This window comes from Pantoea sp. MHSD4, from assembly GCF_021043305.1.
GTDB lineage: Bacteria > Pseudomonadota > Gammaproteobacteria > Enterobacterales > Enterobacteriaceae > Pantoea > Pantoea eucalypti.
This window is the reverse complement of sequence record NZ_JAJNDH010000002.1, coordinates 576716-688360: the sequence shown is the minus strand read 5'-3', so window position 1 is coordinate 688360 and position 111645 is coordinate 576716. Positions and strand designations below refer to the sequence as shown.

The following is a 111645-nucleotide window of genomic DNA, read 5'->3' as shown; positions in this document are numbered from 1 at the left end:
CGATGTGGATGAGGTGATCACCGGTCAGCGCCGTGAAGGGATATTTGCCGGCATCATGACCCTGACGCGTAAAGCGTCCCAGGCGGGTGCCGTCATGCTGGTGGGCATCGTGCTGCAGCTCTCCGGCTTTGTATCTGGCCAGGCCACGCAGGCGCCGGGCGTCAGCCACACTATTCTGGCGATTCTCAGCATCGGCACGGTGGCCGTGCTGACCTGCGGCTTTATTGTCTCACTGCGTTTTAAACTGAATTTGCAGACGCACACCGTGCTGCGCCAGGAGACGCTGAAGATGCGCGAGGCAGGCCGTATCGTGCCGGAAAGTCTCACCCCGGAAGCACGGAGCATTGTCGAAACGCTGGCAGGCATGCCTTACGAGAATCTGTGGGGTAATAACAACATTGGCTTCCTTAATCGCAACAAGCCCGCGCCGCAAAAACTTACCGCACATCCCGTATTAACCCCTTCTTTAAACACCACCTTAAAACGACAGGAATAGACCATGACTGTATTTCCCGTTAAACACAGCAACTTATTGTGCCAGCCTGAGTATCTGCTGCCACGCAGCGAACTGGTTCAGCTGATTCAGAAACTGACTCAGAATCTGGTCAATATCACGGATGAAACAGGCGAATTTTTATTACGGCTGGACGATGGCCGGGTGATTGATACTAAAGGCTGGGCGGGTTGGGAATGGACACACGGCATCGGCCTGTACGGCATGCTGCACTACTATCAGCAGACCGGTGACGCGCAGACGCTGGCCATCATTGACAGATGGTTTACGCAGCGTCTGGCGGAAGGCACGCCGACCAAAAACGTGAATACCGTGTGCCCCTTTCTGACGCTGGCTTATCGTTATGAAGAGACCAGAAACCTGGCCTGGGTGCCGGTGCTGGAGCGCTGGGCAGAATGGGTCATGTATGAAATGCCGCGTACTGAACAGGGCGGCTTGCAGCATATTGTCTATAACAATGAGAACACCCAGCAGCTCTGGGACGATACGCTGATGATGAGCGTAATGGCGCTGGCTAAAATTGGTCAGTTGCTGAAGCGCGATGAGTGGGTTGAAGAAGCGAGCTATCAGTTTCTGCTGCATACCCAGTATCTGATGGATCGCGAAACCGGCTTATGGTTTCACGGCTGGAACTTTGATGGCCGCCATAACTTCGCCAATGCGCGCTGGGCGCGCGGCAACAGCTGGGTGACGATTGTCATTCCCGACTTCCTGGAGATGATGAACTGGCCTGAACATCACGCGACCCGTCGCTTTCTGCAGCAGGTGCTGGAGAGCCAGGTCAACGCGTTGAAGGCCTGTCAGCACAGCAGCGGATTGTGGCACACCCTGCTCGATGATCCGCACAGCTATCCGGAAGCGTCTGCCACCGCCGGGTTTGCCTATGGCATCCTGAAAGCGGTGCGCAAGCGTTATCTGCCCGCTGCGTATCGAGAGGTGGCAGAAAAAGCGCTGCACGGAGTAATTGCCAATATTGATGAAGATGGCGAGCTGAAGCAGGTCTCTTTTGGTACTGCAATGGGCAGTGACCTGGACTACTACCGCACGGTTCCCCTGACCTCCATGCCGTACGGTCAGGCGATGGCCCTGCTCTGTCTGACTGAGTATCTGCGTGTTTACCTCTGAGTCCTGGCCAAAAAAAAGCCCCGCTTAGCGGGGCTTTTTCATCTCTTAATGATTACATGCTGCGGATGTAATCATCCATATCGGTTTTCAGGTTATCGGATTTGGTTCCGAAAATTGCCTGTACACCGGAACCCGCAACCACCACGCCACGAGCGCCGAGGTTTTTCAGCTCAGACTGATCCACTTTCGCTACATCAGCAACGCTGACACGTAAACGGGTGATACAGGCATCCAGGTTGGTGATGTTCTCTTTACCACCAAACGCAGCTACCAGTTTGCCCGCCATCTCCGTTCCGGTCGCGGTAGACTGCTCGCTGCTGCTGCTCTCTTCACGGCCAGGCGTTTTCAGATCCAGTTTCGCAATCAGGACGCGGAATACGGTGTAGTAAACCAGGCCGTAGATGATGCCGATAATCGGGAACAACCAGATTTTGCTGCTGTTGCCGCTCAGCACGATGAAGTCGATCAGACCGTGTGAGAAGCTGGTGCCATCACGCATTCCGAGCAGGATACAGATTGGGAAGGCCAGACCTGCCAGCAGCGCATGGATCACATACAGAATCGGCGCCACGAACATGAATGAGAATTCAATCGGTTCGGTGATACCGGTCAGGAATGAGGTCAGCGCAGCAGAGATCATGATGCCGCCAACTTTGGCACGGTTTTCAGGTTTCGCTGAATGCCAGATAGCAATCGCGGCTGCTGGCAGACCGTACATTTTGAACAGGAAGCCACCTGAGAGTTTACCTGCGGTCGGGTCACCTGCCATGTAACGTGGGATGTCGCCGTGGAATACCTGACCTGCCGCATTGGTATATTCACCAATCTGCATCTGGAAAGGTACGTTCCAGATGTGATGCAGACCAAATGGCACCAGCGCGCGCTCAACAACGCCGTAGATACCAAAGGCAACAACCGGGTTCTGATAGGCCGCCCACTGTGAGAACTCCTGAATCGCAGCACCGACGGGTGGCCAGATAAAGGAGAGCAGCACACCCAGCACAATCGCCGCCAGGCCAGAGATAATCGGCACAAAGCGTTTACCGGCAAAGAAGCCCAGATATTCTGGCAGCTTGATGCGGTAGAAGCGGTTGAACATGTAAGCGGCGATGGAACCGGCGATGATACCGCCCAGCACCCCGGTATCGGCGAGGTGTTTCGCCTCGATCTCTGCCGCTGGCAGATGCAGCACCAGCGGTGCAACGACCGCCATGGTTTTCACCATGATGCCATACGCGACAACGGCGGCCAGTGCCGAAACGCCGTCGTTGTTAGTAAAGCCCAGCGCCACGCCGATAGCAAAAATCAGTGGCATGTTGGCGAACACCGATCCACCCGCTTCTGCCATTACATGGGAAACCACTGCTGGTAACCAGCTGAAATTGGCTGAACCGACCCCTAACAAAATACCGGCAATCGGCAGAACCGATACCGGCAGCATCAGCGATTTACCGACCTTTTGAAGGTTGGCAAAAGCATTTTTGAACATAGCGTGAAGCTCCTGAGTATGAGTGCATATTTGCGCAGAGCGCGTGGCAAAGAGGGAGGATTCTTTGCCGGGCTGGCGGTGACCGCCTTTTGATTTATTACGAAGGGTAAAATAAATCCCGAATTGTTACTTTGACGGCTATCACGTTTCGACAAACAGAGCCGCGCACTTTACGAAATTTCTGACTGATCCGCACGAGTAATCGACGATAAAAAGCTGACCCTGGCTGAATAGACAGGGTCATATAAGCAGGTTGCAGATTAATTACAGAGAGTGAAATAAAAGACGGTTAGCCGCCCAGCTTACTCATGGGGATATGAAACAGCGTTGAAAAGTTTTGAGTGGTGGCAGCGGCCAGCGTTTCCATATCCACGCCTTTTAATACGGCCAGATATTCGGCAACATCGCGCGTATAAGCGGGCTGATTCTCTTTACCGCGATACGGCACGGGTGCCAGATAAGGTGAATCCGTTTCCACCAGCATCCTGTCCAGCGGCACATAACGCGCAGCTTCGCGTAACTGTTCAGCATTGCGGAAGGTGACAATACCGGAAAATGAGATGTAAAAGCCCATATTCAGCAACTTTGCGGCGGTGGGCTGATCCTCGGTGAAGCAATGCAGCACGCCGCCACAACGCTCGACCTGCTCTTCACGCAAAATCGCCAGCGTATCTTCGCGTGCATCCCGGGTATGAACAATAATCGGTTTATTCAGCGCGATGCCGGTACGGATATGTTCCCGGAATGAGCGCTGCTGCTGATCTTTGGTCTCTGGCTGATAGTGATAATCCAGCCCGGTTTCACCCAGTGCCACGACCTGAGGATCGGCAGAGAGCCGGCGAAACTCCTCCACGTCATAGGCCTCTTCCTGATTCAGCGGATGCACGCCGCAGGAGAGCGCAATGTTTTTTCGATCGCCAACCAGACTTTTCAGGGTGTGAAAACCCGGCAGCGTGGTGGCAATAGCCAGCATAAATTTCACATCACGCGCTGCTGCTTTAGCGATCACATCATCAAGGTCACGGTGGTGCTTTTCATAATCCAGGCCATCAAGATGGCAATGGGAATCAACAATAAACATAATTACTCTCAGGTAGGTTTAGCCGACCAGCGCGGGCTTCTGTAGGTCCGCCCAGCTCAGGAGCTGATCGGTCAGCAATAATTCGCGATTGACTGACGCCACATGCAGTAACTGCTCACGACAGCGCATCCATGCCTGGGTGCTGCTGTTGAGCGCACTAGCGGAAAAGTAACCGGCCAGGAGCTGCACCACATCCTGGCGATCAATATTACTCAGCCATTGTCCCGCATTTTGCTGCCATTTCATGGCATCCAGCAATAACGAGAGCAGCCAGCCGATACGTGCGGCCGCGTCGTCCGCGTTCAGTGCAGGCAGCAGTTGCAGGATGTCCTGCTGTAACGCAGCGGGCAGCGCGTCACAGAGCTTCTGACGGGCTTGCCACGGTCCGGTTTCCAGCAGGCTCAGTGCCGCTCCGGGTGCGCCCGCGCCCAGGCGCAACGCTGCCAGCAGCATCTGTTCATCGTGGGAGGATTGCTTCTTCAGCCAAAGCAGACTTTGTCCTTCGTCCGGCGGTGTCAGATGAAGCGTCATGCAGCGGCTGCGCAGCGTGGCCAAAAGGCGTGAGGGGTCACGGCTGCTGAGGAAGAACCAGCTGTTGGCAGGCGGCTCTTCAAGGGTTTTCAGCAGTGCGTTAGCTGCGGCTTCCGAAAGCTGCGCAGCATCTGGCAGCCAGACCACTTTCGCGCCGCCCTGCTGACCAAAGTGATACATCTTTTCCGTCACCTGACGCACCGCATCAATGCCCAGGGTACTTTTGCCCTTCTCTGCCTCAAGCCGATACCAGTCAGGATGGGTGTTGGCCTGCATCAGCTGACAACCGTGGCACTCTCCGCAACTTTTCAGGCCATCCCGCTGCTGGCACATCAGCCAGCGGCTCATTCCCCAGACCAGTGCCTCATCGCCCATGCCCGCCATCGCCTGGATCATCAGCGCATGGTGCGCGCGATTTTCCTGGTGCTGACTGATCACCTGACGGTAAGGCTGATTCAGCCACGGATACCAGTTCATCACGCCTGCTCCGCCAGCCAGCTATCCAGCGTCGCTTTAAGTGACGCGGTCACTTCTTCCAGCGACTGAGTGGCATCAATGGTAAGAATGGTGGGATCGTCTGCTGCCAGCGTCAGATAGCGCGCGCGGGTGCGCTCAAAGAAGCGCAATGACTCCTGCTCAATACGATCCAGCTCGCCACGTGCACGGGCACGCTGGAGACCAATATCAGGTGTCACATCCAGATAGAGCGTCAGGTCGGGACGGAAATCGCCTAAGACAGCATCACGCAGCGTCTGCATCAGTTCACTGTCGAGTCCCCGACCGCCGCCCTGGTAAGCCTGAGAAGAGAGATCGTGTCGATCGCCAATCACCCAGGCACCGCGAGCCAGCGCAGGTTTGATGACGGTCTCCACCAGCTGAACGCGCGCTGCATAGAGCATCAGCAGCTCTGCTTTATCCGTAACCTGCTCACCCTCAATCCCCTGCTTGACCAGTGTCCGCAGCTGTTCTGCCAGCGGCGTGCCGCCCGGTTCACGGGTAAAGACCAGATCGTTGATGCCCCGGGCGCGCAGCGTGGCAACAATAGCATCACGCGCAGTGGTCTTTCCGGCACCTTCCAGGCCTTCAATGACGATAAACTTACTGTTCATTTTTTTCCTTCAGTGTCTGCCGGTAAATCTGCACCGCTTTGTTATGGCTGGCAAGGTTGGTGGTGAACGTATGTCCACCCTTCCCGTCTGCAACGAAGTAGAGATAGTTCGTTTTTTCAGGATGCGCTGCTGCCTGAAGTGACGCTTTGCCCGGCATGGCAATCGGGCCAGGCGGCAGCCCGTTAATCGTGTAAGTATTGTACGCGCTGGCGGTTTCAAGATCTTTGCGGGTCAGCGTGCCGTTATAACTGTCGCCCATGCCATAGATGACGGTGGGATCGGTCTGCAACCGCATTCCCGTGCGCAGGCGATTAATAAACACCGAGGCGACACGTGCGCGCTCTTCGCTGACACCGGTCTCTTTCTCAATGATGGAGGCCATCGTCACCATATCCTGTGGCGTTTTATAGGGCAGATTGTCCGCCCGTCCCTGCCACACCGCATCAATGGTCTTTTTCATCCGATCATGCGCCCGCTGCAACAGCGCCATATCGGTGGTGTTCGCCGTGTAGAGATAGGTATCCGGGAAGAAGTTGCCTTCCAGTTGTTCAGGCTCCACCTTGAGTGCGCTGGCCAGGGTGGCGAACTGATCGTCTTTCAGGGTGTGCCGGATGTAGGGCGCTTTACGCAGTTCACTCAGCCACTCTTTGAGCCGCTGACCTTCGACGAACCGCACCGGGAATTGCGCCTCTTTGCCGCTGGCCAGCAGCTGTAACAGCGAGCGTACGGTCATGGTTGGCTCAAGGCGATAAGTGCCCGCCTTAAAGGTCGCCAGTTCTGGCTCCAGACGCAGCAGCGCACCAAACCAGATACTGTGGGGAATAATTTTCTGCTCTTCCAGCTGCGCTTCAAGCGCAACCCGCCCCGTGCCGGCAGGCAGCGTATAAATCGTTTCCTGTTTCAGCGTCAATGGGGTGGCAGCAAACTGCTTAACCTGCCAGTAACTCAGCACCGCTGCGAGAACGACGATTGCCAGCAGGCTGACGAGAATCTTTTTACTTCGAATCATGATGCATCCATTATTTGTTCACAGCTTGCCAGCAGCTGCTTAAACAGCAACCGCTCAGTAAACTGCACCGCTTCTATCTGTCGGACCGGCAGAACCGGCATCAGCGCGTTACATATCACCACTTCATCGGCGGCCAGCAGTTGCGCCGGTTCGCTTTTCACTATCTGGCAAGCCTGACCTGCGGCAGCAAGTTGCGCCATAAGACTCCGCCGCATAATGCCATCGACACCCGATGCCGAGAGATCGGGCGTGAAAATCTGCGTGCCCTGACGCCAGAATAAATTGGCCGCACAGCATTCCACCACCCAACCTTCAGTGTCAAGCACCAGCGCCTCGTCGGCGTCTGTCTGGTCAAGATGAGCCCGGATCATCACCTGCTCCACGCGGTTCAGGTGCTTGATACCGGCAAATTGCGGGTTTCGCGCCAGACGAATCGGACTAAGCCGGAGTCGGGCACCACGCTGCTGTATATCGGTGTAGTGTTGTGGCCAGGCGGCCAGAGAGACGATTCGCACAGGTTCGCCACAGCCGCGACGGCTGTAACCCCGCCCGCCGCTGCCCGCGCTGATAATCACTTTCAGCACCGCCTGGGTTTGTTCATAAGCGGCCTGCTTCATCTCGGTCTCAAGCTGATGCCAGTCGACGCCAGCGATCCATAACCGCTCACAGCAATCTTTAAGGCGCTGAATATGGCTTTCCAGCATCACAATTTTACCCTGACGCACGGCGGCGGTAGTAAAACAGCCATCGCCGAACTGCAGTGCGCGGTCGCTGGCGGCCACTGTCGATTGTCTGAACCCGTTAATCCACATCGTTCTCTCCTGAGCGTGACCTCTGATTTCACCGCATTTTGCAGGATAAAAAAAGGCCCGCATCGCGGGCCTTTTTAGCAATCAGCAACGATTACACTTTACGGAAAATCAATGAACCGTTGGTTCCGCCGAATCCGAAAGAGTTACACAGCGTGTATTCCAGACCAGAAACCTGACGCGCGGTGTGAGGTACGAAGTCAAGATCGCAGCCCTCATCCGGATTGTCGAGATTGATAGTCGGAGGAACAGCCTGGTCGCGCAGTGCCAGAATCGAGTAAATCGCTTCAACAGCGCCTGCGGCACCCAGCAAGTGCCCGGTCATTGATTTGGTTGAGCTGACCATCACACTGCTGGCCGCTGCCCCGAAGACCGATTTCACCGCCTGCGCTTCCGCTTTATCACCCGCTGGCGTGGACGTACCGTGCGCGTTGACATAGCCAATCTGCTCTGGCGTCATTTGGGCATCGCGCAGCGCATTGATCATGGCCGCCGCGGCACCTGAACCATCTTCTGGTGGTGAAGTCATGTGGTAGGCATCGCTGCTCATACCAAAACCTACGATTTCAGCGTAGATTTTTGCGCCACGCTTCTTCGCATGCTCGTACTCTTCGAGAACCACAATGCCGGCACCGTCACCCAGCACAAAACCGTCGCGATCTTTATCCCACGGGCGGCTGGCCGCTTGCGGGTTTTCGTTTCGGGTTGAGAGGGCACGTGCTGCACCAAAACCACCCACGCCTAATGGCGTACTGGCTTTCTCTGCGCCACCCGCCAGCATCACGTCAGCATCGTTATAAGCGATGATACGTGCAGCATGACCGATGTTGTGCACACCAGAGGTACAGGCTGTCGCGATAGAGATGCTTGGACCTTTCAGGCCATACATGATGCTGAGATGCCCCGCCACCATGTTAACGATGGTTGAAGGCACAAAGAATGGGCTGATTTTGCGCGGACCGCCGTTGACCAGTGAAGTATGATTCTCTTCAATCAGACCTAAACCACCGATGCCGGAGCCAATTGCCGCGCCAACACGGCCTGCATTTTCGTCGGTGACAACCAGACCACTGTCCTGCATGGCCTGCATACCGGCTACAATGCCGTACTGGATGAAGGCATCCATCTTGCGCTGATCTTTGCGCGAGATGTAGTCATCACAATTAAAACCTCTTACCAGACCTGCAAAACGCGTTGCATAAGCACTGGTATCAAAATGGTCGATCAGGGTAATGCCGCTCTGACCGGCAAGGAGAGCACTCCAGGTAGACTCTACGGTATTGCCGACAGGAGACAACATGCCAAGACCAGTCACAACTACACGACGCTTAGACACGTTCGTCCTCCAGGGAGGGGAAATAGGGAACTATGTGGGACAAACAAAAAAATCAGGCGGTCGAGCGACCGCCTGAAGATATTCATTAGCCTTTATGGCTATTGATATAGTCGATCGCTGCCTGAACGGTAGTGATTTTCTCAGCTTCTTCGTCTGGAATCTCAGTGTCAAACTCTTCTTCCAGAGCCATCACCAGCTCAACGGTATCAAGAGAATCGGCACCCAGGTCTTCTACGAAAGATGCAGAGTTGGTGACTTCTTCCTCTTTCACACCCAGCTGCTCACTGATGATTTTCTTAACGCGTTGTTCGATATCGCTCATACTATTTAATTTCCTATCAAAACTCGCTTTCGCGATGGTTTTCGTAGTGTATAAAATGGTGAAAAAGATGCAACAAAATCCCGGCTGGTCGAACCACGATTTTGCGTTATTTTGCGGTTTTAACCGCAAATAAAGCAAATGATTTCGTGATTTATCAGACCATGTACATTCCGCCATTGACGTGCAGCGTTTCACCTGTGATGTAGGCTGCTTCGTCAGAGGCTAAAAATGCGACAGCATTGGCGATTTCCTGTGCATCGCCTAAGCGACCCGCAGGGACTTCCGCCAAAATACCGGAACGTTGATCTTCGTTCAGTGCCCGCGTCATGTCAGTCTCAATAAAGCCTGGAGCCACGACGTTGACGGTAATGCCACGTGACGCGATTTCGCGCGCCAGTGATTTGCTAAAACCAATCAAACCCGCTTTAGCTGCCGCGTAGTTTGCCTGGCCCGCATTACCCATGGTTCCAACAACGGAACCAATGGTGATGATACGGCCCACGCGCTTTTTCATCATGGCACGCAGGACCGCCTTAGAAAGGCGGAATACCGATGTGAGGTTAGTATCTAAGATATCCTCCCACTCATCGTCCTTCATGCGCATGAGGAGATTATCACGCGTAATGCCTGCATTATTGACTAAAATATCCACTTCGCCAAATTCCGCGCGAATATTCTCTAAAACGCTGCTGATGGAGTCAGCATCTGTCACATTCAGTAACAGGCCTTTACCCTTGTCGCCAAGGTAAGCACTGATGGCGTCGGCGCCATTCTGGCTGGTTGCAGTACCCACAACTTTAGCACCACGTGCCGCCAGGGTTTCTGCAATCGCACGACCAATGCCGCGACTCGCGCCGGTAACCAGCGCAACTTTACCTTCAAAGCTCATGATTTTCCTCTTATTCCTTACCGAGTGCAGCTGTCAGGGATGCTGTATCGTTAACGGCAGCCGCTGTCAGACTATCGACAATACGTTTCGTCAGACCGGTCAGGACTTTACCTGGACCCATCTCCAGGAGTTGCGTAACGCCCTGTTCTGCCATCGCTTCCACACTCTCAGTCCAGCGAACCGGGCTGTAAAGCTGACGAACCAGCGCATGCCGGATTGCCGCAGCATCGGTTTCTGCTTTCACATCGACGTTATTAATCACTGGCACCGCAGGCGCAGAAAACGTAATGTTTTCCAGCGCGACCGCCAGTTTATCCGCTGCGGGCTTCATCAGTGCGCAGTGGGAAGGCACGCTGACGGGCAGTGGCAGGGCACGTTTAGCGCCCGCGGCTTTACAGGCAGCACCTGCACGCTCAACGGCTTCTTTGTTACCCGCAATGACCACCTGGCCCGGCGAATTGAAGTTAACCGGTGAAACCACCTGTCCCTGCGCGCTCTCCTCGCAGGCTTTGCGAATAGCTGCGTCATCCAGGCCAATAATCGCCTGCATCGCGCCAGTGCCTTCTGGCACGGCTTCCTGCATCAGTTTGCCGCGCAGCTCAACCAGCTTCACGGCATCAGCAAAGCTGAGCACACCGGCGCAAACCAGCGCAGAGTATTCACCCAGGCTGTGACCGGCCATCAGGACTGGCTGTTGACCGCCCTGCTGCTGCCAGACACGATAGATAGCCACCGAGGCGGCAAGCAATGCAGGCTGAGTCTGCCAGGTTTTATTCAGCTCTTCAGCCGGACCCTGACTCACTAACTGCCACAGATCATATCCCAGCGCGTCCGAGGCTTCACGAAAGGTCTCTTCAACCAGCGGATAAGTCGCGGCTAATTCAGTCAGCATGCCCACGGTCTGTGAACCCTGACCTGGAAAAACAAATGCAATTTGCGTCATCTTTCGTTCCTGTCAATCAAAAGCGAACCAGCGCAGAACCCCAGGTGAATCCACCACCAAAGGCTTCCAGCAAAATAAGGTGTCCGGGTTTGATGCGGCCATCACGAACCGCTTCATCCAGTGCGCTTGGCACCGATGCGGCAGAGGTATTGCCGTGACGATCCAGTGTAACGACCACTTTATCCATGGTCATACCGAGTTTTTTCGCGGTGGCACTGATGATGCGCAGATTAGCCTGATGCGGCACCAGCCAGTCCAGCATTTCGCGATCGAGATTATTGGCCTGAAGCGTTTCGTCAACGATGTGAGCCAGCTCGGTAACCGCGACTTTGAAGACTTCGTTGCCTGCCATGGTGACATAAGCAGGCTGATCCTGATGAGCGCGATCCTGATAAGGCAGCGTCAGCAACTGGGCATAGCGACCATCAGCATGAAGATGAGTTGAGATAATCCCCTGCTCTTCGCTCTGACCCAGCACGACCGCACCGGCACCATCACCGAACAGGATGATGGTACCGCGATCTTCAGGATCCAGCGCGCGCGCCAGGACATCAGCACCAATCACCAGAGCGTGTTTAACCGCGCCATTTTTAATGTATTGATCGGCTACGCTCAGCGCATAGGTAAAACCTGCACAGGCGGCAGCAAGGTCAAACGCCGCACAGTCTTTGATCTCCAGCATTTGCTGGATCATGCAGGCGGAGCTTGGGAAGGCGTGGCTGGAAGAGGTTGTGGCGACAATAATCAGCCCAATCTCGTTCGCGTCAACGCCGGCCATTTCAAGGGCGCGTTGCGCCGCACTGAATCCCATGGTGGCGACGGTTTCGTCAGGCGCAGCAATGCGGCGCTCACGGATGCCCGTACGGGTCACAATCCACTCGTCCGACGTCTCCACCATTTTTTCCAGATCGGCATTGGTGCGAACCTGGCTGGGCAGATAACTGCCCGTACCGATAATTTTGGTATACATCTAGGCTTTGTCACTCCTGGCTAATACAGCATCAAGGCGCGCAGCAATTCGCTCGGGAATTTGCTGCCTCACCGCCTGCTCTGCCTGTTCTATCGCCACGGCGAAAGCGTGTTGATTTGCTGCGCCGTGACTTTTGATCACTGTTCCGCGCAATCCTAACAGACAAGCGCCATTGTACTGGTCAGGGTTGAGTTGCCCGAAGCGCTTCGCCAGGCGTTTCTGGATTAAGCGTCCCAGCAACGTCAGCCACCATGACCGTTTTTTACCTTCCCCTGATGACTTCAGCAGAGAAAGAAACATTCTTACCACGCCTTCCATTGTCTTCAGCGTGACGTTTCCGACAAAACCGTCACAGACCATCACATCCGTTTTACCGGTAAGCAGGTCATTGCCTTCGAGGTAACCAATATAGTTGATTTGCGGTGATTCTCGCAGTACTACTGCGGCATCGCGAATAGTTTCCAGCCCTTTAGTCTCTTCATGACCAATATTGAGCAACGCGACACGGGGCCGTGAAATACCAAGCACATGCTCAGCCATTACCGACCCCATCACAGCAAACTGCACCAGCATGGCACTGTCTGAGTCAACATTCGCGCCCAAATCCAGTACCACCGTTTTACCCTGCTGCTGGTGCGGTAAAACGGACATCAGCGCCGGGCGTTTGATACCGTCCAGCGGTTTTAATAAGAGTGTTGATAGCCCCATCAGTGCACCGGTATTACCGGCGCTGATACAGGCCTGTGCACGTCCCTCTTTGACCATCTCCAGCGCGACACGCATTGAACTGCCGCGACTGTTCCGGATGGCCTGAGCAGGCCGCGCATCACTTGCAATAACCGATTCGGCAGGGATAACCTGCAAACGCCCCGTCAGGGAGGAATCCGCTTTGGCAAGCAATGGCATGAGGGTGTCGGGATTGCCGACCAGAAGAAGGAAAAGTTCCGAATGAGAGGCCAGTGCCTGCAATGCTGCAGGCACTGTCACGCAGGGACCGAAGTCCCCGCCCATGGCATCAATCGCCAGGGTCAAACGTGTCAAGGTATCGCCTTGCTAAGCAAGAAACTTACTTAACGATAACCTTGCGACCGCGGTAGTAACCATCCGCAGTGATGTGGTGACGCAGATGAGTTTCGCCAGAAACTTTATCTACTGACAGAGCAGCAGTGGTCAGCGCATCGTGCGAACGACGCATACCACGCTTAGAACGGGTGGGTTTATTCTGTTGTACGGCCATGGACCTTACTCCTATTACTTACGCTTTAAACTGGCTAATACGGCAAATGGATTTGGTTTCTCCGCCTCTGCAGGCAGTTTACCAAAGACCATGTCCGCCTCGGACACTTCACAGTGTTCAGAATCGTGCACCGGAACGACCGGCAGCGCGAGAATCAGTTCATCCTCGACAACCGCCAGCAAATCGATCTCACCAAACTCGTTGACATCGACCGGCTCGTACGCTTCCGGTAATGCTTCGGCCTGCTCTTCAGAAGAGACAGGGCTGAAGCAGTAACTCACTTTTACGTGATGGGGAAAGGTCTGGTTGCAGCGCTGACAACGCAACGTCACCTGTACTTCAGCAGTACCCGTCAGTACCGCCAGACGCTGGTTATCAACCGCAAACGACATGGCACAATCCACATCACTGTCCACACTAACGACCGACTCGGCCACACGCTCCACCTGTAAAGATGTGTAGACACCCTGATAATCAAGGCGCTTCTGAGCGGTGCGGACAGGGTCCAGCGTTAGGGGTAATTTTACCTTTTGCATAGGGCGCGCATATTAACTTTGTAATGTCATAGAGTCAAAGAAAAAGGCCGTTAAACAGCATCTTTCAACCACTATTCGCATCCAGTGCGGCGCACAGTTTAAAATGACTGCCACCAATTCGCTATCACTATTGAAAAAAAATGACACCATCGATTCTTTTAGCTTCAACGTCGCCCTTCCGGCAGGCTTTACTGCATAAGCTTGGCTTGCCATTTATGATCGCCGCGCCGGAGGTTGATGAGTCCCCCGTGCCAGGTGAAACCGCCGAAGCGCTGGTAACACGCCTGGCCGTGGCAAAAGCGCAGGCGCTGGCAAAAACCTGGCCCAGCCACTGGATCATCGGCTCGGATCAGGTCTGCGTGCTGGATGGCACGATCGCCGGAAAGCCTCACACGGCGGAGAATGCATGCGCGCAACTGCGTGCCGCCAGCGGTAAAGCCATTACCTTTTACACCGGTCTGGCCCTTTTTCATCCGGCCAGTGGCAGACTGCTGCAGTGCTGTGAGCCTTTTGTGGTGCATTTCCGCACCTTAACCGACGCCGAAATCGCTGGCTATGTGGAAAAAGAACAGCCGCTGCAGTGTGCCGGCAGTTTTAAAAGTGAAGGGCTGGGAATTTGTCTGTTTGATCGACTGGAGGGCCGCGATCCCAATACGCTGATTGGGCTGCCGCTGATTGCGCTGAATGAGATGTTGCAGCAGGCCGGTATCAATCCTTTAACGGACTGATACCGGAGAGCCGTTACGCCTTCATCTGACGCAGTTTATTCAGGCATTGCTTCAGTCCGTCATCGAGTGGCGCTTCGACCCGCATTACTTCGCCCGTGCCAGGATGGGTAAAGGTCAGCGCCGCTGCGTGCAGGAACAGCCGTTTTAATCCGGTTGAGGCCAGCTGACTGTCAAAGTCACGTTCGCCGTAACGATCGTCAAAGGCGATGGGATGCCCGGCATGCAGTGTATGAACGCGAATCTGGTGTGTGCGTCCGGTGACCGGACTTGCTTTTACCAGGGTGGCAAAGTCGAACCGCTCTTCCACTTTAAAGCGGGTTTCCGACGCCTTGCCTTCACTGCTGACGCGTACAACACGCTCTCCGCTCTGCAGGATGTTTTTCAGCAGCGGTGCCTGAACCACCTTCAGATGTGAGGGCCAGTTACCGCGCACCAGAGCCAGGTAATCTTTCTGCATGCCCTTTTCACGCAGTTGCTCATGCAGAGAACGCAGCGCCGAGCGCTTTTTAGCAACCAGCAGAATACCTGAGGTATCGCGATCGAGGCGATGAACTAATTCCAGAAAGCGCGCTTCAGGTCGCAGGGCGCGTAACCCTTCAATGACGCCAAAGCTAAGTCCGCTGCCCCCATGCACGGCGGTACCGGAAGGCTTATTCATTACCAGCAGCGACTCATCCTCAAACAGGATGGCATCAGCCAGTGAGGCAACCTTCGCCAGTTTAGGGGAAACAGCGTCTTCATCGCGTTCCGCTACCCGAACAGGCGGAATGCGTACCTCATCGCCCTCCTCCAGCTTGTACTCTGGCTTAACGCGCTTTTTATTCACCCGCACCTCGCCTTTGCGTACGATGCGATAAATCATGCTCTTTGGCACACCCTTAAGCTGGGTGCGCAAAAAGTTATCAATGCGTTGTCCGGCATTTTCAGCCGTGATGGCGACAAAATGTACGCCGGGATTCTCTGTTTTCATGGCGGCGATTCTAAATAGTGTCCCCTGATAGCGCCACCCCTTTTTCTGTGCTTAACTCAGGAGTTGGTGTGACGACAAGTCGCCTCTCTGCTGGCTTTTTCAGCAAAGCGCTGCATTGTCGGACACATTAACGCGTTAAATGTAAAGAAACTTCACAAGCTGGCTAAAGTCGCCTTGCTATATGAAGGTTAGCAATGGAATAATGCCTGAGTTTCCTAACTGATGCATTTCAGGGCAGAAACCGAGCGAAATTGTCATTTTGCCGGATTGAGCAGACACGCAGCAATGGCGTAAGACGTAATGCGAAATCAGGCACTTAGCGGGCTGCGGGTTGCGGCCTGGACAGCAGTATGGGATGCACGGGTTTTCTTTATTCTCTCAGGCATTTCCACTATCTGGTGCTGTTTTCCCTTATGAAAAACAGGCCACCGACGTTATTTGCGCCCCTCGCGCGGTCGACAGCCGTGAGGTTGACGACATTGCACTAAGTCACGGGGCCATCGGTTGATACTCGTCCAGGGTAATTATGCCCGCAGCTGTAATCACTCATGAAAGAATAACGAGTAAGTCACGATGAAAAGAATGTTAATAAACGCAACTCAGCAGGAGGAGTTGCGCGTTGCCCTGGTTGACGGTCAGCGTCTGTACGATCTGGATATTGAAAGTCCTGGACACGAACAGAAAAAAGCCAACATCTACAAAGGTAAAATCACGCGCATTGAACCCAGCCTTGAAGCTGCGTTTGTCGATTACGGCGCAGAGCGTCACGGTTTCCTCCCGTTAAAAGAAATCTCCCGCGAATACTTCCCCTCCAGCTATAACGCGCATGGTCGTCCGAATATTAAAGACGTACTGCGTGAAGGCCAGGAAGTTATTGTTCAGATTGATAAAGAAGAACGCGGCAACAAAGGCGCTGCGCTGACCACCTTTATCTCTCTGGCGGGCAGCTACCTGGTCCTGATGCCGAATAACCCACGTGCAGGCGGTATCTCTCGCCGCATCGAAGGTGACGACCGTACCGAATTAAAAGAAGCGCTGTCGGCGCTTGACCTGCCGGAAGGCATGGGACTGATTGTCCGCACCGCCGGCGTAGGCAAATCGGCCGAATCGCTGCAGTGGGATTTAAGCTTCCGTCTTAAGCATTGGGAAGCGATCAAGAAAGCCGCTGAAAACCGTCCTGCTCCGTTCCTGATTCATCAGGAGAGTAACGTGATTGTCCGCGCTTTCCGCGACTATCTGCGTCAGGACATCGGTGAAATTCTTATCGATAATCCAAAGGTTCTGGAACTGGCGCGTCAGCATATTGCTGCGCTGGGCCGTCCGGACTTCAGCAGCAAAATTAAGCTCTACACCGGTGAAATCCCGCTGTTCAGCCATTATCAGATTGAGTCGCAAATCGAATCCGCTTTCCAGCGTGAAGTCCGCCTGCCTTCCGGTGGCTCGATTGTCATCGACAGCACTGAAGCGCTGACCGCGATCGATATCAACTCAGCACGCGCAACGCGCGGCGGTGACATCGAAGAGACGGCGTTCAACACTAACCTTGAAGCCGCTGACGAGATCGCCCGTCAGCTGCGCCTGCGTGACCTGGGCGGCCTGATCGTTATCGACTATATCGATATGACGCCGGTACGCCATCAGCGCGCAGTTGAAAACCGTCTTCGCGAAGCTGTTCGTCAGGACCGCGCCCGTATTCAGATCAGCCACATTTCGCGTTTCGGCCTGCTGGAGATGTCCCGTCAGCGCCTGAGCCCATCATTAGGTGAATCCAGTCATCACGTTTGCCCACGCTGTAGCGGCACCGGCACCATCCGTGATAACGAGTCACTTGCTTTGTCGATTCTGCGTCTGATTGAAGAAGAAGCACTGAAAGACAACACCAAAGAAGTTCACGCTATTGTTCCGGTTCAGGTTGCCTCCTACCTGCTGAACGAAAAACGTGAAGCGGTCAACGCGATTGAAAAACGCCAGGGCGGCGTGCGGGCAATCATCGTTCCTGATGACAAGATGCAGACCCCGCACTACTCCGTGCTGCGCGTACGTAAAGGCGAAGAGACCCAGACCCTGAGTTATCATCTGCCGAAGCTGCACGAAGCCGAAATGGCGATGCCGTCGGAAGAAGAGTATGCAGAGCGTCGTCGTCCTGAGCAGCCTGCTCTGGCCGCGTTTGTGATGCCTGATGCACCGCCGGCTCCGGTAGAAGTTGAGCCGGAAGCGCAGCGTGCTGAAGCTCAGCCAGCGGCAAAAGCTAAACCTGCGGTGGCTGCACCTGCGACGGCCAGCACCGGTTTCTTCGGGCGTCTGCTTGGCGGCCTGAAAAAAATGTTTGCCAGCGAAGAAGCGCCTGCTGCTAAACCTGTGACCGCTGAGGTTGCTGAACCGCAAAAAGCGCCTGAAGGTGAGCAGGAAAACAACAACGGTCGTGGCGAACGACGCAGCAACAATAACAACCGTCGCAATAACAATCGTCGTGAGCGTACGCCGCGTAACGGGGATAACGCACAGTCGCGTGAGGGCCGTGAGCCTCGCGAAAGTCGTGAACCGCGTGAGAGCCGTGAACCGCGCGAAAGCCGCGAGCCACGTGAAAATCGTGAGCCGCGCGAGGGCAATAATAACAACCGTCGCAACAAGCGTGAGTCTCAGTCAGGTGAAGTACGCGAAGAGCGTCCGGCACTGAGCGAAGAAGCGCGCCAGCAGCGTGATGAGCAGCAGCAACAGCGCCGTGAACAGCGCGCTGAACGTCAGCGTCGTCGTCAGGAAGAGAAACGCGCCGGTGAAGAAGCCGCCAAAGTAGCTGAGCAGCCAGCAGTGGTCGCAGAAGCCCCGGACGCGACCGAGGTGCAGGATGATGAGCGCGTACAGGTTATGCCGCGTCGTAAGCCGCGTCAGCTGAACCAGAAGGTGCGTGTTGATGATAATCGTCAACCTATGCCAGCCGAAGCCAGCGACTTTGTCCAGCCTGCCGAAGTGCGTCAGCCTCAGCCAGCTGAAGTTGCACAGCCGCAGCCTGAGTTCCAGGCCCAGCAGAGTGACGAACAGGATGACAGCGACAACCGTGATAACGCCAATATGCCACGTCGCTCACGTCGTTCGCCACGCCATCTGCGTGTGAGCGGACAGCGTCGTCGTCGTTACCGTGATGAGCGTTACCCGACGCAGTCAGCCATGCCTCTGGCCGCAGCAGCAGCGTCTCCCGAGATGGCCTCTGGTAAAGTCTGGATTCGCTATCCGGTGAGCCAGGCCAGCGAAGAGCAGGTGCAGAATGTGACACACCAGACACCCGCGTACAGCGCGGAAGAAACAGCAGTGGCTACCCATGCCCTGCCCGTGGCTGCCGCTGTGGAATCGGGTGTGCAGGACGCGCCAGTGCAGCATGCTGAGCCGCAGGCAGAAACGCCAGTGCCGGTCGTCAACACTGATGATACCCGTGCTATTGACGCCCCGGTTGACGAACAGCCTTCTGTGGTTCCAGCTGCCGATGAAGTGAAAGCAGACGCTGTCGCGGCTGAAGCCGTGCCTGCTGAACCCGTCACTGAAGCGCCGGTTATGACACCTGCTGTTGAGACGGTACAGCCTGCAGAGGTTGCACAATCATCAGAGGTTGAACAGCCTGCGGACGTTACTGAGCAGTCAGCCACTGATGTCAGTGAAGAGATCGCAGCCGAGGTTGAAGAAGTGCTGAATGCGCCAGTCGCAGCAGAGGCTGAAACAGCACCGGTTCGTGAACCTCATGCTCCGGTTGCTGCACGTGATATCGCGCCGGCGGAACCTGTGAAGGCGACCGAACCTGCAGTGTCATTGCCTGCCGACGCATCTGTGCCAGCAGCTGCAGCTGTACCGAACGACGGTACACGCTGGAAGCATTTTGCTTCTGCGCCAATGACCAAAGCGCCTGCGCCAGTCTGGCAGTCAGAACCGGCTCCGCACAGTGATTGGGTGCGTGCACCGTATGAGTTCGACGGTCGCGGTTCTGCAGGAGCGCATAGCGCCACCCATCAGGCCACTGCACCGGCAACCAAGCCGTAACGCATAAGCTGTTGTGAACCGAACCCCGGCCTTAAAGCCGGGGTTTTTTTATGGCTGCAATTCTGCCCGCCAGCCGGATTACGGATAAACAGTCTCTGCAGGGGTCTCTTCAGGCAACAACGAAGGTTTACTCCGGCATTTCGGCAGGTAGGCTGTTGGGCTATTGGGCTATTGGGCTGTGGTGGGTGATTCCGGAGTCCGTGCGGTGAATACGTGAAAGCAGGATAACCATGCGAATTATTTTCCGCTGTCACAGAACCTGGTTTAAAAGCTAATGTTCCCGCCCGCCATCAACCGAATCGCAGGCAAAAAAAATCCCACCCTCCTTTAACGGGAGAGTGGGGAAAAGTAAGCGCATCCGGTTAAAGTACGCCTAAAATTTCAGGTCAGACTACGAATTCATCTGGAACAGTGACATCTTGGACATATCAGTAAAGGTCTTGTACGACGCCTGAAGGGCTGTCTGCTTCATGGTATAGCTGGACGCCGCCTCGGTTAAATCTACGTTAACCAGGTCACTCATCTGCGAGTTATAGATCACACTGCGGTCATCGCCCTGTGCATTCAGTGTATCGAGCTCTGAAAGCTGAGTACCAATCTCAGAACGTACCGTTAAAACATTATTCAGCGAGTTACCCAGGCCACGGTTGGTTTTATCCATCGCATCCTGGAAGGTCTGTTTGGTTGCAGCGTCTGCATCATCCTGCGGCACTTTCAATGCAGCAATGGCACTGTCCAGCATCGTAAACACATTGGTTTCGCTGGCGCTGCCATCCGGCTCTTTTTTAGCGTTACCGGAAATCGACATAAAGATATTGTCACCGGTATGCCCTACGGTCATGGTTCGGCTGGTGTCGACCTTCTGGGTGATTGCCTCGGTACCGCCTGTGTAGCTGACGCCGGTGCCTGCCGTGTCAACAAACGGCGCGCTGTCGGTTTTATAACCGGCAAAAATATAGCGGCCATTGGCATCCTGGCTGTTTGCCTGGTTCAGTAACTGAGCGCGAATGCCCTCCAGCTGAGTGGCAATCGATCCGCGGTCACTGTCGCTCAGGGTACCGGTTGAACCGTTAACGATCAGCCCCTGCGCCGCAATGATCCCATCGGTGACACCTTTCAGCGTATTCTCTTCCAGAGACAGGCCCTGATCGGCAAAGGTGCGCGCCAGCGCATATTGCTTGCCCTGCTGCTGGGTTTGTGACAACACCACAGCACGTGACGCCGCAATGGGATCGTCCGAAGGATTATTCACACGGCGGCCGCTGGAGAGCTCCTCGCCTGATTTCAGCCAGGAGGCCTGTGAGTCAGTGATGCCACGCACCTGCTGCTCAAAAATCATATTTGTACTGATTCGCATGTTATCTCCTGCCCTTAGCGAATATTGATCAATGCATTAAACACGGTGCTGGCGGTCTGCAGCACCTGCGCATTAGCCATGTAATATTGCTGATATTTAGTCAGGTTAGCGTACTCCTCATCAAGGTTTACGCCTGAGACCGATTGCTGACGTTGGGTCAGCTGACTGACCACGCTTTTCTGTGTATCGCTGGTGGTCTGCAGTGAACTGGTTTTGTTACCCACGGTACTGACGATAGCCGCGTAAGCCTGCGACAGCGTGGCGTTGCCACCGACCAGCTTCGCATCCTGCAGACTCAGCAGTTTTTGCGCATTGCGGTTATCACTCTCACCGCCAACGGCACCGGCAGCAGCGACCTGAGATTCATTGGTGATCGCGACGGACATGTCGTTGATCACGTTCTGGACCGGCTTCACCAGAAAACTGTCTTTAGCAGCCGGTGCAGGCGTGCCGGGAACGGTCAGCTTCAAACCATCAAAGCTCAGCGTGGTGTTGCCGCTGGCGTCTTTAACCTGTGCAATGGTCACAGCGGTGCTGTCAGAGGCACGGGTGGCGCTCCAGTTAGTACCGTCAAAGCTGACGTTATAGTTGGTCGCTTTCAGCGCGCTGGTATCGGTCCACTCAGCGGTAACGGAGGCGGCGGTGCTGTTTTTACTGTTGCTTACCACCAGCGGGCTGCCGATATTAAAGAAATCAACGCCCTGATCGCCGTTGCTGTCGAAGCCCTGCTTGTGAACATCGTTAAAGCTGGTAGTAAACGTAGCCGCTAACTGACCCAGCTGGTTCTGCGCCAGATCCAAATCCTGACTACGGAATGCCAGCAGACCGCCCAGCGAGCCGGTGGTGATCAGCTTTTCCGGAATCTCGACGTTGCCCGCCTGTTTATCGACATAGCCGATAGTAGTGCGTGTCGGATCGCTGCTGGAAGGCATCGCCACCAGATCGTGAGATTTGTCGCCGTTTACCAGCGTCAGGCCATTCGCCATGGAGACCGTGTAGCCGCCATCCTGCTGCGACACTGTGACGCCAACTACGTTATTCAGGGTATTCACCAGCTGATCACGCTTATCAAGCAGATCGTTAGGAGCGGCACCGTTAGCGGTACTCAGTTTGCCAATCTGCTTGTTAAGATCGGCGATCTGGCTGGTAATGGTGTTGACCTGCTTGATGCTGGAACCGACGTCTGCATTGACGCTGTTCTGCATATTGTTCAGGTATTGCGCCGAGGTCTGGAACTGGCTGACCAGACCCTGCGCGTTGCTGAGCATTGACTGACGTGCTGACGGATCGTTGGCATTGCTGACCACGTTCTGCAGGTTGGTAAAGAAGCCCTGCAGCGAGGTTGACAGGCTGGTCGTCGCGGTCGAGAGCAGATCGTCAATGTTTGAAATCTGGCTGTGCTGGGTGCTTACTGCGCTGTAGCTCGCGCTGGAACCGCGTAACTGCGTGGCAATAAATGCATCATATTCACGTTGTACACCGGTGATATTCACGCCGTTACCATAATAGCTGTTGCCCTGCAGGGTACTGTTTGCCTGCGCCAGCACCGTGGTCTGACGAGAATAGCCCGCCACGGTGTAATTGGAAATGTTGTTACTGGTGGTGCTCAGAGCGGCCTGCGCGGCACTCAGTCCGCTCATCGCGGAGTTAATTATGCTGGACATCTCGGTTCCTTACGTTCCCCCGTTAACCGGGCTGGCAGACATCAAAGTGGGCGCCAGCAGGCGAAAACGCATCTGGCTATAGGGATGTTATCGGCTTGCTTAAGTGAAACTTGAGGCGCAATGATCAGAACAGGTCACCCATATCCTGGCTGTACGCTTTGACGACTTTGTCACCCATACTTTTGAATTGCTGAATCATTCCCACCAGCTTTTGCGCATATTTCGGATCGGTGGCATACCCTGCCGCCTGCAATGCCTGCGCGCCCTGCTCCGCGGATGTGGCGTTGGTCACCGCCGCATAGCGTGGGTTTTTGGTGAGGAGTTTGACGTAGTCAGTCAGCGCCTCGAAATAAGAGTTGTAGACACGGAAGCTGGCACGGACTTTCTTCGCTTCACCCTGCTCATATTCGGTAGTCATGATATCGGTGGTGTCGCCTTTCCAGTCGCCGCTGGCTTTAATCCCGAACACGTTGTAGCTCGGTTTGCCGTCGCGGGTCAGGATCTGACGCTGGCCCCAGCCCGACTCCAGCGCAGCCTGCGCCAGAATCAGGTGATGCGGAATGCCACTCTGCTGACTGGCAGCCTGCGCCGGTTGCGTCAGCTGAGCGATGAACTCGCGGCTGTCGCTGGGCAGGCCTGTGGGTGACGCAACCGGCGGCAGACGCGGCATCGCCTTACGCACAATCTGCTCCAGCTGCTCCGCGGCCATGGGTTTTGCCCCGCTAGTGCTGAGAATAAAGCTGTTATCCAGCTTCATCGGCACCGTACCGGCTTTTTCATCCGGCGCGGTGGCAGGCTGCATCTGTTTGACGATGGTTTCCGCCAGGCCAAGGCCGCGCTTACCCATCTCCTGTGCAATCTGCTGATCATACATTGAGGTGAAAAGTTTGGTCTGTTCGTTGCCCATAATCCCGTCCTGCGGCAACGCCTCGCGCATACTCTTCAGCATCATTTGTACAAACATCCCTTCGACCTGACGCGCGACCTGCAACGCATGTGCTTTCGGATCGTTGCTGGCCTGGCGTTTCAGTTCATTCAGGGAGCGGCTGTCAAAAGCCGAACTTGTCAGAGATTGCATGTCAGCCATCAGATAATTTCCAGTTTGGCACGCAGACAGCCGGCACTCTGCATCGACTGCAGAATCGACATCAGTTCGATTGGTGACGCACCCAGCGCATTCAGTGCACGCACCACGTTATTCAGGTTGGCGCTGGCGTTAACACGTTGCAGCGCACCGCCGGTCTGGCGCAGATCGATCTGCGTCTGCGTCGTCGCGACCGTCTGACCACCGGCCAACGGTGTATCAGGCTGACTCACGTTCTGCTGCTGGTTAACCGTCACCGACAGGTTGCCCTGGGCTACCGCACACTGATTCAGCGTCACTTCACGGTTCATAACGACTGAGCCGGTACGGGAGTTGATGATCACTTTGGCATCTTCTACCGGAATCGACACATTAATGTTCTGGATCTCAGCCAGCAGGCGCACCTGCGCACCATTATTAGGTGACACGCGGATCTGCACAGTACGGGCATCCAGCGGCTGTGCCGCGCCGTAACCGCCACGGGCGTTGATTGCATCAGCAATACGCTGTGCCATTGAGAAATCTTCGCTGTTAAGCTGCAGGTTGATGGTGTTCTGCGTACCAAAGTTGCTCTGCAGTTCACGCTCTACGGTTGCCCCGCCGGTGATACGTCCACCGTTCAGCTGGTTAACCTGAACACTGCTGCCGCCTGCTGATGCACCGGCACCGCCGACCAGAATATTACCCTGCGCCAGCGCGTAAACCTGGTTATCAACCCCTTTCATCGGCGTCATTAACAGCGTGCCACCACGCAGGCTTTTGGCGTTACCCAGCGAGGAGACCACCACATCCAGCGTCTGTCCCTGACGGGCAAACGAAGGCAGTTTGGCGGTGACCATGACGGCCGCCACGTTTTTCAGCTGCATGTTGGTGCCGGCAGGCACGGTAATACCCAGCTGTGACAGCATGTTGCTCACTGTCTGCGTAGTAAATGGCGTCTGGGTGGTCTGGTCACCCGTGCCATCCAGACCCACCACCAGGCCGTAGCCCAGCAGCTGGTTGTCACGCACGCCCTGTACCGTGGTTAAATCACGAATCAAATCGGCTTTGGCCAGCAGGCTGACGCCCAGCAGCAGCGCCAGCCCGGCGCGTAACAGCGTTAACTTTTTCATTGAAACCTCTTACATCGGCGAGATGTTCAGGAAGAAACGCTGGAACCAGCCCATGGTCTGCGCCTCATTGATATAACCATTTCCGACGTACTCAATACGTGCATCGGCGACAGCGGTAGATAACACGGCGTTACTGGCGCTGATGGTGCGCGGATTGACCACGCCCGAGAAGCGAATGAACTCCGTGCCCTGATTAATGGCGATCTGTTTTTCGCCCACCACGTGCAGGTTGCCGTTTGACAATACCTGGTCCACGGTGACGGTAATGGTGCCGGTAAAGGTATTATTGGCAGATGCGCCGCCTTTACCTGCGAAATCGTTTTTGCCTTCGGCGCTGAGATTGGCTTTTTCGCCACCTGCACCGACCAGACCGGCCAGACCAGTCGGCACCCCGGTTATACCCAGGCTGTTGCTGCCATCGCGGCTGGCACTGGCCGAGGAGCTTTTGCTGGCGCTGACGTTTTCCTGCAGCGTAATGGTCAGGGTATCGCCGATGTTGCGCGGACGACGATCTTCAAACAGCGGCTGATAGCCGTAGTTAAGCGGCGCGACGCCCTGGAATATGGAGCCGTTGACCACCGGTGGCGCGGACGGCATAGGTTGCGCTGTGGTTGCACCTTCGACCAGCGGGGTACGCGGGACCAGAGCACATCCGTTAAGAGTTAGCAGCAACGAGGCGACTAACCAATGTCCAGGCTTGAGAATCTGTTGCTTCGCCACGGTGTCACGACCTTATTAATGTCTGTCATTCAGGCCAGCACGGGCTGGCCCTGTTCGGGTTTAAAGCTGCGTTAATTTCGCCAGCATCTGATCGGAAGTGCTGATCGCCTTGCTGTTGATTTCGTAGGCACGCTGCGTCTGGATCATGGTGACCAGCTCTTCCGCTACGTTAACGTTTGAGGTTTCGGTGTAGCCCTGATAGAGCAGACCCGCGCCGTTCTGGCCTGGGGTGCTGTCTGTCGGTGCGCCCGATGCCTGTGTTTCTTTGTAGAGGTTTTCACCCACGCTATCGAGACCGGCATCATTCATAAAGGTGCTCAGGGTTAACTGACCAACCTGCGCGGCCTGAGCCTGACCCTGCTGCGTCACGCTGACCACACCGTCACGCGACACCGTAATGCTGGTGGCGTTAGCGGGAATGGTAATGCCTGGCTGCACCGGGAAGCCGGAGTTGGTCACCAGCTGGCCGTTCTGATCAACCTGAAACGCGCCGTCACGGGTATAAGCCGAGGTGCCATCCGGCATCTGAATCTGGAAATAACCCTGGCCATTAATGGCGATATCTTTCGAGTTGCTGGTCTGCGACAGGTTGCCCTGAGTATGCAGACGCTCCGTCGTCACCGGACGGACACCGGTACCAATCTGCAAACCCGATGGCAGCGTCGTCTGTTCTGATGACTGGGTGCCCGGCTGGCGCATGGTCTGGTACATCAGGTCTTCGAACACGGCACGTGAACGCTTAAAGCCGTTGGTGCTGACGTTTGCCAGGTTGTTGGCAATGACGTCCATGTTCATCTGCTGCGCATCAAGACCGGTCTTAGCGATCCATAAAGAACGAATCATGTTGTTATCCTCGTGCCTCAGCCCATGCTCAGGAGCTGGTTGGCTTTTTGTTCATTTTCGTCGACGTTGGTGATGACTTTCATCTGCATCTCAAAACGTCGGGCGTTGGCGATCATATCGACCATGGTTTCTACCGGTTTGACGTTGCTGCCTTCCAGTACGCCAGGCATAACCTGCATGGTGGGATCCGCCTGTAACGCGGCTCCGCGGGTCGCCTGCGTCGACGCAGTAGGACGGAACATGCCGTCATCACTGCGCTGCAGCTCCTGCCCGGTTGCCCTGACCAGCTTCAGCTTGCCCAGCTGGACCGTGGCGTTCGGGGAATCACCGGCATTCAGCCCGGTGATCGAACCGTCAGCAGCAATGGTGATTTCCGTACCCTGCGGGATCACAATCGGACCGCCATCGCCCATCACAGGATTGCCCTGAACCGTCAGCGTACCGGTCGGACTGATTTGCATATTGCCGTTACGCGTGTAGGCTTCGCTGCCGTCAGCGGTGCGTACCGCCAGCCAGCCATCCTGCTGCACCGCCACATCGAGCGGACGCTCGGTGTAATCCATCGCGCCCTGACTCATGTCGGCGCCGGGTGTAGAGGCGGCGACCAGCGTACGGGTCGGCAGCGACCAGCCACTCACCGGCACTGCGCGCAGCGCATTCAGCTGCGCACGAAAACCCGGTGTAGAGGCGTTGGCGAGGTTGCTGGCGGTCACCGCCTGCTGATCCAGCGTCTGGCTGGCCGCGCCCATCGCGGTATATATCGCGTGATCCATATGGCAATCCTGTTAGCGAATTAACGTAAGTTAACCAGCGTGTTGAGAATCTGGTCCTGAGTTTTGATGGTCTGCGCATTCGCCTGATAGTTACGCTGCGCCACGATCATGTTCACCAGCTCTTTACTCATGTCGACGTTGGAAGATTCCAGTGCGCCGGCGGTCAGTGAACCAAAGGTGCCGGTGTTAGCCAGACCAATGGCTGCCTGACCGGATGCGCTTGACGCCTGCCAGACGTTATCGCCTTTCGACTGCAGACCTTCCGGGTTCGAGAAGCTCGACAGGACGATCTGACCCAGCAACTGGGTTTTCTGGTTTGAGTAGCTGCCAGTGATGGTGCCATCATTATTAATCGCGTAGCTGGTCAGATCGCCAGGGGCATAACCATCCTGGGTCGGGCTGCCAAAGTTGGTGGCGCCAGTGTTCTGCTGCAGGCTGCCCAGCATGCTCATAGTGATGGGCTGATTGGCGACCGCGCCATTGGCACCGCCCACGTTCAACGTCAGGCCAACAGTGCCATCGGTGGTGGTGCTCGCTACCGTACCGTTTGCATTCAGTTTAGAGACGCTGGTCAGCTTACCGCTGGTGTCAAACGCCATTCTGAAATCGCCCGCTGAAAGGCCGGTATTGGCATCAATGGTGCGCACGGTCCAGCTGTTGCTGGCGGTGTCTTTCGCGAAATACATGTCGAGCGCGTGGTCATTACCCTGCGAGTCAAACACGGTGGCCGTGGTTTTCTTGTTGTAGCTGTCCGCGTTCGCCGTCGAGAAGGTAGGCACGGATGGCGTGGTATCCGTTGAGTTCAGGTTGGCAACCAGACCGGCAGTGGTAGTCGCACGGGCGGGCATCTGCTCAGTAGGAATACGCAGTGCAACCGGGTTAGCACCTGCCTGGATGGTAGCCGGTGAACCGCTGGCCGGATAGCCGGTCACGTTCAGACCCTGGGTGTTGACCAGGTTACGGTTGGCATCCAGCGTTAACTGGCCATTACGTGAATAGAAGACGCCGCCGCTGCTGTCGGTCATACGGAAGAAACCGTTACCGCTCAGCGCAACGTCCAGGCCACGGCTGGTGGTGGTGGTCGCGCCATCGTTAAAGTTCTGGATTACCGCAGCGACTTTGGTGCCGAGGCCAACGTTAGAACCGGCAAACATATCGGCAAACGCGATGGTGCTCGATTTAAAGCCCGCAGTGGCGGAGTTAGCAATGTTGTTACCGATGACATCAAGGTTACTTGAAGCAGCACCAAGGCCGCTGACCGCTTGGGAAAATGACATGTGTTTGTTTCCTGTCTACAGGTTAATCAGAGAATCTGACGTACGTCGTCAAGGGTGGCGGAGCCCATGGTGCCGAGATCCAGTTTTGTGGTGTTGTTCGCTGTACTCACCCCATTGACGTAGGCGTAGTTAAGCGGTTGTGCCACCAGTTGTGTGTTGCCATTGCTTGCGGCAATCGCAACGCTGTATTTACCATCTGGCGCGACAGAGCCATCGGTGAGCTTGCCGTCCCACGAGAAGGTGTGCACACCCGCGCTCAGCGCGCCCAGATCGACGGTGTTGATTACCGAGCCATTGGCATCTGTAATGGTGGCGGTTGCGCCGGTTGAGGCAGAGGCCAGTTCAACGCCAAATGGCGTCGTGGTGCCTTTGCCAACCAGAATCTGTCCGCCATTGACCATTACGCCATGCCCAATCAGCGTGGAGCTCTGCAGTGACTGGCTGGTGTTGATCTGGCCGGAGATCGATCCCAGCGTGGTATTCAGTTTTTCAATGCCGCTCAGGGTATTGATCTGTGCCAGCTGCGTGGTGAGCTGGCTGTTATCCATAGGATTCGTAGGATCCTGGTTCTTTAACTGCGTCACCAGCATGGTCAGGAACTGGTTCTGCAGATCCTGTGCATTGTTGCCCGTGCCACTGGTGTTAGAAGAGCTAAGAACCGTGGGGTCCAGCTTGTCGTTAACGCCTACCGCGATAGCCATAAATTTTCTCCGTTATTGCCCAAGGGTCAGGGTTTTCATCATCATCGACTTCACGGTGTTGAGCACTTCAACGTTGGCCTGGTAACTGCGTGACGCCGACATGGTGTTGACGCTTTCAGAAACCACATCCACGTTCGGCATCTTCACGTAGCCTTTGGCATCAGCCATGGGATTGCCCGGGTCATACACCAGCTTCGCGGGTGTGGGATCATCCACGACCTTTGCCACTTTCACACCGCCGGTGGCGGAGCCGGGTGCCGCATCGGTCTGGAAGACCACCTGCTTAGCCACGTAAGGCTTACCATCAGGGCCGGTGACGCTGTCGGCGTTCGCCAGGTTACTGGCACTGACGTTTAATCGCTGTGATTGCGCGGTCATCGCTGAGCCGGCAATGTCAAAAATATTCAGCAAGGCCATAATTATTGCCCTTGTAACACGCTCATCATGCCTTTGATCTGGCTGCTGATGAGGGTGAGGTCGGTTTGATATTTCAGGCTGTTATCCGCGAACTGCGTACGCTCACGGTCCATATCTACGGTGTTGCCGTCGGCAGAAGGCTGATCGGGAATGCGATAAAGCATATCCATCGATGGTGCGCCGTTTGTCTGTGCTTCAATGTGCCGGGCTGACGTGACTTTTAGCGCCATGCTGCTGCCTTCCGCACGACCATTGGACATCACCCGACTCAGCTCGCTTGCAAAGTCGATATCCCGGGCCTGATATCCAGGGGTATCGGCGTTGGCAATATTTGACGCCAGGATCTCCTGACGTTGAGCACGCAGGTTGAGGGCCTCCGTACCAAATTTCAGCGCCGCATCCAGTTTGTCGAGCATGTTTCCTCCGCGTATGAGAATTTCGAGCTCGCAGCTTAATTTGAAAAAGCAAGACGTCATCGTCTGAATAGCGACTTAAATGGCCGCTATTTTGACAATTGAGGATTTTTCTTAAAGGTTACACTCGTCGCCATCATCAGTGAGGAAATGCACAATGCGTCGATATCTGACCCTGCTGACCAGTCTGCTGGTCGTGATTGCCCTGCCAGCTTCTGCCGGGGATCTCAATGCACAACTGAATCAATTTTTTAAAGCGCGTGACGCCCAGCATGCTGCTGGCATGGTCGTAGTGGTTCGCACGCCGAAAGAACAGTGGCCAGCCTGTGAGGCGCCACAGTTCACGCTGCCCGGCAACAGCCGGTTGTGGGGCAATATGAGCGTGGCGGCAAATTGCGGTGAGAATCGCCGTTATATCCAGGTACAGGTCCAGGTCACCGGCTCTTATCTGGTGGCGAACCGGCTGCTGAGTCAGGGCAGTAGCGTTAGCGAGAGTGATTTCACGCTGCAGACCGGCCGCCTGGACACCCTGCCCGCCCGCGCCCTGCTGAATGCGGACTCGGTCGCCGATGCTGTGGTGCTGCGCGATATCCAGCCCGGACAGCCGATTAATCCGTCCACGCTGCGTCAGCCGTGGCGGGTTAAGGCGGGTCAGAATGTGATGGTGATTGCCAGCGGTGATGGATTTGACGCCAGCGGTGAGGGCAAGGCGCTGAACAATGCCGCCCGTTCGCAGTCGGTCCGTGTCCGGATGGGAAATGGCCAGGTTGTCAGCGGTAAGGTCCGGGAGGATGGGAATATTCTTATAACGCTGTAAAGTGTTAAAGAAGCCCTAAGTGCTGCCGATAGAAGAATCAACAAAGCGATAACGCTATTATGATTCAGGTGGCAGACTTCCCCCTGACCGTACAGGAGCCCGAATATGAGCATTGACAGAACGCAACCGCTGAAACCCGCCAGCACCGTACAGAGCCGCGATAGCAGTGAGTCCGGTAACAGCAAAGTGCGCCAGAGCGCCAGCCCGGTGGCAGCCGCCACGACCCCTGCAGCAGCCCAGGTCAGCCTGAGCAGCGCGCAGGCGCAATTGATGCAGCCGAGCAGCAAAGATATTAACGTCGAGCGCGTTGAACAACTGAAAACCGCCATTCGTAATGGCGAACTGAAGATGGATACCGGCAAAATCGCCGATGCGCTGATTGCCGACACCAAGGCGTATTTAGAGGGTAACTAATTCCCATGAGTAATTTGCAGACCACATTAGATAAGATGCAGGACGTGCTGGCATCGCTGTCAGCCGTGCTGGAAGAAGAGCAGCAGCAGCTGGCAGCGGGCAGCATTAACAGCAACCTGCTGCAGCGTATCACCGAAGATAAAAGCGCGCTGCTCAGTACGCTCAACTATCTGGATGAGATGCGTCGCGCCGCTGAACAGAGTCAGGCGACATCAGCACCTTATCGTGGTCAGAACGACATGGCTCGCCGCTGGGATACGATCCAGCAGCATTCCCGTCGTCTGCAGGATGCCAATGTCCACAATGGCCTGCTGCTGCAACATCAGATTCGTTACACCGAAAATGCACTTGAAGTGCTGAAGCCGCATCAGACGCAGGCCTTTTATGGCCCGGATGGGATGGGTAAAGGCCAGGCGACGTTAAGCCGTAAAGCCTGAGTCGAAAAGTAGCGTAAAAAATCCCGCCAGGTGCGGGATTTTTTTATTGGTGCGTTATTTTCTTTATCACGATTCGCTTTGAGATTGTGCCTGTACAGGGAACCGGGTCAGATCGGAAAGACGCAAAAGCTGTCATCCATGACACGCTCGGCCCACGCGATTACGCACCTCATCCCTGAGGTGCGCCCGTTGCCGGGCCAACGCTTCGCGTTGTTCAAAAACGCTCCCGGCGTTTTTGTCCATGGCGTGGGACGCTTTCCTCCTATGCCCCCGTTCCCTGCACATTGAATTTCTCATGGCTGCAAACCTTACACAGCCGTGCGCCGAGCATAGTCGCGCAACCGGAAGCCCAGCAGCCCCAGCGCCAGGAAATAGGCCCCGCCGCCAACTGCACAGACCGCCGCCAGACGCAGCAGTCGCCACAGCATCGGGCCCTGCTCCCATGCGGGCATCCACTGCAGCATGGCGAACAGTGCACCAGCCATGACCACCACCGCGACCAGCAGGCGGATCAGGAAGCTGCTCCAGCCTGGCTGCGGGTTAAAGATATTCTTCTTACGCAACTGCCAGTAAAGCAGCGACGCATTGAGACAGGCTGCCAGACCAATCGACAGTGACAGACCGGCATGTTTCAGCGGACCAATAAACGCCAGGTTCATTACCTGCGTCATGATCAGAGTAATAATCGCGATTTTAACCGGCGTTTTGATGTCCTGACGGGAATAGAAGCCCGGTGCCAGCACTTTAACCACAATCAGTCCCATCAGGCCGACAGAGTAAGCAATCAGGGCACGCTGCGTCATCAATGCATCAAAAGCGGTAAATTTACCGTACTGAAACAGTGCCACGGTCAGCGGGCCGGAGAGCATACCCAGGGCTACGGCGCTGGGCAGGGCCAGCAGGAAGCACAGGCGCAGACCCCAGTCCATTAGTCGGGAATATTCATCATGGTTGCCACTGGCAAAACTTTTAGCCAGCGATGGCAGCAGAATAGTGCCCAACGCCACGCCGAGCACACCAGAGGGAAACTCCATCAGACGGTCAGCATAGTACATCCAGGAGACTGAACCTGAGACCAGGAACGAGGCGAAAATGGTATTGATGATCAGGGAAATCTGGCTGACAGAAACGCCCAGAATGGCAGGCCCCATTTGACGCATAACCCGCCAGACACCCGCATCACGCAGATTCAGGCGGGGAAGCACCAGCATCCCCAGCTTCTTCAGGTGCGGCAGCTGATAGCCAAGTTGCAGTACGCCGCCAGCCACCACGGCCCAGGCCAGCGCCATCACCGGTGGATGGAAGTGCGGCGCAGCAAACAGCGCAAAACCAATCATACTCACGTTCAGCAGAGTCGGCGCAAAGGCTGGCACCGAGAAACGGTTCCAGGTGTTGAGTACCGCACCCGCCAGCGACGCCAGCGAAATCAGCATAATGTAGGGGAAGGTTACCCGCAGCAGCGAGCTGGTCAGCGCGAACTTATCGGGACTGTCAGCAAAGCCGGGCGCCGTGACCATGATGACCCAGGGCGCAGCGATCATGCCCGCCACGGTGACCAGCGCCAGCGCCAGCGTCAGCAGGCCCGAGACGTAAGCCAGGAAGAGTCTGGTCGCCTCTTCGCCCTGCTTACTTTTGTATTCAGCCAGAATCGGCACGAAAGCCTGAGAAAATGCACCTTCAGCAAAAATACGCCGCAGCAGATTGGGCAGTTTAAACGCAACAAAGAACGCATCGGTCGCCATTCCGGCGCCAAACACCCGCGCCACAATGGCATCACGGGCAAAGCCCAGTACGCGGGAAAACAGGGTCATAGAACTGACCGCTGCCAGCGATTTCAACAAATTCATAATTGACGGCGCATCCTGAAAAGAATCAGCAAAAAAGGAGAATTAGCGCGGGCACCTGAGGATGCCCGGCGACAGTCTACTGCCACAGAGGGAAATGACCAGCACGGAGTGTTACAAGGCGTTATTCGCGGGTGGCCTCGCGCCACAGTTTTTCCACGACACGCTGCGCCATCAGCGCCTGTTCACCGCTGGTTTCAGGCTTCGTCTGATTTTGTACACAGTCAATGAAATGGTGCGCCGCGCCGCTGAAACCGCGCTGAGCAAGATGGCTCTGCCAGGCGGGTGGCTGCGTAATTATCAGGCCATCACTCTGCTCTTCGTGCCAGTCGCGCATCTCGCTGATGTCGATGCACTTACCGTCACATACCGCACTGACCCGCTCGCGCTGACTGCCTGCGCGGCGGTGCATGCTGGTGGAGATCGTTAATCCTTCAACACTGAAATGGTGCTCAGCATAGAGCATCTGTCCCTGTTCGTTGGTGTCGATACGTCCCTGAACCTGGCGAAACGGTTTGCCGCCCAGCCAGAGTGCGGTGTCCACCACATGCAGGTAATCGTCGAGCAGGGTAAAGCGAAGATCCTGTGGCCCGACGCTATCGCTGCGATGCTTTTCAATCCGCAGAGAGGCAGCGTCGGTCATCTTCGCCCGCAGCTGCTGATAGCGCGGCGCGAATCGACGGTTAAACGCCACCATCAGTTTACGCTGACGTTTTTCCGCCAGCGCCACCAGCGACTCAGCCTGCTCCAGAGTTTCAGCCAGCGGCTTGTCCACACAGACATCTTTTCCGGCCAGCAGCAGTGCCCTGACCACGTCGTAATGCGTAGCGGTGCTGCTGTGGACAAAGACCGCGTCGCAGGCAGCCGCTAAATCATTTAACGAACCAAAATTTGAGATGCGATAACTGTCGCAGATTGGGCGGGCTTTGGCCTGATTCGGGGAGAATGCGCCCACCAGCGTCCAGTCTGTTGCTGCAGAAAGCACAGGCAACCAGGCTTTCTGCGCGATACCGCCTAATCCCACCACACCAATACGTAGTGTCATTTCAGCGCTCCGTTTGCAGCAGTTGGGTGAGTTGGGCCTGAAGCGCCGCGACCTGCTGCTCCAGCAGGGTAATGCGCGTCGCCAGGTCGCCCTGCTCTTCCGGCGCGTCAGCGGCCTGCGGCTGATCGCTCTCATCACTCAGCAGATGCATAAAGCGGCTTTCACGCTTACCCGGCTCTCGCGCCAGGCGCATCACCTGTGCACTGTCGTCACGCTGCATCAGGCCTTCCAGCGTCTGCTCGACCTCGCTGACGTCACTGAACTCATGCAGACGACCGCTGCGGGTACGCAGTTCGCCAGGTGTTTGTGGCCCGCGCAGCAGCAGCAGCGTCAGCAGGGCGACTTCCGCGCTGTTGAGCTTCAGCGCACCAAACGCAGAGTTACAGAAACGCTGCTCATATTTCACTACCCGTTGCCCGGCGGCGCTGCTGGCGGTGATCAGATGCCGTTTTTCCAGCAGATCGAGCTGATTCTGAACCTCGCTTTCGCTTAGCTCCATGACCGGATCGCGATTCGATTTCTGATTACAGGCAACCACAACACCATTCAGTGACAGCGGATACTGCTCCGGCGTGGTGACCTGCTTCTCCAGCAGACAGCCCAGTACGCGCAACGCCTGCGCCGATAAAACCATCTTCATGCTCGCATCCTCATCATTATCCACGCCGGTCAGGCGTCCATTCCCGCAGAGTTAACGCTGTCAGCACGTGATCCTGCCAGCGCCCATCAATTAGCAGATAATCTTTCGCGTATCCCTCTTTCTCAAAACCCAGTCGCGCCAGAAGATCGCCGCTGCGCTGGTTGTGCGGCATGTAGTTCGCCATGATGCGATGAATATGCTGCTGGCGCTGCATATAGCGGATAGCCGCCTGCAACGCCTCAAACATCAGCCCTTGTCCCTGCCACTTTTCACCCAGTGAATAGCCAAGGTAACAGGCGTGAAACGATCCGCGCAGCACGTTGCTGAAATTCGCCACGCCCCGCACCTCGGTTTCATCGCTGTCCATGAGAATAAAATAGAAGGCGGAACCCTGCTTATGCATGTCCGAAATCAGTCCGAGCCTTGCCTGCCACCCTGAGGGATAGCAGTGGCTGTCATCGCGCACCGGTTCCCAGGGTTTTAAAAACTGGCGATTTTCCGAATAGTAATCTGCCATTCGCCAGGCATCACGTTCGTGAACCAGACGGACCACCAGTCTATCGGTGGTTAATCGCACCCTGGGCGCGGCAGAACGATAGCCAAACATCCTGACTCCTGAAATCAATGGCTGATGAAGATGAGCCGTCATTAACCGGCTTTCACTATAACCGTCGCCTGGGCTGCGGTAAAACGTTACAGCTTTTTCGCCATAAAGAGGTTGATTTTGCTCTGTTATCACCGCTTTCATTCATCAGAATGGCTGGTTTAAGCGGCGGTTCCTGTGATGCCTCTGCCAGGTGAGTTTGCCCTGTTGAGTAATCTCTTCCATACTTTTCACACGCCCGAAAACAGAAAGAATTGATTCGTTCTGTTTAACAATAACCCTCTGAAACCCGGGAGATCAGGATGAAGCTCTATATCTATGACCACTGTCCTTTCTGCGTTAAAGCGCGAATGATTTTTGGCCTGAAGAACAAACCGGTTGAGCTGGTGGTGATGCTAAACGACGACGAGGAGACGCCGAACCGGCTGATTGGGCAGAAAATGGCGCCGATTCTGCAGAAGCAGGATGGCAGCGCGATGCCTGAGAGTATGGATATTGTGCATTATGTCGATCAGCAGGATCGCGAGCCGCTGATTACCGGCGCGCTGAATCCGGCAATCGCTGACTGGCTGCGTCATATGAATAGCTATGTCAACAAACTGCTACTGCCGCGCATTGCTGAGTCGGCGTTTGCCGAATTCGCTACCCCGGAGGCGCGTGACTATTTCCGCACCAAAAAGCAGGCAAGCATCGGTGATTTTGACGCGCTGAAAAGTCACTCGGCCGGGCTGATTAAAAATGTCAGCCAGGATCTGCGCAAGCTGGACAAATTAATCGAACAGCCCAATGCGGTGAACGGCGAGCTGTCAGAAGATGATTTTAATCTCTTTCCACTGCTGCGCTCACTGACGCTGGTGGCGGGTATCGACTGGCCAGCACGGGTCGCTGACTACCGCGATAATATGGCTAAACAGACCCAGGTAAATCTTCTCTCTTCAATATCCCACTAACCCTGCCGCGATGAGAGACGCTGCGGCGTTTCTCATCCCTTTCCTGATGACACCCGCCCCGCATTCAGGCAGGCTATAGCCTGTTTACTGGCTCTGATATTCAGGATAAAGATCGATGAAAAAGGCATTTTTCGGGCTGACGGCCCTGTTGATTGCGCTGCTGGTGAGCGGATGTAATCAACTGACCCAATACACCATCAGCGAACAGGAAGTGAATCAGGCGCTGCAGAAGCATAACAACTATGAGAAAGACATTGGCGTATCCGGACTGGTTAACGCGCATATTGTGCTGAACAACCTGACCAGTCAGATTGGGCGCGAAGAGCCAGGAAAGGTGACACTTTCCGGCAATGCAAAAATTAACGTCACCTCACTGTTTGGTCCTCAGCAGGCCGATATGCAATTGAAGATGCGTGCTCAGCCGGTTTATGAGCCGCAGCAGGGCGCCATCTATCTTCGCGATCTGGAGATTGTCGATACGCAGGTTGCCCCGGAAAAAATGGCGTCAATTATGAAAACGCTGACGCCATACCTGAATCAGTCACTCAAAAGCTATTTTGATCAAAATCCTGCTTATGTACTGAGTGCTGACCGCAGTAAAGGCGAGTCGCTGGCGAAGAAATTTGCCAAAGGACTGGAAGTGAAACCGGGAGAACTGGTCATTCCGTTCACACAGTAATCCCGATCTCCGCGCCTTATGGCGCGGATTTTCTTTATCGACATAAAAAGCAGGTGCAAACGGTTGCCTGAATCCTTATGCTTAGACCCCGGCCAAAACATGCCTTTTGTTTCCCTTCTGCCGGAGCTTCACTGATGACAGCACAACCTCAGCAACTTACCCTGCGTCGCCCTGACGACTGGCATATTCATCTGCGTGATGATGAGATGCTCAACACGGTCCTGCCCTATACCAGCGCGGTGAATGGTCGTGCCATTGTCATGCCGAACCTGGTGCCGCCGGTAACCAGCGTGGCGGCAGGTGAAGCGTACCGCGATCGTATCCTGGCGGCGCTGCCCGCCGGGCACGCTTTTACGCCGCTGATGACCTGCTATCTGACCGACTCACTGGATCCTGATGAGCTGGAGCGCGGTTTTACCTCGGGGTTGTTCACCGCGGCCAAGCTCTATCCTGCGCACGCCACCACCAACTCCAGCCATGGCGTCACCAACATCGCGTCGATTGCCCGCGTGCTGGAGCGTATGCAGAAGCTCGGTATGCCGCTGCTGATCCACGGTGAAGTTACCGATGCACACGTTGATATTTTTGACCGTGAAGCCCGGTTTATCGAAACCGTAATGGTGCCGCTGCGCAGCCAGTTTCCGGCATTGAAGGTGGTGATGGAGCACATTACCACGCAGGACGCCGCTGACTATGTCGCCGCCGCCGATGAGACGCTGGGCGCAACCATTACCCCGCAGCATCTGATGTTTAACCGCAACCATATGCTGGTGGGCGGTATTCGTCCGCACCTCTACTGCCTGCCGATCCTTAAGCGCAACGTGCATCAGGAAGCGCTGCGTAAGGTGGTAGCAAGCGGAAACCCACGATTCTTCCTCGGCACTGACACTGCGCCGCATCTGCGCCATCTCAAAGAAGCCAGCTGCGGCTGCGCTGGCGTCTTTAATGCGCCAACGTCATTGCCCGCTTACGCCACCGTTTTCGAAGAGCTGAACGCGCTGGAACATTTCGAAGCGTTCTGTTCTGAGAATGGGCCGCGTTTCTACGGCCTGCCGCTGAATGAAGGAACGATTACGCTGGTGCGTGAGCCCTGGCAGGTGCCTGAATCAATCGCGCTCGGCAGCCACGCTCTGGTGCCGTTCCTGGCGGGTGAAACACTGAACTGGCGCATCGCATAATTTTACTTGCCTCCGGCCCGCAGATACTGTAAATATATACAGTATCTTAACCGGAGGCTATTATGCGCGTTGAAATTACCGTATCCAATACCCGACCTCTTCCTGCTGGCGCGATTGAAGCGTTAAGCGATGAATTATCGCGCCGCATTGATGAACAGTTCCCTGACTCGACCAATCACGTCAAGGTACGTTACGCCAGTGCCAATAATCTCAGCGTGCTGGGCGGTGGAAAAGAGACGCGCGACCAGATCAGCGAAATCCTGCAGCAGACGTGGGAAAGTGCTGATGACTGGTTCATTACTGATTAACCGCCACTGTGCTTTTTTTCCGGGTGTCGCCACCCGGTTTTTTTATCTTTTCTTCCCTCTCGCACTTCCCCCTCTCTGCATCTAGACTCTTAATGATCAATGCCCTATCCTTGCGCTCGTCACGCATAACAGGAGGTGCGCACCATGACTACTGATAAACCGGAAGAGGCGATGACCTTTGGTGAGTTGTTAGCACTGATTGGTGATCAACAGCGTCGTTTGACGGTGCTGGAAAATGCCTTTTCCAGTCTGATTTTCTGTCTTGACGATCGCGCCAGTCAGCTGCTGGTGCACAATCTGTCGCTGGAAGCCCAAAATCAAAACCATGATGAACAGCTTCAGCAGCACTTTGCCCGTCTGGCAGAAACACTACAGAAACGCGGCGGCGGCATCGTGCCAGAAAGCCCGACACTTTAAGCACGCTCACGTAGCTGAAGCCACTTTTTGCCTGCCCAATGAATAGTGATTAAAATGCCTGCCTGCCAGGCATTTTATTTTTTCCTCCGCGCCTTTCAAACGCAAATATTCTGTGAGAAGCTGACTCACGGCCTTTTTAAATTCATGATTCCCTGGTTTACTGTTATAATAGTTTCGCTATTGGAATAAAAAAGCCGCATTGAACCTCACCATGCACTTCGTTTAACGAGTAATAAGGAGGTTATAATGGACAGAAGAAAAGACGTTATTCAGACTCATCCGCTGGTGGGCTGGGATATCAGTACCGTTGATAGCTATGACGCCATGATGATCCGCCTGCACTCGCTGTCGTCGCAGGATCAAAAAGAAGAAGAAGCGGATGTTGGCCCTACTTACTGGCTGACAACGGATGTGGCAAGGCAGTTTATCTCGATACTCGAAGCGGGCATCGCCAAGATAGAATCAGCCGAGCAGATAGAACGACTCCTCAATAAGCATTAATCTCTGCCGCATCAAAGAGGCGCCCTCAGGGGTGCCTTTTTCGTTTCTGTTTCTGGTATTCTTTTGATTATCTTACTCTTAGAGCACAGTTATCATGATTTATGATCTTATCGTCGTCGGCAGCGGCTCAGTGGGCGCGGCGGCAGGCTACTATGCTACCCAGGCGGGTTTATCGGTGCTGATGATCGACAGTGCACATCCTCCCCACAATCAGGGCACGCATCACGGCGAAAGTCGATTGATCCGTCACGCTTATGGCGAAGGCGAACGCTACGTTCCCCTGGTCCTGCGAGCGCAGACGCTGTGGGATGAACTGGAACAGCGCGCCGGTGAGCGCATTATGCATCGCAGCGGCGTACTTAACCTTGCGCCAATTCAGTCACCTTTTATTCAGAACGTCATCGACAGCGCCGCTCGCTGGCAACTCAACATTGAGGTAATGCAGCCCGATGACGTGCGAAAGCGCTGGCCGCAAATTAACGTGCCTGAGGGTTATCTGGGCGTCTTTGAGCCGGACTCCGGCTATCTGAAGTGCGAACAGGCGGTTCGCAGCTGGATTCAGCTGGCGGAGCAGGCGGGCTGTGCACAGCTGTTTAACTGTCCGGTCACCGAGCTGGGACGTGATGGCGATCTGCAGCAGGTCACCACCCTGGACGGTATCTATCGGGGTCGCAAAATGCTGGTCAGTGCCGGCACCTGGGTCGGTAAATTAGTTCCTGACCTGCCAGTGGCCCCCACCCGAAAAGTGTTTGCCTGGTATCAGGCTGATGGTCGCTACAGCGAAAACAATAAGTTTCCCGGCTTTACGGTGGAAATGACGAATGGCAGCCAGTTCTATGGCTTCCCGGCGGATAACAACGCGTTGAAGGTGGGGCGTCATGATGGCGGGCAGCCGATGCAGCAACCAGAGGATCGTAAACCTTTTGGTGCGGTCGCGGCCGATGGCAGTGAAGCCTTTGGTTTCCTGCGTCAGTTTTTACCCGGCGTGGGTGTCTGTCTGCATGGTGAAGCCTGCAGCTACGATTTCAGCCCGGATGAGGACTTTATTATTGATACGCTGCCAGGTGAACCTGACCGTTTATTGATTACCGGACTCAGCGGACACGGGTTTAAATTTGCCAGTGTATTAGGTGAACTGGCTGCAGAATTTGCTCAGAAAAAACCGTTCTCATTTGATCTGACCCCTTTCCGCCTTTCGCGCTTCTGACGCTGAAAATGGGTGGCATAAAGTGGGCGCCACCCATTGACATTAACTGACGTAAACTGAATTTTGCTGACATAATGACACGGTTTTATTCCGCACTTTAGGTTAATTCGCTGCCTTATTCGTTGACGAGCCCTTTGCCACAAATAACTCATTCAGAAATATTGCGCATCTTCACCTCCTTTTATTCAGCCATTTCATATTAAAAAATAAAATTTATAGAAACGTAAGGGCAATTGCTTTTATATTTCATAATGTAGATTCTTATTTCATATTATTTCTTTTTTGAAACGACATCATGTTATTACGCAATTCATCTCATCAGTTTGGACTGATTGCCGTGCTGCTGCACTGGTGTATGGCGCTGGCGATTTATGCCATGTTTGCGCTGGGGTTATGGATGGTCGGCCTGGGCTACTACGATAGCTGGTATCACGACGCGCCGGAAATTCATAAAAGCATTGGCGTGATGCTACTGCTGGCGTTGATTGTTCGTCTGGTGTGGCGTGTTATTTCGCCGCCGCCAAAACCGCTGAGCAGTTATTCCCCGCTGGTGCGTATCAGTTCAATGGTTGCGCACCTTTTGCTGTACACCCTGCTGCTGACCATTTTAATCAGTGGCTATCTGATCTCAACCGCCGATGGCAAACCGATATCTGTATTTAGCTGGTTTACCCTGCCTGCGCTGTTCAGCGGTGCAGGCGCGCAGGCTGACCTGGCGGGCGACATTCACCTCTGGCTGGCCTGGACGGTTGTGATCCTCTCGGTACTGCATGGTCTGGCTGCGTTAAAACATCATTTTATCGATCGTGATATCACCCTAAAACGGATGTCAGGTTTACGCATCCCTTCTCCCTCTGAAAAGGATAAATAATATGTTCAAAAAGACTCTGCTGGCGATGACCGGTGCCAGCCTGCTGCTCAGTTCGATGACCGCCAATGCTGCAGACTATAAAATCGATAAAGAGGGCCAGCACGCGTTTATTCAGTTCCGTATTCAGCATCTGGGTTACAGCTGGCTCTACGGCACCTTTAAAGATTTCGATGGCAGCTTCACTTTTGATGAGAAGAACCCTGCAGCAGACAAAGTCGACGTCACGATTAACACCAGCAGCGTCGATACCAATCACGCTGAACGTGACAAGCACCTGCGCAGCGCTGACTTCCTGAACACCAGTAAAAACCCGCAGGCCACGTTTACATCCACAGAGGTAAAAAAAGAGGGTGATGAGCTGAAGATTACCGGCAATCTGATGCTGAATGGCGTGACGAAACCGGTGACGCTGGAGGCGAAAATGCTGGGTGAAGGTAAAGATCCGTGGGGCGGTTACCGCGCTGGCTTTGAGGCCGAAGGGGAAATTGCACTGAAAGATTTCAACATCACTAAAGATCTGGGGCCCGCTTCGCAGAAGGTGCAGCTGATGATCTCAGTTGAAGGTGTACGTCAGTAAAACAACACGCCGCCTGAAGCTCACTTCAGGCGGCCACGTTTATTTCTTCACTGGCGAAGGAATAGTCATATTTAACAGGCCACGTGACTTGTTAAAGATCTTATTGCCATTCTCACGTCCCGCCCGGCGAGCGCGCTGCTCTTCCGGAGAGAGTTTTGCTTCTTCCTGACAGATTGGGCTGCAGCAGTTCTCAAACTTCTCTGCGCAGCTTTTGCACTGAATAAACAGCAGATGACAGCCGTCATTGACGCAATTGACGTGGGTATCACAGGGTTCGCCGCACTGATGACAGTTCGACAGCACGTCGTCAGAAATACGTTCACCCATCCGCTCATCAAAGACAAAGTTTTTGCCTTTGAAGCGTACCGGTAACCCCTGCTCACGCGCGCGGCGGGCATACTCGATGATCCCGCCTTCAATGTGATAGACATCCTCAAAGCCGTTGTGCCGCATCCAGGCGCTGGCTTTTTCACAGCGGATCCCGCCGGTGCAGTACATTACGATCTTTTTGTCTTTCTGATCCTGCAGCATATCAACCGCCATCGGCAATTGATCGCGGAAGGTGTCAGCAGGCACTTCCAGCGCATTATCAAAACGCCCCACTTCATATTCGTAGTGGTTTCGCATATCCACGAACAGCGCGTCAGGATCGTCCAGCATTGCGTTAACGTCTGCTGCTTTAAGATACTGACCCACATTGCTGGCATCGAAACTGCTGTCTTCAATTCCGTCCGCGACAATGCGATCGCGCACTTTCAGACGCAGCACCCAGAACGATTTTCCATCATCGTCCAGGGCAATGTTCATGCGAAGATTATTCAGCGCCGGATCAAAGCTATAGAGCCACGCTTTCATCTTTTCATACTGACTGGCGGACACGCTGATTTGCGCATTAATCCCTTCGTGCGCCACATAGACGCGGCCAAACACCTTGAGTGCTGTCAGGCCAACGTAGAGCGCATCACGGAATGCTTTTGGATCGGCAATCTGGAAATATTTGTAAAAAGAGACAGTGGTGCGCGGCTCAGTTTCAGCCAGCATGCGCGCCTTCAGCTCTTTATTGGAAACGAGGTTATGTAACACTGGCATGGTGTTCTTTCCTGTTATCAATAGGAGAATTTTAGCGGGCACATGATACCTGATTTCAGCAGGATGCAAAGGCCAGTGTCATAACCGATCATCTATTGCTGTTTTTTCCGCCAATATCTGGAGAGTTTACATCCGCCTGCAGTAGCCTGTTCCGTCAGTGATATTTATACGCCCGATAAAAACTGGCACAATGGCAGAAATTAATGAGATATCAGCACCGCACGGTGCGCGACGCAGGAAAATTAACCTTCATATGACCCAGTTGCCTCAGTTTTCACGAGAACTGCTTCACCCGCGCTATTGGTTGACCTGGGTGGGTGTCGCTTTTCTTTATCTTTTGGTGCTACTTCCCTATCCCCTGCTTTATGTTCTCGGCTGCAATATTGGTCGTATCGGGATGCGTTTTATGAAGCACCGCGTCAGTGTCGCCCGACGTAATCTGGAATTATGTTTTCCGGAAATGCCGATCAATGAACGTGAAGCGATGGTAAAACACAATTTCGAATCGGTTGGCATGGGATTGATCGAGACCGGGATGGCATGGTTCTGGCCTGACTGGCGCATCAATAAATGGCATAAGCCTTCAGGTCTGGAGCATATTCAGCAGGCGCGGGATAGTCAGCGTGGTGTCCTGCTTATTGGCATGCACTTTCTGACACTGGAAATTGGGGCGCGCATGTTTGGTATCCATAATCCAGGCATTGGCGTCTATCGCCCTAATGACAACAAATTGATCGACTGGCTGCAGGTTAAAGGCCGGATGCGTTCAAATAAAAGTATGATTGACCGCAAAGATCTTAAAGGAATGATTCGCGCGCTGAAAAACGGCGACATTATCTGGTACGCACCCGACCATGATTATGGCCCACGCAGCAGCGTTTTTGCGCCCTTCTTTGCTGTGGAAAAAGCGGCAACCACGGTGGGCACCCATTTGCTGATTCGTACTGGTAAACCGGCGGTTATTCCCTTTGTGCCGCGTCGTCTGCCTGGTGGTCGTGGTTATGAACTGATGATACTGCCTGACATCAGCGACGAATTTACGCTGGAGAGCGATGTTGTCACCGCTGCCAGAATGAACAAAGTGGTTGAAGAAGGCGTGTTGCTGGCACCGGAACAGTATATGTGGCTTCATCGTCGCTTTAAAACCCGCCCCGAAGGCGAACCCTCCCGTTATTAATCCTTTCGCGCTAAATGTCTTTCTGGCATTTAGCGCTTTTCTTACTCTATGCTCTGCTGAATAAATCAGTCGCTCGTGGCGGGATCATCGTTTCATCGAATTTTCAGGACCGTTAATTAATCAACCATGAAGTTCAAAATAGTTTATTTATCTATTTAAAATTCGATTTTATAATCAAAAACCTTACTAACAGGCGCTATTCTGCCTGATTCTCTTTTTAGTCATTAATTTTCAGCGTACTGTATTTAATGTTATTTGGTGCTGATTAACTTTCAAACCAGGCCTAATCCTATTTAGCCAGGCTTAACGATGTATTCTGGCTAATGGATCGATTAAAATTAACTTATATTACAAGCTTTTGCCTTGTTAATTTGACCTATATTCCTTTTTACATTTTTTTAACAGCCTGATAGACCGTTATGGCATTTGAAGAAGTTAAAGCTAATCGGTAGTTTCTTTCGTGACAGTCAGATCTTTAACCGCTCTGACAAAAATTATAAAAAGACAACACAGCAAACCTCTATCGGGACATATTATATGAACAAAGGTCTCTACTATTACGTCACAATTGGTACCGATCAGGAAAATTATCATTTCCTTCATCGTAAAGGGTGTAAGCGAATGCCAGATAAAGATGAAATCATCTTCATTGGCACTTTATATAACCTGAGCCAGGCGCTTTCCATCGCCAGAATTAATTTTAAGAAAGTTAAGCCCTGTATAAAATGCTGTATCCGCTACTCAGCGCCGGTGATTCATGACTCTGTTCAACCCGTTCTGCACTTTCCACAAAAGATGATCTGACCCTGACTGGCGGGAAATGGTTTATTTCCCGCCAGTTGCACTGACCCGCCCTTTCCCTCCCCTGAATTTCGTCTATCCTTCACTGAAATCAAATGAATCTGCAGTTAATGAACCCGGTAAGGAGAAGATTGATGAGCATGTACAGTACGTTAGAGGAAGCGATTGATGCTGCACGTGAAGAGTACCTCGCTAACAATCCTGAGGTGGATGAAGAAGAAGCATCGATCAGTCAGTTTGGCCTGCAAAAGTATGTCATGCAGGATGGCGATATTATGTGGCAGGCTGAGTTCCTGACCGATGAAGGTGAAGCGGGCGAATGCCTGCCCTTCCGCAGCGGTGACGCCGCACAGGCCATCTTTGATGCTGACTTTGACGAAGTTGAACTGCGTCAGGAGTGGTTAGCAGAAAATACCCTGCACGAGTGGGATGACGGCGAATTCCAGCTTGAGCCGCCGCTGGACACCGAAGAGGGTGAAGCCGCCGCGCAAGAGTGGGAAGATGATAACAGCGACTCCGATCGCAGTTATTCGTAAGGACCGTGACTGGCATCCACCGGTAACAACAGGGTGTCAACCACCAGCGACAGTGGCAAATCGAGGATCGTTAAGACTCGCCAGCCGCTGTCGCGTACATCCCACTGTACGCCGGGATAATACTGATTGCCGTGTCCCTGCCCCGGCAGGGTGCGACTGATGATACTGCCACATCCGCTTAAGCAAAGCACCGCAGCTACAACAACGCCTGCCTTTAAAAATGCTTTCACCACTGATACCCGCTATGAACTGCCATTGAGAACGTCACGCGCTGCTCACGGTGACTGCCAGCAAACAATTTATCAGCGTATCGCTGTTTTAATCCCATAAAAAAAGCGGCATCGCTGCCGCTTTTCAGATTACGCGTTTTTTGCCAGCGCGTTAGGGTTGAGGTTAAGTTTCTGATAACTCTCTACCCACTGATGATACTTATCCGCATTTTCCCACAGTCGGGTATGAACACGGGCCAGTACCACCGGATCGCTGATTAACTGCAGTCGCTGCTCGCGGCCCAGTTTATCCGGTGCATCGCTCAGTGCCTGATCCACACGACGGTCACGTGCATAGTCCAGCAGCTGACTCTGCTTATGGCGCGATGTCGCCAGTGCCGTTGCGAGTGCGTTAAACGCAGGATGGAACAGGGCATGCATAAAGCCATTTTCCAGCGCACGTTCGCGGTTTAGCAGCACATAACGATCGGTATCCACCAGCTCCTGCGGCGGCGAGTACTCTTCCGGGATCAGGAACAATTTGGCTTTCTTGCTCTTAAGACCCAGTGTTGAGCGGCTCGACATCACAGAAACAAACGGAGACAGAATCAGCGAGAAGACAATCGGGGCCAGCCACCACAGGAAGTTAAGATCCAGCAGTCCCATACCCGTTGCCCACACCAGACCCAATGCCATCTGCGAACCGTGACGTTTAAATGCCTCGCTCCACGGCGTCGCATCGTCATCACGTTGCGGAGAGTTCCACACCACTTCCCAGCCGAGGAAGGCACTGACAACAAACACCGTATGGAACAGCATACGTACCGGCGCCAGCAGCACTGAGAACAGCGTTTCCAGCACCAGTGAAGCCAGCAGGCGCAGAGGACCTCCGTAGGCTTTTGACCCTTTGAACCAGATCAACACCACACTCAGCATCTTCGGCAGGAACAACAGCACCATGGTGGTCGAGAACAACGCTATTGCCAGCTCGGGACGCCACTGCGGCCAGACCGGGAACAGCTGCCGTGGCTGCAGGAAGTAGGTCGGTTCCATCAGCGTATGCACCACCTGCAAGGCAGTTGAAAGCGCCAGGAACATAAACCACAGCGGAGCAGACAGGTAGGACATCACACCGGTCAGGAATACCGCACGGTGTACCGGGTGCATCCCTTTTACCAGGAACAGGCGGAAGTTCATCAGGTTACCGTGACACCAGCGGCGGTCACGCTTCAGCTCATCCAGCAGGTTCGGTGGCAGCTCTTCATAGGATCCCGGCAGGTCATAGGCAATCCAGACGCCCCAGCCAGCACGACGCATCAGCGCAGCTTCCACAAAGTCATGGGACATGATCGACCCGGCAAAAGAGCCCTCACCCGGTAACGGAGCCAGTGCACAGTGCTCAATAAAGGGTTTTACGCGAATAATGGCGTTGTGACCCCAGTAGTGAGATTCGCCCAGTTGCCAGAAGTGAAGACCGGCCGTAAACAGCGGACCGTATACACGCGTGGCAAATTGCTGACAGCGCGCATACAGCGTATCCATACCCGATGCTTTCGGCGAGGACTGGATGATCCCGGCATTCGGGTTAGCATCCATCATGCGTACCAGACCGGTGAGACACTCACCGCTCATAACGCTATCCGCATCCAGCACGACCATGTAGCTATAGTTGCTGCCCCAGCGACGGCAGAAGTCATCGATGTTGCCGCTTTTACGCTTCACACGACGACGACGACGGCGATAGAAAATCTTGCCTGCACCGCCAACATCCCGCACCAGCTCCATCCAGGCTTTCTGCTCGGCAATGGCGATATCCGCATCGTAACTGTCGCTGAGGATGTAAACGTCAAAGTGTTCAGCGTTACCGGTGCGAACCACGGATTCCCATGTCGCACGCAGACCGGCGTAAACACGCTCAACGTCTTCATTACAGATCGGCATAATCAGCGCAGTACGATGTTCCGGATTTAGCGGCTCATCTCCGACCGTTGAATAAGAGATACTGTATTTGTCACGTCCAATCAGCAGCTGCAGGAAGCCCATCAGTGCTGTCCAGAAGCCAGCAGAGACCCAGCAGAAGAGTATGGCGAACAGGAACAGGATACCGGTCTGCAATAAGTAAGGCAGAATCTGCATCACTGACTGCTGCCAGTTCTGATTGATCATCTCCATCGGATCCAGAAGCGTCCAGCCCTGATAAGGCAGAATACTCTTCATGTACCAGGTGGCGACCACCGTCTGAAATATGGTCAGGATCAGCAGGATGTAGCGACGAATTGAACCGACATGACGCCACTTCTCTTCGGCACGACGCTCTTCCGCATTGGCATAACGCGGAACCGATTTGTGTCCACGCAGTGAGTCCCAGGCACGGGCGACCGGGTTGGTCCGCCACGCTTCCGGGAACATCAGTGAGCGTTTGACCTTCGGCATCGCTTTCAGCGTGGTGCGGTCGAGATAATCTTTGCCCAGCTGCTGACCGTCGGCCAATGAATCAGGCCAGGCCATTTCAACCCGCGATGAGACCGATTTTAACGGCGCATCATCCGGACGATCACTGGCTGCGACATCCCTTCCCAGCGTATCATGGATGAAGTGGAACTCGCCGGCATTCTGCAAGGAGACGCTCAGGCGTGCCTTCCCTGCCGCATCCAGCGGCAGAGATTCCACATAACGTTGAGGTGTAAAAGTCGATTTATTCATTGGCAGGTAACTGATAGCTCCAGGTTTCCGTCAATGTCTTGTCGCCGCTTACCAGGGCCGCACGCATTTCCGTGGACTGTTTGGCATCTTTCACACGCAGACGCAACACCAGACGCCAGCCTTTGGTGACCGGGTTATAACGTACGCTCTGCTCAACCACATCAGCATTTTTACCGACGCTGACCTGAGGTGCCACCTGACTGTTTTCCGCCATCTTACTCATGTCTTTACCCACGAAGTCGATGGTGAAAGCCACGGTGCCATCCGGCTGACGCACCAGATTAGATTGCTTCACGTCACCCGCTGAACGCAGGGTATTTTTGACCCAGGCGGTATCATCGGAGTGCAGCTGGTTTTCGTCGCGCGAGAAGTGCAGACGATATTTGAAGTTCATCTCTTTACCAGGCTCTGGCAGCGTCTCTGGCGTCCAGAAAGCAACGATGTTGTCGTTGGTTTCATCTGCCGTCGGGATTTCAACCAGTTCAACCCGGCCTTTACCCCAGTCGCCGATTGGCTCAACCCAGCCGCTTGGACGCAGGTCATAGCGGTCGTCCAGATCCTGGTAGTTGTCAAAGTCACGTCCACGTTGCAGCAGACCAAAACCTTTCGGATTCTCAATGGTGAACGTGCTCACCGCCAGATGACGCGGGTTATTCAGCGGACGCCAAATCCACTCTCCGTTGCCATTATGGATAGAGAGTCCATCAGAGTCGTGCAGTGCCGGACGGAAGTTGTTCACCGTCGACGGCTGGTTCTGACCAAACAGGAACATACTGGTCAGTGGTGCGATCCCCAGTTTGCCGACGTTATCACGCAGGTAAACTTTAGACTGCACATCAACCGTTGACGCTTCACCCGGATGCAGCACAAAGCGATACGCGCCCGCCGCACGCGGCGAATCAAGCAGTGCGTAGATCACCAGCTGCTTGTCCTGCGGTTTAGGACGCTGAATCCAGAATTCTTTGAAACGCGGGAACTCTTCACCGGATGGCAACGCCGTATCGATGGCAAGGCCACGCGCCGACAGGCCATAAACCTGGCCAGCACCGATCACACGGAAGTAGCTTGCACCCAGGAAGCTGGCGATCTCATCGTTTTTACCCTTGTTGTTGAGTGGGTAAAGCACTTTGAAACCCGCAAATCCGAGGTTTTTTACCGCTTCTGCGTCATGTTTTACGTTACCGAAATTAAAATAGTCGGGGTTGTATTTAATCTCGCGTACCGCGCTGCCCGTCACTTCGTTGATCTGCACCGGGGTATCGAAATACATGCCCTGATGATAGAACTCCAGCTTGAATGGCGTGCGCAGTTTGCCCCAATACGCTTTATCGTGGTTAAACTGGATCTGCTGATAATCAGCAAATTTCATTTCACGAAATTGAGAGGGTAAATTGCTTTTAGGCGCTTCAAAGCTTTTCCCTGCCAACGCTTTGGCTTGTTTGGCTACATCATCGATGTTAAACGCCCAACTGTTATTGGCGTACAACGCCAGCAGAACTGCAGTACCAATCCAGCGTACCTTCATCAGTCCGGCTTTATTTTTTTCTTTAGTCGGCACATCCCCCCCTTTCGTGTGCTTAAATCAAACCCGTTTATCTTAAAGGATTATTCGGTTTTCCGACAGCTTATGCGCAACATTGTTCCCGCATTTCGTCTGGGTTAACGCTACTTTTAGGACAATTAGACACTACGGATTCCACTGATAGTATACCTGGTTTATCCCAGGTAGACTTTTCACAGAACATAATCCGGTTTCAGGGTGAAACCGGCCATACGTACTAACGAACTGGAACTTTATGAGTACTGTAAAACCTGAACGTGAATACTTTCTTGATTCCATACGCGCGTATCTGATGTTACTGGGGGTACCTTTTCATGTTTCCCTCATTTACTCCGCGCAAAAATGGGCCGTCAACAGTCATGAGGCCTCGTTATGGCTGACGCTGCTGAATGACTTTATTCATGCATTTCGTATGCAGGTGTTTTTTGTCATTTCAGGATACTTCTCCTACATGTTGTATCTGCGCTATCAGCCACGTCGCTTCCTGAAAGTGCGTCTGGAGCGTGTGGGGATCCCGCTACTCACCGCCGTTCCGCTGCTCACGCTGCCGCAATTTTTCATGCTGAAGGCCTGGACAGATAAGCTGGCTGACTGGCCGCGATTCACGCCGTACCAGAAATTCAATAACCTGATGTGGGAGCTGATTTCACACCTGTGGTTCCTGGTGGTGCTGGTGATGCTGACCACGCTCGGCATGGTCACGTTCCGCTGGTTGCGCGATCAGCACCGCACCATTGATTATACGCGGGTGGGCTGGGGAGCGTTGACCGCGGGTGTACTGACATGGGCGCTGGTGTGGTGTGTGTTCCGCCGTCTGGTGTTTATATTCCAGCCAGCCTGGCTGATGGATGGCTTATTCAGCATTGTGGTTATGCAAACGCTTTTCTATCTGCCGTTCTTTATGCTGGGGGCGCTGGCATGGAAACATCCGCCGCTGAAGCAGTTGTTTGTGCGGTTTAATCCGGTGATGTGGATCGGCGCGGTGGTGATGTTTGTTGCCTACTGCACAAATCAGCGCCTCAGCAGCGGCGATGGCTGGTTATATGAGCTGGATGCGATTATCACCACGCTGATGGGTCTCTGCATGCTGAACGTCTGCTTCTGCTTTGGTCATAAGCTGCTGAATTCGCATTCGCCACGCATCATGTATCTGGTGAATGCGTCGCTGTTTATCTATCTGGTGCACCATCCGCTGACGCTCTTGTATGGTATTTATGTCACACCACGGATTGAAAACAACACGCTGGGCTTCTTTGTGGGCCTGCTGATGGTGTTTGGCATCGCGTTTCTGCTGTATGAGATTCACCTGCGCATCCCGCTGCTGCGCTTCCTGTTCTCGGGGAAATTTGAGCGTAAACAAACACAATGACAGGCGATCACTGATCTCAGGCCATCAGTGAGGTCAGGCTATAAATGATGTGTCTCACAGACAGCTTAAGCGTTTAAAGCGATGGGAGCATACACAAGTAGCAAAGCATAGCGGGCCAGGGACACAAACGTCGGGAGCGTTTTTGAACAACGCAACGCGTTGGCCCGGCAACGGGCGCACCTCAGAGATGAGGTGCGTAATCGCCCGCGCTGAGCGAGCCAGGGATGGCGGGTTTTGCGTCTTTGCGGAGGGCGTATGTTTCCTGAGCCAGCGCCTGAACCCAGGCAAGGTCCGGTTTACAGCAGCCACTCAATCGGCAGTCGCCACACCAGCCTTACCTGAAGACGTTGCCACCACGAGCAACCCGGTTCGTGTTTATGCACAATCTGCTGCGGCTCATCCGGATACTCCAGCCAGTTAACCCTTCCCCACTTATCCAGCCGCAGCGTCCATGCCCGATCGCGCATCGAGTGGCTGAAACGCTGATGCGTCTCTGCGGCCAGCGCCGCACTCTCAATGACCAGCCCCATCTCGGTATTCAACACGGCTGAACGCGGATCGAAGTTAAACGAACCGATAAACAGCGTCTGTTGATCCACCGAAAAGGTTTTGGCATGCAGGCTGGAGCCCGAGTTACCGGTTAATCCCCGGTCGTGCGGGGCATCAGGCACGCCCGCCTGTGGTTTAAGTTCATAGAGCGCGATGCCGTGACGCAGCAGTTTTTTGCGCCACTTAGCATAGCCGGCATGGACAATTGAGACATCGTTGGCCGCCAGCGAGTTGGTCAGAATGGCAATTTTTACCCCTTTGCGCTTCAGCGCCAGCAACTGAGCGACGCCAGCGCGTGTCGGCACAAAATAGGCAGAGATGATGTCGAACTGCTCCTGCGGCGTACCAATCACCTCCATCATCCGCTGCGGCAACAGGCTTCTGGCGCGTGCTTTACCCAGTCCTTTACGCGGATCATCACTGAGCAGTCGCGCTTTCGCCCAGGTCAGGTCCAGCGTGCCCTCTTCCAGCTCCTGTAGCAGTGACGAATTTTCCAGCCGCTGAAGGTAACGCTGTACCGGTTCACTGTGACGCCATTCTGCTGGCAGGCTCACACTGTCCTCTTCGGATTCCTCTTCATCCAGCACCTGCTGCAGCTTTGATACCGGCTTACTGCGCCAGTAACGCTCAAAATCCTCTGCGACTTCTTTCACCACCGGGCCTATCGCCATCACGTCCAGATCGGCAAACAACGGTTCATTGCCGGTGCCGAAATATTCGTCGCCGATATTACGCCCGCCGACCACAGTCGTGACACCGTCCACGGTAAAGCTCTTATTGTGCATGCGGCGATTCAGACGGGCAAAGTCAGTGAGATATCCCAGTGCGCGCAGGGTACGAAACGAGAAGGGATTAAACAGCCGCACTTCAATGTTGGGATGGCGATTAAGCTGGGCGAGCGTATCGTCCAGGCCCGGTGTATTGTTGTCATCCAGCAGCAGCCGCACTTTCACGCCACGACGGGCCGCCTCCAGCACCGCGCTGAACAGCAACCGTCCCGACAGATCGTTTTGCCAGATGTAGTACTGAATATCGAGTGAACGTTCCGCTTTTTGCATCAGCAGATAGCGTGCGGCAAAGGCATCCAGCCCGTCGCTCAGCTGATGGACACCACTCATTCCCGGATGGCGCTGACACTCTGGCTCCAGCTGCGTTTCCAGCCAGCTGGTACGTTCCGATGACTGGGAGAGCTCAAACGCTTCGGTCATGACAATTCCCTGTAAAATGCAGTTATTTTTTATTATTCCCCGGCCCGCCCTCTGACACCATACCTCTGTTCCGAATGCGTGGGCAGTTATGGGCGTTTTTTAGTCTAGACTTAACCGGACGATCTGTGACCGGCATTAACCCGGCAGGAGAGGAATATGTCTCATCAATCCCTTACAGATGCCCGCCAGCGCTACCATCCCAGCCTGTTTCGCAGCTTTTTTCAGGGCAGTTTTCCCTGCTCCACCGCCTGCCGTACACCGGGTAAACGGCTCGATATGGTTTTCAGCAGTGGCCACGATATGCTGCTGGAAAAAGATTATGCTGCCCTGACTGAACAGCATCTGCTCACCGCCCGTGACGGTGCACGCTGGCATCTGATTGAAAAGATCCCCGGCCAGTATGACTGGCAAAGTTTTCTGCCGATGATAGAAGCTTCACAGCGTCAGCAGATGGAGATCATCTGGGAGCTGGCGCACTTTGGTTATCCCGATCATCTTAATATCTGGAAAGCCGAATTCGTTGAGCATTTTAGTCGTTTCGCCCGTGCGATGGCACAACTGATGCGCGATCAGGGCATCGAACGCCCCTTCTTTACGCCGGTAAATCAAATTTCATTCTGGTCATGGGCTGGAGCCGATGTGGCCTGGTTCAATCCCCATGCCGCTAATCGCGGTAAAGAACTGAAGCGACAGCTGGTCCGTGCCTCGCTGGCAGCGATTCACGCCATTCGCGAAGTCTATCCGGAAGCACGTTTTGTGCTGACCGATCCGCTGGTACAGATTGCCCATCATCCCGATAATCCAGACAGCAAACCTTACGCGGATGCGCAGCATCAGGCGCAGTTCGAGGCCTGGGATATGCTGGCCGGTCGCGTTGATAAAGAGTTAGGCGGCAGTGAAGATTGCCTGGATATCCTGGGCCTGAACTACTATCCCGATAACCACTGGTTTTTCCCCGACCAGCCGATGTCACTGGAGGATCCGGCACGAACTCCACTGCACATTTTGCTGGCGCAGTGCTGGCAACGCTACCAGCGCCCGATGTTAATTGCCGAAACCGGCGCAGAGGGTGACGCGCGCGCCCCCTGGCTGCAGGAGATCAGTGAAAACGTGGCGGTAGCGCTGGATCACGGCATTGCAGTGGAGGGCATTTCGCTCTATCCGGTGGTGGAGTATCCCGCCTGGGCTGACGACCGGCGTTCACCCGGTCCGCTGCTGGGATTAGCTGATCCTAATGGCAACCGCAAGCTGCATGAAGCGCTGGCGCTGGTTCTGCGCAGTCAGCAGATTAAGTTCACCACTCGTAACGCATAATCAGGCATGCTGAGAAGGATGGTTCTTCGGGTAACAGGAGCGAACATCAAGAGAGGGATCGGCAGGATGACGAACGTCGGTCAGCCAGACCATGGTAAACAGGAAAGTGACCCCGATCAGGCAGGCCGCCAGCAAACCGATAATTGCGATTAATTTGTCATCTCCGGAGTCCATCGCCTTCTCCTTATGCCATCCGACGAATCCCTGGGCGTGTCAGCTCATCCAGAGCGTAACTATCAGGACAAAGATTATAAGCGTTACCGAGGTCACCGCAAGCACCACTATCGCAAAGTGCGCATCGTCAAGTGACTGGCGAATTGGCTCATCGTGATCGTCGGGTGGCAAGGGCAAAGACATAACTATCCTGTGGAAAATAGGGCCGCAGGGCGTAATGCGGTGAGTGACAGTGTAAATGAAAGGTTGTTTATCGTCCGGTTTTTTCGTTCGGAAAATAAACTGGCCCGTGTCAGTACCGCACGGACCGGATATCAGACGCCGCGCCAGCGTCTGAAGATCAGAGATGTGTTAATGCCACCAAAGGCAAAATTGTTGCTCTGGATATAGTCGGTTTCAATCTCTCGCGGCTCACCCATGATGTAATCCAGCTGACCGCCATCAGCGGCCGGTTGCGTCAGGTTAAGCGTGGGCGCAAACCACCCTTCCCGCATCATCTCAATGCTCATCCAGGCTTCCAGCGCCCCGCAGGCACCCAGCGTATGGCCAAAATAGGATTTCAGAGAGGAGATCGGCGTTGACTCGCCAAACACCGCTGCCGTCGCCAGACTTTCTGCCATATCACCCCGCTCAGTGGCCGTGCCGTGCGCATTCACATAACCGACTTCTGATGCGGTAATACCGGCGCTCTGCAATGCCCGCTCAATGCAGATCTGCATGGTTTCCCGCTGCGGCTGCGTGATATGGGCGGCATCGCAGTTGGTGTGGAAGCCCGTGATTTCAGCATAAATCGTGGCACCACGCGCCAGGGCATGATCCAGCGACTCCAGGATCAACGTGCCGGCCCCTTCGCCAATCACCAGGCCATCGCGTTGCTGATCAAAAGGCGCTGGCGTGGTGTGTGGCGCGTCATTGCGCTGGCTGGTTGCAAAGAGGGTATCGAACACCGCCGCTTCGGACGGACAGAGCTCCTCCGCACCACCCGCCACCATCACCGTCTGATATCCATGACGAATCGCCTCCCAGGCATAGCCAATAGCCTGGCTGCCTGACGTACAGGCGCTGGAGGTCGGGATCACCCGGCCGCGCAGGCCGAAAAAGAGCCCGGCATTCACGGCGGTGGTATGCGGCATCATCTGCACGTACGTCGTGCCGGTAATATTGTTGGTGTGCTTTTCGGTCAGCATGGTGGCGAACTCGCTGACCGGCCCGGTGCTGCCGGTAGAGGAGCCGTAGGCGATGCCCGTCTCTCCGCAGGTCAGCACCGGATGGTCAATCAGCCCTGCCTGGGTCAGCGCCAGTTCGGTGGCACGCGTTGCCAGCAGCGAAACGCGGCCCATGGCGCGGATACGCTTGCGGGTATAATGCGCAGGCAGTTCAAAGTTATCCACGGGCGCGCCGAGCAGGGTATGCAGTCCGTCATAGATCTGCCACTCCGGCATAAAGCGTACCGCGTTGCGCCCGGCACGAATACGCGCCGAAACCTCAGCCCAGGATTCACCAAAGGCCGTTACGCCGCCCATACCGGTTACGACTACCCGCTGGATCACAGCATGCCTCCATTAATTGAAATCACCTGACGCGTTACGTAACCGGCGATATCGGACATCAGATAGCTCGCCAGTCCGGCGACTTCGTCGGCCGTGCCCATGCGCTTCATCGGCACGATCTTCATCGCTTCTTCAATCACCTGAGGTTCGAGCCCCTCCATGCCGGTATCAATCAGACCGGGCGCGATGCAGTTAACGGTGATTTTGCGTTTAGCCAGTTCAATCGCCAGCGCCTTGGTGGCCCCGATAATGCCCGCTTTCGCCGCGCTGTAGTTGACCTGACCGCGATTGCCCATCATCCCGGAGACCGAAGAGAGGGTAATAATGCGACCACCGCGGCGCAGGCCGATCATCGGCATCACGCAGGGCTGGATAACGTTGTAAAAACTGTCGAGGTTGGTGTGGATGACACTGTCCCACTCCTCATCCGTCAGGGCGGGAAACGCTGCATCACGGGTGATACCGGCATTGCTCACCACGCCATAGTAGGCCCCGTGTTGCGCTATATCCGCTTCCAGCGCGGCACGGGTGGCTGCCCGGTCAGCCACATCAAATCCCAGCACACGACCACTGCCGCCTGCAGATTCGATCTGCTGCAGGCACTGCTCAGCCCCCGCGCGGTCGCGGTTAAAATGAACGATAACCTGATAGCCATCCTGGGCGAGACGCAGCGCAATCGCGCGGCCAATGCCTTTACTGGCGCCCGTGACTAATACCGACCTTGTCATGGCTGATTTCCTTGTGACATTAATTGCTTTAACTCTGTTTCATTGGGTTGCCAGGTGTTGAGACGACCGCTGGCAAGCCGTTGCGGGCCGTAACAAATATCGCCCTCAAAGCTGCCCATACGGTCATCGCGCATCAGCAACGTCATTCTGATATCCAGCGTGACGTTCGCGGGAAAGTACGGTTGATCTGCCCGCCAGCCGCGTCCACCCAGCAGCATGCCGGGCGGGACAAGGGTTGCGCCACCCTGCTTTGCATGCCAGCCCGACCAGACGCCTACGGTTTGAGCCATCATCTCGACGCCAAACCAGGCAGGCAGTTCGCCCTGTGGCGTCAGAAACGGCGCCAGTACGCCATCGGCACAGGTCGATACCTGACAGTGAACGTGCTCTTCATCAACGGCAATCAGCTGATCAAGCAGTAGCATCGGTGCAGCATGCGGCAGCCAGAGTGCCGCGGGAGAATTAATGTCCATCAAGGCGTCCCAGAATCAGGCAGGTGTTGTTGCCACCAAAGGCGAATGAATTAGAGGCGATGACCGGCCGTTGCAGCGCCTGTGGCTGTAACAGCAATCCGCAATCCGGCAGCGTCTCATCCTGCGCCGCCGCGCTAAAATCCTGCGCAGGCAGCGGCAGATTGTTTTGCAGGATCAATGCGCTGAGCGCAGCTTCGCACACGCCCGCCGCGCCGAGCGTATGGCCGGTCAGATGTTTGGTTGAGCTGCATGGCACCGCATTGCCAAACAAACGATGAATCACGGCGGCTTCCATCTGATCGTTCAGCGGCGTGGCTGTGCCATGCAGATTGATATAACCCACCTGCTGCGGCAACAGATTCGCCTGTTGCAGCGCCATTCGCATCGCCCGTTCAGCGCCTTCGCCCTGAGGATGGGGCGCAGACATGTGCCAGGCGTCGGAAGATTCACCCGCACCCAACAGCGCCAGCGGCTGCGGTTCCCGCGTCAGCAGCATCAGCGCGGCTCCTTCGCCAATCGAGATGCCGTCACGCTCGCGGCTGAACGGCGCGCAGCGACGCTCAGAGAGCGATTCCAGACTGTCGAAACCGTTGATCGGCATCCGACTCAGCGAGTCTGCACCGCCCACCAGCGCGACATCCGCCAGCCCTGCCGCGATCAGCCGCTCACCACTGATAATGGCGCGGGCGCTGGAAGAGCAGGCGGTAGAAATGGTATAGGCCGGGCCATCGAGCTGCAGGTAGTGCGCCAGAAAACGTGACGGATCGCCAAGCTCCTGCATCTGGTAGTGATAATCGGGCTGGCCGCCGCAAATCTGCTGATCCCCCTCATCCACCCCCGAGGTGCTGGTCCCCAGTACAATTGCCACTCTGCTGGCGCCATAGCGTGCAATCGCCGCGTCAAGCGTCGGACGGATTTGTATCAGCGCGGCCAGCAGCAGCTGGTTGTTTCGGGTGTTATGCGCGCTAAGGACAGCAGGAATCGCTGGCAGCTCACCTTCAACTCTGCCAAGCCAACAGGCGCGATCACCGCTCAGCCAGCCATGACGCAACTGCATACCGGGTGCCTCACCTTTTTTCAGGCTGGCCGCAATCTGCTGGCTGTCATTTCCCAGGGCATTCAGCATGCCGATAGCAGAGATATAAATCATGAGGCGTCCAGATGTTGAATGCGGATCTGATAGCCAAAGGCATGCTGCAGAATGCTGACTGGCTGGCGCTGATTATCCCGTTGCAGATAATCAATCTCCGTTACCAGCTGGTTATCGGCATCCATTAGCTGGCGCTTTAATCCCTTATCCTGCAGCTTCCAGCCTGGCGGCAGCTGTTTTTGCCAGGCATCCAGCGGCCAGTAGCTGAGCATGATGTCTGCCAGTACCTGACTCGCGGGCGGCATCTGCGGCAGCGGCATCAACTGCTGGGTATGAATACCGCTGGCATCATAGCGCAGACTGAAGAGTCGAATACCCACTGAAGAGAGCCCCGCCAGATCAATTTGCTGTTCATCAGCACTGAGCAGCACCAGCAGTGACTGACTCTGACCTTTAACCTGGCCGGTCAGCAACTGCTGCTGTTGAAAGGCGGGACGGATGCCTGGCGGCGGCAGCGTCACCTTCACGCCCGGTTTCAGCCAGGCGGTGGGACGTCTGCTGTCGGGTGCCGGTCCGGCACAGGCGCTGAGCAGCAGAGCCGTCAGCAGAATACAGGCGGCGCGGATCATCGTTTACTCCTTGATCGGGTGGGTCGCATCGCCAGCGGTGACAGCAGGAAAGCGCTGAAGATGCCGCTGCATAATACGGTGCCAAAACTGGCAATCGCGCTGGTGCTGCTGAATACCAGCATGCCCAGCGTCAGTAAGGTGGTGATCATCGCCAGCGATACCGCCAGCAACGAAGTCATTGGTGTACCCTGTGGGTTGCTGAAAAAGATCGTGTAGTTAATGCCGATCCCCAGCACCAGAATCAGCGCCAGCAGCGCAAACAGGTTCAGCGATGCGCCGATCCAGCCCAGCGTTGCCAGCGCCATCGCCAGCGACAGCACCGACGGCAGCGCGCTGCGTAAGCCCGCCTTTAATCCCAGCCGCAGTACAAAACTCAGTGTGATCAGCAGCAGCGCCAGTGCCAGTAATCCGCCGAGCAGGGTGCGCCAGAAGCTGAACAGCGCATCGTAACTCGCCTTGCGATCGATCCAGCTGACGCCAGGATGCTGCTTAGCCAGCTCTGCGAGTTTGGCGCTGTTTTTTACGCCGCTGGTGGGGATCAGAACACCGCTCTGCCCGTCCGGCAGCGTCAGCCACAGCAGACGCCAGCCCTCACTCAGCGGACCCGACAGCCAGGCACCGGGTGTTACCGGCATTGGCCTCAGGTCTGGCGCGGCAAGGGCAATTCCCGCCTGCTGCAGGCGGGCCGTAATCGTCGGAACGGCCTGTTTCAGCAGCTGCAGATCCTGCTGTTGCTGCGCCAGCGACTTCAGCGGCAGCAGACGATAATGTTGCAGCCAGCCCTGCTGCTGTGCCTGATGGAGATCCGATGCCAGTTTTTCCAGCCGCTGCAGCGTCTGCTGAGCATCATCGCCCCAGACCACAAACCAGGTCTGATCGGCACGCTGGCCGGTCAGAGTAGCGAGCTGGCGATCCTGTTCAAGCAGCTGTGCGGGGGCACTTTGCAGATGCGCGATGTCATCATCTACCTTTAACTGAGCGATTCCGGTCAGGGCGAAGATGGCCATCAATACAGGTAATCCGACACGCAACCCGCGCTGGCGACGCCAGGCGGCAAGCCAGCGCGCCAGCGGCACCATCAGCGGCACCGGACGCACCGGTAATCCACGTACCAGCCACGGCGTGATCAGAATTACCGTCAGACAGGATGCGGTTAATCCGCTGGCGGCAAACACCGCCAGCTGACGCAGTCCGGGGAAGGGCGCGAGCAGCATCAGCAGCCAGGCAATCGCGGTGGTCGCAAGCGCCAGTAGCAGCGTACCGCGGACTTTGCGCAGGCTCTGCCACGGTGACTGCTGTTCGCCGTGAACCATACGCTCAGTGAGATAATAGAGCGTGTAATCCGCCGAGATGCCGACAATACTCAGACTCATCACCAGCGTCATCAGATGCAGCTCACCGAAGCAAAGCAGCGTCACCACTGTGCCTGCCATCGCGCCTACCGCCACAGACGTCACCGTCAGCAGCAATGGACGCAGTGATCGGAAGACCAGCAGCACCAGCAGGACGACGCCACCCAGCGTTACACTCCCCAGGGTTTTAACATCGTGCTGCGCACGCTGGCTGGCGTTGTCGCTGAACAGGACAGTACCCCGCGTCAGCAGTTTCGCCTGCGGCCAGCGGCTTTTAAGCTGCTGCTCCAGCGCGCTAAGCCGGGTCACCAGCGCATGGCTCTGCTGCATACTGAAAGCATTGTTCGCCAGTTCGCCATGCAGAAAATACCACTGCTTACCCTGCTCGTCTTTTACGGTCAGCCAGCCATCATGCAGCGTCATACGTCCGGCATTCTGAGCCAGCGCCAGCTGTGAACCGCGCACCAGCATCAAAGGATCGCCCTGCAACTCTCTGCTGCTGACGCCCGAGAAGGCTGAAAAAAGCTGCGCCAGCAGCCAGTCTGCCTGCGCCTCACCCCCGTTCTGCAAGCGGCTGCGTGTCGACTCATCAAGCAGACCATTGCGGTGTTGCCAGGCGAAACGGCCCCACTGCTGCTGCTGCTGTGCATCAAGATCGCCCTGCACAAGCTTCAGGTCAGGCAGCACACGCAACTGCGCCAGCCACCAGGCAGCGACCTGCGGATCGTCCTGCTCACCGGGTGAAACCAGCCACACCATCTGGCGATCCAGCCGCTGCATAAAAGCCTGCTGTAGCGCAGGCGGTGCTCCGCCCAGATTCTGTTGCGGCAGCAAAGCCAGCACGCTGCTGTTGAGCTGGCTGCGCGGCAACAGAAAAGCGAGCGCCGCCGCCAGCAGCAGACAGATGGCCAGCCACAGGATCGCCAGCAGCCGATCGTTACGGCCCGGCAAAACGTGCCTGCTCCTCGTCGCTTAACTGCGGCGGTTCAATGCGGGTGTTACTGAGCTGAATCTCGGTTTTATCGCCCTGCTTATCATCCAGGTTGATGCTGTCCAGGAAGGTGTTACCCGCCAGCGAGATACGGTTGAAGATTTTGTTGAGCGGCGCAGCTTTGGGCGTCAGGTCCAGCGTCCAGGCGCCGTTGCCACGATCGCTGAAGGCCACGCTGAAATTTTCGTTAAGGACCTTCTGGTCAGCCTGGAACAGCGCCCGCAGCAAATGATTGAACTGGAACATCTGCGGATTGCTGTCAGCGGTGATCACCTGGGGCTTCTGGCCGTTAAGGCTTTGCACCATGCGCTTATCATCCAGCAGCAGTGTCATCACAAACGGCGTCTGCTGATGCCACCATAACCCCTGCTCACGGGCGATCAGCATTTGACCGTGCGACACCAGCGGCTGACGCATACCTGAAATGGTGCGCGTCTGGGTAAAGTCGGCCCGGATCACTGGCTGGCTGGCAAAACGCTGCTGCAGCTGATCCAGTGTGACTGCGCTGGCCGCACTGGCCCACAATAGCAGGCCGGTAAGCACTATTTTCAGCATCCTTTTACTCCTAAACGTTCCAGTAAAATATCGGGCGAAACAAAGCACAGCGCCTGACTCTCCTGCTCAACCGCAACCTGCAGCGTATGCGCTTTAGTGGTGATCTGATCGGCCGCGTTTCGCACCTCATAGTCGATGCGCAGGCGGTTCTCATATTCTGTAATTCGGGCACTGACGCGAATCGTCTCTTCACAGCGCAGGGGATGGCGATATTTAACCCGGGTATCGACCACCGGCCAGACGTAGCCACTGGCAGCCATCTCGGCATAACTGTAATTGATGCTGCGCAGCAGGGCTTCGCGTGCCACTTCGAAGAAGCGGAAATAGTTACCGTGCCAGACCACACCCATGGGATCACAGTCGTGGAACGAAACGGTCAGCACGACTTCAGCATGATGTTCAGTCATGGTCAGACTCCTTGTGGTGCGCCTGGTGATCAGGCAACGTCCAGAAATCGAAAAAGTTGAACCAGTCCAGCGGGGCCAGCAGCGCATAATGCGCCAGCCGTTGCGCATAGCGATCGACCGCCTGTTGCAGCGCCTGCTGACGTTGTGCACGGGGCAGCAGCAGCGGATCGGCAAACGGCTCACAGTGGATAAGCAGTTTACCCTGTTGCCGCAGGGCAAACATGAGCAGCACCGGACAGCGTAACGCAGCCGCCAGCACAAACGGCCCCTGTGGAAACGGTGCTGCCCGACCCAGAAAATCGCTCCAGATGACCCGACGCTCGCCGCCGCGTTGCGGATTGACCGCCGTACGATCCCCGACAATCGCCACCCATTCGCCCGCATCCAGCTTCTGTTGCAGCAGGATTGCTGTCTCCGGCCCGATATCACTGACCGGCATCAGATTGACCCCCGCCTGCGGGGCGATAGTTTCCAGTACCGCCCGAAAGCGCCGGGCATTGTCGGTAAACACCAGTGCATTAATCACCAGTCCGCTGACCTGCTGCGCCATCGCGCGACAGGCTTCAATGTCGCCAAGATGGGAGGCCAGGATCAGCTTGCCCTGGGGTGTGGGTGCGCGGATTATCGCTTCTGCGCCCGGCGCGAAATCGATATCCCGTCCCCAATGCAAATCCCCGCGCCAGCTGGCGACTTTATCCAGCATCGCCCCGGCGAAGCGCAGAAAATGGCGGTAGCTGTTAAGCCGCGGCGGTAATGCAACCTGCCGCTGCTGTGCGGCGACGGTAACCTGCGCCAGCCATTGCCGTGAAGCGCTTCGCGCGCGCTGACCGCTCAGCCAGTAGACCGCGACGACCGGCCAGAGTAGCAGCGTAAAGGGCAGCCGCCCGCCATAGCGATACACCGCCAGCATAAAACGTAATCCCCACTGTCCGCGCCGCTCCGTTTCCACAGACCAGTGTGCTGGCGCGTTACGCATCGCCAGCAGACGCGGGATCCGCGGCAGCATGCCGAAGAAGAGACGGGTATGCATCCAGGAGATGCGCAGATTGTCGTAGAGCGCATCGAAGTGCGACAGCCCGCTGGCGGGATAGGTGACGCGGGTCGGGATAAAGCGACTGCGTATGCCCTGCCAGTAGAGCCGCACCATGATCTCAGTATCGAAATCCATGCGCTGACCGATGGCACGGCGATCGCACAGCGCCAGCGTGGGGGCCAGCGGATAGACACGAAAGCCGCACATGCTGTCGCGGATCGACAGCGACAGCGTTTCAATCCAGACCCAGAAGTGTGTGATATAGCGACCGTAAAGACGTGATTTAGGGATCGAATCGTCATAAATCGGCTGTCCGGAGATCAGCGCGTCGGGATAGCGCTCAGCTTCCGCCAGCATCAGCGGCAGATCTTCTGCCTGATGCTGACCGTCCGCATCAAGCTGCACGGCATGGGTGAATCCGCGTGCCGCCGCAGCGCGCAGACCATGAATCACCGCCGCACCTTTACCCTGATTGCTGTCGAGTCGCAGCACAATGAGCTCTGCGGCGTACAGCGTCGCCAGCTGAAGCTGAGTCGCCGTGTCGCTGCCATCATCCACGACGATAACCGGCAGATTAAACGGTGCCAGCCGGGCCAGTACCGATGCCATCATCGCACCATGGTTGTAACACGGGATCACTACGCAAGGCGTAAACGGCAGGGTTAGCACAGCGTGATCTTCCCGATGCTGGCGCTCGGCTCGCCGTCGTGACTGAGCAGGCTGTAACGGAAACTCAGGCGCGACTTTTCAGCATCCCAGTCAAGACGCAGTTGCAGAAGTGAGTCAGGCAGCACCGGCTGCTGAAATTTGATGTTTTCAATGGCGGCAAACTGCTTACCCGGCGCGAGCAGTGACACGCCGTAGTGCATCACCCAGTCCAGTTGAGCCACGCCAGGCAGAATAGGCAGCGTCTGAAAGTGGCCCTGGAACCAGAACAGTCCGGCTTCAACCTGCAGAATCAGCGTGGCGCTGTCAGCCTGCAACTCCCGGCTTCGTTCAATCGGCAACATGAAAAAGTTCCTCTATTTGCGGCCAGGCGCGTTTACTTTGGGGGGTAACCGGAATGGTGGCAACAATCCGCCAGTAGCGCGGCATCGCCAGCGGTTCCAGCCAGCACTGCAGCTGGCGTTTCCATTGCTGTCTGTGCTGGTGCAGAGCCGCTTCATCCAGCGTGCTGGTGAGCGACAGCACGACGCCAATTGCCTGACGATCATGACGCGTGACCACCAGCGCCACGGCATCGTCAATTTCCGGCAGATCGGTCAGTCGGCGCTCTATCTCACTTAATGAGATGCGCTTGTCTCCAATTTTCACGATGCGATCGTGACGTCCTGCCAGCTGAAATCCGCCATCGGGCTGCATATTCAGGCGGTCGTCCAGCGCAAGGCCGTTATCACCCGCAATCAGCGGCGACCAGACCTGCCAGCGTTCGGGCGTCACCTGCTCAAGCCTGACGCCAGAAAAACTTCGCCACGGGGCATCGGCCCGATCGCACTGACGCCAGGCCAGAATGCCGGTTTCGGTGCTACCGTAGATTTCACTGACCGGGCAGCCAAAGCGCTGCCAGACCTGTTCTGCATCCGGCCCGCGCAGGGTGCCACCGGCAGAGACAATCAGTTCACAGCCGGGCGCGTCAAGCGTACTGTCCAGCCGCGATAAAAAAGCCGGGCTGCTGATAAAAGCATAGCGACAGTCGCGCGGGAGCTGGGCCAGTTGCTCGCCGTAGAACAGCGGCTGAGCGGAAAACGGCAGCCTGAGCGTCATTGGCAGGAAAAGTCGGAACGATAAACCGTAAAGATGCTGATGGCTGACGGAGGCAATCACCCGGCAGCCTTGCAGCTGTTCGCCCCATAGAGCGCTGAGCCAGCGGCTCTCCTGCTCCATCACCGTCAGTGACTTCATTACCTGACGCGGTGTGCCGGTGGACCCCGAGGTAAAGAGTATCAGCGCTGAGCTCGCAGGCAGTGGTGGCAGCTGGCCCTGGGCTTCTGCCTCATCCCACGTCAGCAGCGGCAGGCTGACCGCCAGCGGCATGTCGCACAGCACCCCATCAAGCTGCTCCTGCATCTCATTCAGTAGCGCGGCGCGGCTATGACCCGGCATCACCGGCGTTTTACTGGCATACCAGCAGGCCAGCAGCGCCACACAGAAACGATAACTGTCGTCAAAACAGAGCCCCCAGTGCGTGCCCGGCTGTGCCGCTAAGCGCAGGCTAAGTGCCTGCACCTGACGACGCATCGCGCCGAGCATCAAGGGTTGATCGCCTCGCCAGGCGACTTCACGATCGGCGCCTGTCAGCCACTCGGCCACGCTCATGCTTTTCGCCTCACACGCTGACGAACCAGCCACTCAGCGCCCATCAGCACGCCGATCAACAGGTAGCTGATGCCACCGTTCCACAGCGTCCAGAGCCGCAGATCGCCCTGCAGACAGGTATAGAACGCCATGCTGCCATTGCCGATAAAAAACAGGCACCAGATCTGCGTTACGCGACGGGTGTAAGGCACTGCGGCGGCAGGAAGTTCTGGCTCACGCAGCCGGGCAATACGCTCCACCAGCGGCATCGCGCTCCAGAGTGAAGCACCGAACACCAGCAGCATCGCCAGATTGACCGCCACCGGATACCACAGCAACAGATGCTGAACGCGTAACAGCTGGCTGCTGATACAGAGCAGCGCGCCGAGCAGCGCCAGCCAGCCCATGACCGCGCCCAGCGCGTTCTGCTGACGACGCAGTTGCAGCCAGCGCAGGCCAAACAGCAGCGCCAGCAGCCAGAAGAGTCCCTGCCAGCGCGGCTGGGTCAGTGCCAGCCAGACCAGCAAGGGCCAGGCCAGCAGCGTAAGCAGATTGAGCAGGCGAAGCGTAGCAGCAGGCACGACGGATCAGGCGTCTTCGCGCATCAGTTGTTCCACCGCATCCACGACATCCTGCACAGTTCGGACCGCGCGGAAGGTTTCCGGTTTGATTTTACGGCCGGTACGTTTTTGCAGGTGCACGACCATATCGACAGCATCAATGCTGTCGAGCTCGAGATCTTCATACAGACGCGCCTCGGGGTGGATATCCTCGGGCGCAATTTCAAACAGGCTGGTGAGCAGCGAAGTCACTTCCTGATAAATCTCTTCTTTGTTCATCATAAGATTGTCTCCGCTTTCAGCCGCGCTGTTGGTTGACGAACGCGGCCAGCGTCGCGACAGAGAAGAAGTGGGCACGCAGGGTTTCACTTTCCGCAGAGAGCGTCACGCCGTAGCGATTTTTCACTGCCAGGCCAAGTTCCAGTGCATCAATTGAGTCCAGCCCCAGCCCGTCGCCAAACAGGGCAGCGTCAGTCTCAATATCATCGGGGCTGAGATCTTCAAGGTTCAGCGTGTCGATAATCATCTGTTTGATATCGTTAATTAATGAATCCATACCGGTTTTCGTCTTACCTGTTCTGGGGGACCAGCGCCTGCTCTAAGTGGCGGGTCAGGCGACGCGCGGCCAGTGGCTGCGCATCGGGATTGCTTTCACAAAACGACTGACTGTCGATTCGTGACTTTACTCGCACGGTAAACAGCGGTTTAACCGGCGGAATCTGATACCAGCGGCTCTGTTTATCAAGCATACGCTGGCTGCAGGTGATGTGAACCACGCGCAGATCGCATCCGGCGCGCACCGCAATATTGGCGGCTCCGCGCTGCAGAGTCTGCGGCTGACCGTAACGGGTACGGGTGCCTTCCGGAAAAATCAGGATATTGTCGCCGCGCGCCAGTCTCTGCTGACTGTCCGGCAGCAGCGTCTCCGCTTCACTGTTGATCAGATAATCGGCGGCGCGAATCACCCCACGTAAAAAGGGATTTTTTTGCAGATCGGCCTTTACCAGACAATCCATCTCTGGCAGTACCGACGCGATCATCACGTAGTCGATCAGTGACGGATGATTAGCGACAATCAGGCATCCGCGATCCTGTTGCAACAGCTCTGCGCCTTCAATGCGGTAGTCGTAAACGCCGGTCATCCGGCAGAAACGCAGAAAGCAGCGGAAGCTAAAGGCGATAGCGCGTCGGGCCAGCAGCCGGCGGCGCAGAGAATCGCGCTGGATCAGGAGTAGCAGGTTGAAGCCAATCAGTGACAGCAGCAGTCCGCCCAGCCCAAACAGCGTAAAATTGACGGCCGTCATCACCAGTCGCCAGCAGTAGTTAAGGCGGCTGCCTGAGTGCTGAGCAGGTTGTGAGCAATCAGCCATGACTTCTCTCCCAGTGCCATGTCAGGCGTTCGCCTGCCAGGCTGAAGGTGGGCGAAGCCGCCAGCCATTGCTGCAGAAAACGCAGGCTCTGCGGTAACAGCGTTTCTGCCCTCTTCTCTTCGCCTTTACAGCCAGTGCAATACAGTTGTTCGCCCGCACGCAGCAGCAGTGCCACCGCATAAGGAAAATTCACGCGCTGATCCGCCAGCCACGGCAGATAATAGTCCGGCACGATGCCGTCGAAGTCGACCAGCAGCACCTGCTGATAACCCGCCTGATGCAGAGCGCTGACTTCAATCAATCCCTGCTGAAAAGAGTCCATGCCTGCCGCAATGGAGGTCGAAACCAGCGGCGCTTTTGCCGCAATGGTCAGGCTGCCAACAGCCGAATTGTGAACTGACATGGCAAAGTCTGTAGGTGACATTGACTGTTGATCTGCAAGGGTATTAAGAATACGCAGATTACGCTCCAGTTCACCGTGACGGCTGGTAAACACGATAGCGTCTGCCTTCTGCCGTGCCAGAAGCGCCAGCCCACACTCTACCGCCGCACGGCTGCCGCCGCTCAGACGACGCGACGTCATCATCGGTAAGTATTGCGGCTTTGCCATCGCCGCTAAGGGGTCGATGGCCCTGCTCTGTTGCGCCCAGTCCTGCCAGGCTTCTGGCGCGCTTAAACCCGGAGCCATTGCCTGCCAGTCGACCAGTGAGTAAGCGAGTTTCATCTCAACACTCTTTTCATCATACGTGTGGAGTCGGCGTTCATTGGATCGTCACTCCTGCCTTCTGCAAAAAAAGTGCGTACCGGAAAACCTGCCGAACCCTAATCAGGTTCTCACGGTAGAGGTTTACTCAAGGATTCATCAATAGCAGCTCATCTGATTTGTCGGCCGGCTGCCGCAGAACTTTATGCTTAGCGAGTCTGTCGACCCATTATTGCAACAGCACGCCGATCACCGGGCGGCCAGGGCCGACAGCCGCAACTGAATATCCTGATCGAGATTGGCCATCCAGTCGTTGTCGTTATTGAGGATCACACCCTGTCCCGCTCTCAGGTTTTCACTGCCGACAGACTCAATGCGGTAATTCTGTCTGGTGTAAGTAATGCGGATGGTCGCCACAACATCACGCTGGGCCAGACGACCATTGATTACACCAGGCGAAACGGGTGTCATCAGCTGTTTCCGGCCAATACCCGCCTCAATGATCGCCAGTTTCATCTGATTATCACTGTCATGCTGAGTGAGGGCCTGATTAACGTTATGAATCGGCGGCGTGCATGCGCAGCCGGTTAATCATGCAGCGACCACAGCCAGCGCAAAAATTGTTTTTTTGATCATAACGAGTCCCTTCTTTGATCTTTTTTATCAGTGAGTTAAACGTAAAAATCATCCAACACCAGCTTAACATTACGTGCATTTTTCCGGCTGGCTGGTTCAAAACCCGCGCATGATACCATCGAATGTAAAGACAGGTAAGCAGAAGTATGTATAGGTTTTGGGTGGTTATTTGAGGGATTAACGCGAGGTAAAATGCGCAGTCGCGGCGTCTGCGCAGAGGCCGATCCCGGCCGCAGAAACTCTTACTGCGGCTGGATCGGCCCGGACAGTCATTGTGTGGAGGCGGGTGCCCAGCCACCGCCCAGTGCGCGATAGAGATCGATCTGCGCCAGCAACAGATTATTTTTAACGGCCACCCGATTCAGCTGAGTTGAAAACAGGGTTCGCTGCGCATCCAGTTCATCCAGATAGGAAGCGTAGCCATTTTGATAGCGGTTGCGGGCAATGCGCAGCGCCTCGGTTACGTAAGTTTCCTGCTTTTGCAGTTCCTGAAGCTGTGCCTCACGCTGTCGGATAGCGTCCAGGGCATCATTGACTTCCGAGAAGGCGTTGCGCACCACTTTTTCATAGCCGTACAGCGCCTGATTGCGCGTTGCCATTGAGACATCAACCTGTGCCGTCAGCGCTTCACGGTTCAGCAACGGTGCCAGAATGCTGCCGCCCACGCTCCAGAGCCGGAATGGATTGTCTGCGAGCTGGTGCAGCACCGAACTCTGCAGGGTGCCGGTGGCAGTGAGGTTCAGCCCTGGCAGCAGCTTAGCGCGCGATGAGGCAAGGCTGGCATCTGCGGCCAGTAACTGACGCTGCGCCTGCACAATATCCGGGCGGCGATTAAGCAGTTCGGACGGCAGCAGCGACGGCATCTGCTGCGGTAGAATCTGGTCAAACTGCTGACGACGGGCAATGCTACGCGGGTTCATGCCCACCAGGATGCTCAGCGCATTCTCCTGCTGCGCGATCTGATGCTGCAGCTGCGGTATCTGTGCTTTCGCCGACTGATATTCAGAAGCGGCCTGCATCCACTCCAGCCTTGAGGTGTAGCCGCTCTCAAACTGACGCTGGGCCAGCTTCAGTGAATTGTTGCGGGTCGCCAGCGTCGCCTCGGTGACCCGCAGCTGTTCATCCAGCGCGCACAGGTTGAGATAACCCGATGCCACTGAGCTGGCAATGGTCAGCTCTGCAGCAGACGCGGCGGCCTGCTGCGCCGCTAAGCTTGCCTGCGACGCCGAGACGCTATTGCTACGCGCTCCCCAGAGATCAACCTCGTAATTTGCCTGTAACAACCCCTGAAAAACATCGGTTTCATAGGGCTGGCCCGTCACTGACGAGAGCGTTCGCTCACGGGTCGCCGCTACGCCGGCGCTGAGGGTCGGAAATTCATCACCCTGCGTGGCGCGCAGCTGGGCGCGATACTGATCCACTCTGGAACGCGCGGTGAGAATATCAGGATTGTTGCGCAGCGCCTGTGTGACCAGCCGGTTGAGATACGCATCATGAAACGCGCGCCACCACTCCGCTTCCGGCGCAGCAGCAGGCCCGACACTGTTGCGCCAGGCGGCGGGGATCGGCAGAGAGGACGGTGCCTTTTCAACCTGCGTGGCGCAGCCGGTCAGCGCCAGCATCAGCGCACTTACCAGTAAGCCGCGACGCATCATTGTGCGCCCTCATCGGCGGCCTGGGCTGCGGTATCGATATCGACTTCAACCGACATGCCCGGGCGCAGCTGCTGCATATCCTGCTCGTTGATACGGATCCGAACCGGAATACGCTGCGCAATTTTAACGAAGTTACCCGTGGCATTGTCAGGTGAAATAGCGCTGAACTCTGAGCCGGCTGCCGGCGAGATAAATTCCACCTGCCCGTTAAAGCGTTTGCCATCCAGTGCATCGACCCGAATCGTCACCGGCAGGCCAGGCCGGATATGGGCCAGTTGAGTCTCTTTCAGGTTCGCGATGATCCATTTGTGATTGGGCACTACCGAGGTCAGGCGCGTACCGGCCGTGACATAGGCGCCGGTTCGCACTGACAGCTGACCGAGCTGACCATCATCAGGCGCGGTAATCCGGGTATTCGCCAGATCGATCTCCGCCAGCTCCAGCGCGGCGCGGGCGCTCTCGACATCCCCCTCCAGCGCGTCGCGATTAACGATAACGGTTTGCAGGTTCTGCTGCGCGACGGCGATCTGCGCGGCAGCCTGGCGGACCTGGGCCTGGGCCTGAGCGTTTGCTGCGCGGGCGGCGTCGCGCTCACGTACCGACAGCGATCCATCCGCCGCAAGATTCTCAACGCGTTTGAGATCAAAGCCGCTTTTCAGTGCCTGCGCTTTCGCGTTTTCCAGCGCCGCTTTATTGCTCTGGATGGTCGCTTCTGCGCTGCGCCGCTGCTGCAGATTGTTTTTCAGAGCCGCCTGCTTCATCGCCAGTTGCGCCTGCGCCTGATGCACCCGCTGACGATAGATACGATCATCAATCGTCATCAGCAACTGCCCTTTCTTCACCGGCTGCAGATCGATGACCTTTACCGAGGTGAGATAGCCATTCACCTGCGGACTGATAAAGGTCACCTGACCGCGCACATAGGCATTCTCGGTGCTTTGTATTGCGCTGGTAAAAGGCCAAAGCTGCCAGGCATACAGGATAACCAGTACGCCAATCACTACAATACCGCTGCCAGCGGCTATCGAAAGAATACGTCGACGGTTTGCACGTTCGCGTTCTGCCGCCTGAAGCTCATCCTGCTGACTCATTGTTTCTCCGTTGATTCCTGTAACGCAGCCAGCTGTTGCTGCTCACGCAGATTAAATTGTGCCTGACGCCAGTCAAGATAACGACGCCGGGTTAAACGCCAGATGACCCACATCAGAGTCACCAGAGCCAGCGCAGCGGTTAACAGATAGGTATCGTTGTAGGCGAGCACATTAGCCTGTAGCGTGGCGACCGTCTGTAACTGGGTGGTGCTCTGCGCACCGCGCAGAACGTCGTCACCCACCAGTGAATTAAATAGCGCGTTGTACTGGCTTAGCCGTTCGGTAACGTTAGGATCGAGCAGTGAGAGTTGATCGCCCAGCAGGCTGGAGTGATATTTTTCCCGCCAGACCTGAAAAGTGCCAAGGATCGCTGAGCCGATCAGTCCACCCAGGTTCTGACTCATGCCAAACAGCACCACAAAGCTCACCAGGTTTTTTGGCTGGGTCACCACGCTACCAATGCCCATCAGCATCGCCGGTGCCATGAAAAAGGCGCTGCTGAAGCCCAGCAAAAACTGGCTGAGATACATTTCGGGGCCACGGGTCAGCGGACTGGATTGCGCATCCATCAGCGAGGCGATAATCATCACCACCAGCGAGGCGACAATCGGCCAGTTGAGATGATTGGGTTTGATGGTGAGTGCGCTGGCGGCGATGCCCACGATAACCCCGGCCATGATCGCCAGTGCCAGACCGCGCATTTGATCGTTCTGCAAACCCATCTGCTGCAAAAAGCCGATCGCGCCGGTGTTCTGTTCCGCCAGTACGATACGGATCATGACCATGACAATGCCAAGCCGCACCATCATGCCGCTGCTCAGCCAGCGGGTGTTAATCAGGGGGTTACGCCGGTTATGCTCAATAACAATCGCCGCGACAATCAGCGTCAGGGCAATTGCAGTACAGATTCCCAACCACGGCGTGGTGAACCACCATTCAATGCGACCCAGCGTCAGCACGCCGCACAGCAGCGCCATGCCAGGCGCCAGCAGAACGAAGGTCAGGAAATCCATCTTTTCAAAGGTTTTAATGCGATCGCCTGGTGGCAGTTTCACCAGCAGCACCCCACCCAGCGCGATCAGTGCCAGACCGAGTTCAAACAGATAAAGGCCACGCCACTCGTTGAGCTGCAGTAATTCTGACGAAAATAAGCGGGCCAGCGGAATAGCCAGCTGAGAGACCGTCAGGCCAATCACCAGCGCTTTCAGGCGATGTTTTGCGGGCCAGGCCTGAACCTGATAGTAGATGCCCAGTGAGCTGAGCGCCGCCGCCACCATGCCATGGGCGGTGCGCACAATGATCGCCGAGCTCAGGTCGTTAGCGAATAAATGAAAGAATGCGACCAGTACATAAAGCACCAGAAAGGCTTCAGTAAAGACACGCAGGCCAAACTGCTGTCGGAATTTTACCAGCAGCAGATTTATAGAGATGTTGCCCATCACGTAGACCGCAGGTAACCACGCAATCTCATTCGACCAGGCTCCAAAGGTGCCCTGCAGATTAACCAGGTTCGCGGTGACCAGTGCGTTGCTTAACGCGCCGGTCAGCGAAATCAGTAAGCCGATCAGGCCAAATGCCAGACGCTTTGGCATGGGATGCAGCGGCGTCGAGGGCGAACCCGGCAACATCGGTTTTTCGTGCGGTAACCACTCGCGTGCTGCGTAGGGATTTCGCTTTGCCACTGCTACATGCTTCCCATTCGGCTCAGCAGTTGTTGCAGGACGCGCTCGGTGACGGCCAGATCCCCGGGATCAATATCAGCCAGCATTTCAGTACGGAGAGCATCAGCCTCGGTTTTCACTTTGGCGAAGGCTTCATTGCCTTTATCGGTCAGCACCAGGTGACGTTTACGGCGATCTTCTGGCGGTTGTACCCGCGTCAGCAGCGACTGTTTCACCAGCCGATCCACCAGCGGCACCATACTGGCATCTTCCAGCCCCAGCAGTTGCGCCAGTTCGGTCTGCGTCATGCGCTGCGGCTCACTGGCAATCAGCCCGATGGCCATCCAGCTGCTCATGCTTAAGCCGCTATCTTTAAGGTGACGATCAACCGCCAGGCGCCAGGCATGGGCGGTCAGATGCAGTAAGTGGGTAAAGGTACGCGTATGCTCAGACAAATGTTAGCAGCCTAATAGTAAGATATCTAATTGAGTGGAGGCGTTATTATACGCAAAGCGAAACGCGATTGAAAAGCGTCCGGTCTGTTAAAAATTAGTGGATCGCGTCAGAATGTCCAGAGGCCGCAATCAGGAGCCGGATAACATGAATCAGGCATCAGCAAACTGGATCGATTTGCGCCGTGACGCCGTTAGCGGTATTGAGGCATTGCGCGCCCATTTCACTGGCCACGCCTGGGATCCCCACTGGCACGACAGCTATCTTATTGGCGTGACCGAGCAAGGTGTACAGCAGTTTCATTCGCGGCGCAAACAGCATCAAAGCCGTCCCGGCACGGTTTTTATGCTGGAGCCTGAGGAGTTGCATGATGGCGATGCTATCAACCACAGCGGCTTCACCTATCGTATGCTCTATCTTTCACCGCAACAGATTGCGCAGCAGCTTACGCCTAATCAGGCTGATGACCCCTTGCCGCGTGAACTCCGCTTTGCAACCACACTGCGCGACGACCGCCCATTGGCTTATGCTGTCTGGCACGCGTTTGATGCACTGTGGTACAACCATCCCGCGATCATCAAAGAGGCGGCGATGGATCGGATGTTCAGTCAGCTCACCTCGCACCGGCAATGGTCACTGCCCGCTCAGCCCGTCGATAAAGATGCCAGGCTGGCTTTGCAGGCGCGTGACTGGCTGATTGCCCATGATGCGGAAATCCCGGCCTGCTGCAGATGGCGCAGCAGCTGCAGGTGGATCGCTTCCGGTTATCACGCCTGTTCCAGACTCACTGGGGTTTGCCGCCTCACGCCTGGCTGGTGCAATGGCGGCTGCTGGGCATTGCCATCGTCGGCGATAAAAAAAACCTGCGTAAGCTGAAGGCTAAACTGGTGTTGTTCAGCTAATTTGTTCCCGGGAAGCTGGCCACGGCTTCCCGGCTTTTTCCACCCGGTTCGCCAATCCCGCCATCTGTATAGGTTATTTGTACAACTTTTGTGTCGGAATAATCCTTATAACTCCTTGATAAGTTGTGAATGGCACATTTTGCTAAAGAATTCGATTTTACAGATAGTTATTCATTGTATAAGTTTACTGTCACGAGTTGTATGCGACTCTGTAACGAATGATGCATTTGCGTCGCCTCTGAAGGTGTCAGTGGATTTCCACCTTCAGAGGTTAATTTTTGTTTGCTCAATTTGTGGCACTGGTACCATCGCATCTGTCCATGCGGTGGTTTTTTTGATCGCTTTTGTCCTGACATCCGAACCGGAATCGGGCTGTTCTGAAGGGCTTACACATGCAATATATTATTCCCCGGACCAATCAGGAAATCGCTGATTATTTTAACCCTGCGGCCAACAAGCCAGCCAGCGAGATGGAAATGCTGGGTATCCTGATTGCAGAAATTTTGCAGTCAGGCATGCCAGTGAATAATAAAGCCATTATTTCCAAACTCATTCATCGGCTTGAACTGGAAAGTGACAGGGAAATGCTGGATAGCTACCGCCAGCTGCTCGACCTCGTGGTCCACAAGACCCCGGATGATTTTTCGCTGTAAGACTGACTCCATGGAGGGAGTTCCCCCCTTTTTCTGGCATCTTTGCCCGTCGCCCGGTACTATCTGCCCCTCACCATGAGCCTGATCTTCCCGCCCCTCGCGCGGGAGCAAAACAACTAAAGAGCCTGCAGACCTTTATGACTCAAACCAATGATGTTGCCGCAACCGACGTTGTGGCGGGCGATATCAGTGTGGGGCGCGTTCTGCGTTCGCCTGCGCTGCTGACCCGCGAATGCCTTGCCGGAGTAATTACCGCGCTGGCATTAATCCCTGAAGTGATCTCCTTTTCCGTTATTGCCGGTGTAGACCCTAAAGTCAGTCTCATCGCCTCGGTCGTGCTCTGCCTGACCCTGTCGATACTCGGCGGACGCCCGGCGATGGTTACGGCGGCTGCCGGTTCTGTCGCACTGGTAATCGGACCGATGGTTCATCTGCACGGTGTTGAATATATTCTGCCCGCGGTAGTCATGGGCGGCGTGATTCAGATTCTGTTTGGCGTGGCCGGTCTGGCACGCATGATGCGCTACATCCCCCGCTCGGTGATGCTGGGATTTGTGAATGCGCTGGGCGTGCTGATTTTCTTTGCTCAGGTGCCGCACGTCTGGGGCCAGTCATCTCTGGTGTGGATTTTCTTTGTCGCGACCCTGGCAATCGTGCTGTTGTTACCGCGTCTGTTAAAGAGTGTTCCTTCTCCGCTGGTTGCCATTGTAGTGGTGACGGGCGTCGCGCTATTAATGGGCTATCGCATGCCGAACGTGGGCGATGAAGGACCGATGAGTCCTGGCCTGCCCGGTTTTAACAGCCTGCTGGTACCGCTTAACCTGCAGACTCTGCAGATTATCTGGCCCACCGCACTGAGTATCGCCTTTGTCGGGCTGATGGAGTCGCTGCTGACCGCCAAACTGGTCGATGACCTGACCGATACCCCGTCCAGTAAGCGCCGCGAATCCTGGGGTCTGGGTGTGGCAAATATCCTTGCGGGATTTTATGGCGGTATCGCCGGATGCGCGATGATAGGTCAGACTATCGTCAACGTTGAGCTGGGCCGTGCGCGCAGCCGCGTTTCAACCGTGGCCGCGGGTCTGGTGCTGCTGCTGCTGGTGACCGGACTGAGCCGGATAATGGCGCAAATTCCGATGGTAGTATTGGCCGGTATCATGATGGTGGTGGCAGTGAAAACCGTTAACTGGCATAGCCTGCAGCCCAATACACTGAAACGTATGCCGTGGTCAGAGACGCTGATTATGGTGCTGACAGTGGCGGTAACGGTCTGGACAGGAAATCTGGCACTGGGCGTGCTCGCTGGAGTAATCCTGGCGATGCTGCTGTTTGCCCGCCGTATTGCACATGTCATTCATGCTGAACGTCAGCTGAGTGAAGATGGTGAGTCAGTACGCTATGAGGTACGTGGTCCGCTGTTCTTTGCCAGCAGCAACGATCTGTTTGAGCATTTTGATTATGCGCATGACCCGAAAAAAGTGACGATTGACTTAACGCACGCGCAGATCTGGGATGCATCCAGCGTCGCAGCGCTGGATGGTATTGAATATCGCTATCAGCGTTATGGTGCAGACGTGACGATTGAAGGGCTGGATCCGCGCAGCACTGATTTCCATCAGCGCCTTACCGGTAATTTCGGATAAATAGCTCCGTTCTGCTGCCTCTCCGGCAGCAGACTTTACTCTGCCTGTTGCCGCCGCGCCCGATAGCGGCCAACCATAGTAATCAGCGCCTGATAGATTAAACCAGCATAAAGACTTGTCAGAATCGCCAGGCCTGGCTCTTTACCCTGCTGATGCCATGACATAAACCACATGAATACGCCCCACAGTACAGAGAACACCAGCCATCCGCGGACGAACTTCATAATGCCATTCATAACGACTCCTCTTAAATAATGAACCACCTTAACCTGCTCCGGCCCAAAAAGCATCGCCCGTTTATTCGGGTTGAGAGACGTCTCATATAATCGCCACAAATTCTCTCTCTGGCTCGGACATGTTACCTCGTCCAGGTAATTTTACGGCGATTCTCTATACTCTACGTTCCGCTTACCTGATCAGGGAATTACGATGAAACGTATTGCTTACCTGTTATCGATGCTGGCTATACTTGCGACACTCACTGCCTGTGCACCACCACCGCCGGGCAGAGATGCACCACCGCCACCACCGCCAGGCAAAGAGGCCCCACCACCCCCTCCGGGCGGGCAGCAGCCGGTTGGCGCACCAGGCGGTGTTGGCCCGGCAGGACAACCGCAGGGATAGTCTGTTTCAGCCAGTCTGCGTTGCAGGCTGGCTAATGCCGAAAGGCGCAGCCGCAGGCTGACATTTCTCCTGGCGCAATTTTGCCAAAATGGGAGTGGCGCCGCGCTAATTGCCCCTGCACTTGACTGCTGACTGCGTGCTGCCCCAACCAGCGATCTAACGCGTTGCCCATAATTTGCCTGATATCAGGTGACCAGCTGGTAAGATGCCAGGTAGAGCTTCGGGCTTCCTCACTGTCTCCAAATCCCGCCACCGCAATGTGGGCACCCTGACCAAAATCGCGGATTGCCTGTATGGCACCAAAGGCCATCAGATCGCTTTCACAGAAGAGTGCCTGAATACGATCGGCGGCACGGGTCTTTTTCAAATAATCCATCATCGCCTGATACGCGCCGCCACGGTCATCTGCCTCTGAAGTCAGCACAGCATTCAGCACCCTGCCCGCCGCCTGTAGTGCCGTGCTATAGCCCTGCTTTTGCGCACTTTCAACAGGCTGGCTTTGCATAAAGCCAAACCGCTGATGCCCTTCCGCGAGCAGTAATTCCGATGTTACTTCCCCTGCCCGCCGCGCATCCGCTTGCAGTTCAGGCTCCGCGTCAATCTCAAGCACCGGTAAATTGCAGGTATCTGTAATGCGGTTGCCGGGTAGCAGTATCAACCCCCGCGTCGCAAGCGGTTTCGCCTGCCGGATGAGTGCTGTCAGAGCTTCTTCGCTATCGGCACTCAACAGCACGGTGATAGCACCGCGAACATTAAGTTGCTGCGTTACCTCGTCCAGCATTTTCTGTTGATACGGATTGAGCAACTGGCTGGCGACAATACCAATAACCGGCGGTAAAGCCGAAAGGGCTGAGTCATGTTTGAAAGGTCTGGTCATTGACGTTAACGTCTCTGCAACGGCAAATAATACCCACCACTTTACGATAAACTAACCTGTTTCAACAGGTTATGAAATTCGACTCAGGCCGCAAAAATGAATGAAATCAGATGTAATCAGGTTTGAATTGGCGTAGCAGTGACACCGATAATGAACGGTTATTCAGCACTGAGACGTGATGCCAGTTGAAAAGCATAAGGATGTGAGGTGCCAGCCATGCCAGATTCCGGGCACAAAAAAACCGCCTCTAAGGGGCGGCTTGACGACACTGCTTATCATTAATTTTATTGGTAAAGCGATATGGTGCCCGGGGCGGGACTTGAACCCGCACAGCCTTACAGCCGAGGGATTTTAAATCCCTTGTGTCTACCGATTTCACCACCCGGGCTGGGTGTAACTGGAGGCGCGTCCCGGAGTCGAACCGAGGTACACGGATTTGCAATCCGCTGCATAGCCACTCTGCCAACGCGCCTTAAACTATGATGCCGCCAGGCTAACCTGACATGCGAATCTGGAGCGGGAAACGAGACTCGAACTCGCGACCCCGACCTTGGCAAGGTCGTGCTCTACCAACTGAGCTATTCCCGCAATTTTCAGCAATCTTATCGAACCTGCTGATTTTGTTTATCTTCTGGCAGCCTGGCTGCCGTTCGATGCGATGCATTCTACTTAGATGACGCAATGAGTCAATAAAATTATCCTCACAGACCATCCGTTTGCTGCTTTTTAAATCGTATCGATCACGGTTCGAGCAAATCACCGCGCGCCGCGCTTAAATACTGGAACATCGACCAGAAAGTCAGCACTGCAGCAATGTATAACGCCACCACGCCAATCGCTACAACGGTGGCATCTGGGCGCCACAGCAGTGCGAAGAGAGACAACATTTGCGCAGTCGTTTTGACTTTACCAATCCAGGAGACAGAAACACTACTGCGCTTGCCAATCTCCGCCATCCATTCACGCAGCGCAGAGATAATGATCTCGCGGGCAATCATGGTTGCCGCTGGCAGAGTAATCCACCATGCGTGAAAATGTTCTGCCACCAGCACCAGCGCTATCGCGACCAGCACTTTATCAGCAACCGGATCGAGGAATGCGCCAAAGCGCGTCGTCTGCTTCCAGCGGCGCGCCAGAAAGCCATCAAACCAGTCGGTAACAGCAGCAAAAATAAAGATCAGTGCAGTAGCCAGCGGCGCCCAAATGAACGGCAGATAGAAAGCCAGCACAAAGAACGGGATGAGCACAACTCGAAACAGGGTGAGACACGTCGGGATGTTTAATTGCATATGCCGGTAACTGTCTGGATATAGGTAGAATTTAACCTATGTTCCTACATTGCCCCCCCCGTTTCAATGTTAGTGTTTCAAGGAATAGTATATTTTTTCTGCCAGCGCATGCGAGATGCCTGGTACATTTGCGATCTCCTCCACCGAGGCATTCATTAACGGTTGCAGGCCTCCCATGTACTTAAGCAGTTGCTGACGTCGTTTCGGCCCGACGCCTTCGATGCTTTCCAGTGCACTGGTGTTCTTCACTTTGGCCCGTTTTTTTCGGTGACCTGAAATTGCATGATTGTGAGCGTCATCACGAATGTGTTGAATCACATGCAGTGCAGGTGCATCAGGTGGCATCGAAACGCCCTCCCCTTCAGCCTCAAAGAACAGCGTTTCCAGACCGGCTTTACGGTCGCTGCCTTTAGCAACGCCGAGTAAAATGGGCTGGTTTTTATCCCAGGGCACATCCAGCTCGGCAAAGACCTGTATCGCCTGTGACAGCTGACCTTTACCGCCATCAATCAAAATCACGTCGGGGATCTTATCTTCTTCAATCGCTTTGCCATACCGGCGTCGCAACACCTGGTTCATGGCGGCGTAGTCATCTCCCGGCGTAATGCCGGTAATGTTGTAGCGACGATAGTCGGCACGCAGCGGACCATTCTGGTCAAACACCACGCAGGAGGCGATGGTCTGCTCACCCATGGTGTGACTGATATCAAAACACTCCATGCGTGTGATCTTGTCGAGCTCAAGAAACTCTGCCAGCGCATTCAGCCGCTGGTGGATGGTAGAGTGCTGAGACAGACGCGTGGTTAACGCTGTCGCGGCGTTGGTGCGCGCCAGCTTGAGATAGCGGGCGCGATCGCCGCGTGGCTTGCTTTGAATGTTAACCCGACGTCCCGCCAGTTCACTTAGGGACTCTGCCAGCAACTCGCGCTCTGGCAAGGTAAAGTCCAGCAGGATGTCGCCAGGCAGCGTACGTGCTTCACTGCCCTGCAGGTAGAACTGCCCGACGAAGGTCTGCACGACTTCGGCCAAATCAGTGTCCACAGGCACCTTCGGGAAGTAGCTGCGGCTGCCCAGCACTTTGCCCTGACGAATGAACAGCACGTGAAGACAGGCCATGCCCGCCTCATAAGCCACACCCATCACATCCAGGTCATCGCCCTGATTGGAGACAAACTGTTTTTCGGTGATGCGCCGCACGGCCTGAATCTGATCGCGCAGCCGGGCCGCTTCTTCGAAACGCAGGCCAATGCTCGCCTCTTCCATACGTTTAACCAGCTGGTTAAGCACCTGATCATCTTTACCGGCCAGGAACAGGCGCACATAGTCGGTCTGCTGCGCATACTCTTCCTCACTGACCAGCCCGGCAACACAGGGGCCGAGACAGCGACCAATCTGATATTGCAGACAGGGCCGGGAGCGATTGCGGTAGACGCTATTTTCGCACTGGCGAATGGGGAAAACTTTTTGCAACAGTCCCAGCGTTTCACGCACCGCATAGCCGTTCGGGAACGGGCCAAAATATTCGCCTTTGGCATGCTTTGCCCCACGGTGCATCGCCAGTCGCGGATGAGTATCGCTGCTGAGAAAGATGTAGGGATACGATTTATCGTCGCGCAGCAGAACGTTATAGCGCGGCTGGTAGAGCTTGATGTAGTTGTGTTCAAGCAGCAGCGCTTCGGTTTCGGTGTGGGTGACGGTGACATCGATGTGCTGGATATTGCTGACCAGCGCTTCGGTTTTTCGGCTGCCGACCTGAACGCGGAAGTAACTGGTCAGACGCTTCTTCAGGTCTTTGGCTTTGCCTACATAGATGACGGTGCCTGAGGCGTCATACATGCGGTAAACACCGGGCTTGCTGGTTACCGTACTCAAAAAGGCTTTGGAATCAAAAACGTCATTCACTACTGATTAACGGCTCCGCATTATAGAGGCCATGTCGAATGGCCAGATGCGTTAACTCTACATCGCCACTGATATTCAGCTTACTGAACATCCGATAGCGGTAACTGTTAACGGTTTTAGGACTGAGATTTAACTGCTCTGAAATTTCCGTCACCTTTTGTCCCCGGGTGATCATCAGCATAATCTGCAATTCCCTTTCCGACAAACAGCTAAAGGGGGATTCCGCTTTTTGCGGCTCAATCTGACTCAGGGCCATCTGCTGAGCGATGTCTGATGCGATATATCGCTGTCCGGCATTCACCGAGCGAATTGCATTGACCACTTCCTGGGGTGCTGCCCCTTTACTGAGGTAGCCTGCTGCCCCCGCCTGCATAACTTTAGCAGGCAGCGGACTTTCCGTATGAATAGTCAGCATAATGATTTTGATATCGGGATTGTAACGCACGATTTTGCGCGTCGCCTCCAGTCCGCCGATGCCAGGCATGTTCATGTCCATCAGGATCACATCAACCTGGTTAGCACGGCACCACTTAGCCGCATCCTCACCACAGTTGGCCTCTCCGACCACGGCCAGACCTTTAACATCCTCCAGGATGCGACGGATACCGGTACGGACAAGTTCATGGTCATCAACAAGAAGCACACTGATCAACGGGGAAACTCCAGAGGCTGAAAAAGAGGAAGCGACTAACGATTTCAAGCGATAATCATACCCGCTTTTACCTCAAAAGCACATCAACAAAGTAAAACAGTCCTGGCTTAGCCTGTTCACTTTTAGCCTGGCCCAGCCTGAGTTCTCAGACATTTACTGAAACAGAAAGCACCGTCAAACAATCCTTAAAGTCTCACTATTTCATGACATTAACAACTGGTACTACGGTTACCCGGCGCTGCAGTGACAGGTAATATCAGGTGGAAGGCTCTCGTTGATTACTTTCTGCGATTGATTAGTTGCACTGGACAAACCTGCTGTTTCAGACGAAACGAACCGGCTGCATCAGCAACATACTGACGCTGTGATATACTCACGCACTGCTGTTCGGACAGATTGCCGACACGTTGTCATTCACCAAGGAGATACACATGAGCGATGAAGATTTTGCAACTTCGCAGGAAGCCCGGAAATTAGCGGATGAAATCGCGGGGCTGAAGATGATGATCACCCTGATCCTGAAAGGTATGGGTCAGGCTGATGCTGGAAAAGTGATTATCAACATGGAACGCTATGTACAGACGCTGGGTGACAAGCCTCAGGCGGAAGTGTTCAGCAACACCATTAAGCAGATTAAAACTGCCTACCGTCAGTAATTCTTTTGCCCCCAGTGGCGGGGGCATATACGCTAACTGTGCGCCTGCCAGTTAACGGAAACGCCCAGCGTTGGCAGTACCTCTTCCGGACTGAAACGCCTTGTTCCCCGATACTTCTCTGCCAGCGCTGGCTGTTCCACCGGAATCCTGATCGCAAACAGATTATCTGCTGACAGAATAAGTCCCGGCGTAAGCGGTTCATACACCACCCCATGCTGTTCAAACATCTTTTCCAGCATCGGCGTTGCCGAACTAATGATGTACTCCATGCCATTGAGTTCTGCCATCTGCACCGCGTGCCAGAGAATATTCAGCGGCAGTTCGGCGTCGACCTCCAGCCGGGCCGAGAAGCGCGACATTTCCCACACTCTCTCATGGCTGAAAGGCAGCACAATGCCTTCGCTCTGCTCAGGTTCAAACCAGGGCATCAGACGTGCACAGCCGCTGATTCCTTCACGCGCATTCCATGCGATCAACCAGGTCACATCTGAACGATCATAGCGATCATATTCCTGTCCTGGCGTACTCAGACGGGGCGGTATTGACCACCCTTCGCCGCGCGCAAAGACGCTGTAACGGTAGCTGCCGAGTTCGGCAAGCAACGAGGATGGCATATCCTTTAATTGCGTTTGCACTATTTTCATCATGCGCCTCTGACATCCCCATTTTTACAATGATTTCTTTGCGCCAGCCTGACACAGTCCCGGCGCAGGGTAGACAACAGACCTGTACAAAGGAACTGCCAAATGTAGCAGTTGTTTTATGTTCAAATCAGTCCGATTGCTGCTGCGTAGCAGGCAATCTGCGTTTTATTGGAAACATTGAAACGCTTTTGCATATTTTTTTGGTGAAAATTAACGGTATGTTCAGAGATGGATAAAATAAGAGAAATTTCGACCGCCGTTTTTCCTTCACCCGTCCATTTCAGAATTTCCAGCTCACGCTGACTAAACTCTTTTTTCAGTACCATCATTGCATCATCGCTAAAGCGTTCCAGCGTATCCAGGCTTAGTTCCGCTAAAAGGTGCAGTTTTACTTCAAGCTCTTCGTGGCAGAGCTTGAGAGGAATGGGCTGTTGCGATGATATAGATAATATACCAAGCGCGCGATTTGGTGCCATTGCAGAGCAAGAAAATCCGCTCTGCAGCCCATACTCTCTTGCCTCACGCCACAGATTGCCGGCACCAGCGAACATTTCTTCTGTCCACATCAACCCTCTTCCCGGTCGCTGACACAGCGAGAGTACTGGATCGACAGCGTAATAATTCTGCTTCTCATAACGTTTAACCCATAATTTGGGATAGGTGCTATGCAGATGAATACGCGGCCGGCTAAAGGGCACCGGATGCTGAATCAAAAAAGCGAAATAATCGAAACCTAATGACTCAGTAAATTGTTGCAATAATGGCTTCAAATCAGAACATGCCATTAATGCCTGAAATTGTTGTTTCACCTCACTTCGCCAGGCGAAATAATTTTCAGTACTCATATTGCCTCAACGTTAATTTCACTCGCTCTTGCGGAAATATTCATTCGGATTCATCGGATAAATTAAATTAGCATAAGTCATTTAATTCATCGTCAGGGATGAACCCGTCGCCCTGCGGGGCCAATTAACCTTTCACCTTGTGAGCGGAGTGAAAAAGCTTGCTGGCAATGGTAATGTGAGGTCGATCACAGCAATTTCTATCACCCCATGAGAATAAGATTTTTCTGATAGGATTTCAATCCCCGTTGTCGGGCATCACTTTATCATTTGCCAGTAATTTCAGATAAAGATATTCAATAACGCGTCACATCGCTGAGTAAATAACGAGTAAACAATGTGTTAAATAGCGATTATAAGCGAGACGGCAGGCCTGGTTGACTGACATATTTTTCATCAGGAAATAAGCGCGGCTTAGTTATTGTCGCCTTAAGTCCAGGCACTGGCAGCCAGTTATGTGGCTGTTTTACTCATCTTCACGACAGACTCCCGGCTTCCGGCAGGTATTCAGCAGGTCATGATGGCACATCTACCTTCATTTTTTGCCTCTCTTCGTCAGGCCTGGCCATGCGCTGTTAATAAGAACATTCTGCTCATGCATTGCATGGCGATATTCTCTTCTGAACCCTTCCCATCACGGCAGGACTTTTCTGTTTATCTGCCCTCACTAAGCCCTGGCCGGGAAAATCAGCTTCACTCCTTTCCCGGTGTCAATAATGCTATAGCACAAAACACTATTTATAGCATCTGTACATCAATTACTGATTCTCTTTTAATCAATTAAATCACTTTATCGATAGCCATAAACCGGAACCACATAAAATAGATTTACTGAATAAAAATCGCCCATCACGCTTAAGACAAATTCATATTAATACGATTATTCTTACAAGTAAGATCGTGAAAAAATTTCATTATAACGTGGAGCCTGTTAGCACCATCGATGCTGAAAAATCGCGCAATCCATTAATCCCGCAGGCGTAGATTTATTTTAAATAATGGACCTGAAAAAGGCGCTTTTTCGGCACCCTAATCTGTCGTCAGGCTAAATCCCGTGTGATTCGGGTTCTGCGATGAAAACTGGGTGGGTTTTGCAAACGCTGTCAGAACATTCCTTAACCAAACACGGTATTAATCCCGTCTGATGATTTATCGGCAGTACCCTGCTCCTCGCATACCCAGATGAAAATGTGAGGCATGTGCGGCATTGTAATCCGGGCCGAGCGCATTGCCGAACACCTCACAGCCGCCACGCCACAACGTATGTAACATCGCCGCCTTTTCTTCTGGCTGTTGCCAGTGACGACTGACCTCAAGCCGCTGACCATCAGCCAGCTGAAAGCCTGTGACATCCCACGCATCGGCGGTGGCATGCTCGCTAAGCCGCCCTTGTGTGCGGTGATAGATGTTACGACAGGCATAGCTGCCGACATGCGTAATTCGTACCAGCGGACTGTGCATATCCCTGGCGGTCTGTTCACGACTGTGAAGCGCATACATCGTACTGGCGACCGCCATAGGGCAACTGGCGAGAAAACTGCTGCTGAGGCTGATCGGACCGAATTTCTGGATCCTCAGCGGATGAGTAAGCGGGCATTTACCTGTTACGGCCGGACGCTCAGTGAAACTGACCCAACCCGCCTGTTGAGCACGACGCATCACGTCCAGACATTCGTCCGGATCGCTGGCCAGCCTTTTCATCTTAATCTGCGTCATCCAGCCCGGCGGGTCGGTGACAGAGAGCGGTGTAAACGGATTGAACTGCGGCGGCAGATGCTGCTTAAGCCAGGGTAAGCTGCCCCACCCCAGCGCGATTAACAGCAGAAACAGGATAAGCGTACGCATAGTCCCCTGTGCAGCATGATGATAAGCAAAAAAAAAGTGTAGGGGCAAAAAACCCTTTACGCCGTCTGCCTGACATTACGTGATGAATCATTACTCAGACTGACGCAGTAATAACCAGAATGACCCGCTGCCACCGTCATTGCGCCTGACCGGTATCACATCAGGTAAAAAATTGTTACCGGCTTTGGGGTGACTTCCTCTATCTTATCCGACTTGCCCTCAGGCAGATGCCTTAACTAACAGCCAGCAGAGCTGACACAACATCAAGACAGGAAAGACAATTCTATGGTTGATCAATCTAAAGAAACCGCACGCACCCAGGATGCGCCTGATAAATTACAGCGCAACCTGCACAACCGTCACATCCAGCTAATCGCCATCGGTGGCGCTATCGGCACCGGCCTGTTTATGGGTTCCGGTAAAACCATCAGTCTGGCCGGTCCCTCGATCATTTTTGTCTACATGATTATCGGCTTTATGCTGTTCTTTGTGATGCGCGCCATGGGGGAGTTGCTGCTCTCCAACCTTGAGTACAAATCTTTTAGTGATTTTGCGGCTGACCTGCTTGGTCCGTGGGCGGGATATTTTACTGGCTGGACTTACTGGTTTTGTTGGGTGGTGACAGGCATCGCTGACGTGGTGGCCATCAGCGCCTATTTCCAGCTCTGGTTTCCGGGCTTCTCAATCTGGATGAGCGCTCTGCTCTGCGTAGTGGTTTTTCTGGCGCTGAACATTGCCACCGTCAAGCTGTTTGGCGAAATGGAGTTCTGGTTCGCAATCATTAAAATCGTCGCCATTGTGGCGCTGATCGTGACCGGGATTGTGCTGGTGTCTGTTCACTATCCTTCACCGGGTGGCGGCACGGCGGCACTGAGCAACATCTGGGATCACGGCGGGATGTTCCCGAAAGGTCTCAGCGGCTTCTTTGCCGGGTTTCAGATTGCGGTGTTTGCCTTCGTCGGTATTGAACTGGTGGGCACGGCAGCAGCTGAAACCCACGATCCGCATAAAGTCTTACCGCGTGCTATCAATGCGATTCCACTCAGGGTGATCATGTTCTACGTGCTGGCGCTGATGGTCATTATGGCGGTAACGCCGTGGACCCAGGTCATGGCCGATCGCAGTCCGTTTGTTGAGATGTTCGTCCTGATTGGTCTGCCCGCTGCGGCAAGTATCGTCAACTTTGTGGTGCTGACCTCTGCCGCCTCTTCAGCCAACAGCGGTATCTTCTCCACCAGCCGTATGCTCTATGGCCTGTCGCAGCAGGGTGTCGCCAGTCGCGCGTTTGGCCGGCTTTCCGCCCGCGCGGTCCCTACCACGGGTCTGTTTTTCTCCTGTCTCTGCCTGCTGATTGGCGTAGCGTTGATCTATTTGATCCCGGATGTCATGAAGGTCTTTACGCTGGTGACGACCGTCTCCGCCATCCTGTTTATGTTCGTCTGGACCATCATTCTGTGCAGCTACCTGGCCTACCGTAAAAAGCATCCGCAGCGCCATGCGGAGTCGGCCTTTAAGATGCCGCTCGGCAAATTCATGTGCTGGGTTTGCATGGCCTTCTTCGCCTTTGTGCTGGTGCTGCTGACGCTACAGGAAGATACGCGCCAGGCGCTGATGGTTACGCCACTCTGGTTTGCCCTGCTGGGTGTGGGCTGGATGCTGCGTAATCGTCGCAGCCGCTAATCGGTAACAGCATGGAAAAAGCCCGGTCATCTGACCGGGCTTTTTTACAGGCGCTCGCCAAGTGACGAGAAAATGGCGGATAAAGAGGGGCGTTCATAAGGTAAACGCTGTGGCCGTGCATCGGGATGCTGAGGCGAGCCCAGACCAAAGGTGAACGTATAGCTATCGCCTTCGCCCATACGAAGGTCGGCAATTGTCGTCTCTCCATCCTGTTCACGCAGGGCGTAAAAACCGTGGCTGAACCAGGCGACACGTTCTGCATACCAGCTGCCCCGAAAAGCGTCAAACAGCTCAGGATGCCGCGGATACCATGTCACCTGCAGGGGACGCGACGGCGAGAGCAGTGACCAGTAAGCTTCGCCGTAGCGTTCCGGCGTCATAATCACGCTGCGCCAGACCAGCGTATTAAACGCAGTGGGCGTTACCAGCACGTGATTAGCCGCAATCCCCTGTGTCGTCAGCGACGCCCGAATTTGCCAGCCTGCCACGCCCTGAATCACCACGCTCCAGACCAGATACAGTGTACTTAGCGTCAGTCCGACACGGTTACCGCGGATGCCTTTGTCACCGCGACGCCAGAGCGCAACGCCCAGCCCTGTCAGCAGTGGAAATGTATAAAGGGGATCAACGATATAAATACTGCCGATGGCATAGGGATAATCGGTGAGTGGCAGACCAAGCTGGGTACCATAAACCGTCATCAAATCAAGCAGCGGATGGGTAATCAGAGCCAGCCAGATCGCAGGCCACCATGCCAGCCACTTCACCCGCTGACGACACAGTGCTGCTACGAGCCAGGCAATCAGTGGCGATGCCAGCGTAAGCCAGAGCAACGCATGCGTTTCTGTGCGATGCAGCGTCATGTTGCGTATCGCATCGCCGTGGTCAATAAACACATCCAGATCGGGTAAGGTGCCGCAGACACCGCCCACCAGCGCGGCCTGCCAGATCGGCGCCCGTCGTCCCATCACGGCAACACTGACTGAGGCACCCAGTACGAACTGCGAAACAGAATCCATTAATTCACTCCGTTACCGAACGATGAATGTGGCCCGATTTAGCGTACGCGAATCCCTTCAATGATCATGCGCTGAACATTATCAACAGCCTGGTCGAAAAACGCCGGATCGCTGAGTGTCTGACCGGTGACAGCCTCAACCTGGGTAGCAAAATCGGCGTAATGCTGTGTGGTGGCCCATAGCATAAAGATCAGATGCTGCGGCTGAACGCCTGCCAGCCGTCCCTCATCAATCCAGCGTTCAATAATGGCCGCCTTGTCATCCACCAGTTGCTTGAGATCGCCCGCCAGCTCACCTTTCAGCAGCGGTGCGCCCTGCAGCATCTCCAGACAGAACAGCCGCGAAGCCTGAGGATGATCGCGCGACACTTCCAGCTTCAGCCGGATGTAGCGCCGAATAGCGACGAGCGGATCCTGATCGTGGGCCAGGGCACGCAACGGCGCCAGCCAGACATCCAGAATCTGCTTAAGCACCGCCACATAAAGCACTTCTTTTGAGGGAAAATAGTAGAGCAGATTGGTTTTAGAGACATCGGCCAGCTCAGCCACCTTATCAAGGCTGGTGCCGTGAATGCCAAACTGTGAAAAGAATGTTAACGCCGCTTCCAGTATAGCGGCCCGCTTCGCTGCAACCGCACGCGATCGACGCGTTGGTTTTTTTTCATCGGTATTCACAGGTTTACCTCATCCATCTGGTGTCAGCGCATCATAGCAAAGGGATTCATTGCTGCCCAATCCACGACCTGCACCTTTTTTGCCCAGGTTGCATGTAAAACGTGCAGCGAATTTTGACCAGATGGTCCGAAATGGACCAGTGACTCCACTTACCTCTTTCGGGTTAAATTTAACTCATTGTTATTTAAAACAATAAAAAATGTGGCACACAGTTTGCAGAATTGTGACTGAGCGCAGCCCACAAGGACGTAGCAGGATGCAGTGCAGCGCGTGAAATACCTTTCCCCCATCGCAACGAGGTTTCACATGAAGATAGGCGTCTTTATTCCGATTGGTAACAATGGCTGGCTGATTTCATCCAATGCGCCGCAGTACATGCCAACGTTTGAACTGAACAAAGCCATTGTGCTGAAAGCAGAGCATTACCATTTCGACTTTGCGCTCTCGATGATCAAACTGCGCGGCTTTGGCGGTAAAACAGAATTCTGGGATCATAACCTGGAGTCATTCACGCTGATGGCAGGCCTGGCTGCTGTCACGTCACGTATTGAGATCTATGCCACTGCGGCCACCCTGACGCTGCCTCCGGCCATTGTGGCGCGCATGGCGTCCACCATTGATTCCATTTCAGGCGGTCGTTTCGGTGTCAACCTGGTAACCGGCTGGCAGAAACCAGAATATGAACAAATGGGAATGTGGCCTGGCGATGAGTACTTTGGCAGCCGTTATTCTTATCTGACCGAGTACGTTACCGTGCTGCGTGACCTGTGGGGCACCGGAAAATCGGACTTTAAAGGTGAGTTCTTCACCATGAACGACTGCCGCGTCAGTCCGCAGCCACAGCGCCCGATGAAAGTTATCTGCGCCGGACAGAGCGATGCCGGCATGGCCTTCTCTGCTCAGCACGCCGATTACAACTTCTGCTTCGGCAAAGGTGTGAACACCCCTTCTGCATTCAGCTCGACCTCGATTCGCATGAAGCAGGCCGCTGAAAAAGCGGGTCGCGATGTCGGCTCCTATGTACTGTTTATGATCATTGCTGCCGAAACAGACGAAGAAGCGCGGGCTAAGTGGGAACACTACAAAGCGGGAGCGGATGAAGAGGCGCTTTCATGGCTTACCACCCAGAGTCAGCAGGACACCAAATCGGGCAGTGACACCAATGTACGTCAGATGGCGGATCCGACCTCAGCGGTCAATATCAATATGGGCACCCTGGTCGGTTCATACGCAAACGTAGCGCGGATGCTGGATGAAGTGGCGCAGGTAGAAGGCACGCACGGCGTGCTGCTGACCTTTGATGATTTCCTGGAAGGTATCGAAAACTTCGGTCAGCACATTCAGCCACTGATGACCTGTCGCAGCGCCCTGCTTGATGCACAGCAGGAGGTGGCATGATGAGTACCGTTTATTGCGCCCATACTCAGGCGCTTCATCAGGTCGAACTGCCTGCCCGTCCAGAGCCGATCGCCTTTCCGCCAGGTCAGACAGCACTGATTGTCGTAGATATGCAGAATGCCTACGCCACTGAAGGAGGCTACCTCGATCTGGCCGGATTCGATGTGTCTGCCACGAAACCGGTGATTGCGAAAATTCATCAGGCGGTGACCGCGGCCCGTGCCGCTGGCGTTCAAATCATCTGGTTCCAGAACGGCTGGGACAGTGACTATGTTGAAGCGGGTGATGCCGGTTCCCCTAACTTCCACAAATCGAATGCGCTAAAAACCATGCGCAAACGGCCTGAACTGCAGGGCACGCTGCTGTCGAAGGGCGGCTGGGATTACGCGCTGGTGGATGAACTGGTGCCGCAGCCGGGTGACATTGTGCTGCCAAAATCGCGCTACAGCGGTTTCTATAACACCTCACTGGACAGCACGCTGCGCAGTCGCGGGATCCGGCATCTGATTTTCACCGGCATCGCCACCAACGTCTGTGTCGAATCGACACTACGCGACGGCTTCTTCCTGGAATATTTCGGTGTGGTGCTGGAAGACGCCACCTACCAGGCGGGTCCGCCCTTTGCACAGCAGGCGGCCCTGTTCAATATCGAAACCTTTTTTGGCTGGGTATCGGATGTCGATACCTTCTGCGAAAGCCTGAATACCCGCTAATCAACTAAAAGGACGTCACTATGCCGAAAAGTATCATTGTTCCGCCAGGCACCACCACACCTATCGCCCCGTTTGTCCCCGGCACGCTGGCGGATGGCGTGGTCTATGTCTCAGGTACGTTGCCGTTTGATGGTGACAACAATGTCGTCCATGTGGGTGACGCCGCCGCGCAGACCCGCCACGTGCTGGACACGATTAAAAAGGTGATTGAGACCGCCGGTGGCAGCATGGCTGATGTGACTTTTAACTCGATCTTCATCACCGACTGGTCGAATTACGCCGCGGTGAATGAGGTTTACGCCGAATACTTCCCGGGTGAAAAACCGGCACGTTTCTGCATTCAGTGCGGACTGGTCAAGCCTGACGCGCTGATTGAAATCGCCAGCGTGGCGCACATCGGCAAACCGGAGGTCTGATGCAGCTGGATTTTCTGGGTCTGCAAAACCCTGAGGCACCGACGCTGGTGCTCTCTTCGGGTCTGGGCGGGGTGGCGGGTTTCTGGCAGCCACAGCTGGCGGCACTGACCGCACGCTATCGGGTCGTGCTCTATGACCAGCGCGGGACCGGTCGCAGCGCGGAGAGTTTACCGGAAGGTTACAGCATGGCGATGATGGCCGCAGAGCTGGCCGAGGCGCTGGCGCAGCACGGCATCCTGCGCTTCAGCCTGATCGGTCACGCGCTGGGCGGTCTGGTGGGGATGCAGCTGGCGCTGGATTATCCGGATCGGATTGAAAGGATCGTGGTAATTAACGGCTGGCTGACACTGCATCCGCATACCCGCCGCTGCTTCCAGGTACGGCAGGATCTGCTGCTCAATGTCGGCGTCGAGGCTTTTGTTCGTGCTCAGCCGCTGTTTCTCTATCCTGCGGAGTGGATGGCAGAGCATCAGACGCGGCTGGAGCAGGAGGATAGCCATCACATCACCCATTTTCAGGGGATGGAAAACCTGATGCGTCGGCTGCACGCCCTGATGAGCGCCGATTTCAGCGTACGGGCCGCCGCCATTCCGCAGCCGGTGCTGGTGATTGCCAGCCAGGACGATCTGCTGGTGCCGTGGAGCTGCTCAACCGAGCTGGCCGCGACGCTGCCGAATGCCACTGAACAGATGATGGCCTGGGGCGGCCACGCCATGAGCGTCACCGACCCTGAAAAATTTAATGCCCTGCTGCTGCAGTGGCTGGATCAGACTGATGACGTGCAGCCGCTGCAGCGCGTCGCAGGATAACCCTTTCGCGGAGAACACTATGAGCCTGGAAACCCTTACCCCAGCCGTTGAGAAAACTGAGTTTCGTAATGCGATGTCGCGGCTGGGTGCTGCGGTCAACATCATTACCACTGAAGGACCGGCTGGCCGCGCAGGCTTTACCGCTTCTGCTGTGTGCAGCGTCACTGATTCGCCACCGACGCTGCTGGTCTGCCTGAATCGCTCTGCCTCGGTTTACTCTGTATTCCGCGAAAACATGCAGCTCTGCGTCAACACGCTGGCTGCAGGACACGAAACGCTTTCCAATCTTTTCGGCGGAAAAACGCCAATGGCTGATCGTTTCATTGCGGCTGAGTGGTCAACGGCCGTGACCGGATCGCCGGTACTGAGCGGCGCGGTGGCCTCCTTTGACTGTCGTATCACGCAGATTGTCAGCGTCGGTACGCATGACACGCTGTTCTGTGAAGTCGTGGGCCTGGTTCGTAACGATGATACCCACGGCCTGGCATGGTTTGACCGGGGATATCATCCCCTGATGCGGCAGGATGCCTGTTAACACTTCCCTGTAACCCACCGGCATTCATCACGCTCTGGAGTAGACGATGGCACGATCCTGGTTTCCGCAATGGCAAAAGAAGTCGGCACTAACAGAAAACGGTATTATCGCCCCGGATGAGACACTCCCTCTGGGACAAACGCTGGTGCTGGGTTTACAGCATGCGGTGGCGATGTTTGGCGCAACGGTGCTGATGCCGCTGCTGATGGGGCTGGATCCCAATCTGGCGATTCTGGTCTCGGGTATTGGCACGCTGCTGTTCTTCTTTATTACCGGCGGTCGGGTACCCAGTTATCTTGGGTCAAGCGCCGCCTTTGTTGGCGTGGTGATTGCGGTAACCGGCTTCAGTGGTCAGGGACTGAATCCAAATCTCAGCGTGGCGCTGGGCGGTGTCATCGCCTGTGGCGTTCTTTACACGCTGATTGGGCTGGTGGTAATGAAGTCAGGCACGCGCTGGATCGAAAACCTGATGCCGCCGGTAGTGACAGGCGCGGTGGTGATGGCGATCGGGCTGAATCTGGCTCCAATCGCGGTTCACAGCGTCTCTGCCTCTTCATTCGACAGCTGGGTCGCGGTGATGACCGTGCTCTGTATCGGTCTGGTGGCGGTGTTTACCCACGGGATGATTCAGCGTCTGCTGATTCTGGTCGGCCTGATTCTGGCGTGGGCGATCTATGCGATTCTGACCAACGGTCTCGGACTGGGCAAACCGGTCGATTTTACGATGCTGTCACAGGCTGCCTGGTTTGGCCTGCCGCACACCACCGCACCCACTTTTGATCTGCAGGCGATGGTGCTGATTGCGCCGGTGGCGATCATTCTGGTGGCTGAAAACCTCGGGCATCTGAAAGCGGTGGCGGGCATGACCGGCCGTAACCTCGATCCTTACATGGGACGTGCTTTTGTCGGGGATGGACTGGCCACCATGCTCTCTGGTTCGATCGGCGGAAGTGGCGTGACGACCTATGCCGAGAATATTGGCGTGATGGCCGTGACTAAAGTCTACTCCACGCTGGCATTTGTTGCGGCGGCCATCATCGCTATCCTCGCCGGTTTCTCGCCGAAGTTTGGTGCGCTGATCCACACCATTCCGGCCCCGGTAATTGGCGGCGCATCCATTGTGGTGTTCGGACTGATTGCGGTGGCAGGCGCACGCATCTGGGTGCAGAACCATGTTGATTTAGGTCAGAACAGCAACCTGATTATGGTCGCTACCACGCTGGTTCTTGGTGCAGGGGATTTCGCGCTGAAAATCGGCTCTTTCACACTTGGTGGAATCGGTACCGCCACGTTTGGCGCGATTATCCTGAATGCCATTCTGCGACGCCGCAGTGGGGCATCGCAGGAAAAGCCGCTTGCGCGGCAGCAGGGTTAACTACTCCAGCGGTGTGGCTACAGGCTGCACCGCTTTTTTTCGTTTCAGCCGCAGTTCACTGACGATCACCCCGCAGACGATCAGCGCCCCACCCAGCAACGCCAGAGCAGGCAGACGCTCACCCGCAATACGTCCTACTACACCAGCCCATACTGGCTCTCCGGCATAAATTACCGTGGCACGGGTTGGCGAAACGCTGCGTTGCGCCCAGTTCATGGTGACCTGAATCAGCGCACTGGCCGCACCCAGTCCCAGAGCACTGAGCAGCAGTGGTGTTGATATTGCGGGCACCGTCTCGCCATTGGGGACCATCAAAACAAAGGCAGACACAGACGCCACCGCCAGCTGGATCAACGTCACGCGGCGCACATCGACCTTGCCGGCATAACGACTGATCAGAATGATCTCGGCGGCAATTGCCAGCGTGCTGAGCAGCGTCGCTATTTCACCGGCATTCAGGCTAATACGGCCATCCTGCGGCCCGGCCACCAGCAGTAATCCGGTAAACGCCAGCACAATCCCCAGCCATGACATGATGCCCGGCGGACGGCGTAAAAACAGCCACTGTAGCAACGGCACCACCGGAACATAAAGTGCGGTAAGGAAAGCAGATTGACTGCTGGAGATGGTCTGCATTCCCCAGGTCTGCAGGCCATAGCCACCGGCGATCGACAGGCCTATCAGCGTGCCCGCTTTCACCTCCAGCCAGGTCATGCCCACCAGATACCGCCGGAAAAAAAAGGCCAGCAGTAGCGCGGCGGTGGCAAAACGCAGGCCAACAAAGAAGAATGGACCAGAGTGCTGCATCGCCCGATGCACCACCAGAAAGGTGCCGCCCCAGATCATGGTGATAAAAAGTAATACCAGCTCCTGCCGCGTCAGGCGCAGGGTTAAACCGCGGGGTGTGTCCGACATAATTCACCTGATGATGTGTCCGGACGATATTGTGGGGAGAGCGAGGAGGAAAAGCAACGACGTTCACCGCCGGTAAGCGCCGGCGGTGAACGTCAGGTTATGCGTCCGCTTTTTTAGGGCTGCTGCGTCCCCCTTTCTCACCGGCGCGTGCTGCGCGCTGCGGATCATTTTTAAAATTACCGCCGCTGTTTTTTCCGCCTTTACGTCCCGCTTCAGCGGCACGCTCACGGTTTTCAGCAAAATTTCCTGAACCTCCACGATGTGCTGTCATGATTTGCTCCTTTCGCGTAGTGCGATTAATAAAGAACTAAAAGCAGAAGGCTGAATTCCGAAACCAGCCCATGCTTAAATAATAGCCAGACTCTGCATAAACTCATCCAGCAGTCACATTTCGCAACAGAGTAATCACCAGTAATTTGCTTAAAGAACGAACATTACGCCGGTTTATCACCGATTATCTGCAGGATTATTGCCCGATTCATTCGCCACGATGTCTGTATCGCCTGCGTAAAACAAAAGCTCTTCTATACTTTTTCTGGACGTCAAAACCACCTGGAGAGATTTATGGCCAAGATTCTGGTGCTCTACTACTCGATGTACGGACATATTGAAACAATGGCGAACGCAGTTGCAGAAGGCGCTCGTCGGGTTCCCGGCGCGGAAGTGGATATCCTGCGGGTACCAGAAACAATGGAGGCCGATCGCTTTGCACAGGTGGGCGGCAAAACCAATCAGCAGGCTGCAGAAGCTTCGCCTGAGATGCTGCCGCACTATGACGCAATTATCGTCGGTACCCCGACCCGCTTTGGCAACATGGCCGGGCAGATGCGGACGTTCTGGGATCGCACTGGCGGTCTCTGGGCATCGGGTGCACTGTTTGGCAAGGTTGCCAGTGTCTTTACCTCAACCGGTACTGGCGGCGGTCAGGAACAGACTATTACGTCAGTCTGGACCACTCTGGCCCATCACGGCATGGTCATCGTTCCTATCGGCTACGGAACCAAAGAGCTGTTTGATATTTCTCAGGTTCGTGGTGGCACACCCTATGGTGCGACCACGCTGGCGGGCGGCGATGGCTCGCGTCAGCCTACAGAGGCGGAACTCAATATTGCCCGTTTTCAGGGTGAACATGTTGCCGGACTGACTGTGAAACTGCAGGACTGATTTAATCAAGGAGAAAAGTATGTCTACTGAACAATCGAAAGCACATCACGTTGGCGAATGGGCAAGTTTGCGTCATACCTCCCCTGAAATTGCCGAGGCCATTTTCGAAGTGGCGAATTACGATGAAAGACTGGCAGAAGAGATCTGGCGTCAGCAAGGCAGCGACGATGTGCTCATTCGCGCCTTTGAAAAGACCGATAAAGATCTCCTGACCTGGGATGATAAGCCCGTAGAACGTAAGAACGTCTGATTCAGGGGCGGGAATTTCCCGCCCTCACTTTTTTAGCTCACCAAGGAGTACGTTATGTCTTCCTATCAAAGCATTAATCCCGCAAACAATGAATTGATGAAAAGCTGGCCTTCACATGATGAATCGGCTGTCAGCCATGCGCTGGACGTGGCCGATCGTCTTTTCCACTCGTCATGGAGCAAAGGTGAAATTCAGCCACGTCTGCAGGTATTGAAAAAACTGGCTGACCTGATTGATAGCCGCGCGGAAGAGCTGGCGACCATCGCCAGTAAAGAGATGGGTAAACTGATTGGCCAGAGTCGTGGCGAAGTGAAAATCTGTTCACAGATTGCCCGCTACTACGCAGAGCATGCCGAACGTATTCTGCAGCCGCAGGCCTATCCCAGCGAACTGGGCGAGGCCTGGGTTGAGTATCATCCGATTGGCGTGTTAGTTGCCGTCGAGCCTTGGAACTTCCCTTACTATCAGCTGATGCGCGTACTGGCACCTAATCTGGCGCTGGGCAACCCTGTGCTGGCGAAACATGCCAATATTGTGCCGCATTGTGCCGATGTGTTTGAAAAACTGGTTCGTGAAGCAGGTGCACCTGAAGGGGCCTGGACTAACCTGTTTATATCAAACGAGCAGGTTGCCGATCTGATTGCTGACGATCGCGTGCAGGGTGTTGCCCTGACCGGTTCAGAGCGCGCAGGCAGCGCCGTTGCTGAGCAGGCTGGTAAGTATCTTAAGAAATCGACGCTGGAACTGGGCGGCAATGATGTGTTTGTAGTGCTGGATGATGCGGATCTTGACGAAGCCGTGCGTCAGGGCGTGCAGGCACGTCTCAGCAATTGCGGTCAGGTCTGTACCGCCGCAAAACGCTTTATTTTACATGAGAAAATTGCCGATCGCTTTATCAGCCAGTTCAGTGCTGCGCTGAGTTCTGCAACGCTGGGCGATCCGCTGGATGAGAAAACCACACTTGGCCCGCTCTCTTCTGCTGATGCACGTGACCGCCTGGTGAAACAGGTCGATGAAGCGGTCGCTAATGGCGCAACACTGGTGACAGGCGGTAAAGCGGCAGAGGGCGCGGGTTGCTTCTATCAGCCAACCATTCTCACTGGCATCACCCCGGATAATCCTGCTTATTATCAGGAGTTCTTCGGTCCTGTGGCGCAGGTTTATGTCGTCGGCGACGATAATGCAGCTGTGGCGCTGGCAAACGACTCGCACTACGGTCTGGGTGGCTCAGTCTGGACGCGGGATACGGCTCGCGGTCGTAAACTGGCTTCCGCCATTGAAACCGGGATGGTGTTTATCAACTCGCAGAGCGACACCTCAGCGGAACTGCCTTTTGGTGGTGTGAAACGTTCAGGCTATGGCCGTGAACTCTCTGATCTGGGTATCAAAGAGTTTGCTAACCAGAAACTGGTCGTTGTGGCGGGTTAATCGCCCTGCAGCCATAAAAAAACCCCGTTTCGACGGGGTTTTTTATTATGGGTCGCTACAGCGCAATTACTGCGTTGCCGCTGACTTTGATTCGTCGTTGTGCACTGTGGCAGGCTTATTCGCAGCGTTAGCCTGGTCAGCTTTCGCGTCACTGGCTGAGGCTGCTTTGTCTTCCTTCGCTTTCTCAGCAGCGGCTTTATCCGCTTTTGCCTTTTCAGCAGCGGCTTTTTCCGCTGCCGCTTTATCCGCTTTAGCCTTCTCAGATGCTTCTTTATCCGCTTTTGCTTTCTCAGCAGCCGCTTTATCTGCTTCAGACTTCTCAGCGGCAGCTTTGTCGGCTTCAGCTTTCGCTTTGGCTGCGGTCGCTTTATCCGCTTCAGCTTTATCAGCAGCAGCGTCATTCGTCGCTGCGGCTTTTGCGCTGTCGTCGTCAGACTGTGCTGCCGGTTGTGGTACCGCCGCAGGTTGCATTGGCGTGCCCTGCAGCGCAGCATTCAGCGCCTGAGCGAACTGATCCCAGCTGCAATAGCCGTTTGCATCCGTCTCACAACCCGCCAGTTGCAGCGTAACGCGCTTCGGTGGGTTTTTCAGATTCAGCACGTCAGCGTTGCGCAGCTGATCGGCCGTCTGATAGACATACTCGACTTTGAGCAGGTCTTTATCCGTTTTCGCATCATGCCAGCGTTCGAAAACAACCTGGCCGCCAATCGGCGTTTTTTCGTAAGTATCAGGCAGCTCATAAGGTTTGACCTGCAACGCGCTCAGCAGCGAGGCGATATTCGAGTCATGACCCACCATCAGCGTGATTTTCGGCGCGTTGGCTTTGTCCTGATCCACTAACTGACTGCGGATGTAATCCACCAGTGGGGCCGCCACTTCACGGGAAACGTCCGGGCTGGTGAACAGGGCGTCCTGATAACCATTTTTAATGGCTGACAGCTCTTTCCACTGTTCAGGCGTCTTGATCTGGCCCCATGCAACCTGATCCAGCGGGAATCCTTCATAATACTGCAGCGTAAACGCATCCATCAGGGAGTTACCCACTTTCAGCGGGCCACTGACAGTCGGCTCTTTACCGTTTTCAGCGCTGAAGGTGTTCTGGCCGCTGCTGAGATCGCACTGCTTTTTATTGTTGCAGGCAGGCGATGCTTTATAGTCGACAATCTTTTCCAGGCGCTGGAAAGCAGGTTTCAGCGACAGTTTTTCATTTGCTGCGGTCATCGCGGCCAGTGCTTTCTTATTGAAAGCATCGCTGCCATCGGTGATGACCGGATTAAAGATAGGATCCATGGAGCCCATTTCATCCTGGTGTGTGACCGCGACGTCACAGCCTGGGAAGGCACCATTAACAAAGAACTGAGCCGTCGCAACGGTGCGTTGCAGGCTGTTAGCGTAGACAAAGACGTTATTACTGTCAGGACAGCTGCCGTTCTTCACCAGGCCCTGCTGTGCCAGCCACTGACGGGTGTAATTACCCATGTAAACTTCCAGCACGCCACCTTTGGTGGTCAGCTGTCCGCCAGGAACATCCCACTGCGGCCAGCTTTTTTTGGTGGACTGTTCCAGCACGCTGCCATTATCGGCCAGTGGCGCACGCAGATTGTGACGACTCAACATCAGCACCTGTTGCAGCTGCATGTCACCCTCAGCAGCAAATGCTACCGTTCCGACCGGCAATGCAGCGAGCACTGACAATGCGCAAAGACTCAGTTTCTTGATCATTGTGCCTATTCCATTTATTCAGTAAAGAAACACTCTGGCTATCAACCGATTAGCTCGCCTCAGAGCGAAGTAATCAACAGTGTAACTCAGCTCGCCTCGGAAAAGCGCCAGATGTTTGCAAAAACAGTGAGTGGACTATAGCAGAGATGCATCGAACAGATGAATGCGCAGCCGCGCGTCAGCAGCAGAGACGTGGTTTTTCGGACTGGAGGAAGAAGCTGGAAAGTCAGAAACGAAACAGGCCAGCACGGAGTGCTGGCCTGTAAAATGTGGCGGAGGAGGAGAGATTCGAACTCTCGGATGGTTTCCCATCGGCGGTTTTCAAGACCGCTGCCTTAAGCCGCTCGGCCACCCCTCCGTTTTGAAACTGTACTGCATCGGCAAAACTATTGATTTTTACCGCTTTATTGCCCGTGGCAGATAAAGTGGCGGAGGAGGAGAGATTCGAACTCTCGGATGGTTTCCCATCGGCGGTTTTCAAGACCGCTGCCTTAAGCCGCTCGGCCACCCCTCCGCAATGACGCGCACTATAAACACCCCGTTTAGGGATGTAAAGCATCTATCTGTTTATTCGCCTGAAAAACAGCCAGATTGTGATTTTTTGGTGTCAAAATCGCCACTCTGCTCAAACAATTAGCAGATTAGCGCGTAAAGAAGGGTAAAACGCCTTTTCCCTCTTTAATGGGCTGCGTATTCTCGGCACATATTTAACGATCTGCTTATTAGTGTTCTGCTTAAAGGAGCGCAACATGGAAAGAATTGTCACCTCATCGCAGTCGTCACTGCTTTCAACGCACAGAGTTCTGCGCAATACCTATTTTCTGCTTGGGCTGACTCTGGCCTTTTCGGCGGTTACAGCTACCGCCAGCACCCTGCTTGCCTTGCCTGCGCCGGGCCTGATCCTGATGCTGGTCGGCTTCTATGGTTTGATGTTTTTAACCTACCGCCTGGCTAACAGCCCGATGGGTATTCTTGCCGCGTTTGCGTTTACCGGCTTCCTGGGATACTGCCTGGGCCCTATTCTGAGCTCCTTCTTAACCGCAGGCATGGGCGACGTGATCGCACTGGCGCTGGGCGGTACGGCGCTGGTGTTCTTCTGCTGTTCTGCCTACGTGCTGACAACCCGTCGTGATATGTCCTTCCTGGGTGGCATGATGATGGCAGGTTTTGTGGTACTGCTGGTTGCGGTGGTCGCCAACATCTTCCTGCAGTTGCCTGCCTTGCATCTGGCTATCAGCGCCCTGTTTATTCTGTTTTCAGCCGGTGCGATTTTGTGGGAAACCAGCAACATCATTCATGGTGGCGAAACCAACTACATCCGCGCGACGGTCAGCCTCTATGTTTCGTTGTATAACATCTTCGTCAGCCTGCTTAGCCTGCTGGGTTTCGCCCGCAGCAACTAACCGGCAATGACAGTCGGCCTGTAAAACCCCGCTTCGGCGGGGTTTTTGCTTTTACTGCCTGCCAGGTTTGCTAAACTGCGCCGTCATTTACAGAGAGGAGATCACGTGAATTTTAACGGTAACGAAATCGCCGTCGATGCCGAAGGCTATCTGAAGAGTACCGACGACTGGAGTGAAGCGCTGGCGGCACACATTGCTGAGCGGGAAGGCCTCACCATGACCGAAGCACACTGGGAAGTGGTCCATTTTGTGCGCGCGTTTTATCTGGAATTTAATACCTCACCCGCCGTGCGGATGCTGGTAAAGGCAATGGCGAAGAAATACGGGGAAGAGAAAGGCAACAGCCGCTACCTCTTCCGCCTGTTTCCTGAAGGGCCGGCTAAACAGGCAACGAAAATTGCCGGCCTGCCTAAACCGGCAAAGTGTCTGTGATTAACCGGTTGTAAAATCGCGGGGTGGCTCTGCGGGCTGGTGCGGTTCCACCAGCACCTTATCAACGCGCGCACTGCGGGGCCCGCCCGCTTTAAGCCAGGCGATTAGCGCTTCGACCTTCTCCGCGTCGCCCCAGGCCAGCACCTCGACGCTGCCGTCATCCAGATTCCGCGCGTAGCCCAGCACGCCCAGCGTCCTGGCTTCTGCCTGCGTACTGTAACGAAACCCGACGCCCTGGACGCGGCCATGAACCCATGCTTTAAAACAGGCTGCTGACATTATTCTCTCCTGCTGCTGTTCGTTGCAATTTCCCGTTATCCACCGGACAATGGCGCCTCATTTTTTCAGGTAAGCATAGCAAACTATGACAGTCAGATTGATTCTCGCAAAGGGACGTGAAAAGTCCCTGCTCCGTCGCCATCCATGGGTCTTTTCAGGTGCCGTTGCACGTCTGGAAGGTAAAGCACAACGGGGTGAAACCCTTGACGTTTGTGACAGCAACGGCAAATGGCTGGCTCGCGCCGCATATTCACCCGAGTCGCAGATTCGCGCCCGCGTCTGGAGCTGGCAGGCCGATGAATCCATCGATATCGCTTTCTTTGTCCGCCGTTTCGAACAGGCGCAGCAGTGGCGTAAATGGCTGGCGGCCCGTGATGGTCTGGACAGTTATCGCCTGATTGCCGGTGAGTCTGATAATTTGCCCGGCGTCACTATTGATCGTTTTGGCAACTTTTTAGTAATGCAGCTGCTCTCGGCTGGCGCGGAATATCAGCGTGCGGCGATTATCACCGCCCTCCAGCAGTGTTTCCCTGGCTGCGCCATCTATGACCGTTCTGACGTCGCCGTACGCAAGAAAGAAGGTCTGGAGCTGACACAAGGCCCCGTCACCGGTGAACTGCCACCGCCCCTGCTGCCGATCACAGAACATGGCATGAAGCTGCTGGTTGATATCCAGGGCGGCCATAAAACGGGCTATTACCTTGATCAGCGTGACAGTCGTCTTGCTACGCGTCGTTATGCACAGGATGCACGTGTACTGAACTGCTTCTCTTACACAGGCGGATTCGCTGTTTCTGCGCTGATGGGTGGGTGTAAAGAAGTCATCAGTGTGGATACCTCTCAGGAAGCGCTGGACGTAGCCCGTCAGAACGTTGAACTGAATGAGCTGGATCTTTCTCGCGCCCGTTTTGAGCGTGATGATGTGTTCAAACTGCTGCGCCGCTATCGTGACAGTGGCGAGAAATTTGATCTGATCATTATGGATCCGCCCAAATTCGTCGAAAACAAAAGCCAGTTAATGGGTGCCTGTCGCGGCTATAAAGATATTAATATGCTTGCCATTCAGTTACTGAATCCGGGCGGGGTCCTGATGACCTTCTCCTGCTCCGGTCTGATGGCTACCGAACTGTTCCAGAAGATTATTGCCGATGCCGCGCTGGATGCGGGACGCGAAGTGCAGTTTATCGAACAGTTCCGTCAGGCAGCGGATCATCCGGTCATCGCCAGCTATCCGGAAGGCCTCTATCTGAAAGGTTTTGCCTGCCGCGTGATGTGACTTGAAAAATGGGCTCCTGACCCCATATTGGTAAGAGAGCTTTTTTTCGGAGGTCACTATGATTGCCAGTAAAATGATTGCCAGTAAATTTGGTATTGGTCAGCAGGTTCGTCATCGTTTGTCCGGCGTACTGGGCGTTATCGTTGATGTCGATCCTGAGTACTCGTTAGACGAGCCTAAAATTGAAGATGTTGGCGCAGAAGAAAAGATGCGTACCGCACCCTGGTATCATGTGGTGATGGAAGATGAGGAAGGCGATCAGGTTCATACCTATGTCGCAGAGATTCAGCTTTCAGGTGAAACCAGCATTGAACATCCTGAGCAACCTTCAATGGATGAGCTCGCTGCATCCGTACGTCAGCAATTGCAGGCACCTCATTTGCGACACTAATCTGTGGCGGCACGCTCTGCCGCCACCCCTGATTTAGCGCGTAATCCCCAGACGTGGAATTTCAATCTTCGGGCAACGATCCATAATGACTGTCATGCCTGCATCCTGAGCCAGCACAGCCGCCTGTTCATTAATCACGCCGAGTTGCAGCCATAATGTCTTTGCCCCGACGGCTATAGCCTCCTGGGCGACACCCCATGCGGCTTCAGAATTGCGGAAGACATCCACCATATCAATCCCGCCGGGTACATCCGCCAGACTGGCATAACCCTGTTGCCCCAGCACTGTTTTCCCTGCAAGTTTCGGGCTGACCGGGATCACGTCATAGCCCTGATCAAGCAGATACTTCATCACACCGTAACTGGGACGTTCGGGGCGATCACTTGCTCCAACTAAGGCGATACGTTGGGTTCGCGTCAGCACGTCACGAATTGTCTGGTCGTTCATGTTTCTCTCCTTTCAGGCCAGCGTAGAGTGTAGATGGGTGCGCTCGTTAACGGGTAAGTCCTGAGCACAATTAATTGAACCCGCGCACGAATAAATATGTTTAAATGTAAATTAACTGCCATAATGTAAGAATTTGCTACACATCCCCTTTCGTGTCATCAGTTACCGGAGTTGAAATGAAGCTGTCGCTGGCTGTAACGGGGTTACTTACACTCCTCGTTTCGGCGTCCTGTTCTGCCATCACATTAAAGCTTGATCCGCAAATCGAGCTACTGGTGCTGGATGGTCGAAAAATTTCAGGCTCGCTCCTCAAAGGAGCTGACAGCCTGGAGCTGGATCGCGGTCAGCATCAGTTTCTGTTCCGGGTAGAGCATCAGCGCAAAGGGCTGAAAGAGAATGTCATTGCCTATCAGTCTCTGCCGATGATTGTCACGTTCACTGCTGTAGCCAAAACCATTACTATTCGGCTGCCCGCGCTGGAGACAAAACGCGAGCGTTATCATTTTGACCGCAGCCTTAACTTCCAGCTGGTGGATGAAAAAGGCACGGAGATTACCAGCGTGCGTGACCACCTGCCGGCCATCACAACCGCCGACATGGAAAAAGCGATGCTGAATTATAACCGCACCCGCCAGATCGCCTCTGTGCCCCGGTTTGCAAATTCCGCTTCTGCTCCCCCCTCTTCCGTCAGGCTTACCGCCGACCTGGACTGGACTTCACAGGCCGAACTGCCCTCGCTGCACCGCTGGTTTCATCGTTTCGATGAAGCGACGCGCCAGCAATTTATGACACTGGTCAAAATGCTACGTACGAGTTGATAGCGTTAATGGGCCAGAGGTAAACTCAGGATCCCTCTCATTGCGCATGAGCCTTATCAGGACGCCTCTATGGAACAGACTGTTCGCACCCTTGGCACCATAAAACATATCGCGCTGGTCGCCCATGACCACTGCAAAGCCGCACTGCTTGACTGGGTTAAACAGAATCAGCCCGCGCTGGAACAACACATCCTCTATGCGACCGGGACGACCGGAAATCTGATTAATCGTGATACCGGCCTGAACGTGACAGCCATGCTGAGCGGCCCGATGGGTGGTGATCAGCAGGTGGGTGCGCTGATTTCAGAAGGAAAAATTGATGCACTGATTTTTTTCTGGGATCCGCTTAACGCCGTGCCACACGATCCGGATGTCAAAGCGCTGCTGCGTCTGGCAACCGTCTGGAATATTCCGGTTGCCACAAATCGCTCCACAGCGGACTTTATTATTCAGTCGCCGCTGTTTGCGCAAAGCCTGGAGATTATGATTCCCGATTATCAGCGCTATCTGGCCGATCGCCTGAAATAACTCAGGCTTTACGCAGTACTGGCACACCGAGCTCGCGGAAGTCATCGACAAACGGTGACGGCGCTGCTTTATCGAACAGCAAAAAGACCTGCTGACGCGCTCGCGTCAGTGCCACATAGGCCAGACGGCGCTCCTCCGCATGCGGGAAAGGTTCGGGCTGCGGTAGTAAGCCCTGTTCAATAACTGACTCGCGGACTTCCGCCGGGAACCCCTCTTTGCCCTGTTGTAATCCCAGCAGAATGACATAATCCGCCTGCTGGCCTTTGCTGGCGTGGATCGTCATAAAGTCCAGATTGAGTTTCGGCCAGCGGGTTCGGGCTTTATCCAGTATGTCTGGCCGCAGATAGTGATAGCGCGCCAGCAGCAGAATACGCTCATCCGGTTGCGCATAACCACTGAGCTTGTTCAGCAGGGCGTCCAGCTGATCCTCTGCCAGCAATGCAATCGATTTCTTATTGCCTTTGGTGACGCTATTCAGTGGTTTTGCCAGCTGTTGAGGATTCTGCTGGATAAAACGATTAGCAATATCGCCAATGCGATCGTTAAAGCGGTAGGTGGTGTCGAGCACGCAACGATCACCCTCACCAAAATAGTGATGGAATGCGGTCGTCAGCGTCATCTCTGCGCCGCTGAAGCGATAGATAGCCTGCCAGTCATCGCCAACCGCAAACAGGGCGGTGCGCTTATTCTGCTGGCGGAGTGCGCTGAGCAAGGCGGCACGCTGAGGTGAAATATCCTGGAACTCATCCACCAGTATGTGTTTCCACGGACTGATAAACCGCCCTTTTTCCAGAACGGCTATTGCCTGATGAATCAGACCCGAAAAGTCGACCGCGCCCTCCTCTTTCAACGCACTCTTCCACGCTTTCAACAACGGTGCCATCAGTTTGATGCGTTTACTGAAGAGATCACGGACCTCTTCCGGCACATCCGCGATCATAGCTGCCTGTGCACCTCCGTGCATGCGCATCAGGCCGAGCCAGCGCTCCAGTCGTGACGCCAGCCGCTTTGCCAGCCTGTCGTCCTCCCAGAAAGGCCCCTCCGGTAATTCCCAATGCAGTTCGTCACGCAGCCACTGACGCCAGCCGTTTGCCATCGCTTTCTTCTCATGGCACTGCTGCTGCCATTCCCGGATCAATAACGCGCGACGCGCATCCGCATCACTCTCCAGCTTGCTGATAACCGGCTGCTTATTGCTGCCTTCACGAATAATATGCAGCGCCAGAGAATGGAAGGTTCGCGCCTGGATGTCATCCGCGGAGAGCCGTGACTGGATACGCTCGTTCATCTCTTTGGCAGCCTCGCGGCCAAATGCCAGTAACAGGATTTGATCGGCGCTGGCCAGCTTGCGCTGCATTAACCAGCCTGCCCGGGCCACCAGCACTGACGTTTTACCGCTACCGGCGCCAGCCAGCACCAGCAATGAATTTTCGCCGTTGACCACCGCCTCACACTGCGACTGATTCAGTGGCGTGCTCTCGACGCTGGCAAAGAATGCCTGATAACGGCTTAACATAGCGGCCGTCCAGTCGCGGTTTCGCTGCTGCAAGGCCGCGTCACCCTGATCCAGCCAGCGCTGACAAAACGCCCAGTTCTCGCGGCAGTCAGCAAACTCTTTTAAGCGGATAAGAGGCATTGGCAACGCATCGAACTGTTTGAGAATTTTTGTTTTCAGCCCCTGCAGTTCGTGGCGGTTGAGCCAGCGATCCTGCGCGCCAAAGGTCTCGATTTCATCATGCAGCGTCTGGAGTACCTCACGGCAGACTGCGCTCATCTCCAGACTCCAGCTCTGCCAGGCCTGCATCAGATAGTGGTGAAAGCGCTGCGTCTCCTGCCATTCCGTTCCGTGCAGCCGAACCACTTTTTCATCGGCCAGCAAAAATTCCAGTTCGCCCCATACCAGCCCACGCTTGCAGGCAATATCCAGTAACTGGTTAAAGGGGATCAGATACTCGTGCTTATCGCCACTGACTTCGACGCCCGCCGCCATCAGGCGGACACGATTATAAGGATGCTGGGCAAGTCGTTTGCCCATCGAGGTTGCTTTCAGTTCCACGCCGACACCAACGTCAGATAACAGGATTAAGGGGAGTTTACCTGTCAGACCCTTAGCGCTCCAGCCTTAAAACAAGCTAAACTTGGCGTCACATCTTGCGGAATGCAAAAGGAAAAGACGATCATGCGCACCGTTTTAAATATTCTTAATTTTGTCCTGGGTGGCTTTTTCACCACGCTGAGCTGGCTGTTTGCCACGTTAATCAGTGTCGTGCTGATTTTTACCCTGCCACTGACCCGCTCCTGCTGGGAAATTACAAAGCTCTCGCTGCTGCCGTTTGGCAACGAGGCGGTGCATGTCGATGTGCTTCGTCCTGAAAGTAAGAGTCATATTCTGAATACCGGCGGAACTTTCCTGAATATTTTCTGGCTGATTTTCTTTGGCTGGTGGCTCTGCCTTTCACATATCTCGGTGGGGATTGTGCAATGCATCAGCATCATCGGTATTCCAACAGGGATTGCGAACTTTAAGATTGCCGCTATCGCCCTCTGGCCGGTTGGACGCCGCGTGGTGTCCGTGGAAGAGGCGCGCGCCGCGCGCGAAGCCAATGCCCGCCGCTATTAATATGATGTCGGATGCAGTGCCTGGCTGGCGAAAATATCTGTTTAATAGTACGTGGCGCTATCTGCTGCGGATTTTGTTTGCGCTGAGTGGCTGCGCTGCCATCCCCTGGTGGCTGCATCAGATTGAGTGGACGATTCCCTTAACGCTGGGGGTGGTCGCGGCTGCGCTGGCCGATCTTGATGATCGCCTGGCCGGTCGTCTGAAGAATCTGCTGATTACCCTGCTTTGCTTCTGCATCGCCTCCGTTTCAGTAGAACTCCTGTTTCCCTATCCGTTCGCCTTTATTGTCGGGCTGGCGATCTCGACATGGGGCTTTATTCTGCTGGGTGCCCTGGGCCAGCGCTACGCCACTATCGCGTTTGGTGCGCTGCTGATTGCGGTCTATACCATGCTCGGCATCGGGCTGTTCAGTCAGTGGTATATGCAGCCGATGCTGCTGCTGGTCGGCGCGCTGTGGTACAACCTGCTGACGCTGCTGGGTCATCTGATGTTTCCGGTCCGGCCGGTGCAGGAACAGCTGGCTGGCAGCTTTTCACAACTGGCGCGTTACCTTGATGCCAAAGGGAATCTCTTCGATCCGGATGCTGGCGAGCAGGATGACGCCGCGTTTATCGATGCGGCGATGGTCAACAGCCAGTTAGTGGCGCAGCTCAACCTGACCAAAACTACGCTGCAGAGTCGACTGCGTGGCGATCGCGGATCACGCGGTACCCGCCGTAGTCTGCACTACTATTTTGTGGCGCAGGACATTCATGAACGGGCCAGCTCGTCCCATTTGCAATATCATCTGCTGCGCGGTGACTGGCGCTATAACGAAATTCTGTTTCGCTTCCAGCGTCTTCTTAACATGCAGGCACAAGCCTGTCGCCAGCTGGCACACTGCATTCTGATGCGTGAAAGATGGGTGCATGACAGTCGATTTGAGCGCGCGTTTGAACGATTACAAAAAGCAATTGAACGTCTGGAGCAGCGCGAGCCTGAGGCCGAGCATACCCGTGCCCTTTTCTGGCTGCTGCGCAATCTGCGCGCCATTGATGCCCACCTTGCCTCCATCGAATCTGAACAGACGCTGGCCGGTGAAGATCCTCAGCACAGCGATAATCTGCTGTCACGCGAAGGATTAAGTGGCTGGAGTGACATCAGGCTGCGCTTTAGCCGTCATCTCTCTCCCTCATCGGCGCTATTCCGGCATGCAGTTCGCATGTCAGTCGTGCTCTGTATCGGCTATGGCTTCATTAAGATCACCGGACTCGAGCGGGGATACTGGATTTTGCTGACCAGCCTGTTTGTCTGCCAGCCCAACTACAACGCAACGCAGCGGCGACTGGCCTTACGTATCGGCGGAACACTGGCGGGCATTGCTATTGGTCTGCCCGTTTTATGGCTGGTGCCCTCAATTGAAGGGCAGTTAATCCTGATTGTGATTTCCGGCGTGCTGTTCTTCGCTTTCAGGCAGGTACAGTATGCGCAGGCCACGCTGTTTATCACATTGCTGGTTCTGCTCTGCTTTAACCTGTTAGGGGAAGGCTTTGAGGTCGCCCTGCCACGCGTAGTGGACACCTTACTCGGCTGTGGCCTGGCCTGGCTGGCTGTGGCGTTTATCTGGCCAGACTGGCGCTTTCGTCAGTTGCCGGCGGTGGCTGAACGAACCCTGAAAGCGAACTGCCGCTATCTGGATGCGATCATGGAACAGTATCATCAGGGCAAGGATAACCGTCTCGCCTATCGCATTGCCCGCCGTGACGCACACAATGCAGATGCCGAGCTGGCATCCGTGGTTTCAAACATGAGCAGTGAAAGTCGCACCAGTCAGAAACTGCGCGAATCGGCTTTTCAGCTGCTTTGCTCAAACCACTCGTTTCTGAGTTACATTTCTGCACTCGGCGCGCACCGTGACAAAATTACGGCACCAGAACTGCTGACCTTGCTGGATGATACAGTTTGTTATGTTGAGGATGTGCTTCAGACGGACGTAGTCAGCGATGAGCATGTTGAAACAATGCGCCATCAACTGGCTCATCGCATCAGCCAGTTGGCCGCAGATGCGGATGTGCGTGCGCCGCTGGTGCTTCAGCAACTCGGACTGCTGGTAGCCTTAATGCCTGATGTGGCTCGCCTGCGCCGCACGCTTATTGCTGATTAGCCTTCTTCGCCTCTGAAGTCTGGTTTCGATAAAAGCGTGCGTTGAAACCATGCATTCAGCTCGGCACGGGTGGCCAGTGGCAGTGCGGCCGCATGGTGGCCCGTAATCGCACCCTGCAGCGCCAGTAGTGTCTGAAATCCAACGTGCTGGTTGATCGCTTTTAACTTCAGCCAGCACTGTTTGGCTCCCATCTGGTAAAGATGATTGACACTCATCACGCCCGCCTCGTACAACATGACTTCCATGCGTACACTGAGATTAGGCAGATCTTTCAAACGCGGAGAG

General features: G+C 55.0%; 118 protein-coding genes, 5 tRNA genes and 2 pseudogenes (2 of these 125 only partly in view). 45 read left to right on the top strand and 80 right to left on the bottom strand.

Translation table 11 applies throughout. The annotated features are described in order from the left end of the window. Nucleotides 1-496: the 3' end of an MFS transporter gene (locus LQK91_RS10090; RefSeq protein WP_008925937.1), read on the top strand. It extends 1103 nt beyond the left edge of the window; 496 of the gene's 1599 nt are visible here — the last part of the coding sequence; the start codon falls outside the window, past its left edge; its stop codon occupies nt 494-496. 3 nt (nt 497-499) lie between these two features. Next, nucleotides 500-1639: a glycoside hydrolase family 88/105 protein gene (locus LQK91_RS10085; protein WP_105099311.1), complete on the top strand. Its 1140-nt coding sequence runs from the start codon at nt 500-502 to the stop codon at nt 1637-1639. Between the two features lie 52 nt (nt 1640-1691). Here the strand turns inward: LQK91_RS10085 and ptsG are convergent, their stop codons facing one another. The 14 genes from ptsG to yceD form a co-directional block, all read right to left on the bottom strand. After that, nucleotides 1692-3128: a PTS glucose transporter subunit IIBC gene (ptsG, locus tag LQK91_RS10080; RefSeq protein ID WP_003849857.1), complete on the bottom strand. Its 1437-nt coding sequence runs from the start codon at nt 3126-3128 to the stop codon at nt 1692-1694. A gap of 289 nt (nt 3129-3417) precedes the next feature. Beyond that, on the bottom strand, nt 3418-4209 hold the full coding sequence (locus tag LQK91_RS10075; protein ID WP_105099312.1) for a metal-dependent hydrolase: 792 nt from the start codon (nt 4207-4209) through the stop codon (nt 3418-3420). Between the two features lie 18 nt (nt 4210-4227). Beyond that, entirely contained in the window at nt 4228-5217 is a 990-nt protein-coding gene (gene holB / locus LQK91_RS10070) for a DNA polymerase III subunit delta' (protein ID WP_078804279.1), read from the bottom strand. Continuing rightward, on the bottom strand, nt 5217-5849 hold the full coding sequence (gene tmk, locus LQK91_RS10065) for a dTMP kinase (RefSeq protein ID WP_003849860.1): 633 nt from the start codon (nt 5847-5849) through the stop codon (nt 5217-5219). Before tmk ends, holB begins: the two co-directional genes overlap by 1 nt. Then, nucleotides 5839-6858: a cell division protein YceG gene (gene yceG, locus LQK91_RS10060; RefSeq protein WP_003849861.1), complete on the bottom strand. Its 1020-nt coding sequence runs from the start codon at nt 6856-6858 to the stop codon at nt 5839-5841. The genes tmk and yceG overlap by 11 nt, the downstream gene beginning before the upstream one ends. Continuing rightward, nucleotides 6855-7670 (bottom strand): aminodeoxychorismate lyase, encoded by an 816-nt coding sequence (gene pabC / locus LQK91_RS10055; protein ID WP_105099313.1) that lies wholly within the window; start codon nt 7668-7670, stop codon nt 6855-6857. Before pabC ends, yceG begins: the two co-directional genes overlap by 4 nt. 91 nt (nt 7671-7761) lie before the next feature. After that, a complete protein-coding gene (gene fabF, locus LQK91_RS10050) occupies nt 7762-9003 on the bottom strand; it encodes a beta-ketoacyl-ACP synthase II (protein ID WP_008925932.1) in 1242 nt (413 codons plus the stop codon). An 85-nt stretch (nt 9004-9088) separates the two neighbouring features. Beyond that, nucleotides 9089-9325 carry an acyl carrier protein gene (gene acpP, locus LQK91_RS10045; protein WP_003849865.1) on the bottom strand — a complete coding sequence of 79 codons (237 nt, stop codon included), beginning with the start codon at nt 9323-9325 and terminating at the stop codon, nt 9089-9091. 154 nt (nt 9326-9479) lie between these two features. Continuing rightward, nucleotides 9480-10214 (bottom strand): 3-oxoacyl-ACP reductase FabG, encoded by a 735-nt coding sequence (gene fabG / locus LQK91_RS10040; RefSeq protein ID WP_003849866.1) that lies wholly within the window; start codon nt 10212-10214, stop codon nt 9480-9482. 10 nt (nt 10215-10224) lie between these two features. Beyond that, complete coding sequence (gene fabD, locus LQK91_RS10035; protein WP_105099314.1) at nt 10225-11157, bottom strand: ACP S-malonyltransferase; 933 nt, start codon at nt 11155-11157, stop codon at nt 10225-10227. Nucleotides 11158-11173: 16 nt separating this feature from the next. Beyond that, nucleotides 11174-12127, bottom strand: coding sequence for a beta-ketoacyl-ACP synthase III (locus LQK91_RS10030; protein ID WP_003849868.1), 954 nt, complete (start codon nt 12125-12127; stop codon nt 11174-11176). Beyond that, complete coding sequence (plsX, locus tag LQK91_RS10025; protein WP_003849869.1) at nt 12128-13168, bottom strand: phosphate acyltransferase PlsX; 1041 nt, start codon at nt 13166-13168, stop codon at nt 12128-12130. A gap of 25 nt (nt 13169-13193) precedes the next feature. Then, nucleotides 13194-13364, bottom strand: coding sequence for a 50S ribosomal protein L32 (rpmF, locus tag LQK91_RS10020; protein WP_003849870.1), 171 nt, complete (start codon nt 13362-13364; stop codon nt 13194-13196). A gap of 14 nt (nt 13365-13378) precedes the next feature. After that, entirely contained in the window at nt 13379-13900 is a 522-nt protein-coding gene (yceD, locus tag LQK91_RS10015; protein ID WP_039661017.1) for a 23S rRNA accumulation protein YceD, read from the bottom strand. A 140-nt stretch (nt 13901-14040) separates the two neighbouring features. On the opposite strand from yceD, the gene LQK91_RS10010 reads away from it, so the two are divergent. Further along, on the top strand, nt 14041-14628 hold the full coding sequence (locus tag LQK91_RS10010) for a Maf family protein (protein ID WP_105099315.1): 588 nt from the start codon (nt 14041-14043) through the stop codon (nt 14626-14628). A gap of 13 nt (nt 14629-14641) precedes the next feature. On the opposite strand, the gene rluC is transcribed toward LQK91_RS10010, so the two are convergent. Further along, complete coding sequence (gene rluC / locus LQK91_RS10005) at nt 14642-15598, bottom strand: 23S rRNA pseudouridine(955/2504/2580) synthase RluC (RefSeq protein ID WP_003849873.1); 957 nt, start codon at nt 15596-15598, stop codon at nt 14642-14644. 573 nt (nt 15599-16171) lie between these two features. Between rluC and rne the strand changes: the two genes are divergently transcribed. After that, nucleotides 16172-19624, top strand: a complete 3453-nt coding sequence (rne, locus tag LQK91_RS10000) for a ribonuclease E (RefSeq protein ID WP_105099316.1) — start codon at nt 16172-16174, stop codon at nt 19622-19624. 391 nt (nt 19625-20015) lie between these two features. Here rne and flgL read toward each other — a convergent pair whose 3' ends face one another. The 11 genes from flgL to flgB form a co-directional block, all read right to left on the bottom strand. Further along, nucleotides 20016-20981 (bottom strand): flagellar hook-associated protein FlgL, encoded by a 966-nt coding sequence (gene flgL / locus LQK91_RS09995; protein ID WP_105099317.1) that lies wholly within the window; start codon nt 20979-20981, stop codon nt 20016-20018. 14 nt (nt 20982-20995) lie between these two features. Continuing rightward, nucleotides 20996-22645: a flagellar hook-associated protein FlgK gene (gene flgK / locus LQK91_RS09990; RefSeq protein WP_105099318.1), complete on the bottom strand. Its 1650-nt coding sequence runs from the start codon at nt 22643-22645 to the stop codon at nt 20996-20998. A gap of 124 nt (nt 22646-22769) precedes the next feature. Beyond that, nucleotides 22770-23732 carry a flagellar assembly peptidoglycan hydrolase FlgJ gene (gene flgJ, locus LQK91_RS09985; protein ID WP_003849878.1) on the bottom strand — a complete coding sequence of 321 codons (963 nt, stop codon included), beginning with the start codon at nt 23730-23732 and terminating at the stop codon, nt 22770-22772. Further along, nucleotides 23732-24841: a flagellar basal body P-ring protein FlgI gene (locus LQK91_RS09980; RefSeq protein WP_003849879.1), complete on the bottom strand. Its 1110-nt coding sequence runs from the start codon at nt 24839-24841 to the stop codon at nt 23732-23734. Before LQK91_RS09980 ends, flgJ begins: the two co-directional genes overlap by 1 nt. A 9-nt stretch (nt 24842-24850) precedes the next feature. Then, entirely contained in the window at nt 24851-25561 is a 711-nt protein-coding gene (locus LQK91_RS09975; protein ID WP_008925927.1) for a flagellar basal body L-ring protein FlgH, read from the bottom strand. 60 nt (nt 25562-25621) lie between these two features. Beyond that, entirely contained in the window at nt 25622-26404 is a 783-nt protein-coding gene (flgG, locus tag LQK91_RS09970; RefSeq protein ID WP_003849881.1) for a flagellar basal-body rod protein FlgG, read from the bottom strand. Between the two features lie 17 nt (nt 26405-26421). Then, on the bottom strand, nt 26422-27177 hold the full coding sequence (locus tag LQK91_RS09965; RefSeq protein WP_008925926.1) for a flagellar basal body rod protein FlgF: 756 nt from the start codon (nt 27175-27177) through the stop codon (nt 26422-26424). Between the two features lie 20 nt (nt 27178-27197). Further along, complete coding sequence (flgE, locus tag LQK91_RS09960) at nt 27198-28454, bottom strand: flagellar hook protein FlgE (protein WP_003849884.1); 1257 nt, start codon at nt 28452-28454, stop codon at nt 27198-27200. Between the two features lie 26 nt (nt 28455-28480). Continuing rightward, the gene (gene flgD / locus LQK91_RS09955) at nt 28481-29155 is read right to left on the bottom strand and encodes a flagellar hook assembly protein FlgD (RefSeq protein WP_003849885.1); all 675 of its coding nucleotides are present in this window, start codon (nt 29153-29155) and stop codon (nt 28481-28483) included. 12 nt (nt 29156-29167) lie between these two features. Continuing rightward, nucleotides 29168-29572, bottom strand: coding sequence for a flagellar basal body rod protein FlgC (gene flgC, locus LQK91_RS09950; RefSeq protein ID WP_003849888.1), 405 nt, complete (start codon nt 29570-29572; stop codon nt 29168-29170). Between the two features lie 2 nt (nt 29573-29574). Further along, on the bottom strand, nt 29575-29988 hold the full coding sequence (gene flgB, locus LQK91_RS09945; protein ID WP_003849889.1) for a flagellar basal body rod protein FlgB: 414 nt from the start codon (nt 29986-29988) through the stop codon (nt 29575-29577). Nucleotides 29989-30142: 154 nt separating this feature from the next. Here flgB and flgA point away from each other — a divergent pair, with 154 nt between their 5' ends. The 3 genes from flgA to flgN all read left to right on the top strand — a co-directional run bounded on the left by flgA (nt 30143) and on the right by flgN (nt 31653). Next, nucleotides 30143-30802 carry a flagellar basal body P-ring formation chaperone FlgA gene (flgA, locus tag LQK91_RS09940; protein WP_008925924.1) on the top strand — a complete coding sequence of 220 codons (660 nt, stop codon included), beginning with the start codon at nt 30143-30145 and terminating at the stop codon, nt 30800-30802. A gap of 105 nt (nt 30803-30907) precedes the next feature. Next, complete coding sequence (gene flgM / locus LQK91_RS09935; RefSeq protein ID WP_003849894.1) at nt 30908-31216, top strand: flagellar biosynthesis anti-sigma factor FlgM; 309 nt, start codon at nt 30908-30910, stop codon at nt 31214-31216. Between the two features lie 5 nt (nt 31217-31221). Continuing rightward, a complete protein-coding gene (gene flgN / locus LQK91_RS09930; protein ID WP_003849895.1) occupies nt 31222-31653 on the top strand; it encodes a flagellar export chaperone FlgN in 432 nt (143 codons plus the stop codon). 308 nt (nt 31654-31961) lie between these two features. On the opposite strand, the gene murJ is transcribed toward flgN, so the two are convergent. The 4 genes from murJ to rimJ all read right to left on the bottom strand — a co-directional run bounded on the left by murJ (nt 31962) and on the right by rimJ (nt 35789). Further along, entirely contained in the window at nt 31962-33500 is a 1539-nt protein-coding gene (gene murJ, locus LQK91_RS09925) for a murein biosynthesis integral membrane protein MurJ (RefSeq protein ID WP_105099319.1), read from the bottom strand. A 121-nt stretch (nt 33501-33621) separates the two neighbouring features. Next, complete coding sequence (locus LQK91_RS09920) at nt 33622-34542, bottom strand: Gfo/Idh/MocA family protein (RefSeq protein ID WP_008925923.1); 921 nt, start codon at nt 34540-34542, stop codon at nt 33622-33624. A 1-nt stretch (nt 34543) separates the two neighbouring features. Beyond that, complete coding sequence (locus LQK91_RS09915; RefSeq protein WP_008925922.1) at nt 34544-35182, bottom strand: DUF480 domain-containing protein; 639 nt, start codon at nt 35180-35182, stop codon at nt 34544-34546. A gap of 16 nt (nt 35183-35198) precedes the next feature. Beyond that, nucleotides 35199-35789 (bottom strand): ribosomal protein S5-alanine N-acetyltransferase, encoded by a 591-nt coding sequence (gene rimJ, locus LQK91_RS09910; protein WP_003849899.1) that lies wholly within the window; start codon nt 35787-35789, stop codon nt 35199-35201. Between the two features lie 299 nt (nt 35790-36088). On the opposite strand from rimJ, the gene grxB reads away from it, so the two are divergent. The 9 genes from grxB to LQK91_RS09865 all read left to right on the top strand — a co-directional run bounded on the left by grxB (nt 36089) and on the right by LQK91_RS09865 (nt 42474). Further along, the gene (gene grxB, locus LQK91_RS09905; protein ID WP_003849902.1) at nt 36089-36736 is read left to right on the top strand and encodes a glutaredoxin 2; all 648 of its coding nucleotides are present in this window, start codon (nt 36089-36091) and stop codon (nt 36734-36736) included. Between the two features lie 115 nt (nt 36737-36851). Further along, nucleotides 36852-37415: a lipoprotein gene (locus tag LQK91_RS09900; protein WP_003849904.1), complete on the top strand. Its 564-nt coding sequence runs from the start codon at nt 36852-36854 to the stop codon at nt 37413-37415. 134 nt (nt 37416-37549) lie between these two features. Continuing rightward, a complete protein-coding gene (pyrC, locus tag LQK91_RS09895) occupies nt 37550-38593 on the top strand; it encodes a dihydroorotase (protein ID WP_003849906.1) in 1044 nt (347 codons plus the stop codon). 62 nt (nt 38594-38655) lie between these two features. Further along, a complete protein-coding gene (gene dinI / locus LQK91_RS09890; protein WP_003849907.1) occupies nt 38656-38901 on the top strand; it encodes a DNA damage-inducible protein I in 246 nt (81 codons plus the stop codon). A gap of 144 nt (nt 38902-39045) precedes the next feature. Then, nucleotides 39046-39318, top strand: coding sequence for a hypothetical protein (locus tag LQK91_RS09885; protein ID WP_003849909.1), 273 nt, complete (start codon nt 39046-39048; stop codon nt 39316-39318). 246 nt (nt 39319-39564) lie between these two features. After that, entirely contained in the window at nt 39565-39819 is a 255-nt protein-coding gene (bssS, locus tag LQK91_RS09880) for a biofilm formation regulator BssS (RefSeq protein WP_003849911.1), read from the top strand. Between the two features lie 94 nt (nt 39820-39913). Further along, a complete protein-coding gene (gene solA / locus LQK91_RS09875; protein ID WP_008925919.1) occupies nt 39914-41026 on the top strand; it encodes an N-methyl-L-tryptophan oxidase in 1113 nt (370 codons plus the stop codon). A gap of 295 nt (nt 41027-41321) precedes the next feature. Then, a complete protein-coding gene (locus tag LQK91_RS09870) occupies nt 41322-41897 on the top strand; it encodes a cytochrome b (protein WP_003849915.1) in 576 nt (191 codons plus the stop codon). 1 nt (nt 41898) lies between these two features. Next, nucleotides 41899-42474, top strand: coding sequence for a YceI family protein (locus LQK91_RS09865; protein WP_003849916.1), 576 nt, complete (start codon nt 41899-41901; stop codon nt 42472-42474). A 39-nt stretch (nt 42475-42513) separates the two neighbouring features. Here LQK91_RS09865 and LQK91_RS09860 read toward each other — a convergent pair whose 3' ends face one another. Further along, entirely contained in the window at nt 42514-43563 is a 1050-nt protein-coding gene (locus LQK91_RS09860) for a rhodanese-related sulfurtransferase (protein WP_105099320.1), read from the bottom strand. Between the two features lie 253 nt (nt 43564-43816). Here LQK91_RS09860 and LQK91_RS09855 point away from each other — a divergent pair, with 253 nt between their 5' ends. The 3 genes from LQK91_RS09855 (at nt 43817) to LQK91_RS09845 (ending at nt 46077) form a co-directional block, all read left to right on the top strand. Then, nucleotides 43817-44740 (top strand): Kdo(2)-lipid IV(A) acyltransferase, encoded by a 924-nt coding sequence (locus tag LQK91_RS09855; protein ID WP_008925917.1) that lies wholly within the window; start codon nt 43817-43819, stop codon nt 44738-44740. 537 nt (nt 44741-45277) lie between these two features. Further along, on the top strand, nt 45278-45544 hold the full coding sequence (locus tag LQK91_RS09850) for a hypothetical protein (RefSeq protein ID WP_105099321.1): 267 nt from the start codon (nt 45278-45280) through the stop codon (nt 45542-45544). A gap of 131 nt (nt 45545-45675) precedes the next feature. Continuing rightward, complete coding sequence (locus LQK91_RS09845) at nt 45676-46077, top strand: MysB family protein (RefSeq protein ID WP_003849925.1); 402 nt, start codon at nt 45676-45678, stop codon at nt 46075-46077. Here LQK91_RS09845 and LQK91_RS09840 read toward each other — a convergent pair. From LQK91_RS09840 to LQK91_RS09830, 3 genes are all read right to left on the bottom strand, one after another. Further along, nucleotides 46068-46307 (bottom strand): YceK/YidQ family lipoprotein, encoded by a 240-nt coding sequence (locus tag LQK91_RS09840; protein WP_033743162.1) that lies wholly within the window; start codon nt 46305-46307, stop codon nt 46068-46070. The genes LQK91_RS09845 and LQK91_RS09840 overlap by 10 nt on opposite strands. Nucleotides 46308-46436: 129 nt before the next feature. Beyond that, nucleotides 46437-48989 (bottom strand): glucans biosynthesis glucosyltransferase MdoH, encoded by a 2553-nt coding sequence (gene mdoH, locus LQK91_RS09835; protein WP_039661007.1) that lies wholly within the window; start codon nt 48987-48989, stop codon nt 46437-46439. Further along, on the bottom strand, nt 48982-50517 hold the full coding sequence (locus LQK91_RS09830) for a glucan biosynthesis protein G (RefSeq protein WP_175501468.1): 1536 nt from the start codon (nt 50515-50517) through the stop codon (nt 48982-48984). The genes mdoH and LQK91_RS09830 overlap by 8 nt, the downstream gene beginning before the upstream one ends. Nucleotides 50518-50785: 268 nt before the next feature. Here LQK91_RS09830 and mdoC point away from each other — a divergent pair, with 268 nt between their 5' ends. Further along, the gene (mdoC, locus tag LQK91_RS09825) at nt 50786-51919 is read left to right on the top strand and encodes a glucans biosynthesis protein MdoC (protein WP_003849931.1); all 1134 of its coding nucleotides are present in this window, start codon (nt 50786-50788) and stop codon (nt 51917-51919) included. A 296-nt stretch (nt 51920-52215) separates the two neighbouring features. Here the strand turns inward: mdoC and LQK91_RS09820 are convergent, their stop codons facing one another. Continuing rightward, nucleotides 52216-53676 carry a phospholipase D family protein gene (locus LQK91_RS09820; protein ID WP_105099322.1) on the bottom strand — a complete coding sequence of 487 codons (1461 nt, stop codon included), beginning with the start codon at nt 53674-53676 and terminating at the stop codon, nt 52216-52218. Between the two features lie 156 nt (nt 53677-53832). Here LQK91_RS09820 and LQK91_RS09815 point away from each other — a divergent pair, with 156 nt between their 5' ends. Further along, entirely contained in the window at nt 53833-54990 is a 1158-nt protein-coding gene (locus LQK91_RS09815) for a beta-glucosidase (RefSeq protein ID WP_078804269.1), read from the top strand. Here the strand turns inward: LQK91_RS09815 and LQK91_RS09810 are convergent, their stop codons facing one another. From LQK91_RS09810 to LQK91_RS09700, 23 genes are all read right to left on the bottom strand, one after another. After that, nucleotides 54991-55164: a hypothetical protein gene (locus LQK91_RS09810; RefSeq protein ID WP_003849936.1), complete on the bottom strand. Its 174-nt coding sequence runs from the start codon at nt 55162-55164 to the stop codon at nt 54991-54993. A gap of 39 nt (nt 55165-55203) precedes the next feature. Further along, complete coding sequence (locus tag LQK91_RS09805; RefSeq protein ID WP_003849938.1) at nt 55204-55347, bottom strand: hypothetical protein; 144 nt, start codon at nt 55345-55347, stop codon at nt 55204-55206. 131 nt (nt 55348-55478) lie between these two features. After that, nucleotides 55479-56714, bottom strand: coding sequence for a beta-ketoacyl-ACP synthase (locus LQK91_RS09800; protein WP_008925911.1), 1236 nt, complete (start codon nt 56712-56714; stop codon nt 55479-55481). After that, nucleotides 56711-57442 carry a 3-ketoacyl-ACP reductase FabG2 gene (locus LQK91_RS09795; RefSeq protein ID WP_105099323.1) on the bottom strand — a complete coding sequence of 244 codons (732 nt, stop codon included), beginning with the start codon at nt 57440-57442 and terminating at the stop codon, nt 56711-56713. The genes LQK91_RS09800 and LQK91_RS09795 overlap by 4 nt, the downstream gene beginning before the upstream one ends. After that, nucleotides 57439-57915, bottom strand: coding sequence for a hotdog family protein (locus tag LQK91_RS09790; protein WP_078804268.1), 477 nt, complete (start codon nt 57913-57915; stop codon nt 57439-57441). The genes LQK91_RS09795 and LQK91_RS09790 overlap by 4 nt, the downstream gene beginning before the upstream one ends. After that, nucleotides 57905-59065, bottom strand: coding sequence for a beta-ketoacyl-[acyl-carrier-protein] synthase family protein (locus tag LQK91_RS09785; protein ID WP_078804267.1), 1161 nt, complete (start codon nt 59063-59065; stop codon nt 57905-57907). The genes LQK91_RS09790 and LQK91_RS09785 overlap by 11 nt, the downstream gene beginning before the upstream one ends. After that, nucleotides 59062-59634: a DUF3261 domain-containing protein gene (locus LQK91_RS09780; RefSeq protein WP_003849943.1), complete on the bottom strand. Its 573-nt coding sequence runs from the start codon at nt 59632-59634 to the stop codon at nt 59062-59064. Before LQK91_RS09780 ends, LQK91_RS09785 begins: the two co-directional genes overlap by 4 nt. Beyond that, entirely contained in the window at nt 59631-61937 is a 2307-nt protein-coding gene (locus tag LQK91_RS09775) for an MMPL family transporter (RefSeq protein ID WP_105099324.1), read from the bottom strand. Before LQK91_RS09775 ends, LQK91_RS09780 begins: the two co-directional genes overlap by 4 nt. Continuing rightward, entirely contained in the window at nt 61924-62532 is a 609-nt protein-coding gene (locus tag LQK91_RS09770) for a LolA family protein (protein ID WP_003849945.1), read from the bottom strand. The genes LQK91_RS09775 and LQK91_RS09770 overlap by 14 nt, the downstream gene beginning before the upstream one ends. Further along, the gene (locus LQK91_RS09765; RefSeq protein WP_003849946.1) at nt 62526-62939 is read right to left on the bottom strand and encodes an acyl-CoA thioesterase; all 414 of its coding nucleotides are present in this window, start codon (nt 62937-62939) and stop codon (nt 62526-62528) included. Before LQK91_RS09765 ends, LQK91_RS09770 begins: the two co-directional genes overlap by 7 nt. Further along, a complete protein-coding gene (locus LQK91_RS09760; RefSeq protein WP_105099325.1) occupies nt 62932-64641 on the bottom strand; it encodes a glycosyltransferase family 2 protein in 1710 nt (569 codons plus the stop codon). The genes LQK91_RS09765 and LQK91_RS09760 overlap by 8 nt, the downstream gene beginning before the upstream one ends. Then, the gene (locus LQK91_RS09755; protein WP_003849948.1) at nt 64635-64982 is read right to left on the bottom strand and encodes a hydroxymyristoyl-ACP dehydratase; all 348 of its coding nucleotides are present in this window, start codon (nt 64980-64982) and stop codon (nt 64635-64637) included. Before LQK91_RS09755 ends, LQK91_RS09760 begins: the two co-directional genes overlap by 7 nt. Beyond that, nucleotides 64969-66288, bottom strand: coding sequence for an AMP-binding protein (locus LQK91_RS09750; protein WP_105099326.1), 1320 nt, complete (start codon nt 66286-66288; stop codon nt 64969-64971). Before LQK91_RS09750 ends, LQK91_RS09755 begins: the two co-directional genes overlap by 14 nt. Next, nucleotides 66285-66848 carry a hypothetical protein gene (locus tag LQK91_RS09745; RefSeq protein WP_105099327.1) on the bottom strand — a complete coding sequence of 188 codons (564 nt, stop codon included), beginning with the start codon at nt 66846-66848 and terminating at the stop codon, nt 66285-66287. Before LQK91_RS09745 ends, LQK91_RS09750 begins: the two co-directional genes overlap by 4 nt. A 6-nt stretch (nt 66849-66854) precedes the next feature. After that, nucleotides 66855-67109: an acyl carrier protein gene (locus tag LQK91_RS09740; RefSeq protein ID WP_003849951.1), complete on the bottom strand. Its 255-nt coding sequence runs from the start codon at nt 67107-67109 to the stop codon at nt 66855-66857. A 16-nt stretch (nt 67110-67125) separates the two neighbouring features. Continuing rightward, the gene (locus LQK91_RS09735; RefSeq protein WP_003849953.1) at nt 67126-67383 is read right to left on the bottom strand and encodes a phosphopantetheine-binding protein; all 258 of its coding nucleotides are present in this window, start codon (nt 67381-67383) and stop codon (nt 67126-67128) included. Nucleotides 67384-67396: 13 nt separating this feature from the next. Next, nucleotides 67397-68197: a lysophospholipid acyltransferase family protein gene (locus LQK91_RS09730; RefSeq protein WP_105099328.1), complete on the bottom strand. Its 801-nt coding sequence runs from the start codon at nt 68195-68197 to the stop codon at nt 67397-67399. Continuing rightward, complete coding sequence (locus LQK91_RS09725; RefSeq protein WP_039660992.1) at nt 68190-68921, bottom strand: beta-ketoacyl synthase chain length factor; 732 nt, start codon at nt 68919-68921, stop codon at nt 68190-68192. The genes LQK91_RS09730 and LQK91_RS09725 overlap by 8 nt, the downstream gene beginning before the upstream one ends. Before the next feature lie 228 nt (nt 68922-69149). Continuing rightward, nucleotides 69150-69416, bottom strand: coding sequence for a hypothetical protein (locus LQK91_RS09720; RefSeq protein ID WP_008925902.1), 267 nt, complete (start codon nt 69414-69416; stop codon nt 69150-69152). Nucleotides 69417-69805: 389 nt separating this feature from the next. Beyond that, nucleotides 69806-71188: an efflux transporter outer membrane subunit gene (locus tag LQK91_RS09715; RefSeq protein WP_033743179.1), complete on the bottom strand. Its 1383-nt coding sequence runs from the start codon at nt 71186-71188 to the stop codon at nt 69806-69808. Beyond that, nucleotides 71188-72282, bottom strand: coding sequence for an HlyD family secretion protein (locus tag LQK91_RS09710; RefSeq protein WP_003849960.1), 1095 nt, complete (start codon nt 72280-72282; stop codon nt 71188-71190). The genes LQK91_RS09715 and LQK91_RS09710 overlap by 1 nt, the downstream gene beginning before the upstream one ends. Continuing rightward, complete coding sequence (locus LQK91_RS09705; RefSeq protein ID WP_008925900.1) at nt 72279-73964, bottom strand: MFS transporter; 1686 nt, start codon at nt 73962-73964, stop codon at nt 72279-72281. The genes LQK91_RS09710 and LQK91_RS09705 overlap by 4 nt, the downstream gene beginning before the upstream one ends. A gap of 2 nt (nt 73965-73966) precedes the next feature. Beyond that, complete coding sequence (locus LQK91_RS09700; protein ID WP_003849964.1) at nt 73967-74398, bottom strand: MarR family winged helix-turn-helix transcriptional regulator; 432 nt, start codon at nt 74396-74398, stop codon at nt 73967-73969. A 145-nt stretch (nt 74399-74543) separates the two neighbouring features. On the opposite strand from LQK91_RS09700, the pseudogene LQK91_RS09695 reads away from it, so the two are divergent. From LQK91_RS09695 to LQK91_RS09685, 4 genes and pseudogenes are all read left to right on the top strand, one after another. Continuing rightward, a pseudogene (locus tag LQK91_RS09695) lies at nt 74544-75226 on the top strand (AraC family ligand binding domain-containing protein); the annotation flags it as partial. Beyond that, nucleotides 75215-75298 (top strand): annotated as a pseudogene (locus LQK91_RS22075) (DUF2000 domain-containing protein); the annotation flags it as partial. The pseudogenes LQK91_RS09695 and LQK91_RS22075, both read left to right, overlap by 12 nt. 392 nt (nt 75299-75690) lie before the next feature. Further along, nucleotides 75691-75951 (top strand): biofilm/acid-resistance regulator YmgB/AriR, encoded by a 261-nt coding sequence (locus LQK91_RS09690; protein ID WP_003849968.1) that lies wholly within the window; start codon nt 75691-75693, stop codon nt 75949-75951. Nucleotides 75952-76088: 137 nt separating this feature from the next. Beyond that, nucleotides 76089-77594, top strand: coding sequence for a SulP family inorganic anion transporter (locus LQK91_RS09685; RefSeq protein ID WP_008925898.1), 1506 nt, complete (start codon nt 76089-76091; stop codon nt 77592-77594). Nucleotides 77595-77629: 35 nt separating this feature from the next. Here LQK91_RS09685 and LQK91_RS09680 read toward each other — a convergent pair whose 3' ends face one another. Beyond that, nucleotides 77630-77830 carry a DUF6404 family protein gene (locus tag LQK91_RS09680; protein WP_003849972.1) on the bottom strand — a complete coding sequence of 67 codons (201 nt, stop codon included), beginning with the start codon at nt 77828-77830 and terminating at the stop codon, nt 77630-77632. 193 nt (nt 77831-78023) lie between these two features. On the opposite strand from LQK91_RS09680, the gene LQK91_RS09675 reads away from it, so the two are divergent. Next, nucleotides 78024-78218 (top strand): hypothetical protein, encoded by a 195-nt coding sequence (locus LQK91_RS09675; protein ID WP_003849973.1) that lies wholly within the window; start codon nt 78024-78026, stop codon nt 78216-78218. Between the two features lie 31 nt (nt 78219-78249). Here LQK91_RS09675 and LQK91_RS09670 read toward each other — a convergent pair whose 3' ends face one another. From LQK91_RS09670 to uvrY, 7 genes are all read right to left on the bottom strand, one after another. Beyond that, nucleotides 78250-79095, bottom strand: coding sequence for a substrate-binding domain-containing protein (locus tag LQK91_RS09670; protein ID WP_105099330.1), 846 nt, complete (start codon nt 79093-79095; stop codon nt 78250-78252). A gap of 301 nt (nt 79096-79396) precedes the next feature. Next, a tRNA-Leu gene (locus LQK91_RS09665) sits at nt 79397-79483 on the bottom strand. Between the two features lie 10 nt (nt 79484-79493). Then, nucleotides 79494-79567 (bottom strand) — tRNA-Cys (locus LQK91_RS09660). A gap of 40 nt (nt 79568-79607) precedes the next feature. Beyond that, nucleotides 79608-79683 (bottom strand) — tRNA-Gly (locus LQK91_RS09655). A gap of 152 nt (nt 79684-79835) precedes the next feature. Continuing rightward, complete coding sequence (gene pgsA / locus LQK91_RS09650) at nt 79836-80384, bottom strand: CDP-diacylglycerol--glycerol-3-phosphate 3-phosphatidyltransferase (RefSeq protein WP_008925896.1); 549 nt, start codon at nt 80382-80384, stop codon at nt 79836-79838. Between the two features lie 69 nt (nt 80385-80453). Then, a complete protein-coding gene (gene uvrC / locus LQK91_RS09645; protein ID WP_039660976.1) occupies nt 80454-82286 on the bottom strand; it encodes an excinuclease ABC subunit UvrC in 1833 nt (610 codons plus the stop codon). Continuing rightward, a complete protein-coding gene (uvrY, locus tag LQK91_RS09640) occupies nt 82279-82938 on the bottom strand; it encodes a UvrY/SirA/GacA family response regulator transcription factor (RefSeq protein WP_039660975.1) in 660 nt (219 codons plus the stop codon). Before uvrY ends, uvrC begins: the two co-directional genes overlap by 8 nt. A gap of 431 nt (nt 82939-83369) precedes the next feature. On the opposite strand from uvrY, the gene LQK91_RS09635 reads away from it, so the two are divergent. Continuing rightward, nucleotides 83370-83594 (top strand): DUF2594 family protein, encoded by a 225-nt coding sequence (locus LQK91_RS09635; protein WP_003849983.1) that lies wholly within the window; start codon nt 83370-83372, stop codon nt 83592-83594. Between the two features lie 32 nt (nt 83595-83626). Here the strand turns inward: LQK91_RS09635 and LQK91_RS09630 are convergent, their stop codons facing one another. The 3 genes from LQK91_RS09630 to LQK91_RS09620 all read right to left on the bottom strand — a co-directional run bounded on the left by LQK91_RS09630 (nt 83627) and on the right by LQK91_RS09620 (nt 86925). Further along, on the bottom strand, nt 83627-84238 hold the full coding sequence (locus LQK91_RS09630; RefSeq protein WP_105099331.1) for an acyl-homoserine-lactone synthase: 612 nt from the start codon (nt 84236-84238) through the stop codon (nt 83627-83629). A 122-nt stretch (nt 84239-84360) separates the two neighbouring features. Beyond that, complete coding sequence (sdiA, locus tag LQK91_RS09625; protein ID WP_003849987.1) at nt 84361-85083, bottom strand: transcriptional regulator SdiA; 723 nt, start codon at nt 85081-85083, stop codon at nt 84361-84363. 1146 nt (nt 85084-86229) lie between these two features. Continuing rightward, complete coding sequence (locus tag LQK91_RS09620) at nt 86230-86925, bottom strand: extensin family protein (RefSeq protein ID WP_105099332.1); 696 nt, start codon at nt 86923-86925, stop codon at nt 86230-86232. Between the two features lie 285 nt (nt 86926-87210). Between LQK91_RS09620 and cycA the strand changes: the two genes are divergently transcribed. Further along, nucleotides 87211-88605, top strand: coding sequence for a D-serine/D-alanine/glycine transporter (gene cycA, locus LQK91_RS09615; RefSeq protein ID WP_003849989.1), 1395 nt, complete (start codon nt 87211-87213; stop codon nt 88603-88605). A 44-nt stretch (nt 88606-88649) separates the two neighbouring features. On the opposite strand, the gene LQK91_RS09610 is transcribed toward cycA, so the two are convergent. Both LQK91_RS09610 and rutR read right to left on the bottom strand, forming a co-directional pair. Further along, nucleotides 88650-89624, bottom strand: a complete 975-nt coding sequence (locus LQK91_RS09610; protein ID WP_003849990.1) for a metal-dependent hydrolase — start codon at nt 89622-89624, stop codon at nt 88650-88652. A gap of 38 nt (nt 89625-89662) precedes the next feature. Beyond that, a complete protein-coding gene (gene rutR / locus LQK91_RS09605) occupies nt 89663-90298 on the bottom strand; it encodes an HTH-type transcriptional regulator RutR (protein WP_003849991.1) in 636 nt (211 codons plus the stop codon). Nucleotides 90299-90604: 306 nt separating this feature from the next. Between rutR and rutA the strand changes: the two genes are divergently transcribed. Genes rutA through rutG form a run of 6 tightly spaced genes read left to right on the top strand, consistent with a single transcriptional unit; the run spans nt 90605 to nt 95544 of the window. Then, nucleotides 90605-91696: a pyrimidine utilization protein A gene (rutA, locus tag LQK91_RS09600; RefSeq protein ID WP_003849992.1), complete on the top strand. Its 1092-nt coding sequence runs from the start codon at nt 90605-90607 to the stop codon at nt 91694-91696. Beyond that, a complete protein-coding gene (gene rutB, locus LQK91_RS09595; protein WP_033761869.1) occupies nt 91696-92409 on the top strand; it encodes a pyrimidine utilization protein B in 714 nt (237 codons plus the stop codon). The genes rutA and rutB overlap by 1 nt, the downstream gene beginning before the upstream one ends. 20 nt (nt 92410-92429) lie before the next feature. Further along, complete coding sequence (gene rutC / locus LQK91_RS09590; protein ID WP_003849994.1) at nt 92430-92825, top strand: pyrimidine utilization protein C; 396 nt, start codon at nt 92430-92432, stop codon at nt 92823-92825. Beyond that, nucleotides 92825-93634: a pyrimidine utilization protein D gene (gene rutD / locus LQK91_RS09585; protein ID WP_003849995.1), complete on the top strand. Its 810-nt coding sequence runs from the start codon at nt 92825-92827 to the stop codon at nt 93632-93634. Before rutC ends, rutD begins: the two co-directional genes overlap by 1 nt. 19 nt (nt 93635-93653) lie before the next feature. Next, on the top strand, nt 93654-94169 hold the full coding sequence (rutF, locus tag LQK91_RS09580) for an NADH-dependent FMN reductase RutF (protein ID WP_003849996.1): 516 nt from the start codon (nt 93654-93656) through the stop codon (nt 94167-94169). A gap of 46 nt (nt 94170-94215) precedes the next feature. Further along, nucleotides 94216-95544 carry a pyrimidine utilization transport protein G gene (rutG, locus tag LQK91_RS09575; protein WP_008925887.1) on the top strand — a complete coding sequence of 443 codons (1329 nt, stop codon included), beginning with the start codon at nt 94216-94218 and terminating at the stop codon, nt 95542-95544. On the opposite strand, the gene LQK91_RS09570 is transcribed toward rutG, so the two are convergent. Together LQK91_RS09570 and LQK91_RS09565 are read right to left on the bottom strand one after the other, a co-directional pair. Further along, nucleotides 95545-96459 (bottom strand): DMT family transporter, encoded by a 915-nt coding sequence (locus tag LQK91_RS09570; protein ID WP_003850000.1) that lies wholly within the window; start codon nt 96457-96459, stop codon nt 95545-95547. Between the two features lie 97 nt (nt 96460-96556). Then, complete coding sequence (locus LQK91_RS09565) at nt 96557-96730, bottom strand: general stress protein (RefSeq protein ID WP_003850002.1); 174 nt, start codon at nt 96728-96730, stop codon at nt 96557-96559. A 293-nt stretch (nt 96731-97023) separates the two neighbouring features. Between LQK91_RS09565 and wrbA the strand changes: the two genes are divergently transcribed. Genes wrbA through LQK91_RS09550 form a run of 3 tightly spaced genes read left to right on the top strand, consistent with a single transcriptional unit; the run spans nt 97024 to nt 99301 of the window. Further along, a complete protein-coding gene (gene wrbA, locus LQK91_RS09560; protein ID WP_003850004.1) occupies nt 97024-97623 on the top strand; it encodes an NAD(P)H:quinone oxidoreductase in 600 nt (199 codons plus the stop codon). Nucleotides 97624-97642: 19 nt separating this feature from the next. Then, nucleotides 97643-97873: a YccJ family protein gene (locus LQK91_RS09555; protein WP_003850006.1), complete on the top strand. Its 231-nt coding sequence runs from the start codon at nt 97643-97645 to the stop codon at nt 97871-97873. 54 nt (nt 97874-97927) lie between these two features. Continuing rightward, nucleotides 97928-99301 (top strand): NAD-dependent succinate-semialdehyde dehydrogenase, encoded by a 1374-nt coding sequence (locus LQK91_RS09550; RefSeq protein WP_003850009.1) that lies wholly within the window; start codon nt 97928-97930, stop codon nt 99299-99301. 66 nt (nt 99302-99367) lie between these two features. Here the strand turns inward: LQK91_RS09550 and agp are convergent, their stop codons facing one another. The 3 genes from agp to LQK91_RS09535 form a co-directional block, all read right to left on the bottom strand. Next, nucleotides 99368-101023 (bottom strand): bifunctional glucose-1-phosphatase/inositol phosphatase, encoded by a 1656-nt coding sequence (gene agp, locus LQK91_RS09545; RefSeq protein WP_105099333.1) that lies wholly within the window; start codon nt 101021-101023, stop codon nt 99368-99370. Between the two features lie 270 nt (nt 101024-101293). Then, nucleotides 101294-101381, bottom strand: a tRNA-Ser gene (locus LQK91_RS09540). A gap of 68 nt (nt 101382-101449) precedes the next feature. Continuing rightward, nucleotides 101450-101537 (bottom strand) — tRNA-Ser (locus LQK91_RS09535). A 235-nt stretch (nt 101538-101772) separates the two neighbouring features. Between LQK91_RS09535 and yccA the strand changes: the two genes are divergently transcribed. Both yccA and tusE read left to right on the top strand, forming a co-directional pair. Beyond that, entirely contained in the window at nt 101773-102426 is a 654-nt protein-coding gene (gene yccA, locus LQK91_RS09530) for an FtsH protease modulator YccA (RefSeq protein WP_003850014.1), read from the top strand. A 105-nt stretch (nt 102427-102531) separates the two neighbouring features. Then, complete coding sequence (tusE, locus tag LQK91_RS09525) at nt 102532-102858, top strand: sulfurtransferase TusE (protein WP_003850016.1); 327 nt, start codon at nt 102532-102534, stop codon at nt 102856-102858. Here tusE and yccX read toward each other — a convergent pair whose 3' ends face one another. Next, nucleotides 102859-103137, bottom strand: coding sequence for an acylphosphatase (yccX, locus tag LQK91_RS09520; RefSeq protein WP_003850019.1), 279 nt, complete (start codon nt 103135-103137; stop codon nt 102859-102861). Between the two features lie 85 nt (nt 103138-103222). On the opposite strand from yccX, the gene rlmI reads away from it, so the two are divergent. Then, nucleotides 103223-104413: a 23S rRNA (cytosine(1962)-C(5))-methyltransferase RlmI gene (rlmI, locus tag LQK91_RS09515; protein ID WP_003850021.1), complete on the top strand. Its 1191-nt coding sequence runs from the start codon at nt 103223-103225 to the stop codon at nt 104411-104413. A 73-nt stretch (nt 104414-104486) separates the two neighbouring features. Continuing rightward, a complete protein-coding gene (gene hspQ / locus LQK91_RS09510) occupies nt 104487-104804 on the top strand; it encodes a heat shock protein HspQ (protein WP_010246651.1) in 318 nt (105 codons plus the stop codon). A gap of 33 nt (nt 104805-104837) precedes the next feature. Here hspQ and LQK91_RS09505 read toward each other — a convergent pair whose 3' ends face one another. Next, nucleotides 104838-105251, bottom strand: a complete 414-nt coding sequence (locus LQK91_RS09505; protein WP_003850025.1) for a CoA-binding protein — start codon at nt 105249-105251, stop codon at nt 104838-104840. Nucleotides 105252-105427: 176 nt separating this feature from the next. Between LQK91_RS09505 and LQK91_RS09500 the strand changes: the two genes are divergently transcribed. Both LQK91_RS09500 and mgsA read left to right on the top strand, forming a co-directional pair. Then, on the top strand, nt 105428-106069 hold the full coding sequence (locus LQK91_RS09500; protein ID WP_008925883.1) for a YccT family protein: 642 nt from the start codon (nt 105428-105430) through the stop codon (nt 106067-106069). A gap of 69 nt (nt 106070-106138) precedes the next feature. Next, nucleotides 106139-106597, top strand: a complete 459-nt coding sequence (mgsA, locus tag LQK91_RS09495; RefSeq protein ID WP_003850029.1) for a methylglyoxal synthase — start codon at nt 106139-106141, stop codon at nt 106595-106597. Nucleotide 106598: 1 nt separating this feature from the next. Here mgsA and helD read toward each other — a convergent pair whose 3' ends face one another. Further along, on the bottom strand, nt 106599-108653 hold the full coding sequence (gene helD / locus LQK91_RS09490) for a DNA helicase IV (protein WP_105099334.1): 2055 nt from the start codon (nt 108651-108653) through the stop codon (nt 106599-106601). Between the two features lie 123 nt (nt 108654-108776). On the opposite strand from helD, the gene LQK91_RS09485 reads away from it, so the two are divergent. Both LQK91_RS09485 and yccS read left to right on the top strand, forming a co-directional pair. After that, a complete protein-coding gene (locus LQK91_RS09485; RefSeq protein ID WP_003850033.1) occupies nt 108777-109217 on the top strand; it encodes a YccF domain-containing protein in 441 nt (146 codons plus the stop codon). Further along, nucleotides 109201-111360 carry a YccS family putative transporter gene (yccS, locus tag LQK91_RS09480; protein WP_008925881.1) on the top strand — a complete coding sequence of 720 codons (2160 nt, stop codon included), beginning with the start codon at nt 109201-109203 and terminating at the stop codon, nt 111358-111360. Before LQK91_RS09485 ends, yccS begins: the two co-directional genes overlap by 17 nt. Here yccS and LQK91_RS09475 read toward each other — a convergent pair. Beyond that, nucleotides 111357-111645 carry the 3' end of a TfoX/Sxy family DNA transformation protein gene (locus LQK91_RS09475; protein WP_003850036.1) on the bottom strand. It continues 341 nt past the right edge of the window, so only the last 289 of its 630 coding nucleotides appear in the window; the start codon falls outside the window, past its right edge — the gene reads right to left on this strand; it ends in the stop codon at nt 111357-111359. The genes yccS and LQK91_RS09475 overlap by 4 nt on opposite strands.

What these genes read in the sequence shown, in the direction of transcription:
- LQK91_RS10085 (WP_105099311.1), top strand. Translation starts at nt 500, where the DNA reads ATGACTGTATTTCCCGTTAAACACAGCAACTTATTGTGCCAGCCTGAG.
- ptsG (WP_003849857.1), bottom strand. Translation starts at nt 3,128, where the DNA reads ATGTTCAAAAATGCTTTTGCCAACCTTCAAAAGGTCGGTAAATCGCTG.
- LQK91_RS10075 (WP_105099312.1), bottom strand. Translation starts at nt 4,209, where the DNA reads ATGTTTATTGTTGATTCCCATTGCCATCTTGATGGCCTGGATTATGAA.
- holB (WP_078804279.1), bottom strand. Translation starts at nt 5,217, where the DNA reads ATGAACTGGTATCCGTGGCTGAATCAGCCTTACCGTCAGGTGATCAGT.
- tmk (WP_003849860.1), bottom strand. Translation starts at nt 5,849, where the DNA reads ATGAACAGTAAGTTTATCGTCATTGAAGGCCTGGAAGGTGCCGGAAAG.
- yceG (WP_003849861.1), bottom strand. Translation starts at nt 6,858, where the DNA reads ATGATTCGAAGTAAAAAGATTCTCGTCAGCCTGCTGGCAATCGTCGTT.
- pabC (WP_105099313.1), bottom strand. Translation starts at nt 7,670, where the DNA reads ATGTGGATTAACGGGTTCAGACAATCGACAGTGGCCGCCAGCGACCGC.
- acpP (WP_003849865.1), bottom strand. Translation starts at nt 9,325, where the DNA reads ATGAGCGATATCGAACAACGCGTTAAGAAAATCATCAGTGAGCAGCTG.
- fabG (WP_003849866.1), bottom strand. Translation starts at nt 10,214, where the DNA reads ATGAGCTTTGAAGGTAAAGTTGCGCTGGTTACCGGCGCGAGTCGCGGC.
- fabD (WP_105099314.1), bottom strand. Translation starts at nt 11,157, where the DNA reads ATGACGCAAATTGCATTTGTTTTTCCAGGTCAGGGTTCACAGACCGTG.
- LQK91_RS10030 (WP_003849868.1), bottom strand. Translation starts at nt 12,127, where the DNA reads ATGTATACCAAAATTATCGGTACGGGCAGTTATCTGCCCAGCCAGGTT.
- rpmF (WP_003849870.1), bottom strand. Translation starts at nt 13,364, where the DNA reads ATGGCCGTACAACAGAATAAACCCACCCGTTCTAAGCGTGGTATGCGT.
- yceD (WP_039661017.1), bottom strand. Translation starts at nt 13,900, where the DNA reads ATGCAAAAGGTAAAATTACCCCTAACGCTGGACCCTGTCCGCACCGCT.
- LQK91_RS10010 (WP_105099315.1), top strand. Translation starts at nt 14,041, where the DNA reads ATGACACCATCGATTCTTTTAGCTTCAACGTCGCCCTTCCGGCAGGCT.
- rluC (WP_003849873.1), bottom strand. Translation starts at nt 15,598, where the DNA reads ATGAAAACAGAGAATCCCGGCGTACATTTTGTCGCCATCACGGCTGAA.
- rne (WP_105099316.1), top strand. Translation starts at nt 16,172, where the DNA reads ATGAAAAGAATGTTAATAAACGCAACTCAGCAGGAGGAGTTGCGCGTT.
- flgL (WP_105099317.1), bottom strand. Translation starts at nt 20,981, where the DNA reads ATGCGAATCAGTACAAATATGATTTTTGAGCAGCAGGTGCGTGGCATC.
- flgK (WP_105099318.1), bottom strand. Translation starts at nt 22,645, where the DNA reads ATGTCCAGCATAATTAACTCCGCGATGAGCGGACTGAGTGCCGCGCAG.
- flgJ (WP_003849878.1), bottom strand. Translation starts at nt 23,732, where the DNA reads ATGGCTGACATGCAATCTCTGACAAGTTCGGCTTTTGACAGCCGCTCC.
- LQK91_RS09980 (WP_003849879.1), bottom strand. Translation starts at nt 24,841, where the DNA reads ATGAAAAAGTTAACGCTGTTACGCGCCGGGCTGGCGCTGCTGCTGGGC.
- flgG (WP_003849881.1), bottom strand. Translation starts at nt 26,404, where the DNA reads ATGATTCGTTCTTTATGGATCGCTAAGACCGGTCTTGATGCGCAGCAG.
- LQK91_RS09965 (WP_008925926.1), bottom strand. Translation starts at nt 27,177, where the DNA reads ATGGATCACGCGATATATACCGCGATGGGCGCGGCCAGCCAGACGCTG.
- flgE (WP_003849884.1), bottom strand. Translation starts at nt 28,454, where the DNA reads ATGTCATTTTCCCAAGCGGTCAGCGGCCTTGGTGCTGCTTCAAGTAAC.
- flgD (WP_003849885.1), bottom strand. Translation starts at nt 29,155, where the DNA reads ATGGCTATCGCGGTAGGCGTTAACGACAAGCTGGACCCCACGGTTCTT.
- flgC (WP_003849888.1), bottom strand. Translation starts at nt 29,572, where the DNA reads ATGGCCTTGCTGAATATTTTTGACATTGCCGGCTCAGCGATGACCGCG.
- flgB (WP_003849889.1), bottom strand. Translation starts at nt 29,988, where the DNA reads ATGCTCGACAAACTGGATGCGGCGCTGAAATTTGGTACGGAGGCCCTC.
- flgA (WP_008925924.1), top strand. Translation starts at nt 30,143, where the DNA reads ATGCGTCGATATCTGACCCTGCTGACCAGTCTGCTGGTCGTGATTGCC.
- flgM (WP_003849894.1), top strand. Translation starts at nt 30,908, where the DNA reads ATGAGCATTGACAGAACGCAACCGCTGAAACCCGCCAGCACCGTACAG.
- flgN (WP_003849895.1), top strand. Translation starts at nt 31,222, where the DNA reads ATGAGTAATTTGCAGACCACATTAGATAAGATGCAGGACGTGCTGGCA.
- murJ (WP_105099319.1), bottom strand. Translation starts at nt 33,500, where the DNA reads ATGAATTTGTTGAAATCGCTGGCAGCGGTCAGTTCTATGACCCTGTTT.
- LQK91_RS09920 (WP_008925923.1), bottom strand. Translation starts at nt 34,542, where the DNA reads ATGACACTACGTATTGGTGTGGTGGGATTAGGCGGTATCGCGCAGAAA.
- LQK91_RS09915 (WP_008925922.1), bottom strand. Translation starts at nt 35,182, where the DNA reads ATGAAGATGGTTTTATCGGCGCAGGCGTTGCGCGTACTGGGCTGTCTG.
- rimJ (WP_003849899.1), bottom strand. Translation starts at nt 35,789, where the DNA reads ATGTTTGGCTATCGTTCTGCCGCGCCCAGGGTGCGATTAACCACCGAT.
- grxB (WP_003849902.1), top strand. Translation starts at nt 36,089, where the DNA reads ATGAAGCTCTATATCTATGACCACTGTCCTTTCTGCGTTAAAGCGCGA.
- LQK91_RS09900 (WP_003849904.1), top strand. Translation starts at nt 36,852, where the DNA reads ATGAAAAAGGCATTTTTCGGGCTGACGGCCCTGTTGATTGCGCTGCTG.
- pyrC (WP_003849906.1), top strand. Translation starts at nt 37,550, where the DNA reads ATGACAGCACAACCTCAGCAACTTACCCTGCGTCGCCCTGACGACTGG.
- dinI (WP_003849907.1), top strand. Translation starts at nt 38,656, where the DNA reads ATGCGCGTTGAAATTACCGTATCCAATACCCGACCTCTTCCTGCTGGC.
- LQK91_RS09885 (WP_003849909.1), top strand. Translation starts at nt 39,046, where the DNA reads ATGACTACTGATAAACCGGAAGAGGCGATGACCTTTGGTGAGTTGTTA.
- bssS (WP_003849911.1), top strand. Translation starts at nt 39,565, where the DNA reads ATGGACAGAAGAAAAGACGTTATTCAGACTCATCCGCTGGTGGGCTGG.
- solA (WP_008925919.1), top strand. Translation starts at nt 39,914, where the DNA reads ATGATTTATGATCTTATCGTCGTCGGCAGCGGCTCAGTGGGCGCGGCG.
- LQK91_RS09870 (WP_003849915.1), top strand. Translation starts at nt 41,322, where the DNA reads ATGTTATTACGCAATTCATCTCATCAGTTTGGACTGATTGCCGTGCTG.
- LQK91_RS09865 (WP_003849916.1), top strand. Translation starts at nt 41,899, where the DNA reads ATGTTCAAAAAGACTCTGCTGGCGATGACCGGTGCCAGCCTGCTGCTC.
- LQK91_RS09860 (WP_105099320.1), bottom strand. Translation starts at nt 43,563, where the DNA reads ATGCCAGTGTTACATAACCTCGTTTCCAATAAAGAGCTGAAGGCGCGC.
- LQK91_RS09855 (WP_008925917.1), top strand. Translation starts at nt 43,817, where the DNA reads ATGACCCAGTTGCCTCAGTTTTCACGAGAACTGCTTCACCCGCGCTAT.
- LQK91_RS09850 (WP_105099321.1), top strand. Translation starts at nt 45,278, where the DNA reads ATGAACAAAGGTCTCTACTATTACGTCACAATTGGTACCGATCAGGAA.
- LQK91_RS09845 (WP_003849925.1), top strand. Translation starts at nt 45,676, where the DNA reads ATGAGCATGTACAGTACGTTAGAGGAAGCGATTGATGCTGCACGTGAA.
- mdoH (WP_039661007.1), bottom strand. Translation starts at nt 48,989, where the DNA reads ATGAATAAATCGACTTTTACACCTCAACGTTATGTGGAATCTCTGCCG.
- mdoC (WP_003849931.1), top strand. Translation starts at nt 50,786, where the DNA reads ATGAGTACTGTAAAACCTGAACGTGAATACTTTCTTGATTCCATACGC.
- LQK91_RS09820 (WP_105099322.1), bottom strand. Translation starts at nt 53,676, where the DNA reads ATGACCGAAGCGTTTGAGCTCTCCCAGTCATCGGAACGTACCAGCTGG.
- LQK91_RS09815 (WP_078804269.1), top strand. Translation starts at nt 53,833, where the DNA reads ATGTCTCATCAATCCCTTACAGATGCCCGCCAGCGCTACCATCCCAGC.
- LQK91_RS09810 (WP_003849936.1), bottom strand. Translation starts at nt 55,164, where the DNA reads ATGGACTCCGGAGATGACAAATTAATCGCAATTATCGGTTTGCTGGCG.
- LQK91_RS09805 (WP_003849938.1), bottom strand. Translation starts at nt 55,347, where the DNA reads ATGTCTTTGCCCTTGCCACCCGACGATCACGATGAGCCAATTCGCCAG.
- LQK91_RS09795 (WP_105099323.1), bottom strand. Translation starts at nt 57,442, where the DNA reads ATGACAAGGTCGGTATTAGTCACGGGCGCCAGTAAAGGCATTGGCCGC.
- LQK91_RS09790 (WP_078804268.1), bottom strand. Translation starts at nt 57,915, where the DNA reads ATGGACATTAATTCTCCCGCGGCACTCTGGCTGCCGCATGCTGCACCG.
- LQK91_RS09785 (WP_078804267.1), bottom strand. Translation starts at nt 59,065, where the DNA reads ATGATTTATATCTCTGCTATCGGCATGCTGAATGCCCTGGGAAATGAC.
- LQK91_RS09780 (WP_003849943.1), bottom strand. Translation starts at nt 59,634, where the DNA reads ATGATCCGCGCCGCCTGTATTCTGCTGACGGCTCTGCTGCTCAGCGCC.
- LQK91_RS09770 (WP_003849945.1), bottom strand. Translation starts at nt 62,532, where the DNA reads ATGCTGAAAATAGTGCTTACCGGCCTGCTATTGTGGGCCAGTGCGGCC.
- LQK91_RS09765 (WP_003849946.1), bottom strand. Translation starts at nt 62,939, where the DNA reads ATGACTGAACATCATGCTGAAGTCGTGCTGACCGTTTCGTTCCACGAC.
- LQK91_RS09755 (WP_003849948.1), bottom strand. Translation starts at nt 64,982, where the DNA reads ATGTTGCCGATTGAACGAAGCCGGGAGTTGCAGGCTGACAGCGCCACG.
- LQK91_RS09750 (WP_105099326.1), bottom strand. Translation starts at nt 66,288, where the DNA reads ATGAGCGTGGCCGAGTGGCTGACAGGCGCCGATCGTGAAGTCGCCTGG.
- LQK91_RS09740 (WP_003849951.1), bottom strand. Translation starts at nt 67,109, where the DNA reads ATGATGAACAAAGAAGAGATTTATCAGGAAGTGACTTCGCTGCTCACC.
- LQK91_RS09735 (WP_003849953.1), bottom strand. Translation starts at nt 67,383, where the DNA reads ATGGATTCATTAATTAACGATATCAAACAGATGATTATCGACACGCTG.
- LQK91_RS09730 (WP_105099328.1), bottom strand. Translation starts at nt 68,197, where the DNA reads ATGGCTGATTGCTCACAACCTGCTCAGCACTCAGGCAGCCGCCTTAAC.
- LQK91_RS09725 (WP_039660992.1), bottom strand. Translation starts at nt 68,921, where the DNA reads ATGAAACTCGCTTACTCACTGGTCGACTGGCAGGCAATGGCTCCGGGT.
- LQK91_RS09720 (WP_008925902.1), bottom strand. Translation starts at nt 69,416, where the DNA reads ATGAAACTGGCGATCATTGAGGCGGGTATTGGCCGGAAACAGCTGATG.
- LQK91_RS09715 (WP_033743179.1), bottom strand. Translation starts at nt 71,188, where the DNA reads ATGCGTCGCGGCTTACTGGTAAGTGCGCTGATGCTGGCGCTGACCGGC.
- LQK91_RS09710 (WP_003849960.1), bottom strand. Translation starts at nt 72,282, where the DNA reads ATGAGTCAGCAGGATGAGCTTCAGGCGGCAGAACGCGAACGTGCAAAC.
- LQK91_RS09690 (WP_003849968.1), top strand. Translation starts at nt 75,691, where the DNA reads ATGCAATATATTATTCCCCGGACCAATCAGGAAATCGCTGATTATTTT.
- LQK91_RS09685 (WP_008925898.1), top strand. Translation starts at nt 76,089, where the DNA reads ATGACTCAAACCAATGATGTTGCCGCAACCGACGTTGTGGCGGGCGAT.
- LQK91_RS09680 (WP_003849972.1), bottom strand. Translation starts at nt 77,830, where the DNA reads ATGAATGGCATTATGAAGTTCGTCCGCGGATGGCTGGTGTTCTCTGTA.
- LQK91_RS09675 (WP_003849973.1), top strand. Translation starts at nt 78,024, where the DNA reads ATGAAACGTATTGCTTACCTGTTATCGATGCTGGCTATACTTGCGACA.
- LQK91_RS09670 (WP_105099330.1), bottom strand. Translation starts at nt 79,095, where the DNA reads ATGACCAGACCTTTCAAACATGACTCAGCCCTTTCGGCTTTACCGCCG.
- pgsA (WP_008925896.1), bottom strand. Translation starts at nt 80,384, where the DNA reads ATGCAATTAAACATCCCGACGTGTCTCACCCTGTTTCGAGTTGTGCTC.
- LQK91_RS09635 (WP_003849983.1), top strand. Translation starts at nt 83,370, where the DNA reads ATGAGCGATGAAGATTTTGCAACTTCGCAGGAAGCCCGGAAATTAGCG.
- LQK91_RS09630 (WP_105099331.1), bottom strand. Translation starts at nt 84,238, where the DNA reads ATGAAAATAGTGCAAACGCAATTAAAGGATATGCCATCCTCGTTGCTT.
- sdiA (WP_003849987.1), bottom strand. Translation starts at nt 85,083, where the DNA reads ATGAGTACTGAAAATTATTTCGCCTGGCGAAGTGAGGTGAAACAACAA.
- LQK91_RS09620 (WP_105099332.1), bottom strand. Translation starts at nt 86,925, where the DNA reads ATGCGTACGCTTATCCTGTTTCTGCTGTTAATCGCGCTGGGGTGGGGC.
- cycA (WP_003849989.1), top strand. Translation starts at nt 87,211, where the DNA reads ATGGTTGATCAATCTAAAGAAACCGCACGCACCCAGGATGCGCCTGAT.
- LQK91_RS09610 (WP_003849990.1), bottom strand. Translation starts at nt 89,624, where the DNA reads ATGGATTCTGTTTCGCAGTTCGTACTGGGTGCCTCAGTCAGTGTTGCC.
- rutA (WP_003849992.1), top strand. Translation starts at nt 90,605, where the DNA reads ATGAAGATAGGCGTCTTTATTCCGATTGGTAACAATGGCTGGCTGATT.
- rutB (WP_033761869.1), top strand. Translation starts at nt 91,696, where the DNA reads ATGAGTACCGTTTATTGCGCCCATACTCAGGCGCTTCATCAGGTCGAA.
- rutC (WP_003849994.1), top strand. Translation starts at nt 92,430, where the DNA reads ATGCCGAAAAGTATCATTGTTCCGCCAGGCACCACCACACCTATCGCC.
- rutD (WP_003849995.1), top strand. Translation starts at nt 92,825, where the DNA reads ATGCAGCTGGATTTTCTGGGTCTGCAAAACCCTGAGGCACCGACGCTG.
- rutF (WP_003849996.1), top strand. Translation starts at nt 93,654, where the DNA reads ATGAGCCTGGAAACCCTTACCCCAGCCGTTGAGAAAACTGAGTTTCGT.
- rutG (WP_008925887.1), top strand. Translation starts at nt 94,216, where the DNA reads ATGGCACGATCCTGGTTTCCGCAATGGCAAAAGAAGTCGGCACTAACA.
- LQK91_RS09570 (WP_003850000.1), bottom strand. Translation starts at nt 96,459, where the DNA reads ATGTCGGACACACCCCGCGGTTTAACCCTGCGCCTGACGCGGCAGGAG.
- LQK91_RS09565 (WP_003850002.1), bottom strand. Translation starts at nt 96,730, where the DNA reads ATGACAGCACATCGTGGAGGTTCAGGAAATTTTGCTGAAAACCGTGAG.
- wrbA (WP_003850004.1), top strand. Translation starts at nt 97,024, where the DNA reads ATGGCCAAGATTCTGGTGCTCTACTACTCGATGTACGGACATATTGAA.
- LQK91_RS09555 (WP_003850006.1), top strand. Translation starts at nt 97,643, where the DNA reads ATGTCTACTGAACAATCGAAAGCACATCACGTTGGCGAATGGGCAAGT.
- LQK91_RS09550 (WP_003850009.1), top strand. Translation starts at nt 97,928, where the DNA reads ATGTCTTCCTATCAAAGCATTAATCCCGCAAACAATGAATTGATGAAA.
- agp (WP_105099333.1), bottom strand. Translation starts at nt 101,023, where the DNA reads ATGATCAAGAAACTGAGTCTTTGCGCATTGTCAGTGCTCGCTGCATTG.
- yccA (WP_003850014.1), top strand. Translation starts at nt 101,773, where the DNA reads ATGGAAAGAATTGTCACCTCATCGCAGTCGTCACTGCTTTCAACGCAC.
- yccX (WP_003850019.1), bottom strand. Translation starts at nt 103,137, where the DNA reads ATGTCAGCAGCCTGTTTTAAAGCATGGGTTCATGGCCGCGTCCAGGGC.
- rlmI (WP_003850021.1), top strand. Translation starts at nt 103,223, where the DNA reads ATGACAGTCAGATTGATTCTCGCAAAGGGACGTGAAAAGTCCCTGCTC.
- hspQ (WP_010246651.1), top strand. Translation starts at nt 104,487, where the DNA reads ATGATTGCCAGTAAATTTGGTATTGGTCAGCAGGTTCGTCATCGTTTG.
- LQK91_RS09505 (WP_003850025.1), bottom strand. Translation starts at nt 105,251, where the DNA reads ATGAACGACCAGACAATTCGTGACGTGCTGACGCGAACCCAACGTATC.
- LQK91_RS09500 (WP_008925883.1), top strand. Translation starts at nt 105,428, where the DNA reads ATGAAGCTGTCGCTGGCTGTAACGGGGTTACTTACACTCCTCGTTTCG.
- mgsA (WP_003850029.1), top strand. Translation starts at nt 106,139, where the DNA reads ATGGAACAGACTGTTCGCACCCTTGGCACCATAAAACATATCGCGCTG.
- LQK91_RS09485 (WP_003850033.1), top strand. Translation starts at nt 108,777, where the DNA reads ATGCGCACCGTTTTAAATATTCTTAATTTTGTCCTGGGTGGCTTTTTC.
- yccS (WP_008925881.1), top strand. Translation starts at nt 109,201, where the DNA reads ATGCCCGCCGCTATTAATATGATGTCGGATGCAGTGCCTGGCTGGCGA.